Below are 112721 nucleotides of genomic sequence, written 5' to 3' on the forward strand. Positions count from 1 at the left end.
TCGACTTACCAGTACACGCTCAAGAGCGACAACGCCGAAGACCTCAAGGCATGGGCCACGCGCCTGGCCGAATCCATGAAGGCGCAGCCGGCGCTGGTCGACGTCGACACCGACCAGGCCGAGAACGGCGTCGAGACCTATGTCACCATCGACAAGGAATCGGCGGCGCGCCTCGGCATCACCACGCGCGACGTCACCAATGCGTTGTACAACGCCTTCGGCCAGCGCCAGGTGGCGAACATCTACGATGAGCTGAACCAGTACCACGTGGTGATGGGCGTGGCCCAGAAATACGCGCAATCGCCCGAATCGCTGAAGGACGTCTACGTGCCGGCGCGGCCGACCGGTGGCTCCACCAGCGTGGTGTCCGCCAGCACCGGCACCACGGCGGCGGCCGGCGCCGCCGGTGCAGCGACCTCGGCGACGGCAAGCCTGACCGCCGCGCGCGACCCGTCCGGGGGCCAGGCCCTGGCCAGCAATGCCGCCACCATGGTGCCGCTGTCGGCGATCGCACGCTTTGCCGAAAGCGCGACTCCGACTTCGGTCAGCCACCAGGACGGGGAACTGGCGACCACGGTCTCGTACAACCTGAACCCGGGCTTCACCCTGGACGATGGCCAGGCCGCGGTGCGTCAGGCCGAGGCCGACATCGGCATGCCGAGCAATGTGCGCGGCAGCTTCCAGGGCACGGCGGCGGCGGCCCAGCAATCGAGTCAGGAGCAGCCGCTCCTGATCCTCGCCGCGATTATCGTCATCTATATCGTGCTGGGCATCCTGTACGAAAGCCTGGTGCACCCGGTGACCGTGCTGTCGACCCTGCCGTCGGCCGGCGTCGGCGCGGTGCTGGCGCTGCTGCTGTTCAAGATGGAGTTCTCGATCATTGCCCTGATCGGGGTGTTCCTCCTGATTGGCATCGTGAAAAAGAACGCGATCCTGATCATCGACTTCGCGCTCGAAGCGGAGCGCGCACGCGGCCTCTCCGCGACCGAGGCGGTGCGCGAGGCCTGCATGCTGCGCTTCCGTCCGATCCTGATGACGACCCTGGCCGCCGGCCTGGGCGCGCTGCCGCTGGCGATCGGCTTCGGCGAAGGCTCGGAGTTGCGCCGCCCGCTGGGCATCGCCATCATCGGCGGCCTGGTCGCGAGCCAGCTCCTGACCCTGCTCACCACGCCGGTGGTCTACGTCCTGCTCGACAAGCTGCGCACGCGCAAACCCGATGAACACAATCTGACCCGCCACCCTCACGACGAGGGCGGCCCGTCCCTGGCCAAACCATGACCACTATGCGACAACAGCTTCCTTTCCGTCTTTCCCTGCTCGCCCTTGCAGCGGCCTTGGCCGGCTGCGCCGTGGGCCCCGCATACGAACGTCCGGCTCCGCTTGCCGCCGGCGCCGCGCTGCCGGAAACCTACAAGGAGGCCGAAGGCTGGATCCCGGCCGCGCCGGCCGACGCCCTCGAGCGCGGCCCCTGGTGGACCCTGTTCGAAGACCCCGAGCTCGATCGCCTGGCCAAGCAGGTGGAGGCCGCGAACCAGAATGTGGCGGTGGCGGTCGCCAACTATGCCCAGGCGCGCGCGCTGGTGGCGCAGCAGCGCGCCTCGCTGTTCCCGGTGGTGACGCTGGGCGCGGGCGCCGACCGCGCCGGCGGGGGAGACGATAGCGTCAACCGCGGCGCGAACAATTCCTATCGCCTGCAGATCGGCGCCAGCTGGGAGCCGGACGTGTTCGGCCGCCTGAGGAACGCCGTGACCGGCGCCGAGGCCAGCGCGCAGGCCACCGCCGCCGACCTGGCCAACGCCGTCCTCGCGGCCCAGGGCGAGCTGGCGATCAACTACTTCTCGCTGCGCCAGACCGACGCCCAGCGCGAAATGCTGGCCTCGACCATCGAGGGCTACGAGCGCGTGCTGCAAATTACCTCGAACCGTTTCGAGGCCGGCATCGCGGCGCGCTCCGACGTGCTGCAGGCCCAGACCCAGCTCGCCAATGCGCGCAGCGAGGCGCTCGGCCTGCAGAACCAGCGCGCCCAGCTCGAGCACGCGATCGCGGTGCTGGTCGGCCAGACCCCCTCAAGCTTCTCCTTGCCGCCGGCGCCATGGCATGTGTCGGTGCCGGACGTGCCGGTCGGCGTGCCCTCGACCCTGCTGCAGCGCCGTCCCGACATCGCCGCCCTAGAGCGCGACGTGGCGGCGGCCAATGCCGACATCGGCATCGCGCGCTCCGCCTATTTCCCGAATTTCGGCCTGTCCGCTTCGTACGGAAACAATACGAGCCGCGTGGGCGACCTGTTCTCGGCGTCCGCCGCGGCCTGGTCGTTCGGCCTGTCGGCGGCCCAGACCATCTTCAATGCCGGCGCCACCCGCGCCAGCGTCGAAGGCGCCGAGGCGCGCCACCAGGCGACCGTGGCGCGCTACCGCCAGGTGGCCCTGGACGCCTTCGCCGCCGTCGAGAATGGCCTGTCCGCCACCCGCGTGCTGGAACAGCAGCAGCAATTGCGGGCCGAGGCGGCCGAGGCGGCCGGCCTGGTCGAAGAGCAGATCCTGAACCGCTACAAGGCGGGGCAGGTGAGTTATACCGAGGTGGTGCAGGCCCAGGTGACGGCCCTCTCGGCGCGCCGCTCGCTGGTGCAGGTGCAGGCCGACCGCCAGACGGCGGCGGTGTCGCTGATCCAGGCGCTGGGTGGCGGCTGGCAGGAACAACGGCTGGCGGACGCGGTACAGTAATCGCGCGCCAGGCATTACAATGCTGCGATTATCGATAGTCAGGCATACGCCATGAAAAACTGGATTAATCGCATGTTGAGCGGCGCCGACAAGGCGCCTGACGCCGCCGGCGCCACCCCGCAGGCGGACGAGTTGGGAGACGACCATGGCATCCAGGTCGACGCCGCCTATTACCGCTGGCTGACCGCATCCGGCGGCTATCAGGCCGGCGCCGAGGTCGAGGAACACATCCTCGACCTGGTGCGCACGCTGGCGGCCGACCCGCTGGCCGCCAGCGGCCTGGTGCCGCGCATCCCCGAGCTGATCCCGAAGCTGCTGCGCGACCTGGCCGACGACGACGTCTCGACCGGAGACCTGGCGCGGCAGGTCGAGCAGGACCTGGTGCTGGTGGCCGAGGTGATCCGCGAGGCCAACAGCGCCTATTACCGGCCGCTGCAGGCGGTGAAGTCGCTCGATGCCGCCCTGATGATGATCGGCCAGAACGGCCTGCGCATGCTGCTGGCCCGGATCGCCTTCCGGCCCCTGATCAAAATGGCCGACCAGGGTTTTGCGCGGCAGGCGGCGCCGCTGGTCTGGAACCAGTCCGAGAAGTGCGCACTGGCCTCGAGCCTGATGGCGCCGGGCCTGGGCGCCGGCGTGTTCGAAGCCTATTTGGCTGGGCTGATGCAGAACCTGGGGCTGGTGGTGGCCTTCCGCCTGGCGGAGCGGGCTGTCGAGAATGGCAAGATTCCCGGCTCCAGCGAGTTCGGCCGGCGCCTGTTCGACGTCAGCCGCGGCCTGTCGTCGACCATTGCCGCCCACTGGGAATTCCCGCCCGACGTGGTGGAAGCGATCGCCGGCGTCGGCCAGCCGGATGCGTCGCCGTTGGCGCAGACGCTCGAACGCGGCGACCGGATCGCCAAGCTGCGGCTGCTGCTCGACGCCCACGTGGTGCTGGAAGACGATGCGCTCGTCACCGAAGGCCTGGACAGTTTCGAGCGCCGCTGCCTGGGCAAGCTGACCGATTTGCCTGGCTGAAGTGCCGCATTGCATCGCCTTTTTTCGAGAGGAGACTGCCATGAAGATGAACGCCGAACACCTGGCCGAGCTGCACGAGGCCAAGCGCCTGCTGGAGAACCCCGGCCTGGCAGCGCGCATCAGCAACCTGGTCGGCTCGCCGATCGAGGCCGCCATCGAGCGCCTGCCGGCGCCGTGGCAAAAGAAGGTGGGCGGAGCCACCGAGCATGCGCTGCAATATGCGCTGACGGGAGCGTTGTCCACGCTGCCCGACGGCGGCAAGGAGGCATCGTATCCGCGCCTGCATAAGTTCGCGGCGAGCGTGTCGGGCGGCGTGGGCGGCGTGTTTGGCCTGCCTGGCCTCCTGGTCGACCTGCCGCTGTCCACCGTCATCATGCTGCGCTCGATCGCCGAGATCGCGCGCGCCAATGGCGAACGTCCGCAAGATGTCGAGACCCGGCTGGAATGCCTGCGCGTGCTGGCCATGGGCGGACCGAGCGGAGGTGACGACGCCGCCGATTCGGGCTATTTCGCGATGCGCATCGCGCTGGCGCGGGCGGTGAGCGAAGCCGCCCAGGCGCTGGCGGCGAAGTCGGTGAACGCCGCCACGACGCCGGCCTTGCTGCGCCTGATCGCCACGGTGGCGGCGCGCTTCCAGGTGCACGTGACCCAGAAGGCGGCCGCGATGCTGGTGCCGGCCCTGGGCGCCGTGGGCGGCGCGACGATCAACCTGCTGTTCGTCGACCATTTCCAGAACATGAGCCGCGGCCACTTCGCGGTGCGGCGACTGGAGCGCCTGTATGGCGAGGAAGCGGTGCGCCGGCAGTACGAGGCGATCGTCCTGGCCGACGAGCCAGCTGGGTTGCTCACGTAGGGCAAATCCGGTTACGCCCGCTCTCCTTGGCGGTATACAGCATCGCATCCGCCCGCAGGAACAGCGCGTTCTCGCTGCGATGCTCGGGGAAGGCGGCCAGGCCACCGCTGAACGAAAAACGCCGCGTCTCGCCCGGCGCGACCTGGAACTCGACCGCGCCGAAGGCCTGGCGCAGCGCATCGAGCCGGCGCCAGGCCGCGTCGAGCGTGCAATCCCAGAACACCAGCACGAATTCCTCGCCGCCGAAGCGCGCCAGCAGGTCGCGCTCGCCCATCTGCGGCGCCAGGCACAGGCACAATCGCTTGATGACGATGTCGCCGAAGTGGTGGCCCCAGGTGTCGTTGATGGTCTTGAACTTGTCGATGTCGATCACGCCGAAGGCGAGCGGCTTGTCCTCGAGCGTGGCTTGCCGGATCAGGTCTTGCGTCTTGCGCTGCAGGCCGACCTTGTTCAGCAGGCCCGTGGCGCGGTCCTTGCCGATCAGGTCCTTGCTGACGCGGATCCTGGCCGCGCGGTTGGCCAGCTGGGCCTCGACCAGGCCGGCGGTGGCCTGCAGGACGGTGTCGAAGCCGTCGCCGAGCGCGCGCCGCGCCAGCGCGTCGTCGGGGCGGCGCTGCAGCAGCACGATCTCGCGCACGGGATCGGCCTCGATGTTCTTCTTCATGACCCGCGCCAGCGCGTCCAGGCGCCGGTACTCGTCATCAAGAATCACGACCATATCAGGCTGCAGCTCTTTGACGCGCAGGTGCAGCGTGGTCGCGTCCGGGTGGTGGACGACCTCGACCCGCTGCGCCTGCAGCGCCCTCGCATCCAGGCCGTCCGGCGCGCCGAGGTAGACCAGCGACACCGGGTCGCCGCGCCCGGTGCGGACGAACAGGTTGAACAGCTTGTCGACCAGGACGTCGTTGGCGATCGGCTTTTCGGCATATGCCAGGCAGTTGCTGTCCACCAGGCGCTGCTGGAGCAGGAAGCGGCTGCCCTGGCGGCCGGATTGCAGATAGACATACGAATGCTCGCGCGGCAGCCGTTCGAGCAGCTCGCCCAGCATCAGTGTCTTGCGGCTGTCGTGCAGGTCGGCCTGCATATTGTGCAGGGCGTCGAGGTCGATCACGAACAGGCTGCCGCTGCGGCCGGCCGCGACGGCGGCGGTGAATTCGGCGACTTCGCTGAAGAATGCGATGTCAAAATCGTATTTGTGCGCGTGCAGCAGCAGTTCGGCGCGGTTGTCCTTGATGAAGAAGCTCTGGGAGAGGAAGAGGACCTGGTGACGGTACAAGGGGGCCTCGGTGCTCATGTCTGCCTGCCTTTTTCTGCATAATGTGACATCTTGCCACGCCAGTATGACGCGATGTTGACGCCGCCGGAACCGTCGTCAATACCCGAGAAAACCACACGGCCATGACACAACGGGGCTATACTCGCGCATTGCTTTTTTCATCTCAGGATCCTCCCTTGTTCAAATCGATCGTCCTCCCCGTCGCCCTGCTGGGCGCGGCGAGCGCCGCCTTCGCCGACGAAGGCCAGTGGCAACCGCACCAGCTGCCGCAACTGAAATCCGAACTGAAACGCATCGGCATCACCATGCCGGCCGAGAAGCTGGCCGACCTGGGCAAGCATCCGATGAGCGCCATCGTCTCGCTGGGCGGCTGCTCGGCGTCCTTCGTGTCGCCCGACGGCCTGGTGGTGACCAACCACCACTGCGCCTATGGCGCCATCCAGCGCAACGCCACGCCCGAGAAGAACTACATCGTCGACGGCTTCCTGGCCAAGACCCGCGCCGACGAACTGCCGGGCGGCCCGAACACGCTGGTGTACGTGACCGAGAAGGTCGAGAACGTGACCGGGCGCGTGCTCCAGGGCCTCACTCCCGCCATGTCGGGCAGCGAGCGCCATGCGCTGGTCCAGTCGCGCATCAAGACCCTGGTGGCCGAGTGCGAAACCGACAAGTCGACGCGCTGCTCGGTGCCGGCCTTCCACCGCGGCCTGGAGTACTACCGCATCAAGCAGCTGATGATCCGCGACGTGCGCCTGGTGTACGCGCCGTCCGACCGCATCGGCAACTATGGTGGCGACATCGACAACTACGAGTGGCCGCGCCACGTGGGCGACTACGCCTTCTACCGCGCCTACGTCGGCAAGGATGGCCGTCCGGCCGACCCGTCGCCCGACAACGTGCCCTACAAGTCGAAGGATTTCCTGGTCGTATCAAGCGAGGGCCTGAAGAACGGCGATCCTATCCTGCTGGCCGGCTACCCGGGCCGCACCAGCCGCTACAAGCTGCCGAGCGAGATCCGCTTCGCGCGCGACGTCGACCTGCCGGCCAAGGCCGCGACCATCACCGCCGACCTGTCGGTGATCGCCGCCGCGACCCAGGGCAATCCGGCCTGGAACGTGGCTTATGCGAGCGTCGACAAGGGCCTGAACAACGTGCTCAAGAAGACCAAGGGCCTGCTGGACGGCTTCGCGCGCAAGGACATCGCCGCCATCAAGGACGTGCAGGACGCCGAGTTCCGCGCCTGGCAGAAGTCGCATGCGGATGGCAACGCCGGCCTGCTGTCCGAACTGGACGCGGTGATCGCCGAGGACATGGCGCTGCAGCGCCAGGAAGCCGCCTGGCTCGAAGCGACCCACAGCGACCTGCTCAAGAGTGCGCGAACCCTGTACCGCCTGGCGCTGGAGCGCCAGAAACCGGACGCCGAGCGCGAGAGCGGCTACCAGGAACGCGACCTCGGCTTCATCAAGGCGCGCCTGACCCGCCTGGAGCAGTCGTTCGTGCCTGGCGTCGACCAGGCGCGCTACGCCGCGGCCCTGGCGCGCTACGCCGGCATCGACGCCAAGGTTCGCCCGCAAGGCGTGGACGCGCTGCTGCCGGCGCAGGATGCGCTGGCTGGCATGTATAAAGCCAGCCAGCTGTCGGACACCGCCACGCGCCTGGCATGGATCGGCAAGGACGTCGACTCCTTCCGCAAGTCGAACGATCCGTTCATCGCGCTCGCGGTGCGCCTGCACGACGCCGGCATGGCGCTGGAAGAGCGCCGCAACGAGATCGACGGCAACCTGGAACGCGTGATCCCGCAATACATGGCGGCCGTGATCGCGTGGAAGAAATCGCAGGGCAAGCCGGTCTACCCGGACGCCAACTCGACCCTGCGCGTGACCTACGGCACCGTGTCGCCATTCTCGCCGCGCGACGGCCTGGTCAAGGGGCCGTTCACCACCGTCGAAGGCATCCTGGAGAAGGAGACCGGCAAGGATCCGTTCATCGTGCCGGCCCCGCTCAAGGAAGCGATCCAGGGCAAGCGCTACGGCGTGTTCAAGGACCGGGCGCTGGGCACGGTGCCGGTCAACTTCCTGTCGAGCGCCGACACCACCGGCGGCAACTCCGGGTCGGCCGTGATGAACGGGAAGGGCGAACTGATCGGCCTGAACTTCGACTCGACCTATGAGTCGATCACCAAGGACTGGTACTTCGACACCGCCATCACGCGCGCGATCCACGTCGACATCCGCTACATGCTGTGGGTGATGAAGGAAGTCGACCATGCCGACAACCTGCTCAAGGAAATGACGATCAAGTATCCGAAGAAGTAATTTCGGACACCATCCTCTGCACGTCGTTCCCGCGGAGGCGGGAGCCCAAGTTTGCAAGCGCTGCGACTGCGCCGAGAGCACTTGGGTTCCCGCCTGCGCGGGGACGACGGTTCTTCTGCCAACTAGAATGAACGAACCCCTCATCCTCGCCGGCCTCACGACCTCGCCGCTGGAACTGATCTCCTTCCTGCTGGCCGTCACCACCGTCGTGCTCAACATCCGCCAGAACCACTGGGCCTGGCTGTTCTCGATCGCCTCGTCCGCGACCTATGCGGTGGTGTTCTACGACGCGCGCCTGTACGGCGACATGGGGCTGCAGTTCGTGTTCATCGCGGCTTCGGTCTGGGGCTGGTACCAGTGGCTGCACGGCGCCGCGGGCGCCAGTGCGGCGCCCCTTGTGCCCACCTTCCTGAAGCCTAGCGGGCGCGCCTGGTCGCTGGCGGCCTGGCTGGCGCTCTTCGTGCTGCTGTCGACTTTCCTCGACAACTTCACCGACACCGACGTGCCGCATGCGGACGGCTTCCTGACCGCCGGCAGCCTGGTCGGCCAGCTGCTGCTGGCGAAGAAGAAGGTCGAGAACTGGCATGTGTGGATCGCGGTCGACATCCTGTACGTCGGCCTCTACCTGTACAAGGGCCTGGTGCTGACCGCCGTGCTGTATGGCGTGTTCGTGCTGCTGGCGATTGCCGGCCTGCGCACCTGGTCCGCGCTGGCGCGCAAGGCATCATGAGCGCGGTGCAGCGGATCGCCATCCTGGGCGCCGAGTCGTCAGGCAAGTCGACCTTGTCCGAAGCCCTGGCGCGCCATTACGGCACGCTGTGGGTACCCGAATACCTGCGCGAATTCGTCGATACACTGGGAAGGGTGCCGTACGAGAAAGACCAGTATGGCATCGCGCTGACCCAGCGCGCGCGCGAGGATGCCGCGGCGGGGGAAGCGGCCCGCTTCCTGTTCTGCGACACCACGCCGCTGATGACGGCGCTGTACAGCCGCGTGTATTGGGGAAGGGTGGATGCGCAGCTGGCGCTGCTGGACGCGCGCCACGACTACGCCTGGACCTTCGTCACCGCGCCCGATACCCCGTGGGAGCCGGACGGCCTGCAGCGCGAATCGGAAGAGGTGCGCCAGATGGTGCACCGGATGCTGGTGGAGACGCTGGCCGCGCGCGGCATCGCCTACACCTTGCTGGCCGGCGACCTGCCGCACCGGATGCGGCAGGTTCAGGGGCTGCTCGGCCAGGTCTGAAGTTCAGGCCTTCGGCAGGCCCGCCGCCAGGTCGAGCCACGACTGCGGCTGCGGCTTGCCGCGCTCGCGCACGCCGAAGAAGGTCACCACCAGCTCACCCTGGTCGTCGAAGAACTCGACCGAGGTGACGCCGGCGCGGCGCACCACATAGCCGCTCCTGAACGCGCTGTCGCGCAGGTGCAGGTTGAAGTCCGGATCGAGCACGTTGAACCAGCCTTCGGCCGCCATCACCTTGTTCACCTTGCCGCTGTAGATCTGGGTCAGCGCGCCATTGCCGAGGAAGGCCATGATCGCGACCCCGTCCTTCGCCGCGTCCTCGAGCAGCTTGCGCACCGCCTGCGGCGCGACTTTCTGCACCACGCCGGCTGGGGCCAGGCGCAGCGCCTGTTCGCGCGTCAGGCCGAACTCCGAGACGATGCGGTTGAACTGGTGGACGTCGGTCATCTCTTGCCAGGCGGTCTGGAATTCCTTGACGTCGATCGCGCTGTCGGGTTTTTCGGCGGGTTTCGGCGCGGCCGGCTTGACGTCCAGCTGCGCGTCCTGGCTCGGGTGGCGGAAGTCGGCCACCAGCTTGTCGAAGACCGGAACGTTGGCATCGTCGCGCAGGTAGAGCTTATGCACGGCGTTGCCGCTGGCGTCGAAGAATTGCAGGCTGCGGTTGACGGCGCCGTCGCGGCCGGGCTGGGTCACGGCGAAGGCGTACTTCCATTTGGCGAACTGGAAGCGCAGGTCGATCGGGCCGCCCAGGTAGCCGCCGGCGATGTTCAGGTTGCGCGCCTCGCGTTCGGCCTCGTCGGCGCTGCCTTTCTCGGCCTGCTTCGGGATGCGCATGGCGGTGCCGGTGGTCTCGATCACGCCGTTCTCGTTGCGGGTGAGCGCCATCACCTTGCCAAGGTCGAGGGCGCGGCGCATGATCTCGCGCGGCGCATGGTCGGTCTCCTTTAGGCGCACCACGGTATTGCCGATGCCTGTGGCGAGCAGTTCGGCTTCGGATACCTTCAGCTGGCGCGCGGCGTCGCGCGTCTGCAGGCGCGGTTGCTTGGCTTTCAGCTCGGCCCACTGCTGCGCCAGTTGCGGGGTGGCTTGCGCCGGGATCAAGGCCAGGGCGATGGCTGCGGCCAGGAGGTGGCGGGTGAATTTCATGAGGTTGTTCTCCTTGTTCGTTTAATAGACCAGCTTGAGGGTGAAGGCGGCATAGCGTCCCGGACGCGCCTGGCGTTCGATGTCGGCCGCGGTGATGGCCGTGGTGGCGGCCGGCAGGCTGCGCGACGAGGCATAGTCCCAGTACTTCTTGTCGGCCAGGTTGTAGACGCCGGCCGTGATTGACGCGTGCTCGTTGATGTTCCAGTATCCGGTCAGGTCCATCACCGTGCTTGACGGGATCGCAAAGAAGGTTGTGTTCACGCCGCCGATCACGTCGCGTTCGGCCTGCTTGGCGCGGGTGTGGACCGCGGCGAAGGCGATGCCGCCGCGCTGGGCCGGATCGTCCCAGGCCGCGATCAGGCTCATTTTCTTTGGCAGCGTCGACGCCAGGTCGCTTTCCAGGCCGGTGCGGGTGTTCGTCGCCTTGCTGCGCTGGACGCCGCTGGCCAGGGTCAGCTTGCCGCCCCTGAGCGACTGGTTCCATTGGCCCAGGTCGGCGTCGAGCGTCAGCTCGCCGCCCCAGGTGCGTGCGGTGCCGATGTTCTCGGGGCGGAACAGGCCAAAGGTGATGTTCGGATAGTTGACCGGGTCGGCCGGCTGCGATGCGTATTCGATCAGGTTCTTGTAGCGGGTGTTGAACACGGCGGCATGCAGGCGTAGCCCACGCACCACGGCGCCCTTCAGGCCCAGCTCGAAGGCGTTGCTGGTTTCCTTGTCCAGGTTCGGGTTGCCGATCACGGCGTAGGCGTTGCCGGTGCCGGTGTAGCTGAGCGAATCGTAGGTGCCGGTGCGTTCGGCGGAGGTCGGCAGGCGCGTGCCGCGGCTGTACTGAAGATAGGTCTCCAGGCTGGGTGCAACCTGCGCGGTCAGGGTAAGGCTGGGCGTGAGATAGCTGTCCGTTTCCTTTTTCAGTTCGCGGCTGGCATTGGGGATCCCGATCGCGTAGTTGGCGGTGCTGTTCGGCTTGAGTTCGCGCCAGTTGTAGCGCAGGCCGGGCGTGACGCTGGCCCAGGTCGACAGGGCGACTTCGGCGCGCGCGAATGCGGAGAAGCGCAGCGACTGCATGTCGGCCATCCGGTTCTTGTTGGTGACCTGCTGGGCGCCGGTGTTGACGACAAGCCGCTCCTCGCGCCATGGACGCTCGGTGTCGGTCTGTTCGACGCTGATGCCATACGCCAGGTCGTTGCTGCCCAACTGCTTGCTGGCGTTGCTGGCGAAGCCCACGCTGCGGTTGTTGAAGCTGGTCGCGATATGGCGCAGCACCGGCTGGCCGCCCGTGATGTAACGGGCGGTGGTGATGTCTTCGACTTCGCTGTCCTGGATATAGAGGCGGCTCTCGAGCGTATCGAACCAGGCGCCGGCTGCCTGATATAGGTGATCGATGCTGAAGCGGTCGCGCCTGGTGCTGCCGGCCTGGTTCGCGCCTTCGGGATACAGCGCGCCCTGCTTGTTGTCGTAGGCGCGAGCGTGGTCTGCGCGGAAGGCATCGATCGTGGCGGTGAAGCGGTGTCCGGCCCACGGCGTCCAGGACAGCTTGGCCAGCAGCGCATCCGAATCCCAGTCGTCCGGGTTGAGCGGGGCGGTCCCCAGCGAGTCGAGTTCCTTGCCGTCGCGGTGCACCAGCACTGCCAGCGCCTTGAGCGCGCCGGATTGCGCGGCGCCGGTCAGCGCATGCATGCGCATGTCGTTGGCGCGGTTCGATCCGAACTTGTACTCTGCGTAGGTGGGGCGGGCCTCGCTGACGTAGTCCTCCGGCGCCTTGGTGACGAAGGAGACGTTGCCGCCCAGGCCCTGGGCGCCGGCGCCGGCCGGCGCGGTGCCGGACCCGATGGTCACCGAGCGGAAGGTCTCGGGATCGAAGTAGTCGCGGCCGACGCCGAAGCCGTTCAGGGTCGAGGCGTCGGGCTTCGGCGCGGCCTCGGGCAGCTCGATGCCATCCAGGTCCAGGCCCACCCGGTTGCCCTCGACGCCGCGGATATTGAAGCCGGTATTGCCGGCGCCGTCCCAGACGTTGCCGCTGCCGCTGGCGGCGCCCGGCACGCTGACCAGCGGCGCATAGCGCGCGATGTTCTGCATATCGGTCACGCCCTGGCGGGTGAGGGCGGCGGCATCGAGCACGGTCACGGTGCCGGCCTTGTCGAGGCGCTGGCCGGTGATGACGATGGGGTCGAGCGGGGAGGTTGCGTCGGGCGCGGCGGGCGCATCAAAGGCGATCGCCTGGGTGGCGAAGGCGCAGGCGAACAGGGCAGGGAGTCGTCGCAGGCCGGGAAGGGTTGCTGCCATGGTGGTCCAGTCAAGAGGGGTTGCACATGCTCGGCCCGGCACGCATGCGCAGGCAAGCGTGCTCGAGCGAGCCTATCAATGAGAATGATTCTCATTTCCGATGTATACTAAATGATAATCATTATCATTTGCAACAGTCCGCTTCGACTTTTTGACGACGATTTCTTGACCGGACGCAGAGGGCGCTGATGCGAATCGCGGTTCGATGTCGTTACGAACAATAAATCTTTACCCCCTCATGACTATTTGTTTCTAGAAGGCATTACAATCATTGGATTTCGAACGTACGGCGGGGCGCTATGAAAAACTGGCTAGGACGCTTTTTGGGCGGTTCAGATAAAGAGACGGAAGCCTCGGCAGGCGCCGGCGCGACCGCGACGATCGAACACGACGAAGACATGGCGAACGACGTCCACGCCACTTTCTATCGCTGGCTTACCGCGTCCAGTGGCTTCAACGCCCAACCCGAGCAGGAAGCGCAGATCCTGGCCGAAGTGCGTTCGCTGGCGGCCGACCCGGTCTGCGCGTCCGGCCTGGTGCCGCGCATCCCCGAACTGGTGTCGCAACTGCTCACCGCGCTGTCCGACGAAAACATCTCGACCGGCGCGCTGTCGGCCCAGGTCGGGCGCGACCTGGTGCTGGTGGCCGAAGTGATCCGCGAAGCCAACAGCGCCTACTACCGGCCCGTGACGCCGATCGAGACCCTGGAGGGCGCGGTGACGATGCTCGGCCTGAACGGCTTGCGCATGCTGCTGGCGCGCATCGCGTTCCGGCCGCTGGTGCGGGTCAAGGTCCAGGGCGTGGCGCGCCAGGTGGCGCCGAATGTGTGGAAGCATTCCGAACGCTGCGCGTTCGCCGCCAGCGTGATGGCGCCGGGCCTGTCGGCCGGCGTGTTCGAATCCTACCTGGCCGGCCTGATGCAGAATCTGGGACTGCAGGTCGCATTCCAGGTGGCCGACCGCATCTGCGAAGGCAAGGTGCCCGGTTCCAGCGAATTCGGCGTCGCGCTGTTCGCGGCCAGCCGCCAGCTGTCGTCGGTGATCGCCAACCACTGGGACTTTCCGCCCGAGGTGGTCGAGGCGATCGAGCAGGCCGGCGAAGCGGATGGCTCGCACCTGGCGCAGGCGCTGGACCAGGGCGACCGCATCGCCAAGCTGCGGCTGCTGCTCGATGCCGAGGTGATCGAGGATGATGATGAGCTCATTACCCGCGGGCTCAATGGCTTCCAGCGGCGGTGCCTGGGCAAGCTGGTGGATTTGTCGGATTGATGCATGAAGCCTGCCACGGCGCGCGTGGCAGGCAAAACGAGTGAATGCTTAGAAGTCGATCTGCGCCGACAACCTGAACGTGCGCGGCGCCCCCGGCAGCAAATACCCGCCCAGCGACTGCGTCACATCACGCCAGTAGAACTTGTCGAAGGCATTGTCCACCCGCGCGCGGATGATCGTGTTCAACCCACCCGCGCGCAGCAGGTAGGATGCGCCAAACCCTGCCACGTGATACCCCGGGACCTTCACGCGATTGGCCGGATCGAACACCTTGTTGCCCGAATACTGCCACTGTGCGTCGAGCTTCAGGCCCGCCACTTGCGGCACCGCGTACTCGACCCAGGCGGTGGTGCGCAGCTCCGGCACATTGGTCACGCGTTTGCCTTCGGTCGACGCGTCGCCGGTGTCCTTCTGGTCGGTGTCGAGCGCCATCAGCGACAGGCTGTAGTTCAGGTCGGGCGTGGCGCGGCCCATCGCCGACAGCTCGACGCCGCGGTGGGTCTGCTCGCCGGCGCGCACGAAGGTGTTGGCGGCGTTCGTGTATTCCAGGCCCTGGCGGATCTCGAACAGGGCGCCCGACAGCGCCAGCTGCTCGTTGACGTTGCGCTTGACGCCGAACTCCAGCTGCTTCGAGCGGCTCGGCGGCAGGGCGGTGTTCTGGTTGGTGGTTTCCATCGGCGCGATGCCGCCGTACTGCAGGCCGTGGCTGATCGAGCCGTACACGCGCCAGTCGCGCGCCGGCGCGTACACCAGCGCCACGTTCGGCAGCGCGAACGAATCCTTCGTGTGCACCCAGCCGCCTTCGATTTCTTCCAGCGCGTCGAGCTTGAGCTTCACGTAGCGCACGCCGGCGTGCAAGGTGAATTCGGGCGACAAGGTCATCACGTCCTGCACGAACAGCGAGCGCTCTTCGGTACTGCGGCGTTCCATCACGGGGCCGGTCACGCGGTCGCTGGACACCGGCGGCACGATGGCCGGGTTCCAGATATTGCTGGAACCGACGTAGTCGTAGACGTATTCGCCGAAGCTGTCGTGGCGCTCCGCATACGAGCCGCCGACGGTCAATGCGTGGCGCACCGCGCCGGTGTCGAAGCGGCCCTGCAGCATCGCCTGCAGGCCCCACGGCGTCTTGCGCTCGCCCGTGCTCTGGAAGTCGTAGACGTCGTAGTCGCCGTTCGAGCAGTAGCCCGGATAGTAGCCGTCGCCCTCGTTGCTGCAGCCGTAGGGGAAGGCGGTGAAGTCGTCGCGCTTGAACCAGTGCTTGTTGGCGCTGACGGTGGCGTTCCACGCGTCGCTGATGCGGTACTCGAAACGCAGGCCGAGATTGCTGCTGTCGGTATCGACCGGCTTGGTCCACGGCTGGTCGTTGAGCAGGGTCTTGGCCGAGATCCCGGCCGGCAGCGCTTCATTGCGGATCAGCTGGTAGCCCGGCGCCGTGACCTGCGACTTGTGCTGGTGGTCGAGGTCGATCTGGAACAGCGCGTCCGGCGTGATCTGCCAGTCGAAGGCGGCCGATACGAACTGGCGCTCGCCGTCGGCGCCGCGCACGTAGGACTTCAGGTCTTCGGCTGCGGCGTTGATGCGGTAGCCGAAGCGGCGGTCCTCGAACCGGCCCCCCAGGTCGACCGCGCCGTACACGGTGCCGCGCTCGCGCACCTCCACCGTGGCCTGGCGCAGCGGCGCGCTGGTCGGGCGCTTGGTGACGAAGTTGATCATCCCGCCCGGCGCCGCGACGCCGGCCTGCAGGCCGGCCAGGCCGCGCAAGACCTCGATGCGTTCCTTGTTCTCGAGCGGGATTTGCGTGTCGCCCGAGATCGCGATCATGTCCTTGCGGTAGCTTGTGGCGTTGTCGAGCGCGAAGCCGCGGATCGAGAACTGCTCGGCGTAGCCGATCGCATTGTAGGCGTCGCCGATCGAGGCGTCGTAGCGCGCGGCGTCGGTGGCGCTGCGGATCGACAGGTCCTGCATCTGGCTCTGGCTGATCGAGGTGATCGAGGCCGGGGACTCCAGCAGCGGCACGTCGGAGAAGCCGCCGACGCTGGCGCGGTCGAGGGCGATCCACTTGCTGCCGGTGACGACGACGGACGCAGGCTCTTGTGCGTAGGCCTGGGACGACAGGGAAAACGCCTGCACGATGGCGCAGGCGAGGACGGTATGCTTCGAGATGAATGTCATGGTTTGCTCGTTTTCGCGCGCTACGTGGCGCGCCGCTTTTATTATCAAAGCCGGAGCCAACGTGGGGGAAGGGCAAACGAATGGGGGTGCTGCTTTGCGCTTTCCTTCGCTGGCATTATCCAGATCAGGTACGAAGGGTATCTCTCACCCGGAACAACGTTCCAGGACCCCTAGCGAATCGCGAGTGTATCACGGCCCCGGGCGGCCGTGGTGAATCTGTCAAGACAGTTTGATTGGCGCCGCTCAGGCTTTCGCGGTGGACGGCGCCTCGACCGCCGTGGGCTCGGTGGCGGCCGGCGTCACCACATGGCGCAGCAGCGCGGCGCGGGCCGCGTCGCCGATGGCGCGCCAGTGTTCGCGCCGCTGAGCCGCGCGCTTGCGGTGCTTCGATGGCATGTCTTGCAATGGCTTGAGGTAGAAGGGCAGCGGGACCAGGAAGCTGCGCGCGTCCAGCTCGGCGCCGCCCAGGATGCGCCAGAAGCCGTCGTAGGCGTTCTCGAAGGCCTTGTCTTGCGCCGCTTCATAGGCCACGTGCGCGCTGCCGCGCACCGCGACCACCCGGTCGAAGCCCAGCGCCTGCGCCGCGCCCTGCAGGGCGGCAAAGCAGAAGAAGCTCGGCGAATTGTTCGGGAAGACGCGCTCGAAGGCCTCGAAGGCGCCGCCGGCATCGCGCCACAGGCCGGCGTTGCGGGTGACGAAGGGAACCACCGGCAGGTCGACGCCCACCACCGCGCCTTCGACCCAGGTCCAGGAAAGACGGTGCAGCACCGCGCCGTCGACGACCAGGGACAGCGTCAGCTCGCCTTCCGGGTCGATGCGGGGCGCGTGCTCGAGCCGCATGATGAAACTGCCACTTTCATCCTCATGCTGCCACAACACCAAGCCGCCGTGGTGCGCGGCCTGCCGGTAGGCGGCGTTGAAGGTCGCCTCTTCGAAGCGATAATGGGCCAGTACGCAGCGCATGCGCTCGCGTACTTTCATGCCGCGGGCCAGGTAGTCGCGGCCGCTCACTTGGCGGAACAGGTCGTCGGCGGGCGTGTTTTCGAGGCGGCGCACCAGCTTGAGACGGGACAGGGACTGGTGCTCGCGCCAGTAGCGCAGCGCATGCCAGCGTTGGGTGAGTCGAGCGAAGATCATCGAGCGCTCCATTCGGCGTAAAAGGTCTTTGTCTTGCCGGGCCATGCCCGGCAATGACAAGAAATAATTCCGTTCTGCAATTATGTGCCGAATTGCTAACTCGTGCCCGGACGAAGTGCAAATAGTGCTTGGGAACCAAGGCGGGCGTGATCTGTCATGGGGCTCTCTCTGGACGTGTTGACTTATGGTTGTTTTTAGGCATGCACGACAAGACTACCATGTTTGCGGCGCGCCACGCTTCTTCATTCATCATCGATAATGCGCCGGAACCAACCAGCAATGGAGGAAGCAGATGGCGTATGAACTGTTCTATTGGCCGAGCATCCAGGGACGCGGCGAATTCGTCCGCCTGGCGTTGGAAGAAGCGGGCGCCGACTATGTCGACGTGGCGCGCCGCGAGGGCGGCGTAGACCTCTTGATGGCGGCGCTCGACGTCGAGGAGTATCCGGCCTTCGCGCCGCCGTTCCTGAAGGCGGGGGAGCTGGTGATCGGCCAGGTGGCCAACATCCTGCTCTACCTGGGCGAGCAGCACGGACTGGCGCCGCGCACCGACCCGGGCCGCCTGTGGGTGCACCAGCTGCAGCTGACCATCGCCGACCTGGTGACCGAGGCCCACGACACCCATCACCCGATCGCGTCCGCGCTGTACTACGAAGACCAGAAACCCGAGGCGCTGCGCCGTTCGGCCGACTTCGTCGAGTCGCGCATCCCCAAGTTCATGGCCTATTTCGCGCGCCTGCTGTCCAACCCCGAGCCGCGCGACTACCTCACGGGCGACAAGGTGACGTACGCCGACCTGTCGCTGTTCCAGGTCATCGAAGGCCTGCGCTATGCCTTCCCGAATGCGATGAAGAAGATCGAGCAGGAGCATCCGGAACTCACCGGCCTGCGCGACCGCGTGGCCGCGCGGCCCAATATCGCCGCCTACCTGGCGTCCGAACGGCGCATCCCGTTCAATGAAGAAGGCATCTTCCGCCGCTATCCCGAGCTCGATCAGTAATCAATCCCAGGCCGGGGCGAAGTCGGGACTGACCAGGCGCCCGCCATGGTCGAGCGCATCGATGGCGGCGCTGTCCTCCCGGCTTGGCACGAGCTCCAGCGCCCGCAGGTTGCCGGCCAGGTTCTCGCGTCTGGTCGACGACGGGATCACGGCATAGCCCTTGGCCAGCAGCCAGGCCAGGGTCACCTGGGCCGGCGTGGCCCCGTGGCGGCGCGCGATCTCGCCGATCACGGGATCGCTCATCACCTTGCCATAGGCCAGCGGCATGTAGGCGGTAACGTGGATGCCGGCAGCGCGCGCGAAGTCCGCCACGGCGCGGTTCTGCAGATAGGGATGCAGCTCGACCTGGTTGGTGGCGATATTGTCCGCGCCGACGGCGGCTATCGCCTCGCGCATCAGGGCCACCGGGAAGTTCGAGATGCCGATCGCGCCGGTGAGACCGGCGTCGCGCGCCGCCAGCAGGGCCTGCATCGATTCGGCTACAGGGACGGCGGCGCCGGGCGAGGGCCAGTGGATCAGCGTCAGGTCGACCTGCTCGACGTTCAGCTTGCGCAGGCTGTCCTTCAGGCTGGCGGCCAGTTTGTCGGCGGCCAGGTGCTCGGTCCAGATCTTGGTGGTCAGGTAGACTTCGCGGCGCGCCACGCTGGATGCGGCCAGCGCCTGGCCGACCTCGGCTTCATTGCCATAGATCTGTGCGGTATCGACGTGGCGGTAGCCCAGTTCCAGCCCCGTGGCGACCGAGTCGATCGCGGCTTGCCCTTGCAGGCGGAAGGTGCCGAGGCCCAGTTGTGGCATGTTCATGATGTGTCCTTTGAAATGAGTTAATGGGTGACGACGGCGCTGCGCACGGCCGCCTTGGCCGGCACGCCTTCGCGTCGGTCGAGCCAGCCGGCCAGGGTCGTGAGCAGCAGGGCGCCGACGACGACCAGGGCGCCGATCCATGGCGTGGCCATCAGGCCGAGGTGGGCGACGATCAGGCCGCCGCCCCAGGCGCCAAGGGCGATGCCGACGTTGAAGGCGGCGATGTTCAGGCCCGAGGCGACGTCCACCGCCTGCGGCGCATCGCGTTCGGCGCGCTGCACCACATAGACTTGCAGGCCGGGCACGTTGCCGAAGGCGACCGCGCCCCAGGCCAGCACCGTGATCAAGACGAGCGGTTTACTCGGCGCGGTGAAGGTCAGTGCCAGCAGCACCACGGCCAGCAGGGCGAACACGATCTGCAGCGCGGGCACCGGACCGTGGCGGTCGGCCAGCCTGCCGCCCCAGATATTCCCGGCCGCGACCGAGACGCCGTACACCAGCATCACCAGGCTGACGGTCGACGCCGCGAAGCCCGAGACTTCCTGCAGCACCGGCGCCAGGTAAGTGAAGGCGATGAAGCTGCCGCCGTAGCCGAGCGTGGTCATGGCGTACACCAGCAGCAGGCGCGGTTTCTTGAGCACCGCGAGCTGGGTCAGCAGGCTCGATGGTGTGCTGCCCGCGATATCCGACGGCACCAGGATGGCGCTGCCGATCACGGCGATCACGCCCAGCAGCGACACGGCCAGGAAGGTGGCCTGCCAGCCGAAGTGCTGGCCGATGAAGGTCCCGAGTGGCACGCCGGTGACCAGGGCCACGGTGAGACCCGTGAACATCAGCGCGATGGCGCTGGCGGCTTTTTCTTTCGGCACCAGGCTGGTGGCGATGGTCGAACCGATCGAGAAGAACACGCCGTGCGCGAGGCCCGTGACGACGCGCGCAGCCATCAGCGCTTCGTAGTTCGGCGCCATCCAGGCCACCAGGTTACCGAGGGTGAACAGGACCATGAGGCCGAGCAGCAGGTGCTTGCGCGGCACTTTGCCGGTAAGGGCGGTGAGCACCGGCGCGCCGACGGCGACGCCCAGCGCGTACAGGCTGACCAGCAGGCCGGCCGAGGGCACCGATACGCCCAGGCTGGCGGCGATGGTGGGGATCAGGCCGACGATCACGAATTCGGTCGTCCCGATGGCGAAGGCGCTCAAGGTAAGCGCCCAGAGTGCGAGTGGCATGCGATTCTCCTTGTTGTTTGGTGTGGCGGGGTTGAGCCAGGCATGCAGTGTGCCGTGCCCGAATGCAAGGAAAAATAGGCCGCTGTACAATGGACTTTTGAGCTGGAGTCAACAATGATCGATGTGGATGCCTTGATTGTATTTGTTGCGGTCATAGATTCCGGCTCCTTCTCGGCCGCCGCCGAGCGCCTGGGGCAAACCCCGTCCGGGGTCTCGCGCACCATTTCGCGGCTCGAGGACGGCCTCGGCATGACGCTGATGCGCCGCACGACGCGGCGCCTGCAGCTGACCGAGGAAGGCGCCTGGCTGCTCGAACGCGCCCGCGCCATCCTGCGCGACCTGGCCAATACCGAGGCCGAGGCGCAGGCGCGCCGTTCGCAGCCCTCGGGGCTGGTGCGGGTGAATGCCTCGACCCCGGCCTTCGACCACCTGCTGGCGCCGCTGCTGCCCGATTTCCTGGAAGCCTATCCGCTGGTCCAGCTGGAACTGACCAGCGGTGAAACCTATGTCGACCTGATCGAGGAGCGCGCCGACCTGGCGATCCGCATCGGCGCGCTGCCCGATTCGACGCTCAATGCGCGGCGCCTGGGCACCGGCAAGCTAAGGGTGGTGGCGGCGCCCGGCTATATCGAAAAATACGGCGTGCCGCGCGAGCCGGCCGAGCTGGCGCTGCACCGCACCGTCGGCTTCACGGCGCCGGCCTCGCTCAATACCTGGCCGCTGCTGCATGCCGGCGGCGAGGGCTGGACCGTCACGCCGCAGGTGCTGGCCTCGAGCGGCGAGACGGTGCGCCACCTGGTCTTGCACGGGGCGGGCATCGGCTCGATGGGAGAATTCCTGGTGCGCTCCGACCTGGCGGCCGGGCGGCTGGTGCCGGTGCTGGAAGAGCACACCCTGCCGTGGACCCAGCCCGTGTGGGCCGTGTTCTACAAGCAGGGCGCGCTGGCGCCGCGGGTGGCGGCGCTGGTGGATTTCCTCGCCCGCAGGCTGGGCGAGGTGCTGGAACGGTAAGATCAGAAGGCGTAGGTCGCGCGCCCGTAGATATACCGGCCCGAACGCCCGAACGGCGCGTAGGTCGAGAACGGTGTATTGCCCGTGGTGTTGAGCGCCGGCGGCAGCGTTTCCGGGTACTGGTCGAAGACGTTGTCCGCGCCCAGGGCCAAGGTCAGCTTCGGCGTGACGGCGAAGCGTCCCTCCAGGTCGACCACGGTCTTGGCGCCAAGCTCGAAGTCGAAGGCCGCCGTGGTGCCCGGCGACAGCACCTCGCCATAGCGCGTGGCGCGCAGGGTCGCGCCCCACGGGCCCAGCTTCCAGTTGACGTTGGCGCTGATCTTGTTCTTCGGCTGACCCTTCTCGAGCGACAGCACGTTGACGCGGTCGAACAGGATCGGGGCAGGGCTCAGGTTCGACAACTGCTCGGTCACCGGCACCTTGGTCACTTCGGTGTCGGTGAAGTTGCCGGCGAGCGTGAAGTCGAAGCGGCCCGCCGCGCCGGCGTTGTGCGCCCAGTTGATCACCACGTCCACGCCCTTGGTCGTGGTGTCGACGCCGTTGATGAAGAAGCGCCCGCCGCCAACGCCGATGAAGCCCTGGCTGGCGATGTAGTCGCGCACATTGGCCTGCGTGAGGTTCTCGGACAGGATGATGCGGTCGTCGATGTCGATGCGGTAGGCGTCGACCGTCACGCTCACGCCACCCAGGCGCAGCACCGCGCCGAGCGAGGCGTTGACCGATTCCTCGGCGTCGAGCGGCTTGGCGCCAAGGGCCACCGCCACCGGGTCGGATGGCTTGAAGGTCGTGATCTCGTAGGGGACGCCGTTGATGAAGTTGGTCGAGGTGGCGGTGAAGTGCTGCTGCTGCGGCGACGGCGCGCGGAAGCCGTTCTGGATCGCGCCGCGCAGCGCGAACGCCTTGTTGAAGTCGTAGCGCAGCGCAAGCTTGCCGGCCACGCTGTTGCCGAAGTCGGAATATTTTTCGGCGCGCACCGCGGCCGAGGCGAGGAGCTCGGGCGTGACGTTCGCTTCGAGATCGATGAAGGCGCCGACCGCGTTGCGGTGGGCGTCGACCTCGTTGGCCGGGCGGAAGCCCGGGAACACCTGGGCGCCCGGCGCGGCCGGCGTCCCGTTGGGCAGCACCTCGCCGCCATAGCTCCACGACTGCTCTTCGCCGGCGAACAGCTCATAGCCTTCGCGGCGCGCCTCCACGCCCACCGCTACGTTCAGCGGCGACGACAGCGATGCCAGCTCGATGCTGCGCACGCCGGTCAGGTTGAACACGGCCTGGTCGTAGGAATAACCGCCGGCATAGAACTCGGTCTTGCTGCTGGCGCCCAGCGAGCGGTTCAGGGTGTTCTCGATCGTGTATTCCATCTTGTTCTTGCCGTAGCCGAGCGAGGCGTCCATGTCCCACTGGCCGGCGGTCCAGGTCACGCCGCCCGTCATCGAGAAGTCCTTGACGGTGGGGGAGATCAGCGGCAGGAAGCCGTCCGGATAGATCGACAGGACGTTGCGCGCATCCTGCGGCGGGCGGAAGTAGCCGGACGAGGTGGCGTCGCGGTCCTGGTAGCTCGCCCAGCCGTAGACCTTGACGCCGCCGCCCAGGTCGTTGCCGGCGTTGGCGAACAGCGTGGCCTGGTCGAGGTCCGGCTCGCCGGTCCAGGCGTTGAAGCGGTTGATCGTGTTCTCGCGCGGGTCGAAAGCGCCGTTGACCCGTGGGTACTGCTGGCGCATGTCATAGCCGCCACGCTCGGTGCGGTTCTGGTCGCGGTATTCGGCGGCGATGGTCAGGAAGCCCGATTCGCCCAGGGCCAGGCCCTTCCACAGGCTGACGGTGGCGGTCTGGCCGTCGGTGCGCTTGCGCGAATCCGGGCCGCTCCAGGTGCCGCCAGCAGGGACGGCGTCGTTCCACAGATCGTATTCGGACTTGCGCGCGCCATAGGTGACGCTCGCTTCGCCGCCATCGCGGTCGGTGCGCAGGCGCATATTGACCACGCCCGAGATGGCGTCGGAGCCGTATTGCGCCGCCGCGCCGTCGCGCAGCACTTCGACCGATTTCACGATCGCGGTCGGGATCGTGTTGAGGTCGACCGCCGCCGAACCGCGGCCGATCGAGCCGTTGACGTTGACCAGCGACGAGGCGTGACGGCGCTTGGAATTGATCAGCACCAGGGTCTGGTCGGGCGCCATGCCGCGCAGGGTGGCGGGACGGATGGTGTCGGTGCCGTCGGTCAGCGAAGGCCGGGGAAAGTTCAGCGAGGGCAGGGCCATCGACAGCGCCTGGTTCATCTCGGTGCTGCCGGCATTCTTGAGGGTGTCGGACGAGATGATGTCGATCGGCGCGGCGGTGTCGAGCGCGGTGCGGTTGGCAACGCGGGTGCCGGTGACCACGACCGTGGCGGCGTCGACGGCCGTCTCTGCCTGGGGCGCGGCATCCTGGGCGTGGGCGACGCTCGCGCACAGCGCGGCGATGGCGAGGGCTAGTGCTGTTTTTTCCGTCCTGGCTTTCTGCATGGTGCTGATTCCTTTTTTTGTTCTACGGCGGTGGTCCTGGGAAAGGGCGAGGCGGTTGCCTCCGGTCCATACTGCGCAGCACCATTCATGGTGTCAATTCGTTAAATCCGCGGTAATGCGTCTTTACAACAATTATCGAAATGTCAGGTCTATGTAAGAACATGTGGGAGGCATAAGCGAAGCTCATGTGGGGCGCATGACAAGACAGGCGAGATCGGGAGCACCGAGCTGTTGCCTGGGTAATGGCCAGCCGGCGAGCCCGTGCTACAGTAGTCGCTCATGAGCACGCAGCCATCCACCGAACCCGCCATTCCGCACGATCCCCAGTTTCAGGTGCTCCTGGGCTGGTTCCTGATCGTGCTCGCGGTGCCGCTGGCGATCTGGATGGCGTTGCGCATCCACGACAAGTTCGATGCGCGATCCTGGCCGAAGGCCAGCGCCGTGGTGGTCAAGAGCGAGTTGTACGAACGGCGCGGAAAATCGCGCGGGTGGTGCATCAAGATGGCCTACCGCTACGACGTGGATGGACGGCAGTACGTATCGTCCCGCAGCGCCACGTCGCTCATGACCGACGCCGCCTGCGACCCGTCGCGCGCCGTCATCCAGGCGCGCTTCGAGAAGAGACAGCCGGGCGACCGGATCACGATCCGCCATCATCCGCGCGAGCCCGGGCGCGCGATCGCCTATGTCGATGGACTGGATTCCGCCGACTTCTTCTTCCCGGCGCTCGCGCTCAGCGTGTTCGCGGCGGGCGTGGGTTCGATCCGCTACGGCGCACGGCTGCGGTTGGAACAGGCCGCGCTGGCCGCCGAGCGCCGCGAGCGCATGGCGCGCGCCGAACGCGAATTCTTCATGAAAATCTCACCATGACAGCACTATTCCCGGATTTTCGTTCCCTGCAAGTCGACGTGGCGCCATCGATCTCGATCAAGGCCATCACCGGCGGTTCCGGCCCGCCGCTGCTGCTTCTGCACGGCCATCCGCAAACCCACGCGATCTGGCACAAGGTCGCGCCCCGTCTTGCCGAATGCTTCACCGTGGTGGCCTGCGACCTGCGCGGCTATGGCGACTCGAGCAAGCCGCAAGGCGCGCTTGATCACGCCAACTACAGCAAGCGCACGATGGCGCTCGATGCGCTGGCCGTCATGCGTTCGCTCGGCTTTGAACGGTTCCGCGTGCTGGCCCACGACCGCGGCGCGCGCGTGGCGCACCGGCTGGCGCTGGACCACCCTGAGGCGGTCGAACGGATGGCATTGCTGGACATCGCGCCGACGCTGGCGATGTACGAACAGACCTCGGAAGCCTTTGCCCGCGCCTACTGGCACTGGTTCTTCCTGATCCAGCCGGCGCCCATGCCCGAGCGCCTGATCGAGGCTGACCCGGCGGCCTACGTGCGCGACGTGATGGGCAAGCGCAGCGCAGGCCTGGCGCCATTCGATCCGCGCGCGCTGCGCGAATACCAGCGCTGCCTGGCGCTGCCGGGCGCGGCGCACGGTATCTGCGAGGACTACCGGGCCGCGGCCGGCATCGATCTCGAACACGACCGGCTCGATCGCTCCGCAGGTCGAAAGCTCGGGATGCCGCTATTGGCGCTGTGGGGCGAGCAGGGCGTGGTGGGGCGCTGCTTCGATCCGCTCGAGGAGTGGAAACTGGTGGCGGACGACGTGCAGGGCGGGGCGCTGCCCTGCGGTCACTACATCGCGGAAGAAGCGCCCGAGCTGCTGCTCAGGCGCGTGCTGCCATTCCTCGTAGCGTGACTCAGGCCGCGGCGCCCGCGAACTCGATGGTCGCCGTCAGGCCCCGGCCGCCTTCGCCGTCCGACAGCACGATGATGCCGCCATTGCGCGCGGCGCCGCGTTCGGCGATCGCCAGTCCTAGGCCGCTGCCCGACTGTTCCTGTCCCGGCACCCGGTAGAATCGGTCGAACACCTTGTCGCGCAGGTCTGGCGGGATGCCCGGACCCTGGTCGGCGATCGCCAGGCGATAAATGTGGCCGATGCGATTCAGGCGCACCGCGATGCGGCCGTCCTGCGGCGAATACTTGATCGCGTTGCTGATCAGGTTATCGACCGCGGAGGCCATGCTTTCCAGGTGCAGCGGCACGCTGCCGTCGGCATCGGCGTGGAACTCGACCTCGATATTGCGCTGCACCGCCAGGTGGGCCGCCGCCGCCACCCGGTCGCGCACGAACTCGGCGACGTCGGTCTGCGGGCAGGGATGGTCGACCTGCGGCTCGGCGCGCGCCCGCTCGAGGGCCAGCAGCTGGTGCACGGTGTGGGTGGCGCGCGCCACGCCGCTCCGCAGGCCCGCCGCCGGCTCGGCGCAACGTTCCGCCATCTCGCTGCCGGCGCGGCTGAGCAGCACGTGGGCATTGATCTGGATCGCCGCCAGCGGCGTCTTGAGTTCGTGCGCCGCATCGGTCAGGAACTCGTGCTCGTGCTCGATGCGCTGCGAGAGGCGCGCCATCAGGCCGTTGATCGCGTCCACCAGCGGCGACAGTTCGCGGTAGGTGGAGTCCGGCAGCGGCGTCAGGTCGCCGTCCGAACGCTGGGCGATGTTTGACGCGATCGAACGCAGCGGACGCAGGCCGATGCCGACGATCAGCCAGGCCGGAATCAGGAGCAGCGGCAGGCTGAAGATGGTCGAGGACAGCAGGAATCCAACGCCCCCGATCGAAAACATCCATTCGTCGTCGACTTCGTGGCTGCGCTCGACCACGATGTCCTGGGCCTTGTCGTGCGCTTCCCAGCGCACCCAGGAATAGGCGTCGCGGGTGGCGACTTCCGGCAGCCGGTCGGGCCACTGCGGCGCCGAGTTGTAGACCAGGCGGCCGTGCAGCCAGACACGCACCCGCACGTGCGAGTGGTAATCCAGTTCCTGGAACATGCGCACGCGGTTCGCCTCGATCTCCTCCAATACCGGCAGCATGCGCGCTACATCCGGGCCGACGTCCGACAGGTGGGCCTGGATATTGGCGGTGTGCGCCTTGTTCTCGCTGAAGGTGCGGCTGCGCTGGGTGGCCTTGGCTTCGAGGAACACCCACACCAGGCCGATGATGGCCACGCCGAGGATCACGCCCGCGAAGCTGAACATCAGGCGCTGGAACAGCGACGACTGCCTGTTGGCCAGCCTGTCAAGCATCCTGCTGCACCATATATCCGACGCCGCGCACGGTGCGGATCACGCCCTCGCCGATCTTCTTGCGCAGGTTGAAAATGTGCACGTCCAGGGTCTGGCTCTGCCCATCGCCGGCCGGCAGCGCGCGCCGTTCCAGCTCGACCCGTGTCAATACCCGGTTGGCCTGCTTCATGAGCGTCAGCAGCAGCGCGAACTCGGTCTTCGACAGGGTGACTGGCTGGCCGCCGCGCGTTACCGCCATGCGGTTCTCGTCGAGCACGATGTCGCCCGCCGTCCACAGATTTTCTTCCAGCGTGCCGTGGCTGCGGCGCACGATGGCGCGCAGGCGCACCAGCAGCTCGGGGATTTCGAACGGCTTGATCAGATAGTCGTCGGCGCCCAGGTCGAAGCCCTTCAGGCGGTCTTGCAGGCTGTCGCGCGCGCTGATGATCAATACCGGCAGGCGCACGCCGTCGGCGCGCAGCGCGCGCAGCACGTCGTTGCCGTCGCCGTCGGGCAGGCCGAGGTCGAGCACCACCGCGTCGAAGGCCTCGCTGCGGATGCGGGCCCCGGCGTCGGCCGCGAGGCGCAGCCAGACCGCCGTGTGACCCTCGTCCTGGAATACCGACAACAGCGCCTGGCCGATGGCGAGATCGTCTTCGATCATGAGAATTTTCATGGCGCGAGTTTACCAGTGTGGCGTAGCGACAGGGCTTTGGTGAATCTTCAGATTCGCTTCAGCTCATGCGTTGACCCCGCCCGCGCGATATTGGACCATCGCATCCAACCAGCAAAAAGCTGGAAATAAATACAAAAGAGGAGACAAGCATGACGACACGTCGGGATGGCGCACGGCGCCAGGTTTTCCAATTGCACCCTGTTGCAGGCGCCTGCGCACTGCTGCTGATGGTGACCCCGCTGCATGCGCAGGAATCCGGCGCCCAGGATTCTGAAGACGCGGTTCGCCCCGCGGCCACGGTCACAGGAGAGGCGCCGATCGCCACCGTCAACGTGTCCGGCATCCGGCGCGGCATCGAGGCCGCCATCGAGATCAAGCGCAACGCGACGTCCATCGTCGAAGCCGTCTCCGCCGAAGACATCGGCAAGCTCCCCGACACCACCGTCGCCCAGTCGATCTCGCGCCTGTCCGGCGTGACCACCCAGCGCAGCAAGATCAACGGCAAGGCGACCGAGGTCAGCGTGCGCGGCATGTCGCCGACCTTCAACGGCTCGCTGCTCAACGGCCGCGAGCAGGCCTCGACCAGCGATGCACGCAGCCCCGAATTCGACCTGTTCCCGTCCGAGCTGACCGGCAGCGTGCTGGTCTATAAAACGCCGGACGCGAGCCTGATCGGCCAGGGCCTGGCCTCGACCATCGACCTGCGCACGCTGCGCCCGCTCGATTTCGGCAAGCGCATGTTCGCGGCCAATGCGCGCAAGGAGCGCATCGGCTTCGGTTCCGGTTCCGACCTTGGCTCGGGCCACCGCAAGACGCTGACCTACGTCGACCAGTACTTCGGCCGTAAACTCGGCCTGTCGGTCGGCCTGACCTCGTTCAAGCAGGACAATGGCGGCGAACTCAAATTCGACAGCTGGGGCGCCAATACCGCCGACATCGACTACAACGGCCAGACCGTCAAGGCGATCAACGGCTTCATGGCCGAGACCTCGCGCCGCAAGGCCGAGCGCGACGGCGCTTCGGTCACCCTGCAGTTCCGTCCCAACGACAAGTTCCGCTCGACCTTCGACGCGTTCTACTCGCGCGGCGAAGAGGCGACCAAGAAGACCGGCCTCGAAGGCGCGATCGTCGGCGGCACCGGCATCTACGATCCGAACGCGGTGCTCACCGACGCCACCATCGAGAACGGCATCGTCACCGCCGGCACCTTCAGCAACTACAAGGGCGACGTGCGCAACCACCTGTTCTCGAACAAGGACCGCCTGCTGTCGCTCGGCGTGAACAACGAGCTCAAGGTGGGCGAGTGGCGCATCGTGAACGACTTGTCGTACTCGAAGGGCACCAAGCGCATCAGCAATTTCGAGACCATGGCCGGCCAGCCGGGCAACACGCCCGAGAGCCAGCTCGGTTCGATCAGCTACAGCGGCTTCAATGGCAACAACTTCGCCGACGTGCGCTACAGCCCGAGCCTGAACTACGCCGACCGCAACGTGGCCGTGCTGACCGACGTCGCCGGCTGGGGCGGCGGCCCGCTGTCGCCGCAGGCCGGTTACCTGGCGCTGCCGACCATCGACGACAAGGTGCAGGCGGTGCGCCTGTCGGCCGAACGCGACACCGACTGGGGCCCGCTGGCCGCGGTGCGCTTCGGCGTCAACTACACCAAGCGCGACAAGTCGCGCCTGGGCGAGGAGGGCAGGCTGTCGGTGCGCGGCGGCGACGGCTATGCCAGCATCCCGATGCCGGGCAGCGGCCTTGAAGTCGCCGGCCCGACCGGCATCCCGGTCGCCTCGTTCGACCCGACCGGCAGCCTGGGTTCGCTGTATGAATTGAACCGCTGGGTCGACGCCACCGTGCTGGCGCGCGACTGGACGGTGGGCGAGAAGGTCACCACCGCCTACCTGATGGGTGAACTCGACGGCACCCTGATGTCGCTGCCGTACAGCGGCAATATCGGCGTGCAGGTGGTCGACACCCGCCAGCGCGCCAGCGGCAACCAGGTCGACCTGGCCAACTGCACCGGCATCACCACCGATACCTGCCCGGCAGTCGTCAAGACCGGCGGCGTCGACTACACCAAGGTCTTGCCCAGCCTGAACCTGACCTTCGACCTGGGCAACGACCAGCTGCTGCGCCTGGGCGCCGGCAAGCAGGTCTCGCGCGCCAACCTGGACAACCTGAAGGCCAGCATGAACTTCGGCCTGCAGAGCGCCACCGCCGAGGATCCGGCGCTGACCGGCTTCGCCGGCAATCCGGAACTGAAACCGTATGAAGCGCGCGCGCTCGACCTCTCTTACGAAAAATACTTCGGCAAGAAGGGCTACGTCAGCGCCGCGCTGTTCTACAAGAAGCTCGACAACTACGTGATCAATGCGCCGCAGATGTTCGACTTCGCCCAGTACACCAGCGCCAGCACGCCGCTGCCGACCACCGGCCAGTACGCCGGCTCGACGATCGGCTTCCTGACCATGCCGCAGAACGGGGAGGGCGGCATCATGCGCGGCATCGAGCTGTCGGCCAACCTGCCGTTCGGCCTGGTGGTCAATGCGCTGGACGGCTTCGGCGTGCAGGTGAACCATTCGCACACCGATTCCTCGGTGCGCCTGCCGACCAGCGCCTTCGTCACCGGCAGCAATGCGCCGGTGTTCAACGGCGCGGTGTCCGAGATCGGCCTGCCGGGCCTGTCGCGCAACGTGACCAGCCTGCGCCTGTACTACGAGAAGCACGGCCTGCAGGTGTCGCTGGCGGCCTACCGCCGCTCGAGCTTCATCGGCCAGATCCTCGACTACCGCAGCGAATCGCAGTTCACCTTCATCAAGGGCGAGACGATTGCCGACGCCCAGGTGTCCTACGATTTCCAGGGCGGCATGCTGCAGGGCTGGTCGGTATTCCTGCAAGGGCATAACCTGACCAACGAACCGTTCCGCGAGTACACCAGCGATCCCAAGGTGTACACCAACACCGTCACCTTCGGCCGCACCTACTCGGCTGGTCTCAACTACAAGTTCTGACCATGACCGGACTGTCCATGAAGCCGATCCTCGTTCATGCCCTGGCGGCGCTGGCGCTGCTGGCCGCAGCGCCGGCTGCGACGGCAGCTGCCGACCCCTATCAGCCGCGGGAGTACGTGCAGTTCCAGCACGCCGACTGGACGAAGAACGCCACCATCTACCAGATCAATACGCGCCAGTTCACGCCGGAAGGCACGTTGAAGGCCGCGACCGGCCAGCTGCCGCGCCTGAAGGAGCTGGGCGTCGAGATCCTGTGGCTGATGCCGATCCATCCGATCGGCGAAGTCAAGCGCAAGGGTTCGCTGGGCAGTCCTTACGCGGTGCGCGACTTCCGCGCCGTCAATCCCGAGCTGGGCACCATGGCCGACCTGCGCGCCTTCGTCGATCGCGCCCATTCCCTGGGCCTGCGCGTGATCATCGACTGGGTCGGCAACCACACCTCATGGGACAACGTGCTGATGACGCAGCACCCGGACTGGTACGCCAAGGGGCCGGATGGCAAGCCGCAGCCGACGCCCTGGTTCAACTGGGACGACATCATCGACCTCGACTACGGCAAGCCCGAGTTGCGCGGTTATATGACGGAAGCGATGAAATTCTGGGTGAAGGAAGCCGGCATCGACGGCTATCGCGTGGACGCCGCCGGCCTGGTGCCGCAGGATTTCTGGGACCACGCCAGCCGCGAGCTGCGCGCCATCAAGCCGGTGTTCATGCTGGCCGAGTGGGAGAGCCGCGACATGCACCGCGACGCCTTCGACGCCAGCTATGCCTGGACCTGGTGGGAGGCGCTGCACGACATCGCGCGCGGCCGTTCGGACGTCACCCGCCTGCATGCCTATTACGCCTGGAACGCGAAGTTCTATCCGCGCCAGGCCTACCGCATGCTGTACACGACGAACCACGACAAGAACGCCTGGGACGGCACCGAGTTCGAAGCATTCGGCCCGGCCGTCGACGCGGCGATCGTGTTCAGTTTCGTCAGCGAAGGCATCCCGCTGGTCTACAACGGGCAGGAGGCGGGCAACACCAAACGCCTGGCCTTCTTCGAGCGCGACCCGATCGAATGGAAGGCCTCGCCCTACACCGCGCTCTACAAGAAGCTGATCGCGCTGAAGAAACAGAACACGGCGCTGTGGAATGGAGAGTACGGCGCGCGGATGGTGCAGGTGCCGAACGACGCGCCGACCCAGGTCCTGAGCTTCGTGCGCGCCAACGACAAGGACAAGGTGTTCGTCGCCCTGAACCTGTCGGACAAGCCGGTCAAGGCGCGCTTCGACAAGACACTGCATCACGGGTCGTACCGCGACTTCGCCACCGGCGCGAAGGTCGAAGTGGGCGGATCGACCGATTTTGAGATGGCAACGTGGAGTTACCGCGTGCTGGTGAAGTAAACAAGGAGAGATATGGTTTCCAGATTCATGAATGTCAGCCTGGCCACGCATTGCTGCGTGGTGCTGGGCATGGTGGTGAGCTCGAGTGCCTTCGCGCTTGATGCGATGAGCGCGAGCGTCGAGTCGCCGGGCAAGGTGCTGAACGTGTCGGTGCAGGTCGCGCCGGACGGACGCCTGTCGTACCAGGTCGAACGCAAGGGCCAGCAGGTGATCGCACCGTCGCGCCTGGGCTTCGTGCTGGGCAGCGACAAGCCGCTGGACTCGGGCTTCAAGATCGAGCGCCAGGTGGTCACCGACCATGACAGCACCTGGGAACAGCCGTGGGGCGAGCGCCGCACGGTGCGCAACCACTACCGCCAGATGCGGGTCGACGTGAAGAAGAACGACGGCCGCCGCCTGGCGATCGTGTTCCGCGTGTTCGACGACGGCCTGGGCTTCCGCTACGAGTTCCCCAAGCTGCCGAACAACCGCGCCACGCACATCGCCGACGAGCTGACCGAGTTCGTGGTGGCGCAGCCGGCCACCGCCTGGTGGCAGCAGGCGGGCGAAGTCTGGGCGCTCGAATACCCGATCCAGAAGTCGCCCCTGCGTGAAGTGGGCATGGCCAACACCCCGATGACCGTACGCATGGAGAACGGCACCCACATCGCCTTCCACGAGGCGGCCCTGGTCGACTATGCCTCGATGTGGCTGCGCCGGGTCGAGGGCCAGCGCCTGCGCGCGCATCTGACCCCGTCCGCTACCGGCAACCCGGTGGTGCGCACCGGCGCCTTCACCACGCCATGGCGCACGATGCAGATCGCCGACGATGCGGCCGGCTTGTACATGTCCGACCTGGTGCTGAACCTGAACGAACCGAACAAGCTGGGCGACGTCTCCTGGGTCAAGCCGTCGAAGTACGTCGGCGTATGGTGGGACATGCACCTGGAAACCAAGTCGTGGGCCTCGGGGCCGAAACACGGCGCCACCACCGAGTACACCAAGCGCTATATCGACTTCGCGGCCAAGCACGGCTTCCGCGGCGTGCTGGTCGAGGGCTGGAACCCGGGCTGGGACAGCGACTGGGCCGGCAATGGCCTGGACATGGACTTCACCAGGGCGCATCCGAACTTCGACATCGCCGCCGTGACGGACTATGGCCGCAAGAAGGGCGTGCACCTGATCGGCCACCACGAGACCGGCGGCAACGTGGCGCACTATGAAAAGCAGATGGACGCGGCCTTCAAGCTGTATGCGAAACACGGCGTGGACAGCATCAAGACCGGCTACGTGACCGACGGCGGTGCGGCCCAGTTCATGGGCAAGAACGGCAAGGTCCATTTCGGCTACACCGATTCGCAGGAGGGCGTGCGCCACTACCAGAAGGTGGTCGAGGAAGCTGCGCGCTACAAGATCGCGATCAACACCCATGAACCGGTGAAGGATACCGGCCTGCGCCGCACTTATCCGAACTGGATCTCGCGTGAAGGCGCGCGCGGGGTCGAGTACAACGCCTGGGGCAATCCGGTCAACACCGTCGACCACGAGGCCAACCTGGTGTTCACCCGCATGCTGAGCGGCCCGCTGGACTACACGCCGGGCATCCTGAGCCTGGAAGGCAAGGACAAGCGTCCGTTCAACTCGACCCAGGCCAAGCAGCTCGCGAACTTCGTGGTGATCTATTCGCCGGTGCAGATGGCGGCCGACCTGATCGAGCACTACGAGCGCTATCCGGGTCCGTTCCAGTTCATCAAGGACGTGCCGGCCGACTGGGAAGACACCCGCGTGCCGCATGGCGCGGTGGGCGAGTACGTGACCATCGTGCGCAAGGACCGTAATTCGGATGCCTGGTACGTCGGCTCGGTCACGGACGCTAACCGCCGCACCCTGGACCTGAAGCTGGACTTCCTGGACGCCGGCAAGACCTATGTTGCCGAGATCTATCGCGACGGCGACAACGCCGATTATCGCGACGACAAGCGCCGCTTCGACATCGCGATCGAGAAGCGCAACGTCACCAGTCTTGACACCATCAAGATGGTGCTGGCGCCGGGCGGTGGGCAGGCGATTCGGCTTGTGCCTGTGAAGTAACGGAACGTCGCGGACGACGCGATCGCGCATGGGCCGGAAGCACCGGCCCTGCGCGTTCGGCGAATTTGGCATATGCTGTTGGATTGTCCATACCGCGTTGGCGCAATCCGATTCCGTCGTCCCATGTCCACATCACCGTCTTCACCTTCCACGATTTCCCCCGCCGCTTCCGGCACCGTCATGCAAATCCTGTTCTCGGTCGCCTTCGTTCACCTGCTGAACGACTGCGTGCAGGCCGTGCTGCCCTCGATCTATCCGCTCCTGAAGCATGAATTCGACCTGACCTTTGCCCAGGTCGGCCTGATCACACTGACGTTCCAGTGCACCGCCTCGCTGCTGCAGCCCTGGATCGGCCTGTACACCGACAAGCGCCCGATTCCCTTCCTGCTGCCGGCCGGGATGTGCGTGACCCTGTTGGGCGTGGGCCTCCTGGCCTGGGCCAACAGCTTCCCGATGCTGCTCACCGCGGCCGCGATGATCGGCATCGGTTCCTCGACCTTCCACCCCGAGGCCTCGCGCGTGGCGCGCCTGGCCTCGGGCGGGCGCTTCGGCTTCGCCCAGTCGCTGTTCCAGGTCGGCGGCAATGCCGGCTCGGCGCTCGGCCCGCTGCTGGCGGCGGCCATCGTGGTCGGACGCGGCCAGGGCGAGATCGCCTGGTTCATGCTGCTGGTGCTGGTCGCGGTGGCCGTGCTGGTCGGCGTGAGTCGCTGGTACGCCAACCACCTGACCAATATGGTCAAGAAGGCCGCGCAGCACGCCGGACCAAAGCTGCCGCGCAAGAAGGTGATCCAGGCCCTGGCGGTGCTGGCGCTGCTGGTGTTCTCCAAGTACATCTACATGGCCAGCCTGCAGACCTACTACACTTTCTTCCTGATCGAGAAGTTCCACCTGCCGGTGGGCACCGCCCAGCTGTACCTGTTCCTGTTCCTGGCCTCGGTCGCGGCGGGCACCTTCGCCGGCGGCCCGATCGGCGACAAGATCGGCCGCAAGCGCGTGATCTGGTTCTCGATCCTGGGCGCGGCGCCGTTCACCATCGCGCTGCCGTATGCGAACCTGTTCTGGACCGGCGTGCTGTCGGTGGTGATCGGGCTGGTGATGTCGTCGGCCTTCTCGGCCATCGTGGTCTTCGCCCAGGAACTGGTGCCGGGCAAGGTCGGTCTGATCTCGGGCATCTTCTTCGGCCTGATGTTCGGCATCAGCGGCGTGGGCGCGGCGGCCATGGGCCAGATCGCCGACATCCACGGCATCGACCAGGTGTACCGGATCGCGTCCTTCCTGCCGCTGCTGGGCATCATGGCGGCGCTGCTGCCGAAGGTCGAAGGGGCGAAACGCTAGCGCCGCGTAGATTCACCAAACGGAGTTTTCGATGAACCTGAACGACATCCAGCGCATCGCCGCTTTCGACGACAACGGCCAGGGCGGCAATCCGGCCGGGGTCTGGATCGGCGCCGCACTGCCGCCGGCCGCCGAGATGGCCCGTATCGCGCACGAGGTCGGGTTTTCGGAAACCGCCTTCGCTGCGCCGGAAGGCGAGGCCTGGCGGGTGCGCTATTTTTCACCGGAATCCGAGGTGCCGTTCTGCGGCCACGCGACCATTGCCCTCGGCGCCGCGCTGGCCCGCGCCCACGGCGACGGCCGCTATGCGCTGACCCTGAATGCGGCCAGCATCACGGTCGAGGGCCGGCGCGACGGCGAACGGGTGCACGCGGCGCTGCAGTCGCCGCCGACCCGCAGCAAGGCGGCCGACAGGGCGCTGGTCGATGCGGCGCTGGCGCTGTTCGGCTACGTCCGGGGCGATCTCGATCCGCGCATCCCGCCGGCGCTGGCGCACGGCGGCGCCGACCACCTGGTGCTGGCGCTGTCGAGCCGCGCGCTGCTCGCGGCGATGCGCTATGAGCTGGACGCCGGCCGGGCGCTAATGCTGGAACACGGGCTGGTGACGGTCGTGCTGGCCTGGGCCGAGCACCCGCAGCTGTTCCACACCCGCAACCCCTTCGCCTCGGGCGGCGTCTACGAGGATCCGGCCACCGGCGCCGGCACCGCGGCGCTGGCCGGCTATCTGCGCGACATCGGCTGGCCGCATGGCGGACGCATCGAGGTCGTCCAGGGCGAAGACATGGGCGCACGGTCGCGCCTCACCGCCGAGATCGGCGAGGAGGCGGGCGGCTCGATCCGGGTGTCAGGAACGGCGAGATTGATGTAAAGCAATATTTGTGATGTCCGGTAGTTCTCGTTGGATAAAACCAACGACTTTGTCATAAAACTACTGGTGTACTTACTATCAAATAGAGGGCTAAAAGCACGCCTGCTCAGCGGTTCGATTTTCCGTGAGCGGATTGATAATTTGATCCAGACCAACCCTGTTTCAATATTATCAACCCAGGAGTACCGCCATGGAGCTGTTTCCAGCAGCTGTGTTCAACCCCTCGAAAGCGTCCCGTCCGCGCACCGTGCGCGGCCCCGTCGCTGGAGGCGCGATCGAGCGTTTGCCGTTCACTGTCCGCCGGGTAGAAACCGAAGCGGATTTACTCAAGGCCGTGCGCATCCGCCACGCCGCCTATGCCCGCCATGTCCCGGATTTCGCGCGCAGCCTGGCGCAACCGGAGGCGGCCGACTATGACGCCGACACCATCGTCCTGCTGGCCGAGTCCAAGCTGGACGGCACGCCGATCGGCAGCACCCGCATCCGCACCAACCTCGATCGTCCCCTGGGCGTGGAGGAATCGGTCGTCCTGCCCGACTGGCTGCAGGGCAAGCGCCTGGTCGAGGCGACCCGCCTCGGGATCGATGAGGGGCGCGTCGGCCGCATGGTCAAGATTGCACTGATCAAGGCCTGCTTCATGTATTGCGAAGACAACGCCATCGATTACTCGGTGGCGACTGGCCGTCCACCCGTGGACAGGCAGTACGATCAGCTGATGTTCGTCGACGTGTTCCCGGAATTGGGCCTGGTGCCGCTGCGTCATGTGGGCAATATTCCACATCGCATCATGGCGTTCGAGATCGCCACCTTCCAGCAGCGCTGGGCCGAGGCGGGCCATCCGATGCTGAACTTCTTCTTCAATACCCATCATCCGGACATCGACATCGGTCCGGTCGCGCCGCCGTCGCTGGCGCTGCCGCAACGTCCTTTGCCGCCGGCCACCCGGCCACGCGTCGAACTGGCGTTTGCCTGAAGTTCTTCCGATCGTCAGCGGGGATCGCGGGGCGCAGCCTGGACGGGTTGCGCCCCGTCGCGTTTCTGCTCGGCCAATTCCCGTTCGCGGGCGCGGGCCAGGTCATGGTCCAGGAAATAGGTGAGAAAGGTCCGGATGGCGGCGATTGCCGCCAGCCGTCCCAGTTCGTCCCAGCCGGGCGCGATGGTGGTGCCGACGATGTCGGCCGCGAGCTGGAAGGTGAGGGCGACCACCAGCCAGTCGCCGAAACCGATAAAGGCCGCGTGCACCCGCGCCGGCGTGGCGCCGCCCCGCAGGCACAGCGCCCCCACCCGCGCCAGCGCCTCCAGGGCGCCGGCGGCCACGGTCAGCACCGCGATCGCGTCGAGCGCGAGCGCGATCCAGCCGGCGGTCGCATGCACCAGCGCCTCCATCCCATCCTCCAGAGCCAGTCACGATCATAAGCACGGTCCAGCTGCGCGCGGTAGTGGACCTTGGTCGTAGCGCTGTAGACGCCGGCGTCCTTGCAAGCACGGATGCACGACGTTTTTGACGAGATATGGCACAAAACGCGGCGCGGACTGTCTACACAGTTCAGGCAATGCGAAGCGCACCGGCGCATGGCGCCGGCGCGGCCCCGATGTTCCAACCCCTAGCTCCGAGAGGTCAGTCATGAAGACGTTCACGCACCGCCCCCGCAGCCAACCTCGCCACCGCAGCCTTGCCTTCGCCGCGGCGCTGCTTTGCTCACCGCTCGCCGCCGCGCAAGACGTACTGCCGGTCGAGTTGCTCGAAGAACGCAACCTGGTGGGCCTGGGGCTATTCGCGGTGCCCGACTATTACGGCTCCGGCGATTACCAGGCCGCGGTCGCGCCGGTATTGCACTACAACTTCGGCGAAGACCGCTACGTGCGGGTGCTCGGCCCGGAGATCCAGGCCAACCTGCTGCCGCGCAAGGACTGGCGCGCCGGCCCATTGATTCGCTGGCGCATGCGGCGCGACGACGACGTCGACGACGAGGTCGTCAAGCGCATGCGCCCCGTCGCCACGGCCACCGAGATAGGCGCCTTCGTCGCCTATCACATGCCGTTGACGCAGGGCCAGCCGATGCACAAACTGGTGTTCAGTGCCGACGTGGTCGGCAACACCAATAATGTGTACAACGGCGCCACCGGTAATGTGCGCGTCAACTACGTCCATCCCTTTCCGCAGCCGGTCGCCGGCCGGCAGCTGATCGGGAGCATCGGCTTTGGCCTGTTCTTCGCCAGCAAAGACTTCAACCGCAAGTATTTCGGCATCAGGGATTCCGACGAGCTCCTGTTCCCGGAGCGGGGCGGGCTGATCTACGACCCCGACCCGTCGGTCACCTCGATCAAGATTCCTTTCAGCCTGACGACCCAGCTGAACCCGGAATGGCTGATGACGTTCGGTGGACGTTATGAGCGGCTGCTGGACGACGCCAAGGACAGTCCGATAGTGCAGGGGCGCGGGGACGCCGACCAGTGGACGGTGGGGGTTGCGTTCTCCTACCTGTTCTGACAGGGACAGGCCGGCCCGCCGGCGGGCCGGCTCGTCGCCTACCTGGCGAACAGAAAGGTCACACTCAGGCGCACGCCCCAGTCGCGCGGCCCACCGGGCGGGCTGTCGGCCCAGTAGCGCAGGCCACCGCCGATCGACACCGGCTGGCGGCCGAACTTGAGCAGCTTGCTGGCGGTGAAATTGATCGGCACCGACCACTGTTCCTGCTTCCAGTCGTAGCTCGATTCGGTGTTGATGCCGAAGGTCCAGGCATCTTTGCTGGTATAGCTGAGGAAGGGCTGGAGAAAGGTCGCGCTGACGTTCGGCCGGTCGTCATGGCCGGCGAAGGACCAGATGTGGTTGGCCAGCGCGCCATAGGTCCACGGTCCGTGCTGGCGAAGCACGACCCCGGTCGGGCCGACGCCCCACTGGCGTGCGCTGAGTGCGCTCTCGCTGCCGGTGGGCAGCAGGAACGCCGGCCCGGCGCCCCAGACGATGCCGTTGGCGCCGGGGCGCGATGGCGAGATCAAGAAGCTCTGGGTGACGTCGCCGATGCCGTGCTGATGACCGGCGCCGGGCGTCAGTTCGTGCTGGCTGATTACCGGCAGGATGGTGCGGCTGATCAGTGTCCAGTCGGGATTGAGCGTGACCGGCACCACCGGCTGCGCGTTCATGGTGAACCTGTGGCCGTCGCGCGTGGGGCCATAGCGGCGGTCGTCGTTGGCCTGCAGCGGCACGCTGATCATCGCGGCCACCGGATTGGCGAGCTTCCTGGCCAGATCTTCCGCGTCCTGCGCGCGGACGGGCTGGCAGCAGAGCCAGGCCAGGCCGGCCGCCGCCGCGCAGGCGCGCCTGGTTGCCATGGCCTCACCCCGGAGGCGCGACCACGACATAGTTCACGCTGGTGCCCGCATACTGTGGCTGGTACCAGGTGCTGCCGCACTGCTGGTAGGTGACGCCGCCGCTGACCACGGCCACGCAGGACGACGGAATCGAATAGGCAATCGAACCGATCGCTGCCGCCGTCACCGCCACCGCGCCGGCCGCCGCCAACCCGGCGCCGGGCCGGTAGTAATCATGGTCGACATCCACATTGATATTGCGGTTGACGTTGACGTTGCGGTTGACGTTGCCGTAGCCGTTGACCGAGGTGCGGCTGACGTTGCGCGATGCCTGGTAATTCCCGCCATAGGCGCCGCGATGCGCCTGGACGCTTCCGCTGCGGCTGACCGCCGCGGCCCCGCCGACGCGTCCCGCGCCACGCTGGGCCGCGGCTTCGTAGGCGATGACGACGACGGCCAGCGCGAGCAGCGCACCGATGACGCGCCGGTGTCCTGGAGTGAGCGGCATGGTGTCTCCCCCGTTCATTTGATCGACGCGACCTTGCCGTCGGCCGTCTGCAACGCGATCTTCATCGCGCCCAACGGCGGCCGGAAGGAGAAAGTGGCATCGGTGAAGCGCGGCGCGAGGTTCCAGCGCAGCCACGCCGTATGGGTCGGCTCGCCCGGCTGTCCGCTGGCCGTGATCGCCAGCTTGAGGGGCAGCGGCGTCTTGCCGGCCTGGATCCAGACCTGCCAGTCCACGCCCTCCTGGCGGTAGGCGTAGTGCTCGGCTTTCAGGCTGCCGACCGTCGCCGGACCGATGTAGTGCGCGGCCTTGATGTCGGACACCGGCGCCTGTTCCGTCCCCCAATAGAACAAGTCGGCCAGCGGCAATTCGATGCCGTACTTCGCGCCCAGCGCGTCGACGGTCTCGCGCAGGGTCGGCGGGGCCGCGACGGTGGCGTAGTACTTGAGGCGCGGGCCGTAGACGGTCACCGACTTGCCGTCATAGAAGATCTGGCGCTGCTTGCGGTCATTGGCGATATCGACCTGCAAACGGTCGGGCCGGCGCACCCTGAGGTTGGCCGTGCTGTCGAACTGCAGCTTCATGCCGTCGTCCATCACGGTCTCGGTCGTGGCGCGGCCTACGACTTCGAAGGCGGGCAGGGCGCGCAGGTAGGCGCCCATGGCGGACAGGGCCTCGATCGCTTCGGGTTCGACGTCGGCCTGGGCGGTCTGCGCATCCTGCGCGTCCTGCGGCGCCGCCAGGCAGGCCAGCGGCACGCATGCCGCGGCGCAGAGGGATCGGATCGGAACGGCCCGCATATGCCTTCCTTTCGTTTGCAAACAAACCACGCCGTGCCGTTCGATGCGCTGTGCGACCGGCCGCCATGGGGACTAGTGGGCCATCGGCGCCGCAGGCGCGCAATCGGACCTAAGCCTTACTGCCCTTGCTGTCAACGCCAAACCGTTGTGAATTGGTCTTTTCTGGCCCAATAATTGCATGACGGCACTAGCTTAAAGCTGTATCCTTGCGCTTTAATGCCCGGCGTCCGTCGCGCAGCGTCACCCGTTTCATCCAAGATCGTCCATGCCCAACGTCAAACATCAGCCGCGTGCAACGCTGCCGGCCGCGCTCCACGCGGCTGTCGAGCTGGTACTGAAGATCTTTGCCTATTACCTGATCCCGGTGGGGATCGGCATCGTCTCGCTGATCGCGCTGGTGTTCTGGCATGACGAATATCGCACCAGCGGCGACGTGCCGCTGGCGATGCACGTCACGGTCGACCAGGCCGCGACGCTGGCCCCGGATGACGCCCTGGCGCTGGCTCGCGCCACGCCGCTGACCAATGGCCACGACACCCACCTGTCCGAGGCGCCGGTCTGGTTCGCCTTCGAGCCGATGCCGCGCGCCGGCGAGCAGGTGATCGAATTCCCGTCGCGCCACGCACTGGATATCGCCTGCTGGGATGCGACCACCCTGGTCCCGCTTGGCGCCGCCACCCGCAGCCTTGACCACGGCGTGCTGCAGGCCGACAAGGCCGGCTTCGCGATGCGCCTGGCGCCGCTGCCGCGCCAGCTGCTGTGCCGCGCCGGCTTCTCGGGCCCGGCGCGCCTGTCGGTGCTGCAATGGCCGGCCGAGCAGTTCGCCTTGTCGGTCAAGCAATACCACCGCAAATCGGGCCTGCTCGACGGCGGCATGATCGTGCTGGCCCTGTTCATCATCATCACGGCCCTGATCAATCGCCAGCCGGTGTACGTGCTGTTTGCCGGCTGGCTGATCTTGAACCTGCGCGTGGGCGCGCTGTCGGCCGGCTGGGACATCCAGTGGCTGGGCCAGACCGTGCCTTCCGAATGGTTGCTGCGCAGCCGCGCCGTGACGATCACCCTGTACGGCATTGCCACGCTGACCCTGTACCAGGCGCTGCTCAAGGAACACCTGGCCGAGATGCGCTACCTGCTGCCGATGCGCATCATGCAGTGGTTGTGCATGCCGATGCTGGCCGCGGCCATGCTGCTGCCGTATGGCATGTACCTGCCGCTGCTGTGGGGCATCCTGGTGTGCTGCTTCTCCTTGATGACGATCGGCCTGTTCAAGATCATCGTGGAATCGCGCACCCGCGTCGCGGCCTGGTTCGCGGCCTCGTTCGCGGTGACGTTCCTGGCCTCGCTGGCCGAGGTCCTGTCGGCCGCGCTCGGCATGCGCGAACTGCTGGGTGTGATCAACAGCGTCACCGCCGCACTCGCATCGAGCCTGCTGGCGGCGCTGGCCGTGGCCGAGCAGATGCGCATGGAAACCGAGAAGCGCCAGGAAGCCCAGGAAGAGCTCGAGCACGCCTACCAGGCGATGCCGGTCGGCCTGTTCACCCTCGACATGTACGGCCACTTCCTGAGCGTCAATCCAGCCCTGCAGAAGATGCTGGGCATGACCGGCTTCACGCCGGGCCGCACCGCCTGGCGCCAGTATTTCACCGAAGCCAGCTGGGCCAATCTGCACGAGCAGGTGCATGCCAGGTCCGAGGCCGAGATGGAGCTGGCCAGCCGCGACGGCAACCAGCGCTTCCTGGTCAGCGCCACCCTGGCGCGCTCGCGCATCGAGGGCGTGCTGCAGGACACGACCGAAAAACACAAGGCCACCGAGCAGCTGCGCTTCATGGCCAATAACGATCCGCTGACCAAGGTCTACAACCGGCGCGGGATCGAGCGCGAATTTGCCAGCGCCGTCGCCAGCCTGGCCGCCGGGCGGCCGATGGCGCTGGCCTACGTCGACCTCGACCGCTTCAAGCTGATCAACGACCTGTTCGGCCATGCGGCGGGCGACGAAGTGCTCAAGCAGGTGTGCGAGCGGATGGGCACGATGCTGGCCGGCGGCCAGCAGATCGGCCGCGTGGGCGGCGACGAATTCGTGATCGTGATGCCCGAGACGGCGATCCCGCTGGCCTCGATCATCTGCCGCGGCATCGTCGACCGTCTCGGCAACACGCCGTACCGGGTGGGCGACAAGGCCTTCCACGTGCGCGCCTCGGTCGGCCTGATCGAGGTGGTGCCGGGCATGCCGATGAAGGATGCGGTGTCGACCTCGGACCGCGCCTGCCGCGAAGCCAAGACCGGCCTGGGCGACGGCCTGGTGGTCTATGAACGCGGCGCCGACGCCTTCCGCCAGCGCGCCGCCGAACTGGACCTGGTCGAGCGCCTGTCCGGTCCGGACGCGACCGATAACCTGCTGCTCGAGATGCAGCCGATCATGTCGCTGCGCGCGCCGCACGAATCGATGAACTTCGAGGTCTTGCTGCGCATGCGCGAGCCGGATGGCCGCGTGGTGCCGGCCGGCGCCGTGATCTCCGCCGCCGAGAAGAGCGGGCGCGCCAGCATGATCGACCGCTGGGTGCTTACGACCACCCTGGCCTGGATCGCCGAGCACACCGAAGACCTGGTCAATACCCGTTTCGTGTGCATGAACCTGTCGGGGGCCTCGCTCAACGACGAGCGCTTCGTGCAGGACACCTTCGACATCCTGGGCCGCTACGTGCACGTGGCCAGCCGCCTGTGCCTGGAAATCACCGAGAGCGTGGCGCTGCACGACCTGGACAACACGCGCCGCTTCATCGACCAGGTGCGCAGCTTCGGCGTGAAGGTGGCGCTGGACGACTTCGGCGCCGGTTATACCTCATTCTCGTACCTGAAGGAGCTGCCGGCCGACGTGCTCAAGATCGACGGCAACTTCATCGTCAACATCAACGCGCACCCGGCCAATGTGGCGATCGTCGAGGCCATCGTCAGCCTGGCCGTGAACCTGGGCATGAAGACGATTGCGGAATGGGCCGAGGATGCGGCCACCGTGCAGACGCTCTACGAGATCGGCGTCGACTACGTGCAGGGCTATGTGGTGGCGCGCTCGATGCCGCCCGAGCGCCTGCTGGAAGGACGCTCGAGCGCCGGCTTCATCAAGGACGAGGAATTGCTGGAGCTGTTGCGCGAGCTGGAGAATCCTCCGGCGCCGCACCTGGCCAGCGTGAGCCGGCTGCACTGAGCCGGCTGCACTGATTCTATTCGAGACCCGCGAGGGTTTCCTTGCTGCCCACGTCGCCGACCAGGAATTGCGCGCGCGCCGCCTTCAGGGTGGCGACGTCGCTCGCCAGCGGCTCGGCCTTCACCCGCGGCATCGGCGCTGCGCTGCGCTGCAGTGCGCGCGCGGGCGGCAGCACGTCTGCCCGGGCCGCCAGCGGATAAGGCGCAGGGCCGGCAGTGATGCGGGTCACGCCTTCGTTGGACGGCATGCTGGCCGTGCGCACGGTCGCCATGCCGGCTTCGCAAGGGCGATCGGTGAGGGTGACGCGGCCGGCGCCGTCGATGCACTTGACGATGACGGTGTCGGAATAAGCGCTCGGCGCGGCAATCGCGGCGGCGGCCAGCAGGCAGATGCTCAGTTGACGCTTCATGGTTGGCTCCTGGACGGATCCATGTTCGGGAATTTCATTGTCTTCCTTGCATCAAACCGCTTCTGTTCGCCACTTCACGTGGGCGTGTAGGCGGGCGCGCCGTCGTTTTTTACAGAACCGCCAGTCTTGGATAAAATGTCCAGCATGACCAAGACATTGCCAAGCAAGGAAGAATCCGCGCTCATCGAGCAGGTCCGGCACATCGCCGAGGGCCTGGCCCAAACCTTCGCCCCGTTCTGCGAAGTGGTGGTGCACGACCTGCGCGATCCTGGCCACGCCGTGCTGGCCATCCATAACAACCTCTCCAGCCGCGCGGCCGGCGATCCGGCCACCGAGCTGGGACTGGCGCGCATCGCCGACAGCGCCTATCCGCAGGTGGTCGCCAACTATCCGAACCAGTTCCCGGACGGCCGCCCGGCCAAGAGCACCTCGATCGGCATCAAGGACGCCGACGGCAACTACGTCGCGGCCCTGTGTCTGAACGTCGACCTGACCCTGTTCCGTTCGATGCAGGGCATCCTCGAACAGTTCAATGCGTTGGGCGAGGCGCCGGTGGGCGAGTCGCTCGATCCGGCCAACGCCGACGCCATCCGGCGCCGCATCGACGCCTACGCGGCGCGGCTGGCGTCGTCGCCCCAGTTGCTCAAGGCGCACGAGCGGCGCGCGCTGATGCGCGAGCTGAAGGACGGCGGTTTTCTCGAAGTGCGGCGGGCGATGGAAGTGGCGGCGTCGCATCTCGGCATTTCGCGGGCGACCGCCTACAACGACATCAAATAGAATCGCGCTGAACCGTTCACTTCGGGAGACCGCCTTGAAGACAGCCGTATACAGCGCGCGCCGCTACGACAAGACCATGCTGGCCCAGGCCAACGTTGACGCCGGCCACGAATTGCGTTTCCTCGAAGACCGGCTGAGCCGCGAGACCGCGATCCTGGCCGAGGGCTGCGAGGCCGTCTGCGTCTTCGTCAACGATACCGTCGATGCCGAGGTGCTGGGTATCCTGGCAGGGCAGGGCGTGCGCCTGGTGGCGACCCGCTCGACCGGCTACAACCACGTGGACGCGGTCGCCGCGCGCCGGCTTGGCATCGCGGTGGTGCGCGTCACCGATTATTCGCCCAACTCGGTCGCCGAGTTCGCGGTCGGGCTGCTGCTCGCCGTGAACCGCAAGATCGCGCGCGCCAGCGTGCGCACGCGCGAAGGCAATTTCGACCTCGACGGCCTGATGGGCTTCGATTTGCACGGCAAGACGGTCGGCGTGATCGGCACCGGCAAGATCGGCACCATCTTCGCCCGCATCATGGCCGGTTTCGGTTGCACCCTGGTCGGCTACGACCGTTACCCGACGCCGGCCTTCGAGGCCCTGGGCGGACGCTATATCGGCGTCGACGAGCTGCTGGCCTGCAGCGACGTGGTGTCCTTGCACTGCCCGCTGCTGGAAGAGACCCATCACATCGTGAATGCGGCGGCGCTGGCGCGGGTCAAGCGCGGCTGCGTGCTGGTCAATACCAGCCGCGGCGGCCTGGTCGACACCGAGGCGGCGGTGCAGGCGCTCAAGACCGGCCAGCTGGGCGGCCTGGCGATCGACGTCTACGAGCAGGAAGCGAGCCTGTTCTTCCAGGACCTGTCGTCGACCATCATCACCGACGACGTGATCCAGCGCCTGGTGTCGTTCCCGAACGTGATCGTGACCGGCCACCAGGCCTTCTTCACGGTGGAGGCGATCGGGCAGATCATGCGCACGACCATCGACAGCATCGGGGCCTTCGAGCGGGGCGAGGAGCTGGTCAATCGGATTCCCGATTGATGCACGGCGCATGACTTTGCCCGTGGGCTGGACATGTGTCCGCTGCTGCGTTACGGTCTGCGGCATTGATACTCACTATGGCAGGACAGATGCACATTGAGCAGGTTCGATTTGATCGGATTTTCGATGTCCAGCAACGGACGGGCGACTTCAGTTTCGAAAGCGGCGGCTGGCCGGTCTACGGCGTCAATGCCGTCGGCGGCGAGATACCGCGTGAAGCAGCGACCTATGCTGTCGCGTTCGCTGAGCGCGGCAACTGGGAAACCGTGATTGGATCGCGCGACCTGGCGACGCAGGAGGTGCGGCTCAAGCGGACGGTGTGGGCGAACCTCGGCCCGCACATGCCCTGGATTTATCTGCTCGTCTCCGGACTGCTGGGTAATGCGATGAGTGGCGGTGGCTGGAAGGCGGCCTTGCCATTGGCCGCAATGCTCGTGCTGGTCGCGGGCCTGGTTATCCGGAGCGTCATGGTGCACCGGCGGCGGGCCGAGCGGGCGTTGCGCGCCGAGCGGCTGGCAGGAGTGGAGGAGAGGGCATGAGCAGGCAAGTGGAAGATTTCGCACACATCGTGCAGGTGACGTTCGACCGCGTGTTCGACGTGCAGGGAGGCATGTTCAGTTTCGAGAGCGGCGGCAAGAAGGAGTATGGCGTCAACTTCTCCGACGGCACGGTTCCGCGCGATGGCTCGCGCTATGCGATTGCCCTGGTCGAACAGGGCAACTGGCAAAAGGTCGTGGGTTGGCGCGACCTGTCCACCCCGGACGTCGTGCTTGCCGAATCGGCCTGGGACGTCGCACTGGCGCAGGCATGGATCGTGTACTGGTTCGGCCCGTTCTTCGTCTTCGGCGCGCTGCTGTTCTTCGGCGGCTGGGCGGCGCTGGCGGCCTTGCTGCTGTTCCTGTGGGCGTCGATGTACTTCGCGCGGCAGGCGCGCGAGCGCAACCGGCTGGTCGACCAGGCATTGCGCGACATTCCGCCGGCCGCGCCGCCGGGCAACGGACCCAGGATCGGGAAAACCGGGAAAACGTGGCTTACGGGCGTGCTGAACATCGTCCGCTGGTGGCCGTAGCGAAGTCCTGGGCTGAAATCGCTGCCGTTTGACGCTTCATCCAAGATTGGATAATATGTCCAATATCGGATGAATCGTTAACCTGACCGCAGTGAACTGAAAGGATTGCGCCATGACCGCAGCATCGCTACCCACTTACGAAGACGTCGCCCAGGCCGCCGAACGCATCCTGGGCGCCGCCCACCGCACGCCGGTGCTGACCTCGCGTACCGTCAACGAGGAATTCGGCGCCGAGGTGTTCTTCAAGTGCGAGAACATGCAGCGCATGGGCGCGTTCAAGTTCCGCGGCGGCTATAACGCATTGGCGAAGTTCAGCCCCGAACAGCGCCGCGCCGGCGTCGTCGCGTTCTCGTCCGGGAACCATGCGCAGGCGATCGCGCTGTCGGCCAAGATCCTGGGCATGCCGGCGACGATCGTGATGCCGCAGGATGCGCCGGCCGCGAAAGTCGCCGCCACCCGCGGCTATGGCGCCACCGTGGTCACCTATGACCGCTACACCGAAGACCGCGAGCAGATCGGCCGCGAGCTGGCCGACAAGCACGGCCTGACCCTGATTCCGCCCTACGACCACGCGGACGTGATCGCGGGGCAGGGCACGGCGGCCAAGGAGCTGTTCGAGGAAGTCGGTCCGTTGGACGCCTTCTTCGTGTGCCTGGGCGGCGGCGGCCTGCTGTCCGGCTCCGCGCTGGCCACGCGCGCGCTGTCCCCCGGCTGCATGCTGTACGGCGTCGAGCCGGAAGCAGGCAACGACGGCCAGCAATCGTTCCGCACCGGCGAGATCGTCCACATCGACACGCCGCGTACGATCGCCGACGGCGCCCAGACCCAGCACCTGGGCCAGCTGACCTTCCCGATCATCCGGCGCGACGTCAACGACATTCTCACCGTGAGCGACGAGGAGCTGGTGGCCTGCATGCGCTTTTTCGCCGAACGCATGAAGATCGTGGTGGAGCCGACCGGCTGCCTCGGATTTGCTGCGGCGCGCAGGATGAAGGATCAGCTGAAAGGGAAGAAGGTCGGGGTGTTGATCAGTGGCGGGAATATCGATCTGGGGCGGTTTGCGAGCCTGATCGGCGATTGATTGACTTCTGCGAAACGGTCGTGCGTCTGACCGGAGGTCAGACCGAAAAAAAAGGGAGCATATCTGCTGCCTTGGTGATCAGTAGTGGTACCGGCAGGACAGAATGATCAACTCTTCATCCTGTACTTCGTAGACGAGGCGGTTTGTCTCATCTATTCGCCGTGACCAGCAACCGCTAAGGCTGTGTTTCAGGGCTTCGGGCTTGCCTATTCCCGCAAAGGGATCTCTCTGGACATCCTTGATCAAATCATTGATGCGCTTGAGCGTCTTCTTGTCCTGCGTTTGCCAATAGGTATAGCTTTCCCAGCCTTCATCCGTGAACTTCAAATGGCGCATGTTGCGATTCCTCAGCGTCGGAAATGTTAATTAATTCCCGATGCTGCGCCTGACCAGAACGAGCCTGTAAGAGTGATTTGGCAAGGTGCGCTGCATTCGCCGGCGAGCTTAACAGGTGTACAGTCTCCATTAGGCTACTGTAGTGATCGAACGACATGACGACTGCATCTGGCGCATCGCGGCGCGAGATGACAGTAACGTCAGCATCTTCAACCACCTGATCGATCACAGTCCGAAGACTGTTGCGAGCATCGGAAAAGTTGATGATTCTCATGTATTACCCCGTTCGTCCATTAGTCGTAGTCGTTAGCAGTAGTCGTTAGCAGTAGTCGTTACCAGTAGCAGTAGTCGTTAGCAGTAATCGCATGTATCGAATGGAGTACATGTACAGTAAATCGTACATGTTTGAGTATAGCGTAGTTTATGTGGATAACAAGCGAAATAAGCAGATCACGCCGCCAACGGTAACGCCACCTGCAACAAGAACCCGCCGCCTTCGCGATTCCTCACTTCCAGCCCCGCATTGTGCCGGGTCAGCACCCGCTCCACGATCGCCAGCCCCAACCCGGCGCCATTCGCCTGACCGCGTGCGCTATCGAGCCGCGTAAAGGGTTTCATCAGCTGCGCAATCTGGTCCGCCGGCACGCCGACCCCATGGTCGCCGATCTCGATCACGGCGCGCCGGCCGTGGCCCGTGGCCTTCACGCGTAGCACGATGTCGATGTCGGTGCATGAGGTGTCCGGCGTCTTGCCGTAGCGGCGCGCGTTCTCGATGATGTTGTTGATCACGCGCCGCAGGTCGGTCGCGTTGCCCATCACGTGCACGCCTGGCATCAGGTCGGTCTTGACATGGAGGTCGGGAATGCGAGCCGCCTCGCGGCCGACGTCTGACAGCATCTCGGACAGGTTCACCGGCACGAAGGTCGCCGCCTCGGTCGGCTTGGCGTAGTCCAGGAACTGGCCGATGATGGCGTCCATCTGCGCGATGTCCGACTGCATGCCTTCGCGCGCGTCCGTGGACAGGTTCGCCATCTCGACCTCGAGCCCCATGCGCGCCAGCGGCGTGCGCAGGTCGTGCGAGATGCCGGCCAGGATCACGGCGCGGTCCTTCTCCACCTGCGCCAGGTCTTCCACCATCTGATTGAAGCTTCGATTGGCCTCGATGATCTCTTGCGAGCCCTTCTCGGGCAGGCGCACCGGACGCTCGCCTTTGGCGATGGCGCGCGCGGCGGCCGTCAGGCGCGCCAGCGGACGGTTCACCAGGCTCGAGATCAGCGCCGCGCCGACCACCGACAGCAGGCCCACCACCACCGCCCAGCCGAGCCACTGTTCGCGCGTCAGGCCGGTCAGGCGCTCGCGCTCGAGCATCAGCCAGTATTTGTCGTCCTCGATATTGAAGCTGATGTAGAAGCCCGGCACGCCGTTCACGCCGCTCGAGAAGCGCGTGTCGGCGCCCAGCCGTTCGCGCACGATGGCCGCGATTTCGGGCATCAGGGGATTGTGCGGCGGCGGGTCGATCACGTCCGTGTCTTCCAGCGTGAAGATGCGGATGCCTTCGTTCGACACCAGTTCGAGCAGCAGCTCGCGCCGCAGATCGGGCGCCGAGTGGGTCAGCGCGGCTTTGGTGATCGTCACCACCGACACCACCAGCTCCGCCGTCTGCTGCACCTGCTTGTCGCGCTGGAACACGCTGATCATGCCGATCCAGGCCAGCATCGAGGCCGCGGTGAGCACCGACATCAGGAAGAAGGTGCGCCAGAACAGGCCGCTCTTGAACCAGGCGAAGCGCAGGGCGCGCCGCGCCTGGGCGATTGGGGTGAACACTAGCGCGGCTGACCTTCAGGGATGAACACGTAGCCCAGGCCCCACACGGTCTGGATGTACAGCGGGCTCGATGGATCGGGCTCGATCAGCTTGCGCAGGCGCGAGATCTGGACGTCGAGCGAACGGTCGAACACCTCATATTCGCGGCCGCGGGCCAGTTCCATCAGCTTCTCGCGCGACAGCGGCTGGCGCGCATGGCGCGCGAACACCTTCAGCACCGAGAATTCGCCGGTGGTCAGCGGCACCGTCTCGCCATTCTTCTTGAGCGTGCGCGTGCCCAGGTCGAGCACGAAGTCGCCGAACTCGAAGGTCTGCGGGGTTTCGGATGGCGCGCCGGGGATCTCGTCCGGGCCCTTGCGGCGCAGGACGGCGCCGATGCGGGCCACCAGCTCGCGCGGGTTGAACGGCTTGGGCAGGTAGTCGTCGGCGCCCATTTCGAGGCCGACGATGCGGTCGACGTCCTCGCCCTTGGCGGTGAGCATGATGATCGGAGTCTGGTCGCCGGCGCCGCGCAGGCGGCGGCAGATCGACAGGCCGTCTTCGCCGGGCAGCATCAGGTCGAGCACCAGCAGGTCGTAGCGCTCGCGCAGCCACAATTTGTTCATCGCCGGCGCGCTTTCAGCGGTCACCACCTGGAAGCCCTGTTCGGTCAGGTAGCGGCGCAGCAGGTCGCGCAGGCGCACGTCGTCGTCCACGACCATGATCTTGGCGGAGTGGCCCGATGGCGCGCCCGTACCCGCATTATTGTTCGAAGTCGTTGAGGTCATAAAACTGTCCAGAATTGTCAGATGAATGTCGCTATGGTAACTTCTTATGGCTAGGGCGGATGCACGACTCAGCCCAGCCATTACAATGTGTTACAAACTTTACCCAATAAGTCTTACTCCGCTTTCGGTATGCACCTACACTGGCGACAAGTGATCAACACAGCTTATCCGTTTATCAGGCATCGCGGAAGAGGAACACCATGAACCACGCGCACAACCACAAACCAGCAGGATTCGGCGCCAATGGCGGCCGGCTCGCCCGGCTTGCGCGCCTTGGTGTAGTCGCCTGCGTACTGGCAGGCCTGGGGGCCAGCGCATCGGCGCAAAACCAGGAGCGCGATTCGCGCCGCGACGAAGCGGCGATGCGCGACCGTTACCAGATGCAGGCCCAGCAGGATCCGCGCGTCTACGAGATGCGCGACCAGGATCGCCGCGCCATGGAAGCGCAGTCCGACGCGGCCCGCGAAGAGCGCCGTCGCGGCCGGCTGTCGCCGGACGAGCGGCGCGACCTGCGGCGCCAGATCAAGGAAGGTTCGGAGCTCTATCCGAACGCCCGCCGCCGCTGAGAATGCGGCCGGCAATGTAAAACGACGGCGCCGATGGCGCCGTTGTCGTTTCTGGAATTTGACATTTCCCAAGCCGTCTTGCTGGCGTATCTGGCGCGTTTTTTCCGGATCTGGCCACGAATACGCTTTGCGGCAATGGTGTCGGCCGCGCCACAAATTTTCTTTTTAGAAATCTAGTTGCCATATGTTTATTTAGATTGCGCAACATGCTATCTTTACGTCCACCTTACTGTTGGCAGGTTCTCCGTCGCCAATATTTATCGCCAAGTGGAGCGTGAACGTGTCCGACCTTGCCGTACTACCCGATGCAGCGCCCGCCACGGCGGCGCCCGCCGTCCGCTTCGACTCGAAGGGGCCCGAACATTGCATCGCCAGGCGCGACGACGGCGTGTATGCCGATCCCGAAGTGCTCGGCACCACGCTGGTGGCGGCGGTCGACGGCATCCTGCGCTCCAACCATTATCTGGCTGGCCTCGATTACCCGGTGCTGATCAAGGCCCTGTACGGCCACGGGCCGGACCTGCCGCGCGACGCGGCCGGACGGGTCGTGGTGCGCATCGCGGCCGACATCGTGCCGTTCACGCCGCAGCGCCAGGCCCTGTACCGTTCGGTCAGGATCGCCGACGGCCAGGCCGAATACTATTTCGAACCCGTGTTCGAGCGCGACGAGGAAGGCAATGAGCGCCAGACCCGGCTCGACGTCGACGAATTCGTCTGCGACATGTGGGTGAAGGGCATCCGCTTCGGCGCCGAGATCGACGCCATCCGCAGCCACATCGGGAGCGGCGCGGCCGGCCGCTACGTGGTGGCGCGCCGTCTCGAGCCGCTGCCCGGCATGGATGCCCGCGTCGAGGAGGTCACGAACGAACTGCACCGCAGCGACGCCCCGCGCCAGCTCGCCAACGGCAAGCTCGACCTGATGAGCTTCCAGAACCGTTTTCCGCAGGTGGCGGCCGGCACGCGCCTGCTGCGCAAGGTGCCGCGCACCAGCGGCAACCCCGGCTTCGACCTGAACGGCATCCCGATCGCGCCCGAGGTGGGCAAGGACCTCGACCTGTCCACCTATGCGGCCGACGGCACGGCGGTCGACCTGGCGCCGGAAGGCGAGTTCCTGGTTGCGCGCCAGGACGGCTTTTTGAGCGTCGACCCCAAGAGCAGCCGCATCGCCATCACCGACAAGATCGTCAGCCGCGATGGCGTCAGCGCCAAGACCACCGGCAACCTGCACCTGGCCGGCGACTACGAGGAATTCGGCGAAGTGCAGGAGCAGCGCATCATCGAGGCCGAAAGCATCACCGTGCACGGCGATGTGTATGGCCACCTGGTCGCGCGCGGCGGCGCCATCCTCCTGCGCCGCAACCTGGTGGGCGGCAGCGCGCGCAACCTCGATGGCGGCGTGCGGGTGCTGGGCGTCGCGTCCCAGGCGACGATCCAGGCGACCAAGGGTGAGGTCCGGCTCGACCGCGCCGAGAACTGCGTGATCTCGGGCGCGCGCATCCGGATCGAGACCGCGATCAACTGCGAGATCATCGGCGACGAGGTCGAGGTGGCGCACGCCGAGGGCAGCGCCATCGCCGGGCGGCGCGTGGCGATCGGCCGCGCCGCGCCGTGGAAGCAGGGCGAGATGCTGGTCTGGCTGCTGCGCCCGGACTGCGCGCGCGTCGACGCGGCGATGGCGCAGGTGCGCGAGCGGATGGACCAGTTCGTCCAGCTGGCGGCGCAACGCCGCAGCGCGATGGAGGCGCTCACCGGCCAGCCGGAGATGCGCAAATACCTGTTGATCGCGCCGCGCCTGCGCAAGGGCGAGCTGGTGCTCACGGCGGAACAGGAGCCGCAGTTCCGGCGCCTGGCGGCCAGCGTGGCGCCGGCGCTCAAGGAACTGGGCCGGCTGTCGCAAGAAGCCAAGACGCTCGACGGCGAGCGTCAGTCCGGCATGGCGCTGTTGAAACGGTTCGAGGCCCAGCGCTTCGAGCGGGTCGGGGCGGCCGGGGTGGCGATCGGCATGCTGGCGGGCGAGGTGCAGGTGCTGGCGCTGCCCTACGAACCGGACTTCGGCTGCGTCTGGGACATGACGGCGCGCGACGTCAAGCTGCGCCTGCGCGACACCAAGGGCGCGGAAGTGCTGCACGCGGGCAGCGAGGGCGCCTGGTCGTGGGACACGTCCACGGCGGCGGCGCAGGCGCAGGCCGCGTCCTGATACTGACCCGCCGGGCGGGGCGGGCCCAAGGCTGGAGTTGACTACAGTCAACATCGGCACCGGGGACGCGGCATACGATGGTGATTGCCCCCATAAAGGATTCGCCATGGTCACCTCGTCCAGCATGCCTCACGCTTCAACCCTTCGCGCTTCCGTCACCCGTTACCCGGCGCCGCGCAGCAGCGCCTCACGGGAATTCCTCAGCTTCATGCTCGACGGGCAGGAGTACGGGCTCGACTGCGCGCGCGTGCAGGAGCTCAAGCTGCTGGGATCCCTCGAGCGCTTCGCCACCGACGGCGAGATCATCGGCGGCGTGGCGCTGTCGCATGGGGTGATCATGCCGATAGTCGACATGCGCGCGGGCGGCGCGCAGGCCGCGGCCACGGGGCAGGGCCGGTCGGCCCCGGATACCGACGTGATCATCCTGCGCCTGTCGAGCGGGATCGTCGGCATGGTGGTGGAGAGCGTGACCGGCATCGTGCACGTGCGCCCTGAAGCCGTGCAGCCGCTGCCGGGCGCGCCGGGCGCGGGCTACCTGATCGGCATGGCCCGCATCGATGGACGCAAGGTGGTGTTGATCGACATCGATCGGCTGATGTCGCTGTCGCCGAGGCGGCCGCTGAGGGCCGCCTGACCTTACGCCGCCAGGGCCTCGAGCTGCTCCTGGATTTCCAGCCACTCCATCTCGAGCGCTTCCAGGTCGCGCGCCGCGAAGGCCTGGTCGGCCACCAGCGTTTTCAGGCGGTCCTTGTTCGCCGCTTCGTAGATCGCCGGGTCGAGCAGCTCGGCGTCGATCGCCGCTTTCTTCGCGCTCAGTTTGGCCATCTGTTCGTCGAGGCGCTTGATCCGGTTTTCCAGGGGTTTGCGCTGGGCCGCCAGGCGCTGGCGCTCCTCGGCTTCGAGGCGTTTCTGTTCCTTGCGCTCGGCCGGCGATGCCGCCGGGCTCGGCGCGGGCGCGCTGGCCTTGGCGGCCGGCTGTGCAGCCTTCGCCTGCGCCGCCTGGCCGGGCAGGGCGTCGCCGCCCTTGCCCAGCTTGGTCTTGAACAGCCAGTCCTTGTAGTCGTCCAGGTCGCCGTCGAAAGGCTGCAGGCGGCCGTCGGCCACGATGATGAACTGGTCGGTGGTGGCGCGCAGCAGGTGGCGGTCGTGCGAGACCACGACCAGCGTGCCCTCGAACTGGGCCAGGGCCATCGTCAGCGCCTCGCGCGTTTCCAGGTCCAGGTGGTTGGTCGGTTCGTCGAGCAGCAGCAGGTTCGGGCGCTGCCACACGATCAGCGCCAGCGCCAGGCGCGCCTTCTCGCCGCCCGAGAACGGCTTGATCGGGCTGGTCACCATATCGCCCGGGAAGTTGAAGCTGCCGAGGAAGTTGCGCAGCTCCTGCTCGCGCACGGTCGGGGCGATCTTCGCCAGGTGCCACAGGGGCGATTCGTCGTGGCGCAGCATCTCGACCTGGTGCTGGGCGAAGTAGCCGATCGACAGGCCCTTGCCCAGCGTGGCATGGCCGGTGAGCGGCGCCAGTTCGCCGGCGACGGTCTTGATCAGGGTCGACTTGCCGGCGCCGTTCACGCCCAGCAGGCCGATGCGCTGGCCGATCTGCAGCGAGAAGTCGATGTGGTTGACGATGGTCTTCGCGCCGACCTTGTCGCCATGGGCGTCGAGCAGCGGGTAGCCGGCGTCGACGCCTTCCAGCACCAGCAGCGGGTTCGGGGCCGCCAGCGGCTCGCGGAACTCGAACGAGAATTCGGCGGCGGCGCGCAGCGGCGCCAGCTCTTCCATCTTCGAGAGCGCCTTGATCCGGCTCTGGGCCTGGCGCGCCTTGGTGGCCTGCGCCTTGAAGCGGTTGATGAAGGATTCGAGGTGGGCACGCTGGCGCTGCTGCTTCTCGATGGCCGAGGCCTGCAGCACCATCTGCGCGGCGCGCTGGCGCTCGAAGGCCGAATAGTTGCCGCTGTAGCGCTTCAGCTTGCGGTCGTCGATGTGCACCACCACGTTCACGATCTCGTCCAGGAAGTCGCGGTCGTGCGAGATGATGATCAGGGTGCCGGGATAGCGCTTGAGCCAGTCCTCGAGCCAGATGATCGCGTCCAGGTCCAGGTGGTTGGTCGGTTCGTCGAGCAGCAGCAGGTCGGAAGGGCACATCAGCGCCTGCGCCAGGTTCAGGCGCATGCGCCAGCCGCCCGAGAAGCTGGCCACCGGCTGGTTCATCTGGGCCAGCGAGAAGCCCAGGCCCAGCAGCAGCTGTTCGCCGCGCGATTGCACGGTGTAGGCGTCGGCGTCGGCCAGCGCCGCATGCAGCTCGCCCAGGCGCATGCCGTGGGCGTCGGCATCGGGGTGTGACTCCAGCTCTTCCAGTTCGGCCTGGAGCTTACGCAGGCCGACGTCGCCGTCGATCGCGTAGTCGAGCGCGGCGCGCTCGAGCGGTGGGGTCTCTTGCGCCACATAGGCCATGCGCCACTTGGCGGGGAAGTCGATCTGCCCCTGGTCCGGATGCAGCTCGTTGCGCAGCAGGCCGAACAGGCTTGATTTGCCGGCGCCGTTGGCGCCGATCAGGCCGATCTTGTCGCCCGGGTTGAGGGTCAGGTCGGCGTCGACGAGCAGCGGCTTGGTGCCGCGCATCAGGCTGACGTTCTGGATACGGATCATGGGAGTTTGTCTGCTTAGTCGAACGGGTGCTGCTTCAATGTTTGCTCATGCACGTCGTCCCCGCGGAGGCGGGGACCCAAGTAAGCATGCGTTGCCGCTACGTTTGATGTAATGGCCACTCTCGAAAACTTGGGTCCCCGCCTTCGCGGGGACGACGTTTCAGCGCCGGCGCAATCGATCAGCGCCGGCGAATCGCGTATTTTACTGCGCGGTCTGCAGCTGCTCGGCCGTCAGCAGGAACACCGCATCGTCGCCGATGCTGGTGGTCAGCCAGGTCAGGCCCAGGTGGCCGAAGGCGGCTTCGGCGAACTCGCGCTCGTTGCCGATCTCGACCACCAGGATGCCGTCCGGCGTCAGGCGCTCGGCGGCGCCGGCGATGATCTTGCGCACCAGGTCCATGCCGTCTTCGCCGCCGGCCAGCGCGATCTGCGGCTCGTTCAGGTATTCCGGCGGCAGGGTGCGCATCGATTCCGAGTTCACGTACGGCGGGTTGGTGATGATCAGGTCATACTTCTTGAACGGCACGTTCTCGTACAGGTCGGACTCGATCGGGTTGACGCGGCCTTCCAGCTTGTATTCGCGGATGTTGTGCTCGGCCACGGCCAGCGCGTCCTTCGAGATGTCGACCGCATCGACGACGGCATTCTCGAAGATGTCGGCCGCCATGATCGCCAGGCAGCCGCTGCCGGTGCACAGTTCGAGCACGTTCTCGACGCCTTCCGGATCGGTCAGCCATGGGCTGAACTGCTGCGGGATCAGCTCGGCGATGAAGGAGCGCGGCACCAGCACGCGCTCGTCGACGTAGAAGCGGTACTCGCCCAGCCAGGCTTCCTTGGTGATGTAGGCGGCCGGCACGCGCTCGGTGACGCGGCGCTCGATCACGGCCAGCACCTGCAGCACTTCGTCTGGCAGCAGTTTGGCGTCGAGGAAGGGCTCGAGGCGGTCCAGCGGCAGTTTCAGGGTGTGCAGGATAAGGTAGGCGGCTTCGTCGAAGGCCTCGGCGCTGCCGTGGCCGAAGAACAGCTTTGCGCCGTTGAAGCGGGTGACGGCGTAGCGCAGCAGGTCGCGCGGCGTACTGAAGGTGGTGTTGGTCATGGTCTTGTTCTCGTGTTGGTTCAGCGCCCCGGTCAGGCAGCCAGCAGGCGTTCGAGCGTGCGGCGGTAGATATTCTTCAGGGGATCGATGTAGCGCAGCTCGATGTGTTCATCGATCTTGTGGATGCTGGCGTTCGGTGGCCCGAATTCTATCACCTGGGGACAGATGCGGGCGATGAAGCGGCCGTCCGAGGTCCCGCCGGTGGTCGACAGTTCGGCCTGCACGCCCAGCTCTTCCTTGATGGCGCCGCAGATGGTGTCCGACAGCGTGCCTTTCTCGGTCAGGAAAGGCTGGCCCGACAGGGTCCACTCCAGGTCGTAATCCAGGCCGTGGCGGTCGAGGATGGCGTGCACGCGCGCTTCCAGGCCCTCGGCGGTGCTGGCGGTCGAGAAGCGGAAGTTGAAGTCGATCGTCAACTGGCCCGGGATCACGTTGGTGGCGCCGGTGCCGGCCGCCATGTTCGAGATCTGCCAGCTGGTCGGCGCATAGTACTCGTTGCCTTCGTCCCAGGCTTCAAGCGTCAGCTCGGCCAGCGCCGGCGCGGCCTGGTGGATCGGGTTGCGCGCCAGCTGCGGATAGGCGATATGGCCCTGGATGCCCTTGATGACCAGGTGGCCCGACAGCGAACCGCGGCGGCCGTTCTTGATCGTGTCGCCCAGCACGTGGTTCGAGGTCGGTTCGCCGACCAGGCAGTAGTCGAGCGTCTCGCCGCGCTCTTCCAGCAGGTCGACCACGACCGCGGTGCCGTCGACGGCCGGGCCTTCCTCGTCGCTGGTGACCAGGAAGGCGATCGAGCCCCGGTGGTCGGGGTGGTCGGCGATGAATTCCTCGCAGGCGATCACCATGGCCGCGATCGAGGTTTTCATGTCCGAGGCGCCGCGTCCATACAGCTTGCCGTCGCGCTGGGTCGGCACGAAGGGGCTTGATTCCCAGTGGTGCAGCGGGCCGGCCGGGACCACGTCGGTATGGCCGGCGAACACGAACACCGGCGCCTCGGTCCCCTTGCGCGCCCACAGATTGGTCACGCCGTTCGACTCGATGGTCTCGCAGCGAAAGCCCAGCGGCGCCAGCAGCTCGATCAGGCGCTGCTGGCAACCCTTGTCGTGCGGCGTGATCGAATCGAGCGCGATCAGCTCTTCGGTCAGCAGCAGGGTGCGGGACGGCTTCACTTGGCGCTCGCGAACTTGCTGGTGTAGGCGTCGTTCGAGAAGCCGACCGAGACCGGGCCGACGCCTTGCAGGACCGGGCGCTTGATGACGGACGGGTTTTCCAGCATCAGCTCGGTCGCGGCGTCCGCGTCAGTGATCTGCGCCTTGCGCTCGTCGGGCAGGTTGCGCCAGGTCATCCCTTTGCGGTTGACCAGGGTTTCCCAATCGACATCCTTCAGCCAGCCCTGCACCAGCTCGCGGGTCAGGCCTTGTTTCTTGAAGTCATGGAAGGTGAAATCGTGGCCGTTGTCCGCCAGCCAGGTGCGGGCCTTCTTGACGGTGTCGCAGTTGGGAATTCCGTAGAGAGTCGTAGTCATGGGCAATCATGGCCGCCGAGGCGGCGTGGTCGTTCGAAAAGGCGTGAGGATAGTGTATGCGCGCGGCGGCGCACAAGGTGCTTCGGCCGATTGTACACAGATGAGGCGGACAGGCGCGCCGCCTGGTGCATCGGACTTTGAATCAGGAATTGAGCGTGAACTCGGTGAACGAGGCGCCCTGCGGGGCCGCGGGTTTCTCCCGCTCCTGCTCTTGCGTCTGCTGGACCTGGCTCTCCGGCCCATTGTTGAGCAGCCAGAGCAGGTTGGTGGCCGAGTCGGCATTGGCCAGCGCCTCGTCCTGGGTCACCAGGCCGTCCTTGACCAGCTTGAACAGCGCGCCTTCGAACGATTGCGAGCCGGGCGACAGGCTCTTGTCCATCGCTTCCTTGATCTGGCCGATCTCGCCTTTTTCGATCAGGTCGGCGATGTAGCGGGTATTGAGCATCACTTCGACCGCCGCCTGGCGCGCGCCGCCGGCGGCGGACTTCACCAGCCGCTGCGAGACGATGGCCTTGACGCTCGAGGCCAGGTCTTGCAGCAGGGCGGCGCGGTTTTCCATCGGGTAGAAGCTGATGATGCGGTTCAGCGCGTTGTAGCTGTTGTTGGCGTGCAGCGTGGCCAGCACCAGGTGGCCCGACTGGGCATAGGCCAGCGCCGCGGCCATCGTCTCGCGGTCGCGGATCTCGCCGATCAGGATGCAGTCGGGCGCCTGGCGCATCGAGTTCTTCAGCGCGATGCCGAAGCTGCTGGCGTCGCTGCCGATCTCGCGCTGGTTGACGATCGACTTCTTGTTCTTGAAAAGGTATTCGATCGGGTCTTCGAGCGTCAGGATGTGGCCGGTGCGCTGTTCGTTGCGATGGTCGAGCATGGCGGCGATGGTGGTCGACTTGCCGGAGCCGGTGGCGCCGACCACCAGCAGCAGGCCGCGCTTTTCCATGATCAGCTCGGACAGCACGGGCGGCAGCCCGAGCCCGCCCAGCGGCGGGATGTCGGCCGGCACGAAGCGGAACACGGCCGAGATCGAGCCGCGCTGGCGGAATGCCGACAGGCGAAAGCGCCCCAGGTTGGGGACCGACACGCCCATGTTCAGTTCGTTGTCGCGCTCGAGTTCGAGCAGCTGTTCCGGCGTGGCGACCTCGGACAGCAGGGACAGGATGTTCTCGGGTTCGAGACGATGCTGGTTGATGGGGATGAGCGCGCCGTTGATCTTGATGTGCACCGGGGAGTTCACGGCGAAGAACATGTCGGAAGCGTTCTTCTCTTTCATCAGCTGGAACAGGCGGTCCATGGCCATCGCATCGTCTCCGTTTGTTTCGGGTATTTCGGGGCTGGTTGGACGCGTGAACGGGAGGACCCGTCCACCCTACGTGTTGGCCGTAGGGTAGAAGGCTCTGCTTTCCACGCGTTCAACCAGCCGTACAGCTCTCGCGAAAATTACACGCCGCGCAGCAGCTCGTTGATCCCGGTCTTCGAACGCGTCTGCGCATCCACGCGCTTGACGATCACCGCGCAGTACAGGCTGTACTTGCCGTCGGCGGACGGCAGGCTGCCCGACACCACGACCGAACCCGACGGCACGCGGCCATAGGTCACTTCGCCGGTTTCGCGGTTGTAGATCTTGGTCGACTGGCCGATGTACACGCCCATCGAGATCACCGAGTTCTCTTCGACGATCACGCCTTCGACGATTTCCGAACGGGCGCCGATGAAGCAGTTGTCTTCGATGATGGTCGGATTCGCCTGCATCGGTTCCAGCACGCCGCCGATGCCGACGCCGCCCGACAGGTGGACGTTCTTGCCGATCTGGGCGCAGGAGCCGACGGTGGCCCAGGTGTCGACCATCGTGCCTTCATCGACGTAGGCGCCGATGTTGACGTAGGACGGCATCAGCACCACGTTCTTGCCGATGAAGCTGCCGCGGCGGGCGACGGCCGGCGGCACCACGCGGAAACCGCCGCGCGCAAAATCTTCTGGGGTGTAGCCGGCGAACTTGGTCGGGACTTTATCGTAGAACTGGATGTCGCCGGAAGCGACCGGCACGTTGTTCTCGAGGCGGAACGACAGCAGCACGGCTTTCTTGATCCACTGGTTCACGACCCAGGTGCCGGTGTCCTTCTGCGCCACGCGCAGGCTGCCGTCATCGAGGCCGGCAAGGACGTGGGCGACGGCGTCGCGCACTTCGGCGCTGGCGCTGTTCGGGCTGATCTCTGCGCGCTGTTCCCAGGCGGTGTCGATGATGGTTTGCAGTTGTTGGGTCATGATGCTGGTCTTGGTTGAAATGAAAAACAGGTATTCGTGGGGCCGTTACTTGAGGCCCTGGCAGAACTGAACGATGCGGTTGGCCGCTTCCAGTCCTTCGTCGACGCCGGCCACCAGGGCCATGCGAATACGGTCGCGCCCCGGATTCTGGCCGTGCGCTTCGCGCGCCAGGTAGCTGCCCGGGAGGACCGTCACATTATAGTCGGCGTACAGGCGGCGTGCGAACTCAAGGTCCGACAGGCCGGTGCGGCGCACGTCGGCCCACAGGTAGAAGCCGGCGTCGGGCAGCTCGACGTCCATCACGCCCTTGAGCAGCGGGGTGATGAGGGCGAACTTTTCCTTGTACAGCGCGCGGTTCTCAATCACGTGCTGCTCGTCGTTCCAGGCCGCGATCGAGGCCGCCTGCACCGGCGGCGACATCGCGCCGCCGCAGTAGGTGCGGTAGAGCAGGAATTTTTTCATCGCGACCGGGTCGCCGGCCACGAAGCCGGAGCGCATGCCCGGCACGTTCGAGCGCTTCGACAGGCTCGAGAACACGATCAGGTTGCGGTACGGTTGATCGCCGCCACTCCTGCCCAGCTGGTGCGCCGCTTCCAGCGCGCCCAGCGGCGGCGCCGAGCCGGTATAGATCTCGGAATAGCATTCGTCGGCCGCGATCAGGAAGCCCCAGCGGTCGGCCAGCTCGAACAGCTGGCGCCAGTCGTCCAGGCCCAAGGTGGCCCCGGTCGGGTTGCCCGGCGAGCACACATACAGCAGCTGCACGCGCGGCCACACATCTTCCGGCACGCTGCCGTAATCGGGCGCGAAATTGCGCGCCGGTTCCGAATTGACGAAGTACGGCGTGACGCCGGCCAGGTAGGCCGCGCCTTCGTAGATCTGATAGAACGGATTCGGGCACATCGCCAGCGCATCCGGCTTGGAGGCGTCGATCATGCACTGGGCGATCGCGAACAGCGCCTCGCGCGAACCGTTCACTGGCAGCACCATGGTGGCCGGGTCCAGCGCCGGGATGCCGTAGCGGCGCTCCAGCCAGCCGGCGATGGCCGCGCGCAGGGGCTCGCCGCCCACCGTGCTCGGATAGTTGGCCAGGCCGGCCACCGAATGCGTCAGCGCCTTTTCGATGAAGGCCGGCGTCGGATGCTTCGGTTCGCCGATGCCCAGGCTGATCGCGGAATAGGCCGGGTTCGGGGTGACGCCGGCAAACAGCTGGCGCAGCTTTTCGAACGGGTAAGGATGGAGCTTGTCGAGATGGGGATTCACGGCAGTCTTGGGCGCACAGCGGTGTGCGCTTTTCGATAATTTTTTATTATAGCTCTATGAATGGAAGAACGTTCGAGCGTACGGCAAGTGATTTGCGGTAACATTAACCACATACCGACCAGCGATTTCACCCGGAGAGCCATCCGCCGTGCCGATCAGTTATGCGCGCAGCCTGACAGGACATGAACGCACCCCCGGCGCCAACCGCCACCTCGGCGTGGCGCTGGCATTCGTGGCCGGCGCGATCAATGCCGGCGGCTTTCTCGCGGTGCGCGAATACACCTCGCACATGACCGGCATCGTCTCCAGCGCGGCCGACCACCTGGTGCTGGGCGACACCGACCTGGTGCTGGCCGCGCTTGGCGCGCTGCTCAGCTTCCTGCTCGGCGCGGCCTGCACCGCCATCCTCGTCAACTACATCCGGCGCCGAGGCCTCCATAGCGGCTTCGCGCTGCCCCTGTTGCTTGAAGCCGTGCTCCTGCTGGTGTTCGGCATTCTCGGCGCGCGGCTGGCCGGAATCGACGCCTTCTTCATTCCGCTGACCGTGATGCTGCTGTGCTTCATGATGGGGCTGCAGAACGCCGTCATCACCAAGGTCTCGCATGCCGAGATCCGCACCACCCACATGACCGGCATCGTGACCGACATCGGCATCGAGCTGGGCAAGATGGCCTACTGGAACGCCGACGGCCCGCTGCGCCAGCCGAAGGTCACGGCCAACCTCGGGCGCCTGCTGCTGATGCTGTCGCTGCTGGGCGCGTTCTGCCTGGGCGGCGTGGTGGGGGCACTGGGCTTCAAGCACCTGGGTTACCTGTCCACGGTGCCGCTGGCCACCTTCCTGTGCGTGCTGGCGATCGTGCCGGTGGTCGACGACGCCGTGCGCATGCTGGGGCGGCACGACGCCTGATCCTGCGTCAATCTCGGTGGCCGGGGTGCAGGCCGGGGTGCATCCATGTATGATCCCAATTTGCGCCACTTGTCTTTTATGCACGATGCATCGTTTTCGCGCGCCGCAGCCGCCGCGCGCCTCAATTGGCCGCTGCTGGCGGTCTCTTTCGCGATCCTGGCCTATGCCGTCATGTGCTGGCGCTGGGGCGGCACGGTCGAGGATTCCCAGGCTTATTACGATACCGCGCGCTACCTGCGCGGCGAGCTCGCGGCGAGCGGGCTGCGGGCGCCTTTCCCGTATCGCCTGCTGGTGCCGGCCATCGCATCCGCCATGCCGGGCGATTTGCGCAACGGCTTCGCCTTCCTGAACTGGGTCCTGGTGGTCGCCGGCGCCTGCTGCATGTCGGCCGCAGTCCTGCGCGCGGGCCTGGGCCACAGGCGCGCCATCGCGGCCGGCCTGCTGATGATCGTGTCGCTGCCGACCTTCTGGTATGCGCCCTACCTGCTGGTCGACCCGGGCTCGATCTGTGCCCGCGCCGCCTTCGTGCTGGCGGTGCTGTCCGGCCAGCCCTGGTTGGCCGCCGTGGCCGGCCTGGCCGGCTCGGCGATCCGCGAAGAGAGCGTCCTGCTGCTCGTGTGGCTGCTTGCGACGCGCCGCATCGCCGTGCTGCCGGGGCTGGCGTTCCTGGCCGCCGCCGGCGGCTGGATGGTGCTGGTGCGCTGGTACATCATCACCGGCCTGCCCAGCTATACCTGGCAGCCCAATTTCGGGACGGTGCTGGCGGCGCTGCGCGACGTGCGTTCGCTGGCCTCGATCGCCGGGACGGCCTTCCTGGTGGTGCCGCTGGCCATCGTCGGCTGGCGCTTCGCCCCGGCCCCGCTGCGACCGCTGGCCAGCCTGCTGCTGCTGATGGCCTTGCCCCAGCTGTATGCGGCGCTGAGCGTGCGCGTGGAAGGCCGCCTGGTCTGGGGCCTGTATCCGTTCCTGGTGCCGTTCGCGGTGTGCGTCGGCCTGCGCGAGAAGAAAAGCTCCTAGCGCACCAGCGCGAAGGCGCCGGCCACGATCAGCACCATGCCGGCGATCTTGCTGACGCTGAGCGGTTCGTTGAGCGCGGCCACGCCGATCGCCGCCACCGCCAGCATCGCCACGCCGGTCATCACCGGGTAGGCCAGGCTCATGTCCAGCTTTTGCAGGGCCACGGAATAGCACACGAAGCCGAGCGCATAGGTGGCGCCGGCGCCGCCGAGGAAGGCGAGGCGCACCAGGTTCCAGTCGACGCCGTGCTGGTTCGACAGTTTGATGAGGAAGGTGGCGGCCGCGCTGGCGAGCGCCGCCAGCGCGCACCACAGGTAGCCGGTCATGGCTGGGGTCATGGAGTTTCTTCTGTTGAGGTGGAAAGGGCAGGGCGCGATTGTACCGCCTGATCGGGTTCGACCGGAATCGCCAGCGTGACCCGGGTGCCGGCCGGACCGCTGTCGATGCGCAGCCGGGCGCCGATCTGGGTGGCGCGCTCGCGCATGCCTTGCAGGCCGAAGTGGCCGGGCTTGTCCTTCGCGCATCCGCCCGCGCCATCGTCGCTGACGGTCAGCGCCAGAGCGCGCTGGCTGGTGTCGGCGCTGAGCCGGACGGCCCCGGGCGTGTGCCGCAGCGCGTTGACCAGCGCTTCGCGCACGATCGCATGCACGTCGCGGCGCAGGCGCACCGGCATCCGTTCGACCGCGCCCGGCGGCGCCGACAGGGCCAGGCGCCCGCTGCCGCCCGGGAGAATCAGGTCCACGTCGCGCAGCAAGCCCTGCCAGAATGCGTCAACATTGGCGAAGCCCTGGCGCAGGCCCTGGACTTCGTCGCGGCCTTCTTCCAGCACCTGTTCGGCGCTCTCCAGCACACGCTCGAACTCGGCGCGCACCGGGCTGTCGGCCGGCAGCCCTGTGAGCACTGAGTGCATCCGCAGCAGCATCCCCTGCACGCCTTGCAGGAAGGTGTCGTGCAGCGAGCGGGCGATCGATTCGCGCTCGCGCATGCGCGCCATCAGCTCGCCTTCGATGCGCTCGGCCAGCCGGCGGGTGCGCAGCCGGTAGGCCCACGCACCCACTGCCGTGCACGCCAGCACGCAGGCTGCGAAGAACCACCAGGTCTGGAACCAGCGCGGCGGGATATGGAAGGTCAGGGTCGTGACCGGGCCCGCGACGCCGCTCTCATTGATGGCCATCGCTTCGAAGGTATGCATTCCAGGTCGCAGCCGCTGGAAGAAGGCGCTGCGCCGTGTGCCGGCTTCTTCCCACTCCTGGGCGCCGGCCAGGCGATAGCGGAAGCGCACTTTTTGCGGCATGCGCAGGCTGGGCGCCGTGTAGTCGATCTGGACGTTCTCGGTGCCCTGGTCAAGTTCCATGCCAGTGCCGGCGCCATACTGGCGCGCACCGCTCGAGACGGCCAGCACCTCGACCGCGGGCGTCGCCGGATTGGCCGAAGTCTTGCGCGGATCGATCCAGGCCAGGCCGCGCTCACCCGCGAACCACAGCGTGCCGTCGCTGGCCAGCGCGGCCGTGCGCGCCAGCATGCGCGATACGCCGCCGCCCAGGTAGCCATCGGCGGCATCGAACAGCCGGCCGCGCAGCGCGATGCCGGGGGCGTTTATCGAGCGCGTCCAGTCTTCGGGCGTGACGCGGTAGATGCCGCGTTCGGCGTTGATCCAGCGCACGCCGTCGGCGTCGGTGACGATGCCGCTGGCTGCGCCGATGCCGTCCGGCACCGCCACGGCGAGGCGCCGGAAGCGGCCGCCTTGCAGGAGCTGCATGCCGTCCTCGCCGGACACCAGCAAGGGCTGGCCCGGCACGATGAGGCTGAACTTGCCGACCTCCAGCCCGTCCGCGGCGCCGTACTCGCGCATCGCATCGCCGTCGACGATGCGCAGGCGGTTACCGCGCAGGCCCAGGTAGCTGCGGCCTGCGGCATCGAACGCCACTTCCTGCGGGTGGTCTTCCTTGATCGGCGGCCTGGTCCAGGCGCGGTCGCGGTAATGCCAGGCGCCGAGTCGCCCAGTCCAGAGCCAGATCTCGTCGTTGCCGGCCGCGAGGCTTCGGAGCCGGATGCTGTCGGCGGCTGCGCTGACGGCAGGCGGCAGCGGAATGCGCTCGACGCCTGCGCGGCCATGCCGCTCGATGCCGTGCTGGCCGCCGAGCACCAGCGTGCCGTCAGGCGCGCGGTCGAGCACGCGGGTGGCGATGGGGTCGGGCAAGTTGCGCGTCCTGCCGTTCTCGATGCGCACCAGGCCGGCCGTATCGTCCAGCCGCTGGGCCCGCGCCGCGACGATCCCGCCATCCGGGTGCAGGGCGGGGTGCGACACGCCGCGGTCGAGCAGTTCCGGCACCATGTGCACGGCATGATCGCGCAGCCGCTCCAGCCCCGAGGGCGTGCCGATCCAGATGCTGCCGTCGCCGTCTTCCATCAGCGCCAGCACCGACAGGCTGGTCATCTGCCACGGCTGGTCGAGCCGCTCGGCGGCGCTGACCGGCGTGAAACGCTCGCCGCGCTGCCAGCCGGCCGGGCGCAGCACGCACACGCCCACCGGGCAGTTGCCGGACCAGAGGTTGCCGTCGCGGTCGAACAGCGACTGGTAGGTGTTGGCGCTGCCCGGCGGGGCAGGCACGCGGCGCGGCGAGGGCGGCGCCACCCGCTCGAACTCTTTGCCGAGCACCAGCCATATGCTGCCGTCCTGCCCCTCGAGCAGCATCGCATCGCCGCGCACCGGGCGCACCGATCGGAACCGCGTCGCACCGGCCTCGCGCAGGTAGAGCGCTGCGCCGTCGGTGGCCCAGACCCGGCCGGCGCCGTCGGCCAGCACGTATTCGGCGCGGGCGCCGTCGTAGCCGAGTTCCGGGCCGATGCGCACGACGCGGTCGCCGTCGACCCGGAACAGGCCGCGCCAGCTGGCGATCCAGGGTGCGCCATCGGCGCCAAGGGAGATCGCGAATACGCTGCCGCTCTGCTCGGGCGTGAGCAGGTGCCGGTAGCGCCCCTTGCGCAGCACGCTCAGGCCGCCATTGCCGTGGCCGATCCACAGCTCGCCGTCCGGTCCCGGCCGCAGCGCGCTGATGCTGGTGTTCTGCAGGCGGCTGCCGTCGCCCGTTTCGAACGGCAGGAAGCGCAGTCCGTCGAAGCGCAGCAGGCCGGCGTAGCGGCTGCCGACCCACAGCCAACCGTCCTGGCTGCGCGCCAGCGCATCGACGTAGCGCGGCGCGCCTTCCAGCTCGCCCCAGCGCTCATGGCGATAGCCGTCCAGCGCGATGGTCGGATCGAGGGCGAGGGCGGCCGGCGCGACGGCGCACGATAGTACGAGAAGCGTCGCACGCAGCCATGCCTGGAATCGGTAAATGATACTCATTCGTGAATTGTTGCAGCTAAACCATTTCCGGTCTAGTCGATTCAGGCCGCCTGTTCGCGCCATGCCCCCGGATTCATCCCGCTCCATTCGCGAAACGCGTGCGTGAACGCGCTCTGTTCCTGGAAGCCGAGCAGGAAGGCGATGTCGACCAGGCCCAGCTCGCGCCGGCGCAGGTAATCCTGGGCCAGGCCGTAGCGCACCGCATCGAGCACCTGCTGGAAGCTCGAACCGGCGTCGGCCAGCTTGCGCTGGAGGGTGCGCGTCGACAGTCCCAGCTCGGCCGCCACCGGCGCCAGCCGCGCCTCGCCGCTGGTCAGGCGCGGCAGCAGCGCGGCCCGCACGCGCGCCACGATCGGGTCGACCCGGGCCGCGCGTTCTTCGAGCAGCCGTTCGGCGTGATGCAGCAGGAGCGGGTACAGGCTGGTGTCGGCGTTCGGTACCGGCATCGCCAGCAGGGCGGCATCGACGGCGGCGCAGTTGAGGGGCGCGCCGAACTCCGGCGCGATGCCCAGCACGCGCAGGTATTCGGCGCTGCCGTGGCCCGGTTCGGCATGCCGGACGCGCAGCGCCAGCGGCATCAGGGGCCGCCCGGCCAGCCAGCTGCCGAACACGCGGATGCCCGCGAACACGCTTTCCACCAGGTGCCGGGTGGCGTCGGGGTAGTGGCTGATCCATTCGTAATGCGCCCGGGCGCCGTCGAGTCCCACCTGGCTGCGGCCCAGGTCGTGGGCCAGCGATTCGTAGCGCTGGGTCAGTTCCAGCGCATGGCCGAAGCTGCTGCAGGCCAGCAGCAGCATGCCGTAGGCGCTATAGGTGGCGGGGCGCGCTTTCTCGCCCACGTGCAGGCCGAAGAAGGGATCGTTCGCCAGGCGCGCGCCGGCTTCGAGCAAGCCGATGTAGCGTCGTGCGGGCAGGCTCTCGGGCAGCGGATCCAGTGCGTCCGGGGCCAGGCCGGCGGCCTCGGCCAATGCGGGAAGGGTAAGCCCGCGCTCGAGGGCGGTTTCCAGCAGCGGCTGCAGGTAGGAACCGGTCACGCGCGCGTCATCGGGCGGCAGTGGCGTGATTGAGCAAGGCTGTGTCATGAAAGCGCAATACGGTTGGCGGGACCGACTTTAATGTGCTACTTGAGGTGGCAAAAAGAACAACTCGAAGTATAACGGAAAGTCATTGATGCGGCGTTGGAACGGTTGGGGTGACGAGTCGATTACGGTGCAGCTGGAAGGGGAGGCCAGAGCCTTCCTCGGCGCACGGCTGGGCCGGGGGACGGCTCCGCAGGACGCGACCTTCGAACAAGCCTGCGCCGGACTGCCCCCTGGCCGCCTGCCGCCCCATCCGCTGATCGACGCCGGCAGCGCCACGCGCGCGCGCCACGCCCACGGCCAGAGCCTGCCGGACTGGCTGCGCCTGCGCCACGGCCGCCTTGGCAATGTGCCCGACGGCGTGGCCTTTCCCGAATCCGGCGCCCAGGTGCGCGAGCTGCTGGCCTTCGCGGCCCGCCACGATGCGGTGGTCATCCCCTACGGCGGCGGCACCAGCGTGGCCGGCCATCTCGACGTGGGCCACAGCTCCAACGGCGGCCTGCGCCCGAGCCTTTCCATCGACATGGGCCGCATGCGCGCCATGATCTCGCTCGACCGCGAGGCCCAGCTGGCCTGCTTCGGCGCCGGCGTGTCCGGCGCCGATCTCGAAGCCCAGCTGCGCGCCCACGGCTATACCCTGGGCCACTATCCGCAGTCGTTCGAATACTCCACGCTCGGCGGCTGGATCGCCACCCGCTCGTCGGGGCAGCAGTCGCTGCGCTACGGCCGCATCGAGCAGATGTTCGCGGGTGGGCGCATCGAGACGCCGTCCGGCACCCTCGACATCCCGACCTTCCCGGCCTCGAGCAGCGGCATCGACCTGCGCGAGATGGTGCTCGGTTCCGAGGGCCGCATGGGCGTGCTGACCCACGCCGCGGTGCGCATCAACCGCCTGCCCGAGCACGAAGCCTTCCACGCGCTGTTCTTCCCCGACTGGGAGCAGGCGGTGCAGGCGGCACGGACGCTGGCCCAGGCGCGCCTGGGACTGTCGATGCTGCGCCTGTCGAACGCGAGCGAGACGCGCACCATGCTGGCGCTGGCCGGCCACGCGCGCCAGGTGGCGCTGCTGGAGCGCTACCTCGGCTGGCGCGGCTGCGGCCAGTCCAAATGCATGCTGCTGGTCGGCGCCAGCGGCGCCAGCGGCGCCAGGGGCCAGGCGCGCGAGGCGGTGCGCGCGGCGCTGGCCCTTGCGCGGCGCCTGCACGGCGTGCACGTCGGGCGCGCGCTGGGCGAGCGCTGGCGCCGCAACCGCTTCCGCAGCGTCTACCTGCGCAATGCCGCCTGGGAGCAGGGCTATGCGATCGACACGGTGGAGACGGCGCTCGACTGGCCGCACGTGACGCAGGCGGTGACGGCGATCGAGCAGGCCGCGGCGGCCGCGCTGGAAGCCTTTGGCGAGCGCGTGCACGCCTATACCCACCTGTCGCACCTGTATCCGCAGGGCGCCAGCGTGTATTCGACCTTCGTCTACCGGTTGGCGGGCGACTACCAGGCCGACCTGGCGCGCTGGCGGCAGCTGAAGGACCGGGTCTCGAGCGCGATCGTCGGCTGCGGCGGCACCATCAGCCACCAGCACGGCGTGGGCGTCGATCACGCGCCGTGGCTGGCGGCCGAGAAGGGCGAGCTGGGACTGGGCGCGATGGGCGCGCTGTTCCGCCACTTCGACCCCGAGTGCAGGATGAACCCGGGCAAGCTGGTGACGCCATGAAGCAGGTCAACGTCTTTCCGCCGGGACGCGACTGGGACTTGCTGGTGATCGGTGGCGGCATCACCGGCGCCGGCATCCTGCTCGAAGCCGCGCGGCGCGGCCTCAAGACGCTGCTGGTCGAGCAGAAGGACTTCGCCTGGGGCACCTCGAGCCGCTCGTCGAAGCTGGTGCACGGCGGCCTGCGCTACCTGGCTTCCGGCAACCTGCGCCTGACCCGCGACGCGGTGCGCGAGCGCGAATCGCTGCTGCGCGCCGCGCCCGGACTGGTCGAGCCACAGGGCTTCGCCTTCGCCGACCACGGCACCGACGTCAAGCGGCGGCTGGGCTTTCTCGCCATGCTGCGCGTGTACGACATGCTGGCCGGCCGGCGCGAACCGCACTGGGAGCGCCCGGAATCGTTCCGCATGCTGGCGCCGAATATCGGAGACGCCAACCTGGCCGGCGGCATCCGCTACACCGACGCCAAGACCGACGACGCGCGCCTGGTGCTGCGCGTGATCGACGAGGCACGCGCCCACGGCGCGGTCGCCTGCAACTACGTGACCGTACAGTCGCTGGTGCGCGACGGCGGCAAGGTGCACGGCGCCATGCTGCGCGACGAACGCAGCAAGGCCGAGACGGCGGTGCGCGCCCGGGTGGTCATTAATGCCACCGGCGCCTGGTCCGACCTGCTTGGCGGCGCGGCAGGCGGCAAGGGAGCCTGCAATAAGCCCGATCGCGCGCCGCGCCTGCGGCCGCTGCGCGGCAGCCACCTGGTGCTGCCGGCCTGGCGCCTGCCGCTGGCGCAGGCGGTCAGCCTGCTGCATCCGGCCGACAGCCGCCCGGTATTCGCCTTCCCGTGGGAGGGCGTGACCCTGGTCGGCACCACCGACGTCGACCACGAGGAAGGGGTGAACACCGAGGCGCGCATCACCCGCCATGAATTCGACTACCTGATGGCGGCCCTGCATGCCCAGTTCCCGCAGCTGGGCTTGAGCGACCAGGACGTCGTCGCCACCTTCGCCGGCGTGCGGCCGGTGATCGACGGCGGCCAGCATGGCGCGCCGTCGTCCGAGAAGCGCGACCATTTCGTGTGGTCGGAGCCGGGCCTGGTGTCGGTGGCCGGAGGCAAGCTGACCACCTTCCGTTCGATCGCCCTCGACGTGCTGCGCCACGTGTCGCAGCAGTTGCCCGGCTGGCAGTTGCGCCCCGAGCGCGGCCCGGTGTTCGCGCGGGTGGCGGTGCCGGCGCGCCACGACCTGCCGTCCGGCGTGCTGCGCCGGCTGGCCGGGCGCTATGGCGCCCAGGCCAAGCCGCTGCTGCTGGCGGCGCGCAAGGGCGAGCTGGAATGCATCCCGGGCACGCAGACGCTGTGGGCCGAGCTGCGCTGGGCCGCGCGCGCCGAGGCGGTCTACCAGCTGGACGACCTGCTGCTGCGCCGCACCCGGCTCGGCATCCAGCTGCCTAACGGCGGCCTCGACCAGATGGCGCGCATCCGCGCCATGTGCCAGCCGGAGCTCGGCTGGGACGACGCCCACTGGGAAGCGCAGGAGCGGCGCTACCTGGCCGAGTGGCGCAAGCAGTACGGCGTTCCACCTGCCGCCTGACCGGGCCCGATGTCCGACAGTCCGCGCGATCCGCTGCTGCTGGCCATCGACAACGGCACGCAGAGCGTGCGCGCCTTGCTGTTCGACCTGCGCGGCGAACTGTTGGCCAGGTCGCAGGTGGCGCTGGACGCCTACCGTTCGCCGCAGCCGGGCTGGCATGAGCACGACGTCGAGGCCTACTGGCAGGCGCTGTGCCAGGCCTGCCGCCAGCTATGGACGCAGCCCGGCGCCGAGCGCGCCCGCCTGGCCGGCGTCGCCGTCACCGCCCAGCGCGGCACCGTGATCAACCTCGACCGCGAAGGCCGCCCGCTGCGGCCGGCAATCACCTGGCTCGACCAGCGCCGCACCGAAGAAGTCCCGCCGATTGGGCCCCTGTGGCGTGCGGCCTTTCGCGTGGCGGGCGTGGCCGGCACGATGCGGCACCTGGTCGGCGAGGCCGAGATCAACTGGATCCGCGCCCACCAGCCCGAGGTCTGGGAGGCCACCGACAAGTTCCTGCTGCTGTCGGGCTACCTGAACTGGCGCCTTGGCGGCAGCTTCATCGATTCGAGCGGCTCGCAGGTGGCCTACATTCCCTTCGACTACCGGCGCCGGCGCTGGGCCGGACCGCGCGCCTGGCAGTGGCAGGCGCTGGCCGTGAAGCCCTCCATGCTGCCCGCGCTGGCGCCGCCCGGCGCGCGCCTGGGCAGCATCACCGCGCAGGCGGCGTTTGACACCGGCATCCCGGAGGGCTTGCCGCTGCTGGCTGCCGCCGCCGACAAGGCCTGCGAGGTGATCGGCGCCGGCTGCTGTGCGCCGCACGTGGCGTGCCTGAGTTATGGCACCACGGCCACCATCAACATTACCTCGCAGCGCTATATCGAGGCGGTGCGCTTCGTGCCGCCATACCCGAGCGCGCTGCCGGATGCGTACAGCATCGAGCAGCAGGTGGTTCGCGGCTACTGGATGGTCAACTGGTTCAAGGAGCAGTTCGGCCACCACGAGCAATCGCGCGCGCTGCTGGAAGACGTGGCGCCGGAGCGGCTGTTCGACGAACTGGCCAGCAGCGTGCCGCCGGGATCGATGGGGCTGATGCTGCAGCCTTACTGGACGCCGGGCATCCGCCTGCCGGGGCGCGAAGCCAAGGGGGCGATCGTGGGCTTCGGCGACGTCCACACCCGCGCCCATGTGTACCGCGCGATCCTGGAGGGGCTGGCGTATGCGCTGCGCGAAGGGAAGGAGCGGATCGAGCGGCGCGGCGGCGTGCGCATCACCGAGCTGCGGGTGTCAGGCGGCGGCTCGCAGAGCGATGCGGCGATGCAGCTCACGGCCGATATTTTCGGACTGCCGACGGCGCGGCCGCATGTGTACGAGACGTCGGGGCTGGGGGCGGCGATCGATGCCGCCGTGGGGCTTGGGCTGTATACGGATTTTGCGAGCGCGGTCGCGGGCATGACGCGGGTGGGAAAGGTGTTCGAGCCGATTGCGGGCAACCGGGCGATCTACGAACGCCTGTATCGGGACGTGTATCTGCGGATGTATCGGCAACTGCGGCCGATGTATCGCGACATCGCGCGGATCACGGGCTACCCGCGCGGGGCCTGATCCGTCAGGGGATGTGTTCGGCGCCGGGCGGCGGAACAACCCAGGCGTGCATGCGTTCTTCGTACACCGAGACCGTCGGCGCCGGGAACAGGCGATCGGCGAAGGCGCCGATCGGGATGGCGATGGTGTCCTCGGCGCCTTCGGTCTGGAAGTAGACGGTCGCGCCGCAGACAGGGCAGAAGTGGAAATGCGCGCGCGAGCCTTCGTCGCCCGTCAGCGCGAAACCGGTCGACGTGCCGGAGATGACTACCTGATCGCGCGCAAACCTGGCCTGCGCCGCGAACACGCTGCCGCTGCGGCGCTGGCAATTCAGGCAGTGGCAGATCGAGATGCGCAGCGGTTCGCCGGAGACTTGCGCCGTCAGTGCGCCACAGCTGCAGGAAGCGGACCGCGTCGTCATCTCAGTGCGCCATCCCGCCCCGCACCTGCTCCCACGCCGCCCCCGCCTGCGCCGCCACCACCTGGTTGCGCCCGCGCGCCTTGGCCTCGTACATCGCGCGGTCGGCCGAGATGAAGAACGAACGGATATCGTCGAACAGGGTCGGCACGATGCAGGCCACGCCCACGCTGACCGTCACCACGCCGGGTTCCCCGGAGCGCGGGTTCGGAATGGCCAGGCGCTCGATGTGGGCGCGGATCGCTTCGCCCAGCCGCGCCGCCGCGCTGGCGCCGGTATCGGCCAGCAGCACCACGAATTCTTCTCCGCCGTAGCGCGCGGCGAGGTCGGTCGGGCGCATCGCGTGCGATTGCAGCGCTTCGGCGATGGCCTGCAGGCAGGCGTCGCCGGCGGCGTGGCCCAGGCTGTCGTTGTAGCCCTTGAAGTGGTCGACGTCGAGCACGATCAGCGACAGCGGCTGGCCGCTGCGGATGGCGCGCTGCCATTCCTTGTCCAGGAAGGCGTCGAAGTGGCGGCGGTTGGCGATGCGCGTCAGCGGGTCGACCAGGGCGGCGCGCTGCAGCGCCGTCTCGGACTGCTTGTGGTGGGTGATGTCGTGCAGCAGGGCGACGAACAGCGCCTCGCCGCCGGCCATCGGCGACAGGCTCAGGTCCATCGCACGCATGGTGCCGTCCGACTGGCGCACCAGCACCTCGCGCGTGCCGCGGCAGCGCGCGGTCGCTTCGGCATCGAGGGGGTGGGCGAAATAGTCGGCGTAGTCGTAGGCGGCGGGCGGCTCGACCAGGTCGGCCAGCAGTTCTCCTTCCAGCACTTCCTTGGGCTGGGACAGGAAACGTTCGCAAGCCGGATTGGCGTACACCACGCGGCCTTCGCAGTCGACCAGCATCAGGCCCTCGTCCATGCCGTCGACGATCAGCTGCAGGCGTTCGGCCTGCTGCTTCTGGCTTTCGCTGCTGCTGCGCAGGCGCAGCTGGGCGCGCACGCGGGCGCACACCTCGGCCATGCGCACCGGCTTGGCGATGTAGTCGGCCGCGCCGGTGTCGAAGCCGGCGACGATGTCCTCGGTCTCGCCGCAGGCGCTGACGAAGATGATGGGGATGTGGGCGGTGTCGGGCTGGCGCTTCAGGCGGCGGCAGATTTCCAGGCCGTCGAGGTCGGGCAGGATGACGTCGAGCAGGATCAGGTCGGGCTGGACGCGGGTGGCGATGTCGAGCGCGCGCTTGCCGGAACTGGCGACGAAGGTCTGGTAGCCCTGCTGGCGCATCATGTCCTGCAGCAGCCCGAGACTGTCGGGAGCGTCGTCGACGATCAGAATCGCGGATTGGCGCGCCGGTGCGGCGAGCGCTAGGGCAGGATGCATCATCGGTGGCGGGCAGACCTCATCAGTGACGAGAAATCATACTCTTTTACACGCAGATTTTGGACAATTAACCTTGCCTAAAATCCACGACTTAGTGCAATTGTTGCACTATCGCAACCGACCCGCCATTGGCCCGGCGTTGTGCAGGAAATGATACCGGTATCGACTGATAGTCGATGGGAAAAAAAAGGGACCGCGTTTGCGGCCCCTTTGGGGATTACAGCATGCCGGCGATCAGCTTGCCGAGAACGGCGATACCTTCGCGAATGCGCTCAGGCGGCACGGTCACGAAGGACAGGCGCAGCGTGTTGGTGGCCGGATCGTTGGCGTAGAACGGCGCGCCCGGCACGAAGGCGACGCGCGCGGCCAGCGACTGTTCCAGCAGTTTCATGGCATCGACCTGCTGCGGCAGGGTGACCCAGATGAACATGCCGCCTTCCGGCTTGGTCCAGCTCACGCCGGCCGGGAAGTGTTCCTGCATCGCGTCCAGCATCACCTGGCACTGGTCGCCGTACAGCTGGCGGATGGTCGGGATGTGCTGGTCCAGGAAGCCGTCCTTGACGACTTCGTGCACCACCATCTGGGTCAACTGGGCGGTGTGCAGGTCGGCCGCCTGCTTGGCCAGCTCGAGGCGGCGCACCAGCGGCAGCGGGGCGCAGACGTAGCCCAGGCGGATGCCCGGGGTCAGCACCTTCGAGAACGAGCCCATGTAGATGACGCCGTCCGGGTTCATGGCCACCATCTTCGGGCTCGGCGCGCCCTTGTAGCTCAGCGAGCCGTAGGGATCGTCCTCGATCAGCGGCACGCCCAGGCGGGCGCAGGTTTCCACCAGTTCCTGGCGGCGCTCGACCGACAGCGAACGGCCGGTCGGGTTCTGGAAGTTCGGCAGCGCGTACAGCATGCGCGCGCCTTGCGCGATGCCTTCCAGCGACGACGGCACCAGGCCGTGCTCGTCCGTCTCGACCGACTTGAATTCTGGACGGTAGACCGAGAACGCCTGCAGCGCGCCCAGGTAGCTCGGGGTCTCGACCAGCACGCGGCTGCCTTCGTCGATCAGCACTTTGCCCAGCAGGTCGAGCGCCTGCTGCGAACCCGAGGTCATCAGGATCTGTTCCGGCAGGATAGTCGAACCTTCGGTCGACAGCGAACCGGCAATCCACTCACGCAGCGGCGCGTAGCCATCGGTCGGGCCATATTGCAGCGCGACCTTGCCGTTGTCGCTCAGGACCTTGTCGTAAGCGGCTTTCATGCGCTCGACCGGGAAGGTGGCTGGCGATGGCAGGCCACCGGCGAACGAGATGATCTCCGGACGCTGGGTGATCTTCAGGATCTCGCGGATGAACGAGCTCTGCAGCTGCTGGGCGCGTTCCGAGAACTGCCACTGGATGGGATTGGGGTTTTCGATTTTCATACTGGTCTCACAGGAAGGTGCACGGTCGTGCCGGGCCATTATATAAAACACGCCGCGTTGGCGGCTTCACGTCGGCGAAAGAGCCGGGTCAGCCGCGCGAGGTACAACAGTAATTGATTTACCGACAAATTAATGCCGGTTGTAGACACGTTATCGACGGCTTTATGCCACTTCCACGATCATTTCGATCTCGACGCAGGTGCCGCGCGGCAGCGACGCGACGCCGAAGGCCGAGCGCGCGTGCTTGCCGGCATCGCCGAACACGTCGCCGATCAGTTCCGAGGCGCCATTGGTGACCAGGTGTTGTTCGTTGTAATCCGGGGTCGAAGCGACCAGGCTCATCAGCTTGACGATGCGCTTGACGCGGTTCAGGTCGCCGCCCACGGCTTCCTGCAGGGTGCCGATCAGGTCGATCGCGACCGAGCGTGCGGCGGCCTGGCCATCCGCCGTGGTCTTGTCGCGGCCCAGGATGCCGGCGTTGATGCTGCCATCTTTGTTCTTGGCGATATGGCCCGAGATGAACACCAGGTTGCCGGTCTGCACGTACATGACATAGGCCGCGGCCGGGGTCGCCGGTGCTTCCAGGGTGATGTTCAGTTCCTTGAGTTTGTCGTAGACGGACATAGTGTTTTCCATAAGTAGCGTGAATGAAGGCGGTATTGTACGTCGAGCCAGCGTCATGCACATCGGGTGCGGTCATCGAGCCGGACGGCGCCGCACCTGCAGCCGCCGTCCGGCGAACACGACGCCGATGACGGCCAGCGCGAACAGGCTGTTGTGCAGGGTCAGCGGTTCGCCCAGCAACACGGCGGCGCCGACCAGGCTCATGAAAGGCTGCAACAGCTGCACCTGGCCGACCCGGGCGATCCCGCCCAGGGCGAGGCCGCGGTACCAGAAAAAGAAGCCGATGAACATCGAGAACACGGTGACGTAGGCCAGTCCTGCCCAGACCGCCGCGCCGACGCCGGCGAACGCGTCCAGCCGGGGGACGTAGTGCCAGGCCAGCAGCGGCGCCACCAGCGGCAGCGTCAGCAGCAGCGCCCACGAGATCGTCTCCGGACCGCCCAGGGTGCGCGCCAGCTTGCCGCCCTCGGCATAGCCGACGGCGCCGGCCGCTAGGGCCAGGAACATCAGCAGGTCGGCCAGGTGCAGGGCGCCGCCGCCCTGGGACAGGGCGAACGCGATCACCAGCGCCGCGCCGAGCACGGCCACCAGCCAGAAGCCGGCGGACGGCCGTTCGTCGCCGCGCATGGCGCTGTACAGGGCCGTCATCAGCGGCAGCAGGCCGGCCAGCACCGCGCCGTGCGAGGCCGGCACCCAGCGCAGGGCAATCGAGCTCAGGAGCGGAAAGCCGATCACCACGCCCAGCGCCACCAGGACCAGCGGCGCCAGCGCGGCGCGTGGCGGCAGCGGAGCGCGCCGCCATCCGAGCCACAGGCCCGCCAGTAGCGCCGCGCCGAACGCGCGCCCTAGGGCGACGAACAGCGGATCGAGTTCGGCCACCGCCAGGCGGGTGAACGGCAAGGTGAGGCTGAACATCGCCACGCCCACCAGGCCGAGGAGCATGCCGCGCGCTTCGTCGTGGCTGGCGGTCGGGATGGGGCGGGCGAGGGCGGTCATCGGGTGTCCTTGATTCGGCTTGCGGCAACGGGGCAGTGGGTCTATCCTAGCCGCAAGGACCAATACAGTCCCAGTACACTTCAACCGATAATTTGCCGACTGTGGTGGTGAAATGACCGATACACTCGCCGTTGCCTTACCCTTCGTTTTGTCGCGCGATTCCGGAGCACCGCTGGCCGACCAGATCGTGAGCGCGGTGGCGGCGCGCGTCGACGAGCGCCTGCTGCGCCCCGGCGCGCGCATGCCCTCGATCCGGCGCTTCGCCGCCAGCCACGGCGTGTCGCCGTTCACCGTCGTGGCCAGCTATGACCGGCTGGTGGCGCAGGGCTATCTGGAATCGCGGCGCGGCGCCGGCTTCTTCGTGCGCGAGCGCCAGGCCCAGGCGCGCGGCGTGCCGATGGCGCAGCCGGCGCCGGTCCCGGCCGAGCTCGACATCGCCTGGCTGGTGCGCTGCATGTTCCGCCAGGCCCCGCTCGGGCTGGCGCCGGGTTCCGGCGTGCTGCCGGCCGACTGGCTCGACGGCGCGGCGGTCGCCAATGCGTTGCGCGCGCTCAGCCGTCAGAACTGCGACGGCCTGCTCAGCTACGGTTCGCCTCACGGCTACCTGCTGCTGCGCCAGCAGCTGCAATTGACACTGGCCGAGCTCGAAATCGAGGCGGCGCCCGAACAGCTGGTGACCACGCTCGGCGTGACCCAGGCGCTGGACCTGGTGGCGCGCGCGTTCTGCCAGCCCGGCGACACGGTGCTGGTCGACGATCCGGCCTGGTTCCTGATGTTCGGTTCGTTCGCGGCGATGGGGCTGAAGGTGGTCGGCGTGCCGCGCCTGGCCGATGGCCCCGACCTGGCGCGGCTGGCGGAACTCGCCGCCCTGCATCGGCCGCGCCTGTTCGTCATCAACTCGGTGCTGCACAACCCCAGCTCGACGTCGATGTCGGCGGCCAAGGCCTTCCAGGTGCTGCGCCTGGCCGAGCAGCACGATTTTCTCGTGGTCGAGGACGACATCTATTGCGGCCTGCACCCGGGCGGCGCCACGCGCCTGGCCGCGCTCGATGGCCTGCGGCGGGTGATCTACCTGGGCGGCTTTTCGAAATCGATGGCGGCCAACCTGCGGGTCGGCTTCATCGCCACCTCGCGCGAACGGGCCGCGTTGCTGGCCGACCGCAAGATGCTGGCCACACTGAGCACCAGCGACATCGGCGAGCGCGTGGTCTATAAAATCCTGGCCGAAGGCCACCACCGCAAGCACCTCGACCGCGTGCGCGGCCGCCTGGATGCGGCGCGGCCGGGCGCGCTGCGCCGGCTCGAGGCGCTCGGGATGCGGGTCGACCCGGCGCCGGCGGCCGGCATGTTCCTGTGGGTCGACGCCGGCACCGACACCAATGCGCTGACGGCGCGCGCCATGCAGCAGGACTTGCTGCTGGCGCCGGGCAGCCTGTTCTCGCCCAGCCAGCAGCCGTCGACCCGGATGCGGCTGAACCTGGCGGCGCTGCAGGATCCGGGCGTGTGGCGCTTTTTGGAGGCGCGAAGCTAGCCGGCCTGCTCGCCCGGGCAGCCGCCGCCGGCCGCCATCATCTTGTTGAAGCCTTCCATGATCTGCTCCGGCGTCAGGTCCTGCTTGTGGGTGGCGATCGACCAGCGGTGGCCGAACGGATCGGCCACCTGGCCGTAGCGGTCGCCCCAGAACATGTCGGACAGCGGCATCGTCGGCTTGGCGCCGGCCTCGAGCGCCTGCGCCCACACGGCGTCGGCGTCTTCCACATACAGGTGGATCACCACGGGCGTGCCCTGCAGGGCCAGCGGCCCGCGGCTGCCATAGTCGGGGAAATCGTCGGCCAGCATGATGTGCGAGTCGCCGATGCGGATCTCGGCATGCATGATCTTGCCGTCCGGCCCCGGCATGCGGGCGACTTCGACCGCGCCGAAGGCCTTCTGGTAGAACGCGATCGCGTTGGACGCGCCTTCGCAGACCAGGTGCGGGGTGACGGTACGGTAGCCTTCCGGGATGGGGCGCACTGCCTGGTTCATGGTGTTCTCCTGTGCTGTGGTGGATGGGGTGCTGCTGGTGTTACGACGAACGGAGGCGGCATGATTCGACAGGATGGCGCAAAAAAAGTGCGATTTTCATCAAACCACAATATTTCTTGTCAAAAATACTCTTGAAATCCTTTTGCGCATCCTTATATGCCTCCGAGTCTGACCAATCCCCCCATGTTTTTTAACGAGGAACAAGATGGCGAACGCCGAAAAAGAAACCCTTGGCTTCCAGGCAGAAGTAAAACAGCTGCTGCAACTGATGATCCACTCCTTGTATTCGAACAAGGAGATCTTCCTGCGCGAACTGATCTCGAACGCGTCCGACGCGGCCGACAAGCTGCGCTTCGAGGCGATCAACAACGACGCCCTGTACGGCAACGACCATGAACTGAGAATCAAGGTCTCGTTCGACAAGGATGCGAAAACCATCACGATCTCGGACAACGGCATCGGCATGAGCCGCGACGAGGTAATCGCCCACCTGGGCACCATCGCCAAGTCGGGCACCAAGGAATTCTTCAGCAAGCTGTCGGGCGACCAGCAGGCCGACGCGGCCCTGATCGGCCAGTTCGGCGTGGGCTTCTATTCGGGCTTCATCGTGGCCGAGAAGATCGTCGTCAATACCCGCCGCGCCGGCGCCTTCGCCGAACAGGGCGTGCGCTGGGAATCGCGCGGTGAAGGCGACTACTCGATCGAGCAGATCGAAAAGACGGGCCGCGGCACCGACGTGATCCTGCACCTGCGCGAAGGCGAGGAAGAACTGCTGTCGTCGTGGAAGCTCAAGTCGATCATTCGCAAGTATTCCGACCACATCTCGCTGCCGATCGTGATGCAGAAGGAAGAGTGGGACGAAGAGAAGAAAGAGACCGTCCTCAAGGACGAACTCGAGACCGTGAACCAGGCCAGCGCGCTGTGGGCGCGCAGCAAATCGGACATCACCGAAGAGCAGTACAACGAGTTCTACAAGCACGTCTCGCATGATTTCCAGGACCCGCTGACCTACACCCACAACCGCGTCGAAGGCCGCAGCGAATACACCCAACTGCTGTACGTGCCGGCCCACGCGCCGTTCGACCTGTGGGACCGCAACAAGCGCGGCGGCATCAAGCTGTACGTCAAGCGCGTGTTCATCATGGACGACGCCGAGCAGCTGATGCCGACCTACCTGCGCTTCATCAAGGGCGTGATCGACTCGAGCGACCTGCCGCTGAACGTCTCGCGCGAGATCCTGCAAGAGTCGCGCGACGTGCGCGTGATCCGCGAAGGCTCGACCAAGCGCGTGCTGGGCATGCTCGAGGAAATGGCGAACTCCGAAGAACAGGCCGGCAAGGACAAGTACACGACCTTCTGGAAGGAATTCGGCCAGGTGCTCAAGGAAGGCGTCGGCGAGGACGCGACCAACAAGGACCGCATCGCCAAGCTGCTGCGCTTCGCCTCGACCGCCAATGACTCGGCCGAGCAGACCGTGTCGTTCGCCGACTACGTCGGCCGCATGAAGGAAGGCCAGGACAAGATCTATTACGTCACCGCCGACAACTACCAGGCGGCGAAGAACAGCCCGCACCTCGAGATCTTCCGCAAGAAGGGCGTCGAGGTGATCCTGATGACCGACCGCGTTGACGAGTGGATGCTGTCGTTCTTCACCGAGTTCGAAGGCAAGGAACTGGTGTCGGTCGCCAAGGGCGGCCTGGACCTGGGCGCGCTGGAAGACGAGGCGGAGAAGAAGGAGCACGCCGAGACCGAGGCCGGCTACAAGGAGCTGGTCGAGAGCATGAAGGGCGCGCTGGGCGAGAAGGCCAAGGACGTGCGCGTGACCTTCCGCCTGACCGACTCGCCGGCCTGCCTGGTCGCGGACGAAAACGAGTTGTCGGGCAATCTGCTGCGCATGCTGAAGGCGGCCGGCCAGGAAGCTCCGGAATCGAAGCCTATCCTCGAGATCAACCCGGATCACCCGCTGGTGCAGCGCCTGAAGTACGAAGACGCGAGCGGCGAGCGCTTCGCCGACTGGGCGCACATCCTGTTCGACCAGGCGATGCTGGCCGAAGGCGGCAGCCTGGTCGACCCGGCCTCGTTCGTGAAGCGCCTGAACGAGATGCTGCTGGCGGGCGGCAAGTAAACTTCACTGCAAGGTAAACAAAAAGCCGGGACAGCGATGTCCCGGCTTTTTTTCATCCGAAGCGCAGCGCCAGCGCCACCGCGCAGCCCAACGCCCCCGCGGCAGCAGCAAGGCGCGCCACGCGCGTCGCCGCCGTCACGTCATGCGACAGCAGGCCGATCGCGATCCATGCCGCCGCCGTCAGGCAGCCGATCCACGGCACGAAGCCGTATCCCTGGGGGCGCAATCCCGAGCAGCACAGCAGCGACACGAGCAAAGCCAGCGCGCCGAGTGCCTGCGAGAGCTTGCAACGGCGCTCCATCGCCAGCCCGAGCGCCAGGAAGCCCGCCACCGCCGCGGCCAGGGCGGACAGGCCGAACAGCGTGGCAGGCAGCGGCGTCATTCAATCGACTCAGAACGTCGCCTGGAGCGTCGCCGTCACGTTGCGCGGCTCGCCATACCAGTTGCTGCCGCTGGTGCTGCCCAGGGTGCGGTAGTAGTGCTTGTCGAAGATATTGTTGAAGTTCAGCGCAGCCAGGAGGTTGCGGTTGATCCGGTAGCCGACGCGGCCCGACCATACCGCGTAACCCCGCTGTTCGAGGCGCAGCGCGCCGCTGGTCTTGTAGGTCAGGCTCTGGGCGTTGACGCCGCCGCCCACGCTCCAGGCGCTGCCGGCGGGCCGCCAGCTGGCCCAGATGCGCGCCAGGTGGCGCGGGGTGAAGGTCGACAGCGGCTGGTTCTCGTTGGCGCTCGGCAGGCCGGTGGCGGTGCGGTCGCGCAGGTACTTGGTCTGGTTCCAGGTATAGCCGGCGCTGAGGTCGAGGCCGGGCGCGAGCTGGCCGGTCAGCTCGGCATCCAGGCCCTGGCTGCGCACTTCGCCTTCGGCGACGAAGCAGCCGCCGCCGGTCGGCGAACCGATGCAGGGCGAGGGATTGAGCGGATCGCTCTGGGAGCGGTTCTTCTCGAGGATCTGGAAGGCGGCCAGCGAGGCGTTCAGGCGTCCGCCGAACAGCGCGCCCTTCAGGCCCGCCTCGATATTGCTGCCGGTGGCCGGCTCGAGCGGGTCGCCGCTGGCGGTGTACTGGTTGGCCTGCGAGCGGAAGATCTCGGCATAGCTCAGGTAAGTCGTCCACTCGGGCGCGAAGTCCCATTGCAGCGCGCCGTAGGGCGTGATTTCGCCGTCCTGCTTGAAGGGCCGGGTGCTGTAGGCGTTCGTCACCAGGTTGAAGGTCGAGCTCTTCCAGTCGCTGACGCGGCCGCCGGCGATCAGCTTCACGGTATCGGTCAGCGCGAAGCGCAGCGAGCCGAACAGGCCGGATTGCTCGATCGCCGCGAGCGTGTGCGTGGCCGGGCGTGCGATGGCGGTCGGCGCCACGGCGTAATCGTAGGGGTTGAAGGTGTAGGGATTGACCACCGGATTGGCGATCGAGTACAGCTGGCTGGTGCTGTCATAGTCGCGCTGCATCCAGTTGGCACCCAGCAGGACGTCGTGGCGGCGGCCGAAGGCATGGAAGCTGCCCTCCAGGGTGGCGTCGGCGGCCTTCTGCTCGCCCAGCAGATGGGCGCGGAACGACGACAGCGACGGGCCCCGGTTGCTTGCGCGGTCAACCGCGCCGAACGCCGAGCCGCTGAGGTCATGGTTGTCCTCGCGCATGCGGCTGAAGGCCACGCGCAGCTTCCAGTCGTCGTTGAAGCGATGGTTCAGGTCGACGATGGCGGTGGTCGAGGCGATCGCGGTGTCCGACCAGGCGGCGTTCATATAGGTCGAACGCGGCAGGCCCAGGTCCCCGCCATCGGCGAAGCGCGGCAGGCCGCCATAGAACGGCGTAAGGTCGTTTTCCTCGCGGTGGATGCCCACGCCGACCGTGGTCGACGGCGCCAGGTCGGCCTCGACGATGGCGTACAGGACTTTGCGCTGGCTTTCGGAGACGTCATAGAAGAACTCGCGGTCTTCATAGGCCCCGACGACGCGGGCGCGCAGGCTGCCGCTGTCGTTCAGGACGCGGTTCGCATCGACCTGGGCCCGGTAATTGTCCCAGCGGCCGGCGCTGGCCAGCGCCTCCACCTGGTTGGTCTTGAGCGGACGCTTGCGCACCAGGTTGACGGTGCCACCGGGGCTGCCGGAGCCATTGAACAAGCCGGCAGGGCCGCGCAGCACCTCGACCCGTTCGAACACCGACAGGTCGGGACTGATATTGAAGCCCGAGCCGCGCTGGGTGGCGACGCCGTCGTACTGGATCGTGTCGATCTCGAAGCCGCGCGAATAGAAGCGGCGTTCGTGGCTGCTGCCTTGCTCGACCACCAGGCCGGTGATGTTCGCGAGGGCCTCGTCCAGCGTGCGCAGGTTCTGGTCGTCCAGGCGCTGGCGGTTCACCACCGACACCGATTGCGGCGTTTCGCGCAGGCTGGCGCTGCCCTTGGCCACCGAGGCATCATCGACGGCGTAGCCGTTCTCGAACTTGTCGGCCGTGACCAGGACGGTCGTCGGGGCTACCGGTCCGTCGGGCGCTTCGGCAGCGAGGACGGCGTGGGTCGGATAGGCGAGGGCCAGGGCAAGCGCGAGCGGCAGGCGCATCGGTGAGGTCATGCGAATCTTTCTTCAGGAGGTGGGCGGGCAGGCGCAATAATATCGCGAATGCAAATGAGAATGATTCGCATTGTGATGCATATATAAGCTTTATGCAATATGCAAGCTCAGGCTTTCCTGCGCGTCGCCAGCCAGCACAGGATGGAACCGGCGCACACCATCGCCGCGCCTTGCCAGAACGCCAGCGACAACGGCGTGTCCAGGACCAGCGCCGCCAGCGCCGCCGACAGCACGGGGATGAAGTAGGAGGCCCCGGCCAGCACCGTGACATTACCGTGCAGGATGCCGACATTCCAGGCCGCGTAGCCGAAGCCCATGGCCGCAGCGGCCAGCGCCAGGTAGACCGCAGCGCGCAGGTCGACCCGCATCGGTTCGCCGCCGATGGCGAGGTATTTGATCCACAGCGCGATGGCGGTGAGCATGAAGAACAGCGTCACGCCATTGCTGCCGTTGGCGATGCGCGCGGTGACGGTGCAGTAGCTGGCCCAGATCAGGGTGCCGGCGAAGGCCAGGCCATAGCTGAGCGGGTTGTCGCGCACATTGGCCGCCATCGCGGCCGGATCGAGGCCGGCGTCGTCGCCCAGCACCCAGCACACGCCGCCGATCGCCAGCGCCAGGCCGGGCGCGATCAGCCAGGTCGTTCGCTGGCCGTTGAAGACGATGGCGAACACCATCGTGAATGCAGGCCACAGGTAGTTCACCATGCCGACTTCGATGGCCTGGCGGTTGGTATTGGCATAGCCGATCGACAGCGCGAGGCACATCTCGTAGGCGACGAACAGGAGGCTGCCCCATGCCAGGTAGGCGCGCGGGAAAGTGCGCACCTTGCTCGGGCCGACCGTGAGCAGCCGCAGGATCGAGGCGACCGTATAGATCAGCGCCGCGCCGCCGGTCGCGCCGAAGCTCGCGCTCACGCCGCGGATCAGGCCGACGATCGAGCTCCAGAACACGATCGCGAGCAGCCCGATCAGGGTGGCCCGGGTGGTCTTGCTCGTTACCTTATAAATGCCGGATCTCCGCCGGTGGCGTGGCCCAATTGTCGTTGCGTCCATCGATATGGCGCACCGGCGCGGCCAGCAAGTCGGCCACCGGCAGGTCGTCCAGGCTGGACACCGTGACGGCGACGAAGGGACCGCTGCGCTGCGCATCGCCGGTCGAGAATACGTTGGTGCCGCATTCGCCGCAGAAATGATGGCCGTCGCGCCGCGTGTGGAAGCGGTATTCGCGCAAGGAATCCCGGCCCTGCAGCAGGCGGAAGGCGCCCGGGGCCAGCTGCACGGCCCAGAACCGCATCTTGCTGCAGATCGAGCAGTTGCACTTGATCGTGCCGAGGGCCAGGTCGATGTCGGCCTCGTAGCGCACCGCGCCGCAGTGGCAGCTGCCGTGGTAGGTCTTCATGCGTGGCCGCGTGCCTGCCATGCGTCGCGACCGATCTGGTAGACCAGCGTCGGGCGTCCATGCCAGACTTCTTCGCCGCGATATGCCATGCCGAGTTTTTCCATGATGCGCGCCGAGCGCAGGTTGCCAGGCTCGCAGATCGCGCACAGCAGCGGCGCCTGCAGCTCCTCGAAGGCGAAGCGCGCCATGCGCTCGGCGGCCTCGATGGCGTAGCCACGTCCCCAGCGGTCGGGGCGCAGGCGCCAGCCGATTTCGTGCGGGTTCGCGGGATCGTGCCCCAGGTGCTGGATGCAGCCGGCGCCGACCAGCTCACCCGTGTCCGGCTCGATGAAATTCCACCAAGAGTAGCCGATCGTCTCCCAGCGCGCCTTGACGCGGGCGATGACGGCGCGGGTTTCCTCGGGCGTCTCGGCCTGGCCGCTAATGTAGCGCATGACCTCGGGATCGCCGTTCAGCAGGCGCATCCCCTCATAGTGTTCGTCGGACACCGGCTCGAAGCGCAGCCGCGCGCTGTGCAGGACCGTCATGCGCCCGATACCTCGTCGCAGAACTGCTCCAGCAGGCGCAGGCCTTCCGGCCAGTCGCCATGGCCGGAGTCGGAATTGAGGTGGCCGGCGTCCCCGATCTCGACCAGGCGGCTGCCCCAGGCGCCGGCGAAGGCGCTCGTGCGGTCAAGGCTGGCGAAGGGATCGTTGGCGCTGCCCACCACCACGCTGGGGAAGGGAAGTTGCTGCAGCGGGATCGGCGCCCAGCAATTGAGGTCGGCCGGGTACGATGCCGCTTCGACGTCGCTCGGCGCGACCAGGAAGGCGCCCGCCACCTTGAGCGGGGAGCCGGACAGCGCCCAGTGCGCGACCAGCATGCAGCCCAGGCTGTGCGCCACCAGGATCGGCGCGCCCTGGCAGTCGGCGATGGCGGCGTCCAGCTCGGCCACCCATTCGTCGCAGTGGGGATTGGTCCAGTCGCGATGCGCGGCGCGGCGCCAGTGCGGGTTGCGCTCATGCCAGAGCGATTGCCAGTGGCGCGGGCCGGAATTCCACAGGCCGGGCAGGATCAGGACATCACACTTCATCTTGCTTCTCCTTGATTGGGGCAGCGGGGGCAGCGGGGGCGGCGGGGGCGGCGCCGGCGGGAGCCAGGCGGGCAGGGCGCCACACCATGGCCGCCAGGCGCGCGAGCAGGCGCCGGAACACGTCCTTGCGCTGTTCGGTCAGCATGCCGAGGACGGCGGTCGCGACGGCGACGGCCAGGCCGAGGGCCAGCAGGTCCGTCATGCTGCCGGGGTCGTGCGGATACAGCGCGGGCCAGGCGATCAGCACCAGCGCGTGCGACAGGTAAAGCGTCAGCGTGTACGAGGCCAGCAGCCGGATCGGCGCCGCGACGCGCAGGAGGGCGTCGAAGCGGGCGAAGCGCGCGCAGGCGAAATTCAGGCAGACGATCAGGCCGAACACGTAGTCGGCCAGGAAGCGGTCGGCGTTCCCCAACAGGAAGGCTTGCCCGAGCCAGGATGCACGGCCGGCCGCGCGCAGGTTCTCCTCGATCCCGCTGGCCTCGTAGAGCACCAGAAGGGCCAGGCTGGCGACCCACCCGAGGCGGGCCAGGGCGCAGGGGAGCGCATGCCGTGCCTGCCAGTGGTAGAGCGCGACCCCGGCCAGCCAGACCGGCAGCAGCAGCCACAGTTTGACGCCCATGACGGCCAGCACCAGGCCAAGTGCCGGCAGCCGCCACGGCCCGCGCACGTAGCAGGCGACGCCGAACAGCACGTAGTACCAGACCTCGTAGTTGAGCGACCACCAGGGGCCGAGCCAGGGCGGGACTTCGGCAAGGGACCACAGGTCGCCCAGGAACAGCAGGTGGAAGGGGATATAGAACCAGGGCTTGGCCAGCTGGTAGTGCAGATCCATGCCGGTCATCAGGTGGCCGCGCACCAGGCTGGCGCAGGCGAAGGCCAGCAGCAGCACCGGCAGCGCCACCGAATAGATGCGGGCGGCGCGCGCCAGCGCGTACTCGCGCGCGCTCGGGCGGCGTTGTTCGGTGGTATAGGCGATCACGAAGCCCGACAACACGAAGAAGGCCATCACGGCCTCGCGCCCGAACAGGGTCAGGAGGTCGGCGCCGGGCATTTCCACCAGGCCGAACTGGCGCATGTGCATCGCCACGACCGCCAGCGCCGCCAGGAAGCGGACCAGGTCGAGGTAGACCGAGAACGGCTGGTCGAGTGGGGAGGGGGCGGCGCGCATGGCGTTTATATTAATGCAAAACGGGCCGATGGCGACGCCAGCCGGTCCGCCGCCGGCCGCCGCAGCCCGTTAGAGCTCGGTGCGCAGCGCGAACAGCTCCGCACAAGCGGGGTCACAAGCGGGGTCAGGTCTGACAATCGGACACGGCCTCCAGCATAGTGGCATTCTATGGCTGAGGTTGTGTCCAAATGTCAGACCTGACCCCGTAGTTTTTCGTCCATTCCGCTGCCCTCAAGCGGGGTCAGGTCTGACTTTCGGACACGGCCTCGACCATAGTGGCATTCTATGGCTGAGGTTGTGTCCAAATGTCAGACCTGACCCCGCAGTTTTTAAGCTCCCTTACAGCTCGGTGCGCAGCGCGAACAGTTCCGGGAACAGCACCACGTCCAGCATCTTGCGCAGGTAACTGACGCCGGCGGTGCCGCCGGTCCCGGTCTTGAAGCCGATGATGCGCTCGACCGTGCTGACGTGGCGGAAGCGCCAGAAGCGGAAGGCCGTCTCCAGGTCGACCAGCTTCTCGGCCAGCTCGTACAGCGCCCAGTGGCGCTCGGTATCGCCATACACCTGCAGCCAGGCCGCCTTGACCGAGTCGTCGGCGCGGGTCGGTCCGGTCCAGTCGGCCTCTAACCGCGCCGGATCGATGGCGAAACCGCTCCGCGCCAGCAGCATCACCGCCTCGTCGTAGATCGAGGGCAGGGCCAGTTCGCGCGCCAGCAATGCGTGGGCCTCGGGCGACTTCTCGTGCACCGCCAGCAGGGCCGGGTTCTTGTTCCCGAGGATGAATTCCAGTTCGCGGTACTGGAAGGACTGGAAGCCCGACGAGGCGCCCAGGTAGGGGCGGATCGCCGTGTATTCGGGCGGGGTCATGGTGGCCAGCACGTCCCAGGCATGCACGAGCTGGTCCATGATGCGTGCCACCCGCGCCAGCATCTTGAACGCGGGCGGCAGGTTGCCTTCGCGGATGTGGCGCCGCACCGCCTGCAGCTCGTGCAGCATCAGCTTGATCCACAGCTCGCTGGTCTGGTGCTGGACGATGAACAGCAGCTCGTTGTGGTTAGGCGAGCGCGGATGCTGGGCGTTCAGGATCTGGTCCAGGCCCAGGTAATCGCCATAACTCATGGCTTCCTTGAAGTCCATTTTGGCGCCGTGCCATTCGGCCGGCTGGCCGTCGTTCTGTTCTTTCTTCATGTCGATGCCTTGTCAGGTGACGGCGCCGCGGGCGGCGTCCACGTCATAGTCGTTGCGGTCGAGGATGTCCTTCAGGATATCGACCGCGTCCCAGACGTCGGTGAAGCTCGTATACAGCGGCGTGAAGCCGAAGCGCATGATCTCGGGTTCGCGGTAGTCGCCGATCACGCCGCGCGCGATCAGGGCGGCCATCACCGCATAGCCGTGCGGGTGGGTGAAGCTGACCTGGCTGCCGCGGCGCGCGTGCTCGCGCGGCGTCACCAGGCCCAGCGGATAGCCGGCGCAGCGGCGCTCGACCAGCTCGATGAACAGGTCGGTAAGAAGCAGCGACTTGGCGCGCACCGCGGTCATGTCGGTCGCCTCGAAGATCTCGAGGCCGCACTCGACCAGCGCCAGCGAGACGATGGGCTGCGTGCCGCACAGCGCGCGGCCGATGCCGGCCACCGGGGCGAAGGCGGGCGCCATCGCGAACGGGCTGGCGTGGCCCCACCAACCCGAGAGCGGATGGTCGAAACGCGCCTGGTGTTTTTGCGGCACCCAGATGAAGGCCGGGGCGCCCGGTCCGCCGTTCAGGTATTTATAGGTGCAGCCGACGGCGAAGTCGGCGTCGGCGGCGTGCAGGTCGACCGGCACCGCGCCGGCCGAATGGGCCAGGTCCCACACCGCCAGCGCGCCGGCTTCGTGCGCCAGGCGGGTCAGCGCGGCCATATCGTGCTGGTAGCCGGTGCGGTAGTTGACGTGGGTGAGCATCAGCACCGCGCAGTCAGCATCGAGCGCGGCCGGGATCTCGTCCACGCTGTCGACCAGGCGCACCCGGTAGCCGCGTTCCAGCCACCGGCTCAAGCCCTCGGCCATATAGATATCGGTCGGGAAGTTGCTGCGTTCGGTGACGATGACGCGGCGGCTCGCGCCGGCGCCTTCGGACTGGAGGCGCAGGGCGGCGGCCAGCGCCTTGAACAGGTTGAGCGAGGTGGTGTCGGTGACGGCCACTTCGCCGGGGCCGGCGCCGACCAGCGGGGCCAGGCGGTCTCCCAGGCGTTTGGGCATGTCGAACCAGCCGGCCGTGTTCCAGCTCTTGATCAAGTCGGTTCCCCATTCGCGCGCCACCACGTCCTGGGCGCGGGCCAGGGCGGCGCGGGGGCGGGCGCCGAGCGAGTTGCCGTCCAGGTAGATCACGCCGTCGGGCAGGTCGAAACGGGTGCGCAGCCCGGCCAGCGGGTCGCGTGCATCGAGCGCCAGGCAGTCGGCGCGGGTGGTGGTTGGTGCGGTCATGCCGGTCCTATATATAGATAGTTGACGCTTGAAGGATGCGTGCAGGTCGGCAGTGTAGCAAGTTCCATCGTCTATCGACAGCCGAATGTTGCTGTTACGACATTCTTTGTATTGACGAAAAAATTTTGAAATTTTTTTGCGTCCGACCCTAAAGTTCCTGATGAGCTGTCCGATAACGAGTCAGAAGGACGAAAAGGCGTCGAAAAAATATTAAAAAATATTTTCAAACAGCCCTAAAGTCCGCCTGAAGGCTGCCGTTAATGGATGAGTGAAGTGCATAAAAGCAACACATGCACAGGCGGTAAAGCGGAAATTCACGAGTTTCCGGCAGTAAATTCAGTAAAACCTGTAGTGAATCTGCGACAGCTGCCGGCTGACGTAGACCCAAATCAAGGCGCTTCCCGGCGTCGTTTCAGCCCAAATTCCGAGTGGGTTTTCATAGGGAGTCAGAGGCGTTTGTCAGACAAACTCCTACGGCTTCCCCTCGTCGTTCGCCTACCTTAAATACAGGTTTTGTCCAATTCCTGAAAAGTTTCCCCACAGTCAGAATCTATCTCGTCGGCAACACAAACAAACGCCGAAACAACCAACGGAGAGAGAAGATGACGATGAACGACATGATGGCTGAGATTCGCGACGCAAACCTGAGCTACCTGATGCTGGCCCAGCAGATGATTCGTGCCGACAAAGTCACCGCCATCTTCCGCCTGGGCGTGTCGGCCGAGATCGCCGACCTGATCGAAGGCATGAGCAATGCCCAGATCCTGAAGCTCGCCGGCGGCAACATGATGCTGGCCCGCTTCCGCTTCGACGACACCGCGATCCTGGGCATGCTGACCAGCCACACCAAGGAACGCAGCCTGGCGCAATCGCACGCCGCCATCCTGATGGCGGGCCAGCCGGTCGAAGAGATCGTATAATCCCTGCCAGCGGCCACTTGGTGGGGCCGCCTTGGAACAGGCCGGGAGCAGTAGATGAGCAAAAAAAGCGTCGTATCCGAAGCGCAGGAAATCCAGCTCGCGATCGAACTGATCAACCTGGGCGCACGCCTGCAGTTGCTGGAGACCGAGGTCTCGCTGTCGCGCGAACGCTTGCTCAAACTCTACAAGGAGCTCAAGGGTGTCTCTCCACCCAAGGGCATGCTCCCGTTCTCCACCGACTGGTTCCTGACCTGGCAACCGAACATCCACTCCTCGCTGTTCATGAACATCCACCAGTTCCTGGTGGAGCATGCCGGTGCCTCCGGCATCCAGGCCGTCATGAAGGCCTATAAACTCTACCTCGAACAGATGCCGCCGGCGCCGGGCGAAGAACCGCTGCTGTCGCTCACCCGCGCCTGGACCCTGGTGCGCTTCTTCCAGAGCGGCATGCTGCTACTGGCCCCGTGCAGCCGCTGCCAGGGCAAGTTCATCGTCAACGCCCTCGACCTGAACGCCGACTACCTGTGCGGCCTGTGCCACATGCCTTCGCGCGCCGGCAAGACCCGCAAGGCCAAGGATGCCCGCGAAGCGGCCGAGCGCGCCGTCGCCGACGGGGCCGACGCTGCCGACGACGCCGCCACCGGCGCCTGACTTGGCGCCACGTCTGCTACGCTTTCCCGCAGTCCGGGCGCTCCTGATCCAGGCCGCCGCCTTTCCGCTCACGCTCGCCATCGTCTACCTGCTCGCCAGCAACGGCCTGGTCTTGTCGTATTGGCACGTTGCCCTGGTGCAGGGCGTGCTGGCCGCGCTGCTGTCCTGGTGGCGCGGCCTGGCCAGCTGGTGGCGCGCGATCCAGTTCGGCTTTCCGCTGGCGCTGCTGGGCGCCAGCCAGCTGGCCATCCCGCCGGCCGCCTTCCTCGCCATCTTCCTGTTCCTCTTGTTGCTGTACTGGTCGACCTACCGCACCCAGGTGCCGTACTACCCGTCCGGCCGCAAGGTGTGGGAGGCGGTCGCGTCCGCGCTGCCGCAGGGCAGGCCGGTGCGCGTGATCGACATCGGCAGCGGCATCGGCGGCCTGGTGCTCGATCTGCAGCGGCGCCGGCCAGAGTCGCGCATCGAGGGCATCGAGCTGGCGCCGCTGCCGTGGCTGGCCAGCCACCTGCGCGCCCTGGTCAGCGGCAGCCGCGCGCGTTTCATCCGCGGCGACTACGAAAAACTCGACCTCGGCGACTACGACGCCGTGTTCGCCTACCTGTCACCGGCTGCGATGAGCGCGCTGTGGCGCAAGGCTGCACGCGAGATGCGGCCCGGTTCGACGCTTTTCAGTTACGAATTCATCATCGAAGACCGGCCGCCGAGCCGTATTATCCATCCGGCCATAGGGGGCCCGGCGCTATATATGTGGGACTTTTAGGCGACAAATGGTGAGTATTCCGGGAGTTTTTCTTGCTCGTGGGCCATTCTCCAGCTAGAGTAGTTCCCTGAATAAACTTTTTCTGAAATTACCGGTTTCGGGTCCTCAGGACGAGGTCGAAACAGGCTTTTCTGGAGCAAAATCCCTTGTTAGTGATTGTTGGTTACATCATCGTCTGCGCCTGCGTGTTCGGCGGGTTTGCGCTCGCCGGCGGCCACCTGGCTTCGCTGTGGCAGCCGATCGAGCTCTTGATGATCGGCGGCGCCGCCTTTGGCGCCTTCTTTGTCGGTAACAACGGCAAGTCGATCAAGGCCACCATGAAGGCCTTCCCGAGTGTCTTCAAGGGCTCCAAGTTCACCAAGGACATGTATATGGAGCTGATGGCCCTGCAATTCGACGTGCTGTCGAAAGTCCGCAAGGAAGGCCTGATGTCGATCGAGGGCGACATCGAGGCGCCCGAATCGTCGCCGCTGTTCTCCAAGTATCCGGCGGTGCTGGCCGACCATCACATCGTCGAGTTCATGACCGATTACCTGCGCCTGATGGTGTCCGGCAATATGGATGCGATGCAGATCGAAAACCTGATGGACAACGAGATCGAGACCCACCACCACGAGGGCGCCGTGCCGGCCCACGTGATCGCCAAGATCGGCGATGGCCTGCCGGCCTTCGGCATCGTGGCGGCTGTCATGGGCGTGGTTCACACCATGGAATCGGTCGGCCTGCCGCCGGCCGAGCTGGGCATCCTGATCGCGAAGGCGCTGGTCGGCACCTTCCTCGGCATCCTGCTGGCCTACGCCTTCGTCAGCCCGCTGGCCAGCGTGCTGGAACAGAAGCTCGAAGAGTCGACCAAGATGTTCCAGTGCGTGAAGGTCACGCTGCTGGCGAGCCTGAACGGCTATGCGCCGGCGCTGGCCGTCGAATTCGGCCGCAAGGTGCTGTACTCGACCGAGCGCCCGAGCTTCGCCGAGCTCGAAGAGCACATCAAGAAGAAGAAGTAAGCCGCGATGACCGCATTCGACTTCACCCCCGGCTGCATGAAGGGAGGCGCGCATGGCTGACGACAACGCGCGGCCCATCGTCGTCAAGCGCATCAAGAAGGTGGCCGGCGGCCACCACGGCGGCGCCTGGAAGATCGCCTATGCCGACTTCGTGACCGCGATGATGGCGTTCTTCCTGCTCATGTGGCTGCTGGGCTCGACCGCCAAGGGCGACCTGGTCGGCATCGCCGAATACTTCAAGACGCCGCTGAAGGTGGCGATGGCGGGCGGCTCCGGTGCGGGCGACTCGTCGTCGGTCATCAAGGGCGGCGGCGAAGACCTGACCCGTACCCAGGGCCAGGTCAAGCGCGGCGATTCGGTCCCCGAGAAGAAGACCTACGACCTGCAGGCGGCCAAGGCCGCGCTGGCGCGCGAGGAGAGCTTGCGCCTGCAGACGCTGAAGGCGCGCATCGAGTCGGCCATCGAGGTCAACCCGATGCTCAAGAAGTACCAGAACCAGCTGCTGCTCGACATCACCAGCGAAGGCCTGCGCATCCAGATCGTGGACGAGAAGAACCGCCCGATGTTCGCGCTGGCCAAGGCCGAGCTGCAGCCGTATACAAAAGAGATCCTGCACATCATCGGCATGGTGCTCAACGAGGTGCCGAACAAGATCGGCATCTCGGGCCATACCGATTCGACGCCGTACTACAGCGATGCCGGCTACAGCAACTGGGAATTGTCTGCCGACCGCGCCAACGCCTCGCGCCGCGAGATGGTGCTGGGCGGCCTGCAGGACGACAAGGTGCTGCGCGTGGTGGGCCTGGCCTCGGCCGCCCACCTCGATGCGAAGGACCCGTTCAACCCGGTCAACCGCCGCATCAGCATCATCGTCATGAACAAGCGCACCGAAGACGCGGTGCGGCGCGACGCGGCGACATTGGACGTGCCGGCGGAGGACGCCGAGGCGGCGGCCACCGCCACGCTGGAAGCAGTGAAAAGGTAACAGTGAAAAGCAGGCCAGGGCAGGACTGGAGAGAGTGATATGACAAGAAAAAAAATATTGGGATCGCATGTGAAGCGCCTGTTGTCGGGCGTGTCCATGCACGGGCGGCGCCACCTGACCGAGGTCGAGACCGACCTGCTGCAGACCGAACTGCTGCTGGAAGAGGCGATCGACAAGCTGACCGCCAGCTTCATGGCGGTGCACACGGCGGTCGGCGCGCGCCAGGAAGCGATCGAGCGGCTGCTGGAGGGCGGCACGCCGACGCCGGAAGACCGGGTTTTGCTGTCGTCCATGTCGGGCGAAGTGGGCGCGCACGTGAACACGGCGATCACCAGCATGCAGTTCCAGGACATGACGGCGCAACTGATTGAACGTACACTGCGACGCGTGGCGGGCTTGCGCGACTTTCTGGGCACGCTCAGCGAGCATGGCGCCGATATCGCGCCCGACACCCACAGCGACGAGATCGTCGAGCGGCTCGGCAAGGTCAGCATGGCGCTGGCGATCCAGTCGCTCGAACTGCGCAGCATGCTGCGCCGCTCGGTCGAGCAGAAGCACCTGGAAAGCGGCGACGTCGAGCTGTTCTGAGCTTTGCTCCGAGCGCATCAACCGAACAATTCAACCGGCATGAAGCCGGATACAAAATAGCAGGAGCAAAAAGAATGGCAAAAACGATTCTCGCGGTCGACGATTCCAGTTCGCTGCGCCAGATGGTGGCGTTCAGCCTGAAGGCGGCTGGCTACAACGTGGTGGAGGCCGTGGACGGCCAGGACGGCCTGGACAAGGCGAAGCTGCAGAACGTCGACCTGGTGCTGACCGACCAGAACATGCCGAAGATGGACGGCCTGCAGCTGATCAAGACCCTGCGCACGCTGCCGGGCTACGCCAAGACCCCGATCCTGATGCTCACCACCGAGTCGTCGGACGAGATGAAGAACAAAGGCCGCGCCGCCGGCGCCAACGGCTGGCTGGTCAAGCCCTTCGATCCGCAGCGCCTGATCGAGGTGGTCAAAAAAGTGATCGGCTGACGCCATGCGCCACGCCCTGACCCTGCTTTCATTCGAGCGGACAGCCTTATGACCATCGACATCAGCCAGTTCTACCAGGTCTTTTTCGACGAAGCGGAAGAACTGCTCGCCGAAATGGAGCGCCTGCTGCTGGGCGTCGACGTCGCCGCGCCCGATGCGGAAGACCTGAACGCGATCTTCCGCACCGCCCACTCGGTCAAGGGCGGCGCATCGACCTTCGGCCTGACCGATATGTGCGACGTGACCCACGTGCTGGAGTCGCTGCTGGACCGCATCCGCAAGGGCGAGATGGCGCTGACCTTGAACCACGTGGACGCCTTCCTGGCGGCCAAGGACGGGCTCAAGATGCAGCTCGACGGCCACCGCCACGGCGCAACGGTCGACAACGAGGCCATCGCCAACGTGCGCATGGCCCTGCACGACCTGGCCGAGGGCCTGGTGCCGGCCGCGCCGGTGGTGGCGCCGTCCTACCTGACGGCCCAGCCGCGCACCGAGCACCAGATCGAAGGCGCGCACCGCTACAAGATCGAGTTGCCGCAGGTGGCCCAGCGCGACATCAACGCACTGGTCGACGAACTGGGCCTGATGGGCCGCGTCTCGGTGGCGCCGCTCGAGGGCGGACGCACGGCGCTCATCATCACCACCCACGAGAGCCTGGACGACATCATCGCGATCTGCTCCTTCGTGCTCGATCCGGACGACCTGAAAATCTTCGAGGCGCCGGCGCTCACGCCGGAGCAGCGCGCGATCGAGGCGGCCGAGCGCAAGCGCATCGAGGATGCCCAGGGCTACGGTTTCTTCGGACCCGACGACGAGGTCGGCCCGGCCGGCGGCGAGTTGTCGGAAGACGACCTGGGTTACGGTTTCTTCCAGCCGATCGAGCAGATCCGCGCCGCGGCCGGCATCGTCGCCACCGCGCCGGAACCCACGCCTGCCAGCATCTCGGCCCAGGCGCAGAACATGGTCGAGCACCTGGCCGAACTGACTGCCGAGAAAAAGGCCGCCAAGAAGGACGATAAGAACGAATCGTCGTCGATCCGGGTCTCGGTCGAGAAGGTCGACCAGCTGATCAACCTGATCGGCGAACTGGTGATCACCAACGCCATGCTCGAGCAGCGCAGCAACGTGCTCGACCCGATCCTGCACGAACGCCTGCTGTCGTCGGTGAGCCAGCTGGGCCGCAACACGCGCGAGCTGCAGGAGGCCGTGATGTCGATCCGCATGATGCCGATGGACTTCGTGTTCTCGCGCTTCCCGCGCATGGTGCGCGACCTGGCCGGCAAGCTCGGCAAGAAGGTCGACTTCATCACCCATGGCGCCGCCACCGAACTGGATAAAGGCCTGATCGAGCGCATCGTCGATCCGCTGACCCACCTGGTGCGCAACTCGATCGACCACGGCGTCGAGATGCCCGCCGCGCGCGTCGCCGCCGGCAAGTCGGAAGCGGGGCGCCTGTTCCTGTCGGCCGGCCACCAGGGCGGCCACATCGTGATCGAAGTGGCGGACGACGGCGGCGGCCTGAATCGCGAAAAAATCCTGGCCAAGGCGGCCTCGAATGGGCTGGCGGTGTCCGACAACATGACGGATTCGGAAGTCTGGCAGCTGATCTTCGCGCCGGGCTTCTCGACCGCCGAAGTGGTCACCGACGTCTCCGGCCGCGGGGTCGGCATGGACGTCGTCAAGCGCAACATCACCGCCATGGGCGGCACGGTCGACATCCGTTCGGCGGCCGGCTTCGGCACCACGATCTCGATCTCGCTGCCCCTGACGCTGGCGATCCTGGACGGCATGTCGATCAGGAGCGGCGACGAAATCTATATTCTGCCGCTGTCCTTCGTGGTCGAGTCGCTGCAGCCGGCGCCCGAGGACGTGCGCGACATCGCCGGGCGCGGGCGCGTGCTGAAGGTGCGCGGCGAATACCTGCCCCTGATCCCGCTGCACCAGATGTTCGACATCGAGCCGCGCCACCGCGAGCCGAGCGACGGCATCGTCGTCATCCTCGAGACCGAGGGCAAGAAGGCGGCGCTGTTCGTGGACGAGCTGGTGGGCCAGCAGCAGGTGGTGGTCAAGAACCTGGAAGCGAATTACCGCAAAGTGGCCGGGATCTCCGGCGCAACCATCATGGGCGACGGCGGCGTCGCCCTGATCCTCGACGTGGCGGCGCTGGTGCGCTCGTCGCGTCAGCTGGCCGACGATCCCGTCGTTCCATCAATTTTTACTCAATAAGAAGGAAATCCCATGTCCAACCTGGCAAACACCACCTCGGCTGACGGGACCGCAAACGACGGCGCCGGCAACGAATTCCTGGCCTTCACCCTGGGCTCGGAAGAATACGGCATCGACATCCTGAAAGTGCAGGAAATCCGTGGCTACGAAGCCGTGACCCGCATCGCCAACGCGCCGGAATTCATCAAGGGCGTGATCAACCTGCGTGGCATCATCATCCCGGTGGTCGACATGCGCATCAAGTTCAACCTGGGCACCCCGGTGTACGACCAGTTCACCGTCGTGATCATCCTGAACATTGGCGGGCGCATCATGGGCATGGTGGTCGACAGCGTGTCCGACGTGACCACCCTGACCCCGGACCAGATCAAGCCGGCGCCAGAGATGGGCACCGCCTTCAATTCCGACTACATGATCGGCCTGGGCACCGTCGACGAGCGCATGCTGATCCTGGTCGACATCGACAAGCTGATGTCCTCGGGCGAAATGGGCCTGATCGACAAACTGGCTGCCTGATCCCGCGGCGGCACGCAGTACCAACCATCCGGACCGCGCCATGACGGCGCGGACCAACCAGCATTCAGAAGGCAACAAACGTGCCGCAGCAGAAAACAGAGACGGTCAAGGAATTCGACTTCACGCGCCGTGACTTCGAACGGGTACGCGCGCTGATCCACCAGCGCGCCGGCATTTCGCTGGCCGACAGCAAGCAGGAAATGGTCTACAGCCGCCTGGCGCGACGCCTGCGCGCGACCGGCATCCAGTCGTTCGCCAACTACCTGGACGACCTGGAAGCGGGCCGCATGGACCGCGAGTGGGAATCGTTCACCAATGCGCTGACGACCAACCTGACCTCGTTCTTCCGCGAGGCGCATCATTTTCCGCTCCTGCTCGATCACCTGCTTGCTGCGCGCAAGAAGGACACGCGCCCGCTCACGATCTGGTGCTCGGCGGCGTCGACGGGCGAAGAACCCTATTCCATCGCGATGACGGCCTGCGAGGCCTTCAATACGCTCACGCCCCCGGTGCACATCGTCGCCACCGACATCGACACCAATGTGCTGTCGACCGCCTCGAATGGCGTGTATCCGATGGAACGGCTCGACAAGATGTCGCCCGAGCGCCTGCGCCGCTTCTTCCTGAAGGGGAAGGGCGCCCACGAGGGCATGGCGCGCGTGCGCCCCGAGCTGCGCAACCTGGTCACCTTCAAGCAACTGAACCTGCTGGCCGACGGCTGGCCGCTGGAAGGGCAGTTCGACGCCATCTTTTGCCGCAACGTGATGATTTATTTCGACAAGCCGACCCAGCGCAAGATCCTGGGCCGCTTCGTGCCGCTGATGAAGCCGCATGCGCTGCTGTTCGCCGGCCACTCCGAGAACTTCCTGTACGTGTCGGATGCGCTGCGCCTGCGCGGCAAGACGGTGTATGAACTCGATGGACGCAGTGCCTGAGGGTTGAGACGACCATGAACAATCAGTTCGCCACCAATCTCTATCACGACCGCACCTTCAACGTCGACGCGGCCAAGATCCTGCCGGGCGAGTATTTTTATACCGGCAAGGACATGCTGATCGCCACCGTGCTCGGCTCTTGCGTCTCGGCCTGCATCCGCGACCGCCTGACCGGCCTGGGCGGCATGAACCATTTCATGCTGCCCGACGGCGGGGCGGACGCCGGCAGCAATCCGGTCTCGGCCTCGATGCGCTACGGCTCGTTCGCGATGGAGATCCTGATCAATGACCTGCTCAAGGCCGGCGCCCGCCGCGAACACCTGGAAGCGAAGGTGTTCGGCGGCGGCGCCGTGCTGCGCGGCTTTACCGCGATGAACGTCGGCGAGCGCAACGCCGCCTTCGTGATGCAGTTCCTGAAAACCGAACGCATCCCGGTGGTGGCCGAAGACCTGAACGACATCTACCCGCGCAAGGTGTTCTTCTTCCCGCGCACGGGCAAGGTGCTGGTCAAGAAACTGATGCAAACCCAGAACGATACGCTGGCGAAGCGCGAGCTCGACTACGCCAAGCGACTCAAGGTCGAACCCGTCGGTGGCGCCATCGACTTGTTCTGACTTGATTCGACCTGAAAGGGATATATATGAAGACCAAGGTGCTGATCGTCGACGACTCCGCGCTGATTCGCAGCGTGATGAGCGAGATCGTCAATTCCCAGCCCGACCTCGAAGTGGTCGCCACCGCGCCCGATCCGCTGGTCGCGCGCGAGTTGATCAAAAAGCATAACCCCGACGTGCTGACGCTGGACGTCGAGATGCCCAAGATGGACGGCCTCGACTTCCTGGAAAAGCTGATGCGCCTGCGCCCGATGCCGGTGCTGATGGTGTCGTCGCTGACCGAGCGCGGCTCGGAAATCACGATGCGCGCGCTCGAACTGGGTGCGGTCGACTTCGTGACCAAGCCGAAGATCTCGATCCAGACCGGCATGCGCGAGTATGCCGACATGATCGCCGACAAGATCCGCGCCGCCTCACGCGCCCGCATCGCGCCGCGTTCGCGCACGCCGCAAGTGGCCAGTGCGCCGCTGTCGGCCCTGAGGAGTCCCCTGATTTCTTCCGAAAAACTGATCATCATCGGGGCCTCGACCGGCGGCACCGAAGCGATCCGCGAATTCCTGATGCAGATGCCGTCAGACTGCCCGGGCATCCTGATCGCCCAGCACATGCCGGAAGGTTTCACCAGTTCCTTCGCCAAGCGCCTGGATGCGCTGTGCAAGATCAGCGTGGTCGAATCGAGCGGCAACGAGCGGGTGCTGCCCGGCCACGCCTATATCGCGCCGGGCCACTCGCACCTGCTGCTGACGCGCTCTGGCGCGAACTACATGACCCGCATCGAGCAGTCGCCGCCGGTCAACCGCCACCGTCCCTCGGTCGACGTACTGTTCCGCTCCGCCGCGCAGGCGGCCGGTAAAAACGCCGTTGGTGTTATCCTGACCGGCATGGGCAAGGACGGCGCGGCCGGCATGCTCGAGATGCGCCAGGCCGGCGCCCACAACTTTGCGCAGGACGAAGCCAGCTGCGTCGTGTTCGGCATGCCGCGCGAAGCGATCGCGCTGGGCGCCGCCCACGACGTCGGCCCCTTGCAGGCCTTGCCGCGCATGGTGCTCGAACATCTGGCGGCGCAGGGCGGCCGGGCGTTGCGTGTTTGATCCGAATTAGAGCTGGAGTAATGCTTTAGGGGCTATTTTATCGCCGTAAGGCAACAAAAATGCTATTCTTGAGCCTGTTATCTCGCCCATCAGGGCAGCTCACCCAACAAACCACAGTATAAGATTCAAACGGAGTTATTCATGGCTGATCCAAAGATGCGTTTCCTGGTTGTTGACGATTTCTCGACGATGCGCCGCATCGTGCGAAATCTGTTGAAAGAACTGGGTTATGCCAACGTCGACGAGGCTGAAGACGGCGTGATGGCGCTGGCCAAGCTGCGCAGCGAATCGTTCGACTTCGTGGTGTCGGACTGGAACATGCCGAATATGGACGGCCTGACCATGCTGCAAAATATCCGTGCCGATCCCGCGCTGGCCAAGCTGCCGGTGCTGATGGTGACCGCGGAAGCGAAGAAAGAAAACATCATCGCCGCCGCCCAGGCCGGCGCCAGCGGCTACGTGGTCAAGCCGTTCACGGCCGCGACCCTCGACGAGAAGCTGAACAAGATCTTCGAGAAACTGGATAAAGCCGGAGCCTGAGATGGGTGAGATGAACTCGGCGATCGGCGCCGGGGCCGCCTCGAACGAAGAGGTGCTGAGCCGTATCGGCCACATGACCCGCGCCCTGCATGAAAGCCTGCGCGGGCTGGGACTGGACAAGCTGATCGAGAAGGCGGCAAGCGACATCCCCGATGCGCGCGACCGCCTGGACTATGTGGCGCGCCTGTCGGAACAGGCTGCCAAGAAAGTGCTGGACGCGACCGACGCGGCCGGGCCCCTGCAGGACGCCATCGAAACCCGCGCGGCCGAGCTGTCGGGCGGCTGGCAGGCGCTGCTGGACAAGGGCGCCAGCGAGGCCGAATGGCGCGAGATGGCCCAGCGCACGATCGCCAGCATGAACGAGTCGGCGGCCGGCGCGGTCGCCACGCGCGCCGAGCTGATGAACATCATGATGGCCCAGGACTTCCAGGACCTGACCGGCCAGGTGATCGGCCGCATCACCGGCATCGCGCAAAACCTCGAGAAGCAGCTGGTGCAGGTGCTGATCGATTTCGCGCCGAGCGAGATCAAGCGCGAGCTGGACAACGGCCTGCTGAACGGCCCGCAGATCAAGCCGACCGGCACCGAAGTGGTGGCGAACCAGGGCCAGGTCGACGACCTGCTCGACAGCCTCGGGTTCTGATCCGGCGCCGCGCACCTACTTCCGGCGCCTAGATGCATCGCACCAACTTCATCGTCCGCGAACCGCTGCTCGATCCAAAGCAGCGCGTTCTCGGCTATGAACTGTCGTGGCAGCAACACGACGGACGCATTCCCACCGACCAGGACCTGGAAGGGCTGGTCGGTTTCGTCGCCCAGCACGTCAACCATGAAGACCATGGCTGGCTCTTGCGCGACAAGATCCTGTTCCTCGACGCGGTGCCCGCCATGCTGTCGACCGACGCGCTGCACGCGCTGCCGCCGGAACGCACCGTGCTCACCTTCGACATCCGCCAGCTGGCCGACCTCGACGTGCGCTCGGCCGTGCAGGCCGTGCGCGCCGGCGGCGTCGGCGTGGCGATCCGCGGCTGCGACATTAACTTGCTAGGGCGCAATCTGTCGCCCTATGCCTCCTACCTCGAGGTGCGCTTTACCGGCGCCAACGTGGCTGACCAGGCCCGCAGCTATGCCGCCGCCAAGCATTCGGCGCTGCGCATGGTGGGGCGGCCGGTGGGCACCTGGGCCGACTTCGACGCCTGCGCCGCGCTCGGACTCGACGCCTTCGTCGGCAAGCTGCACCTGACGCCGCGGCCGGGCAATCCGGTCAAGGGCATGAACCCGACCCAGAGCGTGATCCTGCAGCTGATGCAGCTGGTGCAGAACAACGAGGACGTGCCCAAGCTCGAAAGCGTGCTGAAGCGCGACCCGGCCCTGACCTACAAGCTGCTGCGCTATATCAATACCGCGGGCTTCGGCGCCGGGCGCGAGGTGCAGTCGCTGCGCCAGGCGATTTCGCTGCTGGGCTATGCGCCGCTGTACCGCTGGCTGGTGCTGCTGCTGGCCACGGCTAGCTCGAGCGGCTATTCGCCGGTGTTGATGGAAACCGCCGTGGTGCGCGGCCGCCTGGCCGAGCTGCTGGGGCAAAAATACCTGGGCAAGGGCGAGGCCGAGAACCTGTTCGTGGCCGGCATGTTCTCGCTGCTCGACCGGCTGCTGGGCCTGAGCATGCAGCAGGTGCTCGAGACCATCCAGCTGCCCGACGGGGTGGTGCAGGCGCTGACGCGGCGCGAAGGCCCATATGGCCCCTACCTGGCGCTGGCCGAAGCCTGCGAGCTCAACTCGAACCTGGTGGCGTCGCTGGCCGATGCGCTCGCGATCACGCCATCCGAAGTCAATCAGGCCCATCTGTCGGCGCTGGCCTGGGCGCAAAGCGTGGCGGTCGACGCCTAAGCTCCCCCTTTACATAGCCCGGCTGGATAGCCGGCGCCTCCCAGGATTGGACCTTGGTCCGATTGCGCCTTGCCCCGATGGGCGGACAATGGACGCTGCAGTGGATCATGCGGCGCGCTCATGGCATTCCGAACTCCCCCGAGCGCCTCCCGAGCGAAGCTTTCCTCCCCTTTGAGGTTCTTTCATGGACACTAAGCACCTTGCACGGAGCCATGAGGTCGGCACCAAGATCAGTCTCATCCATCAAAAGCGCGTGAAGACCGCGCTGGCGCAGTTCAGCGGGCGGGTCGGCGCGGCGGTGGGCGAGGCGGCGGGCGACAAGGTCCCGGATGCCAGGGTTGGACCCGCGGGCGTGTTGGCCGGGCTCAATCCCTGGTCGTACCAGCACTATGCGGTCGATGCCTTCCAGCGCTCCATCCTGTTCTGGGATACCTTGCGCCAGCGCGGCGACAACTTCCTCGAGCGCGCGGCGAAGGGATCGGCGCCGGTCCTGCATTTCGACTATGAAACCATCCTCGATGGCCGCGGCTTCGCGCGGCCGGTGAACTATGCGCTGTTGCGCATCGTTCCCCCGGCCGGCGTCACGCTTGACCCCGCGAAGCGCCCCTATCTGATCATCGATCCGCGTGCCGGCCACGGTCCCGGCATCGGTGGCTTCAAGGACGATTCGCAGGCGGGCGTGGCGATGCGCGCCGGCCATCCGGTGTACTTCGTCAGCTTCTTCCGCGACCCCGAACCCGGGCAGACGATGCTGGACGTGTGCAGCGCCGAGGGGCAGTTCGTGAAACACGTGCGCTCACTGCATCCGGCCAGCGAGAAACCGGCCATCATCGGCAACTGCCAGGGCGGCTGGGCGGCGATGATGCTGGCCGCCTCCAGCCCCGACGATACCGGACCGCTCCTCATCAACGGGGCGCCGATGTCGTATGTGAGCGGGGCCTGGAACGAAGGCGAGGGCGACAATCCGATGCGCTATGCCGGCGGGATGCTCGGCGGCACCTGGCTGTCTTCCTTTGTCGCCGACCTCGGCAACGGCATCTTCGACGGCGCCCACCTGGTACAGAACTTCGAGAACCTCAACCCGGCCAATTCGCTGTGGGACAAGTATTACAAGGTCTACCAGAACGCCGACACCGAACCGGCGCGCTACCTGGATTTCGAGCGCTGGTGGGGCACGTATTACCTGCTGAACCGCGAAGAGATCGAATTCATCACGCGCAACCTGTTCGTCGGCAACAAGCTGTGGTCCGGCGACGTCAAGGGCAATACCGGACAGGCCTTCGACCTGCGCGCGATCGAGATGCCGATCATCCTGTTCGCATCGATGGGCGACAATATCACCCCGCCCGAGCAGGCCTTCAACTGGGTGGCCGACATCTATGGCAGCACCGACGAAATCAAGGCGCGCGGCCAGGTGATCGTGGGCCTGCTGCACCAGAACGCCGGCCATCTCGGCATTTTTGTGTCCGGCAAGGTGGCGAAGAAGGAATATACGCAGCTGGTCTCGGTGCTCAATGAGGTGGAGATCCTGCCGCCGGGCCTGTACGGCATGCAGATCACCGAAGCCGGAGACGGCAGCCTCGACGGCAAGCCGCGCTACGAGGTCACTTTCCACGAGCGCCGGCTCGAGGACGTCAGCACCCAGTTCAATCGCTTCAACCGCGTCGACGAGCAGCCGTTCGAGGCGGTGGCGGCGCTGTCCGACTTCAACCAGCGCGGCTATGAATTGTTCGTGCAGCCGTTCGTGAAAGCCATGTCCAACGACCTGAGCGCGCGCCTGCTGCGCGTGTTCCACCCCTTGCGCGTCCAGAACTGGGCGCTGTCGAGCCGCAATCCCTGGATGGCGTGGCTCGAACCGGCGGCGCGCGCGGTCAGGGAGCAGCGCCAGCCGCTGGGACAGAGCGACCCGTGGCGGCGCCTGGAAAACGCGGGCGCGGAGCTGGTCAGTGCGTCGCTGGACCTGTACCGGGGGCTGCGCGACGCCGCCACCGAAGCGGGCTTCTTCAGCATCTACGCGAATATGTATTCGCTCTACCTGGCGGACAGGAAACCGGCGCAGGCGGCGGAGGCGCAGGATGCGCGCTCGCTGCCCTTCGTCCAGGAAGCGCTGGATTCGATCGCCGAGGGCGGCTACGCCGAGGCCTTCGCCCGCCTGGCCAGCCTGCGCGCCCAGCAGGGAGAACTGCTGCCGCTGTCGCGCCTGGTCAAGCGCAAGGAACTGGCCCAGGCCTATGCCGACTACTTGCCGGACGTGCCGCTCGACCAGTGGCGCCGCCTGCGCGGCGAGCAGGAGATCATCGCCCGTTACGAGCCCGAGAAGGCGATCGCCACTCTGCCAATACTTTTGCATGATCGCGACGACCGCGAGCGGCTGCTGCACCTGGTCGACGAGCTGATGGCGGACGAGCGCGTGCAGGCGACGCCGGCGACAAGCGCCCAGCTGGCCATGGTGGAGCGGCTGCACGCGCTGCTCAGCGGCGAACCGGGCCAGCGGCCCGCCTTCCCGCCAGTCCCCGATGCGCCGGCCTCCGCGCGCCTCCATTGAAAGGACCCGACATGGAACCGAAACACGAGAAATACCAGCGGCTGATCGACTATTGCCGGGACCTGCCGCCGCTGCCGACCGCCGTCGCCCACCCTTGCGATACCAGCTCGCTCACCGGCGCGCTGGAAGCCGCGCGGATCGGCCTGATCGCGCCGATCCTGGTCGGGCCGCGCGCGCGGATCGAGGCGGTGGCGCAAGAGAATAGCTTGCGGATCGGCGACGTGCCGATCGTCGAGGCGGCCTACAGCCAGGCCGCGGCGGCGGCGGCCGTCGAACTGGTCCGCGGGGGCAAGGCCGAGGCCCTGATGAAGGGCAGCCTGCATACCGACGAGCTGATGGGCGCGGTGGTCAAGCGCGAGACCGGCTTGCGCACCGCGCGCCGCGTCAGCCACTGTTTCGTCATGGACGTGCCCGGGTATCCCGATGCCCTGGTCATCAGCGACGCCGCCGTGAACATCGCGCCGACCCTCGAAGAAAAAATGGACATCCTGCAGAACGCCATCGACCTCGCGCATGCCCTGCAGTTCAAGGAAGTGCGGGTGGCGGTGCTGTCGGCGATGGAAACGGTCAACCCGAAAGTGCCTTCCACGATCGAGGCCGCCGCACTGTGCAAGATGGTCGACCGCCACCAGATCAACGGCGCCCTGGTCGACGGCCCGCTGGCGCTGGACAATGCGATCGACCCGGACGCGGCCAGGATCAAGAAGATCGATTCGCCCGTCGCCGGACGCGCCAACGTGCTGATGGTGCCCGATCTCGAGGCCGGCAATATGCTGGCCAAGAGCCTGTCCTTCCTGGCCGGCGCCGATGCGGCCGGCATCGTCCTCGGCGCGAAGGTGCCGATCATCCTGACCAGCCGCGCCGATTCGATGGTGACCAGGCTGGCCTCGTGCGCGGTGGCCACCCTGGTGGCCAAGGCGCGCCGCGAGAGCGGCCAGCCGGTGAGGTGATGCCATGGCCGACCTCATTCTGGTACTCAACGCCGGCTCGTCGAGCATCAAGTTCCGCGCCTTCGACGCCGGCCCGGCCGAGCCCGAGCTGGTCCTCTACGGTCAAGTGGAGGGTTTGTATAACGCGGCGAGATTCAGCGCCAAGGATGCCGCGGGCGCGCCGATCGGCGAGCGGCGCTGGGAGCCCGACGCCGCGCCCGGCCACCAGGAGGCGACCGACTACATCGGCGACTTCCTGCGCAGCCATCGCGCGGACCACCGGCTGGTGGCGGTCGGCCACCGCGTCGTGCATGGCGGCGTGCAGTTCACCGAAGCGGCGCTCGTCACCCCGGCCGTGATCGAGGCGCTTGACCGCTTGACGCCGCTCGCGCCACTGCATCAGCCGCACAACCTGGCGCCGATCCGCACCCTGCTCGATGCGCGGCCGGACTTGCCGCAAGTGGCCTGTTTCGATACCGCCTTCCACCGCGCGCAGCCCGAGGTGGCGCAGGCCTACGCGCTGCCGGACAGCATTACGAGGCTGGGCGTGCGGCGCTACGGCTTCCACGGCCTCTCCTACGAATACATCGCGTCGGTGCTGCCGGCCTATCCGGAGCTGGGCGCCGCCCGCGCCACCCTGGTGGCGCACCTTGGCAATGGTTCGAGCCTGTGCGCGCTGGCGGGTGGCAAGAGCGTGGCCAGCACCATGGGATTCACCGCCGTCGACGGCTTGCCGATGGGTACCCGCTGCGGCAACCTGGACCCGGGCGTGGTGCTGTTCCTGATGGACCACCTCAAGATGGACGCGCGCGCCATCGAACGCCTGATCTACAAGGAGTCGGGCCTGCTCGGCGTGTCCGGCATCTCGAGCGATATGCGGACCCTGCTCGACAGCGACGATGCGCGGGCGCGCTTCGCGGTCGACCTGTTCGTCTACCGCATCGGCCGCGAGCTCGGCTCGCTGGCGGCCGCCACCGGAGGTGTCGACGCCCTGGTGTTCACCGCCGGCATCGGCGAGCATTCGGCGCTGATCCGCGAACGGGTCTGCCGCGCGGCGCGCTGGCTCGGCGTCGAACTCGAGCCGGCCGCCAATGCCGCCGGCGGACCTCGCATCAGCATGGCGGGCAGCAAGGTCTCGGCCTGGGTGATTCCGACGAATGAAGAACTGATGATTGCGCGCCATACGAGGGCAGTCGTGATGAGGGCGGCGGCATGAAGACGGTCAGCCTGGAGGACTCGGTTGCCATGATTCCTGACGGAGCCAGCCTCATGATCGGCGGCTTCATGGGCGTCGGCACGCCGGAGCGGGTGGTCGACGAACTGGCGCGCCAGGGCAAGCGCGGGCTGACCGTGATCGCGAACGATACCGCGACCCCGGGCCGCGGCATCGGCAAGCTGGTCACGGCCGGCGCTGTGCGCAAGGCGATCGTCAGCCATATCGGGCTCAACCCGGAAACCCAGCAAAAGATGATCGCCGGCGACATCGAGGTCGAACTGGTGCCGCAGGGCACCCTGATCGAGCGCCTGCGCGCCGCCGGCTACGGCCTGGGCGGCGTCCTGACGCCGACCGGCGTCGGCACCGCGGTCGAGGAGGGCAAGCGCAAGATCGAGGTCGACGGCGCGCCCTATCTGCTGGAGACGGCGCTCGGGGCCGATTTCGCCCTGGTCGAGTCCTTCCTCGCCGATTACGAGGGCAACCTGGTCTACGCCCTGACCGCCCGCAATTTCAATCCCGTCATCGCGATGGCGGCCAGGACCGTGATCGCCGATGCCGCCCATATCGTTCCCATTGGGATGATTTCGCCCGACCACGTGGTGACGCCGGCGGTGCTGGTCGATTACCTCGTGGCCCACAGGTGAATGACGAGGAAGATCGCACCATGGACGCTCCCACCCTGATCGCCAGACGCATTGCCCAGGAATTGCGCCCTGGGATGCTGGCCAACCTCGGCGTCGGCATTCCGACCCTGGTCGCCAACTACGTCCCGCCCGGGATGCACATCTACTTCCAGTCCGAGAACGGCCTGGTCGGCACGGGCCCGATTCCGCAGGAGGGCCTGGCCCAGGCCTATCTGACCGACGCCGCCGGCCAGCCGGTCACCGCCTTGCCAGGCGCGGCGACCTTCGACAGCGCGCTCTCGTTCGGCCTGATCCGGGGCGGACACCTCGACCTCACGGTGCTGGGCGGCCTGCAGGTCGACCAGCAGGGGAAGCTGGCGAACTGGACGATTCCCGGGAAGATGGTGCCCGGCATGGGCGGCGCCATGGACCTGGTCACCGGCGCCAGGCGCGTCATCGTCGCCATGCAGCATACCGCCAAGGGCAAGCCGAAGATCGTGCGGCAATGCTCGTTGCCGCTGACGTCATTGCGCACGATCGACCTGCTGGTGACGGAACTGGCGGTGATCGGCTTCGACGGCGGACGCGCGACCCTGCTGGAAACGGCGCCCGGCGTCGGGGTGGAGCAGGTGCTCGCGGCGACCGAGGCCGAGCTGGTGGTGCCGGGCCAGGTGCCGCAGATGCGGATCGAGGAATCAACGTAATCGGAGGAGTTTCGTCATGACGAATGAACGCCACCGCCCGATATTGGAGGGCAAGAAGGCCCTGGTCTCGGGGATCGCCAACGAGCATTCGATCGCCTACGGATGCGCGAAGGCGTTCCGCGAACTCGGCGCCGAGCTCGCCATCACCTATACGGGCGAGAAGACCAGGACCTATGTCGAGCCGCTGGCGCGCGAACTGGGCGCGCCGGTCTTCATGCCGCTCGACGTCACCAGGCGGGAAGATATCGATGCCGTGTTCGGCGAGATCGAACGGCAATGGGGGCGACTGGACCTGTTCGTGCACTCGATCGCCTGGGCGCCGAAGGAAGACTTGCAGAGCGGACTACTCGACAGCAGCGCCGAGGGTTTCGGCCAGGCGATGGACATCTCCTGCCACTCCTTCGTGCGCATGGCGCGCCAGGCGGCCCGCCTGATGAAGGACGGCGGCAGCATGTTCACGATGAGCTACTACGGCGCCAACAAGGTGGTCGCCAACTATAACCTGATGGGACCGGTCAAGGCGGCGCTGGAAGCGTGCGCGCGCTATCTCGCCTACGAGCTCGGGCCCAGGCATATCCGGGTGCACGCCATGTCGCCGGGGCCGCTCAAGACGCGCGCTGGCTCGGGACTGAAGGACTTCGACCTGCTGCTCGCGCAGGCGGCCGAGCGCGCGCCGCTCGGGGAGCTGGTCGACATCATGGACGTCGGTTTCGCCTGCGCCTTCCTGGCCACGCCGTATGCCAGGCGGCTGTCCGGCGAAACCATGTATGTCGATGGCGGCGTGCACATCATGGCCTGAAGGAGGTCTGCCATGGCTGATTTAGTGATGGGAAACGTGGAGGCGGGGACCAGTGACGAGGACATCAAGGCTTTCCTGGTCAAGTATGGATTTCCGCCATTCGACGAGATCGAACACCTCGCCGGCAACGGTTCGCGGCCGGCGGTGCTGCTGACGTTCAGGGATGCGCCGCCGGAAGCGCTGCGCACGCTGCTGCCGCGCGTCCAGGACATGTTTTGGAAGAATCGGAAGATTCATGTGCATATCGTCAACGAACGCTATAGCTAGCGCAGAGGACTGGCGATGGGCTTGCTCGACAGGATAAGGCATAGGGAGACGCAGGCCGCGGCGCACGACAGGGAAGGCGTCGACGCGGCGATCGAGCGCCTGCTGGCGCTGCACCCGCAGCTGCGCCTGGCGCGCCATGGCCAGAAACGGCTCGCGCCCGCGGTGGCGACCTCGTTCGCCCATGTGCGCGCGCTGGTCGACGCCGTCCCGGCAGCGCGCGAGGCCAGCGCCGCCGCCTGGGATGGCGATCCCTACATCCACGCCTGGTTCGGCGGGCCCGACGACGTCGCGTTGCGGATCAGCCGCTCGGCCGAGCTGCGGGCCTTTTTCGCCGCCAACGGCGACGCGCCGGAAGCGTATGCGGTGCTGGGGATGGAACTGACCGAACGCCACGTCCTGGGCGCCAGGATGGAAGGTGACACGATGCGCCGCGACGTGCCGCAGACGACGCTGAGTTTCAGCGATCACCAGGTGAGGATGTGCGGGCGCAGCGATGCCGATCTGAGGGAGGAGATCGTGCGGCGCCTGCTGGACGAGCTCGCGCTGGCGGGACTGG

At 66.6% G+C, this 112721-nt stretch carries 102 protein-coding genes and 1 riboswitch (2 of these 103 only partly in view); of the genes, 58 read left to right on the forward strand and 44 right to left on the reverse strand.

All coding sequences use genetic code 11. The features are described from left to right. The 4 genes in view from J3U95_RS06320 to J3U95_RS06335 are tightly spaced (at most 51 nt apart) and all read left to right on the forward strand, a layout consistent with a single transcriptional unit that may run on beyond the window. Positions 1 to 1278, forward strand: partial view of an efflux RND transporter permease subunit gene (locus tag J3U95_RS06320; RefSeq protein WP_208277786.1) — the end only. It extends 1989 nt beyond the left edge of the window; the window shows 1278 of its 3267 coding nt (coding positions 1990-3267); the start codon falls outside the window, past its left edge; the stop codon is at positions 1276 to 1278. Beyond that, the gene (locus J3U95_RS06325) at positions 1275 to 2720 is read left to right on the forward strand and encodes an efflux transporter outer membrane subunit (protein ID WP_370662044.1); all 1446 of its coding nucleotides are present in this window, start codon (positions 1275 to 1277) and stop codon (positions 2718 to 2720) included. The genes J3U95_RS06320 and J3U95_RS06325 overlap by 4 nt, the downstream gene beginning before the upstream one ends. A gap of 51 nt (positions 2721 to 2771) precedes the next feature. Continuing rightward, positions 2772 to 3737 carry an HDOD domain-containing protein gene (locus J3U95_RS06330; RefSeq protein WP_208277787.1) on the forward strand — a complete coding sequence of 322 codons (966 nt, stop codon included), beginning with the start codon at positions 2772 to 2774 and terminating at the stop codon, positions 3735 to 3737. A gap of 40 nt (positions 3738 to 3777) precedes the next feature. Then, complete coding sequence (locus J3U95_RS06335) at positions 3778 to 4590, forward strand: EcsC family protein (RefSeq protein ID WP_208277788.1); 813 nt, start codon at positions 3778 to 3780, stop codon at positions 4588 to 4590. On the opposite strand, the gene J3U95_RS06340 is transcribed toward J3U95_RS06335, so the two are convergent. Then, positions 4583 to 5884, reverse strand: coding sequence for a GGDEF domain-containing protein (locus tag J3U95_RS06340; protein ID WP_208277789.1), 1302 nt, complete (start codon positions 5882 to 5884; stop codon positions 4583 to 4585). The genes J3U95_RS06335 and J3U95_RS06340 overlap by 8 nt on opposite strands. Before the next feature lie 158 nt (positions 5885 to 6042). Here J3U95_RS06340 and J3U95_RS06345 point away from each other — a divergent pair, with 158 nt between their 5' ends. From J3U95_RS06345 to J3U95_RS06355, 3 genes are all read left to right on the forward strand, one after another. Continuing rightward, positions 6043 to 8181 carry a S46 family peptidase gene (locus J3U95_RS06345; protein ID WP_208277790.1) on the forward strand — a complete coding sequence of 713 codons (2139 nt, stop codon included), beginning with the start codon at positions 6043 to 6045 and terminating at the stop codon, positions 8179 to 8181. A 127-nt stretch (positions 8182 to 8308) separates the two neighbouring features. Then, on the forward strand, positions 8309 to 8911 hold the full coding sequence (gene pnuC / locus J3U95_RS06350; protein ID WP_208277791.1) for a nicotinamide riboside transporter PnuC: 603 nt from the start codon (positions 8309 to 8311) through the stop codon (positions 8909 to 8911). Continuing rightward, positions 8908 to 9426: an AAA family ATPase gene (locus J3U95_RS06355; protein WP_208277792.1), complete on the forward strand. Its 519-nt coding sequence runs from the start codon at positions 8908 to 8910 to the stop codon at positions 9424 to 9426. The genes pnuC and J3U95_RS06355 overlap by 4 nt, the downstream gene beginning before the upstream one ends. A 3-nt stretch (positions 9427 to 9429) precedes the next feature. Here J3U95_RS06355 and J3U95_RS06360 read toward each other — a convergent pair whose 3' ends face one another. Both J3U95_RS06360 and J3U95_RS06365 read right to left on the reverse strand, forming a co-directional pair. Next, positions 9430 to 10569, reverse strand: a complete 1140-nt coding sequence (locus J3U95_RS06360) for a hemin-degrading factor (protein ID WP_208277793.1) — start codon at positions 10567 to 10569, stop codon at positions 9430 to 9432. Between the two features lie 21 nt (positions 10570 to 10590). Beyond that, positions 10591 to 12852 (reverse strand): TonB-dependent receptor domain-containing protein, encoded by a 2262-nt coding sequence (locus J3U95_RS06365; RefSeq protein WP_208277794.1) that lies wholly within the window; start codon positions 12850 to 12852, stop codon positions 10591 to 10593. Between the two features lie 299 nt (positions 12853 to 13151). On the opposite strand from J3U95_RS06365, the gene J3U95_RS06370 reads away from it, so the two are divergent. After that, positions 13152 to 14120: an HDOD domain-containing protein gene (locus tag J3U95_RS06370; protein WP_208277795.1), complete on the forward strand. Its 969-nt coding sequence runs from the start codon at positions 13152 to 13154 to the stop codon at positions 14118 to 14120. Positions 14121 to 14168: 48 nt separating this feature from the next. Here the strand turns inward: J3U95_RS06370 and J3U95_RS06375 are convergent, their stop codons facing one another. Together J3U95_RS06375 and J3U95_RS06380 are read right to left on the reverse strand one after the other, a co-directional pair. After that, a complete protein-coding gene (locus J3U95_RS06375) occupies positions 14169 to 16295 on the reverse strand; it encodes a TonB-dependent siderophore receptor (protein ID WP_208277796.1) in 2127 nt (708 codons plus the stop codon). An 84-nt stretch (positions 16296 to 16379) separates the two neighbouring features. Further along, a riboswitch (TPP riboswitch) is annotated at positions 16380 to 16477 on the reverse strand. A 61-nt stretch (positions 16478 to 16538) separates the two neighbouring features. Further along, positions 16539 to 17432, reverse strand: coding sequence for a DUF535 family protein (locus tag J3U95_RS06380; RefSeq protein WP_208277797.1), 894 nt, complete (start codon positions 17430 to 17432; stop codon positions 16539 to 16541). 292 nt (positions 17433 to 17724) lie between these two features. Between J3U95_RS06380 and J3U95_RS06385 the strand changes: the two genes are divergently transcribed. Beyond that, positions 17725 to 18432: a glutathione S-transferase gene (locus tag J3U95_RS06385; RefSeq protein WP_208277798.1), complete on the forward strand. Its 708-nt coding sequence runs from the start codon at positions 17725 to 17727 to the stop codon at positions 18430 to 18432. Here the strand turns inward: J3U95_RS06385 and dkgB are convergent, their stop codons facing one another. Next, positions 18433 to 19233: a 2,5-didehydrogluconate reductase DkgB gene (dkgB, locus tag J3U95_RS06390; RefSeq protein WP_208277799.1), complete on the reverse strand. Its 801-nt coding sequence runs from the start codon at positions 19231 to 19233 to the stop codon at positions 18433 to 18435. A 20-nt stretch (positions 19234 to 19253) separates the two neighbouring features. Beyond that, the gene (locus J3U95_RS06395) at positions 19254 to 20459 is read right to left on the reverse strand and encodes an MFS transporter (protein WP_208277800.1); all 1206 of its coding nucleotides are present in this window, start codon (positions 20457 to 20459) and stop codon (positions 19254 to 19256) included. 114 nt (positions 20460 to 20573) lie between these two features. Here J3U95_RS06395 and J3U95_RS06400 point away from each other — a divergent pair, with 114 nt between their 5' ends. Then, a complete protein-coding gene (locus J3U95_RS06400; protein ID WP_208277801.1) occupies positions 20574 to 21470 on the forward strand; it encodes a LysR family transcriptional regulator in 897 nt (298 codons plus the stop codon). Positions 21471 to 21472: 2 nt separating this feature from the next. Here the strand turns inward: J3U95_RS06400 and J3U95_RS06405 are convergent, their stop codons facing one another. After that, positions 21473 to 23968 carry a TonB-dependent receptor plug domain-containing protein gene (locus tag J3U95_RS06405; RefSeq protein WP_208277802.1) on the reverse strand — a complete coding sequence of 832 codons (2496 nt, stop codon included), beginning with the start codon at positions 23966 to 23968 and terminating at the stop codon, positions 21473 to 21475. 279 nt (positions 23969 to 24247) lie between these two features. Between J3U95_RS06405 and J3U95_RS06410 the strand changes: the two genes are divergently transcribed. Together J3U95_RS06410 and J3U95_RS06415 are read left to right on the forward strand one after the other, a co-directional pair. Further along, positions 24248 to 24838: a DUF3592 domain-containing protein gene (locus J3U95_RS06410; RefSeq protein ID WP_208277803.1), complete on the forward strand. Its 591-nt coding sequence runs from the start codon at positions 24248 to 24250 to the stop codon at positions 24836 to 24838. Then, positions 24835 to 25725: an alpha/beta fold hydrolase gene (locus tag J3U95_RS06415; RefSeq protein ID WP_208277804.1), complete on the forward strand. Its 891-nt coding sequence runs from the start codon at positions 24835 to 24837 to the stop codon at positions 25723 to 25725. Before J3U95_RS06410 ends, J3U95_RS06415 begins: the two co-directional genes overlap by 4 nt. Position 25726: 1 nt before the next feature. On the opposite strand, the gene J3U95_RS06420 is transcribed toward J3U95_RS06415, so the two are convergent. After that, positions 25727 to 27109 carry an ATP-binding protein gene (locus J3U95_RS06420; RefSeq protein WP_208277805.1) on the reverse strand — a complete coding sequence of 461 codons (1383 nt, stop codon included), beginning with the start codon at positions 27107 to 27109 and terminating at the stop codon, positions 25727 to 25729. After that, positions 27102 to 27764 (reverse strand): response regulator transcription factor, encoded by a 663-nt coding sequence (locus J3U95_RS06425; protein WP_208277806.1) that lies wholly within the window; start codon positions 27762 to 27764, stop codon positions 27102 to 27104. The genes J3U95_RS06420 and J3U95_RS06425 overlap by 8 nt, the downstream gene beginning before the upstream one ends. Positions 27765 to 27913: 149 nt before the next feature. Between J3U95_RS06425 and J3U95_RS06430 the strand changes: the two genes are divergently transcribed. From J3U95_RS06430 to J3U95_RS06455, 6 genes are all read left to right on the forward strand, one after another. Beyond that, complete coding sequence (locus J3U95_RS06430) at positions 27914 to 30772, forward strand: TonB-dependent receptor (RefSeq protein WP_208277807.1); 2859 nt, start codon at positions 27914 to 27916, stop codon at positions 30770 to 30772. A 17-nt stretch (positions 30773 to 30789) separates the two neighbouring features. Further along, the gene (locus J3U95_RS06435; protein WP_208277808.1) at positions 30790 to 32163 is read left to right on the forward strand and encodes an alpha-amylase family glycosyl hydrolase; all 1374 of its coding nucleotides are present in this window, start codon (positions 30790 to 30792) and stop codon (positions 32161 to 32163) included. Between the two features lie 12 nt (positions 32164 to 32175). Beyond that, the gene (locus J3U95_RS06440; RefSeq protein WP_208277809.1) at positions 32176 to 34233 is read left to right on the forward strand and encodes a glycoside hydrolase family 97 protein; all 2058 of its coding nucleotides are present in this window, start codon (positions 32176 to 32178) and stop codon (positions 34231 to 34233) included. 180 nt (positions 34234 to 34413) lie between these two features. Beyond that, the gene (locus J3U95_RS06445) at positions 34414 to 35568 is read left to right on the forward strand and encodes an MFS transporter (RefSeq protein WP_307728348.1); all 1155 of its coding nucleotides are present in this window, start codon (positions 34414 to 34416) and stop codon (positions 35566 to 35568) included. A 31-nt stretch (positions 35569 to 35599) separates the two neighbouring features. Then, complete coding sequence (locus tag J3U95_RS06450; protein ID WP_208277811.1) at positions 35600 to 36436, forward strand: PhzF family phenazine biosynthesis protein; 837 nt, start codon at positions 35600 to 35602, stop codon at positions 36434 to 36436. Positions 36437 to 36626: 190 nt separating this feature from the next. Beyond that, positions 36627 to 37409 (forward strand): N-acyl amino acid synthase FeeM domain-containing protein, encoded by a 783-nt coding sequence (locus J3U95_RS06455; RefSeq protein WP_208277812.1) that lies wholly within the window; start codon positions 36627 to 36629, stop codon positions 37407 to 37409. Positions 37410 to 37423: 14 nt separating this feature from the next. Here J3U95_RS06455 and J3U95_RS06460 read toward each other — a convergent pair whose 3' ends face one another. Then, positions 37424 to 37822 (reverse strand): DUF1622 domain-containing protein, encoded by a 399-nt coding sequence (locus tag J3U95_RS06460; protein WP_208277813.1) that lies wholly within the window; start codon positions 37820 to 37822, stop codon positions 37424 to 37426. Positions 37823 to 38060: 238 nt separating this feature from the next. Between J3U95_RS06460 and J3U95_RS06465 the strand changes: the two genes are divergently transcribed. Then, positions 38061 to 38927 (forward strand): MipA/OmpV family protein, encoded by an 867-nt coding sequence (locus J3U95_RS06465; RefSeq protein ID WP_208277814.1) that lies wholly within the window; start codon positions 38061 to 38063, stop codon positions 38925 to 38927. 38 nt (positions 38928 to 38965) lie between these two features. Here the strand turns inward: J3U95_RS06465 and J3U95_RS06470 are convergent, their stop codons facing one another. The 3 genes from J3U95_RS06470 to J3U95_RS06480 are packed head-to-tail and all read right to left on the reverse strand — an operon-like array spanning position 38966 to position 41053. Next, the gene (locus tag J3U95_RS06470; protein ID WP_208277815.1) at positions 38966 to 39769 is read right to left on the reverse strand and encodes a transporter; all 804 of its coding nucleotides are present in this window, start codon (positions 39767 to 39769) and stop codon (positions 38966 to 38968) included. A 4-nt stretch (positions 39770 to 39773) separates the two neighbouring features. Beyond that, positions 39774 to 40256 (reverse strand): hypothetical protein, encoded by a 483-nt coding sequence (locus J3U95_RS06475; RefSeq protein ID WP_208277816.1) that lies wholly within the window; start codon positions 40254 to 40256, stop codon positions 39774 to 39776. 14 nt (positions 40257 to 40270) lie between these two features. After that, entirely contained in the window at positions 40271 to 41053 is a 783-nt protein-coding gene (locus J3U95_RS06480; RefSeq protein ID WP_208277817.1) for a DUF2092 domain-containing protein, read from the reverse strand. 265 nt (positions 41054 to 41318) lie between these two features. Between J3U95_RS06480 and J3U95_RS06485 the strand changes: the two genes are divergently transcribed. Then, a complete protein-coding gene (locus tag J3U95_RS06485) occupies positions 41319 to 44258 on the forward strand; it encodes a putative bifunctional diguanylate cyclase/phosphodiesterase (protein WP_208277818.1) in 2940 nt (979 codons plus the stop codon). A gap of 16 nt (positions 44259 to 44274) precedes the next feature. Here the strand turns inward: J3U95_RS06485 and J3U95_RS06490 are convergent, their stop codons facing one another. Beyond that, a complete protein-coding gene (locus J3U95_RS06490; RefSeq protein WP_208277819.1) occupies positions 44275 to 44667 on the reverse strand; it encodes a DUF4124 domain-containing protein in 393 nt (130 codons plus the stop codon). 135 nt (positions 44668 to 44802) lie between these two features. Between J3U95_RS06490 and J3U95_RS06495 the strand changes: the two genes are divergently transcribed. The 5 genes from J3U95_RS06495 to J3U95_RS06515 all read left to right on the forward strand — a co-directional run bounded on the left by J3U95_RS06495 (position 44803) and on the right by J3U95_RS06515 (position 48621). Further along, positions 44803 to 45444 carry a helix-turn-helix transcriptional regulator gene (locus J3U95_RS06495; RefSeq protein WP_208277820.1) on the forward strand — a complete coding sequence of 214 codons (642 nt, stop codon included), beginning with the start codon at positions 44803 to 44805 and terminating at the stop codon, positions 45442 to 45444. Between the two features lie 34 nt (positions 45445 to 45478). Next, complete coding sequence (locus J3U95_RS06500; protein WP_208277821.1) at positions 45479 to 46471, forward strand: 2-hydroxyacid dehydrogenase; 993 nt, start codon at positions 45479 to 45481, stop codon at positions 46469 to 46471. A 77-nt stretch (positions 46472 to 46548) separates the two neighbouring features. Continuing rightward, entirely contained in the window at positions 46549 to 47010 is a 462-nt protein-coding gene (locus J3U95_RS06505; RefSeq protein WP_208277822.1) for a hypothetical protein, read from the forward strand. Further along, positions 47007 to 47540, forward strand: a complete 534-nt coding sequence (locus J3U95_RS06510; protein WP_208277823.1) for a hypothetical protein — start codon at positions 47007 to 47009, stop codon at positions 47538 to 47540. Before J3U95_RS06505 ends, J3U95_RS06510 begins: the two co-directional genes overlap by 4 nt. Positions 47541 to 47652: 112 nt before the next feature. After that, positions 47653 to 48621 (forward strand): threo-3-hydroxy-L-aspartate ammonia-lyase, encoded by a 969-nt coding sequence (locus tag J3U95_RS06515; protein WP_208277824.1) that lies wholly within the window; start codon positions 47653 to 47655, stop codon positions 48619 to 48621. Positions 48622 to 48699: 78 nt separating this feature from the next. Here the strand turns inward: J3U95_RS06515 and J3U95_RS06520 are convergent, their stop codons facing one another. The 4 genes from J3U95_RS06520 to ompR all read right to left on the reverse strand — a co-directional run bounded on the left by J3U95_RS06520 (position 48700) and on the right by ompR (position 51548). Further along, positions 48700 to 48957, reverse strand: coding sequence for a Txe/YoeB family addiction module toxin (locus J3U95_RS06520; RefSeq protein ID WP_208277825.1), 258 nt, complete (start codon positions 48955 to 48957; stop codon positions 48700 to 48702). Beyond that, the gene (locus J3U95_RS06525) at positions 48932 to 49231 is read right to left on the reverse strand and encodes a type II toxin-antitoxin system Phd/YefM family antitoxin (RefSeq protein ID WP_208277826.1); all 300 of its coding nucleotides are present in this window, start codon (positions 49229 to 49231) and stop codon (positions 48932 to 48934) included. Before J3U95_RS06525 ends, J3U95_RS06520 begins: the two co-directional genes overlap by 26 nt. Positions 49232 to 49407: 176 nt before the next feature. Beyond that, the gene (locus J3U95_RS06530) at positions 49408 to 50781 is read right to left on the reverse strand and encodes a sensor histidine kinase family protein (RefSeq protein WP_208277827.1); all 1374 of its coding nucleotides are present in this window, start codon (positions 50779 to 50781) and stop codon (positions 49408 to 49410) included. Further along, positions 50781 to 51548: an osmolarity response regulator transcription factor OmpR gene (gene ompR, locus J3U95_RS06535; protein WP_208277828.1), complete on the reverse strand. Its 768-nt coding sequence runs from the start codon at positions 51546 to 51548 to the stop codon at positions 50781 to 50783. The genes J3U95_RS06530 and ompR overlap by 1 nt, the downstream gene beginning before the upstream one ends. Before the next feature lie 200 nt (positions 51549 to 51748). On the opposite strand from ompR, the gene J3U95_RS06540 reads away from it, so the two are divergent. From J3U95_RS06540 to J3U95_RS06550, 3 genes are all read left to right on the forward strand, one after another. After that, positions 51749 to 52114: a hypothetical protein gene (locus J3U95_RS06540; protein ID WP_229519674.1), complete on the forward strand. Its 366-nt coding sequence runs from the start codon at positions 51749 to 51751 to the stop codon at positions 52112 to 52114. Positions 52115 to 52394: 280 nt separating this feature from the next. Next, positions 52395 to 54311: a flagellar assembly protein A gene (locus J3U95_RS06545; protein ID WP_208277829.1), complete on the forward strand. Its 1917-nt coding sequence runs from the start codon at positions 52395 to 52397 to the stop codon at positions 54309 to 54311. 124 nt (positions 54312 to 54435) lie between these two features. Then, the gene (locus tag J3U95_RS06550; RefSeq protein WP_229519676.1) at positions 54436 to 54945 is read left to right on the forward strand and encodes a chemotaxis protein CheW; all 510 of its coding nucleotides are present in this window, start codon (positions 54436 to 54438) and stop codon (positions 54943 to 54945) included. 2 nt (positions 54946 to 54947) lie between these two features. On the opposite strand, the gene J3U95_RS06555 is transcribed toward J3U95_RS06550, so the two are convergent. The 7 genes from J3U95_RS06555 to dapC form a co-directional block, all read right to left on the reverse strand. Then, entirely contained in the window at positions 54948 to 56954 is a 2007-nt protein-coding gene (locus tag J3U95_RS06555) for an ATP-binding cassette domain-containing protein (RefSeq protein ID WP_208277831.1), read from the reverse strand. 201 nt (positions 56955 to 57155) lie between these two features. Next, positions 57156 to 58049, reverse strand: a complete 894-nt coding sequence (prmB, locus tag J3U95_RS06560) for a 50S ribosomal protein L3 N(5)-glutamine methyltransferase (RefSeq protein WP_208277832.1) — start codon at positions 58047 to 58049, stop codon at positions 57156 to 57158. Between the two features lie 32 nt (positions 58050 to 58081). Next, a complete protein-coding gene (gene dapE, locus J3U95_RS06565) occupies positions 58082 to 59218 on the reverse strand; it encodes a succinyl-diaminopimelate desuccinylase (protein WP_208277833.1) in 1137 nt (378 codons plus the stop codon). Next, entirely contained in the window at positions 59215 to 59574 is a 360-nt protein-coding gene (locus J3U95_RS06570; RefSeq protein WP_208277834.1) for an ArsC family reductase, read from the reverse strand. Before J3U95_RS06570 ends, dapE begins: the two co-directional genes overlap by 4 nt. Before the next feature lie 142 nt (positions 59575 to 59716). Further along, positions 59717 to 60868, reverse strand: a complete 1152-nt coding sequence (locus J3U95_RS06575) for a PilT/PilU family type 4a pilus ATPase (protein WP_208277835.1) — start codon at positions 60866 to 60868, stop codon at positions 59717 to 59719. Between the two features lie 140 nt (positions 60869 to 61008). Further along, a complete protein-coding gene (dapD, locus tag J3U95_RS06580; RefSeq protein WP_208277836.1) occupies positions 61009 to 61833 on the reverse strand; it encodes a 2,3,4,5-tetrahydropyridine-2,6-dicarboxylate N-succinyltransferase in 825 nt (274 codons plus the stop codon). Positions 61834 to 61878: 45 nt separating this feature from the next. Then, a complete protein-coding gene (dapC, locus tag J3U95_RS06585) occupies positions 61879 to 63093 on the reverse strand; it encodes a succinyldiaminopimelate transaminase (RefSeq protein WP_208277837.1) in 1215 nt (404 codons plus the stop codon). Between the two features lie 148 nt (positions 63094 to 63241). On the opposite strand from dapC, the gene J3U95_RS06590 reads away from it, so the two are divergent. Together J3U95_RS06590 and J3U95_RS06595 are read left to right on the forward strand one after the other, a co-directional pair. Continuing rightward, a complete protein-coding gene (locus tag J3U95_RS06590; protein ID WP_208277838.1) occupies positions 63242 to 64000 on the forward strand; it encodes a YoaK family protein in 759 nt (252 codons plus the stop codon). Positions 64001 to 64078: 78 nt separating this feature from the next. After that, the gene (locus tag J3U95_RS06595) at positions 64079 to 65017 is read left to right on the forward strand and encodes a hypothetical protein (RefSeq protein WP_208277839.1); all 939 of its coding nucleotides are present in this window, start codon (positions 64079 to 64081) and stop codon (positions 65015 to 65017) included. On the opposite strand, the gene J3U95_RS06600 is transcribed toward J3U95_RS06595, so the two are convergent. Genes J3U95_RS06600 through J3U95_RS06610 form a run of 3 tightly spaced genes read right to left on the reverse strand, consistent with a single transcriptional unit; the run spans position 65014 to position 69445 of the window. Beyond that, the gene (locus J3U95_RS06600) at positions 65014 to 65355 is read right to left on the reverse strand and encodes a DMT family transporter (RefSeq protein WP_208277840.1); all 342 of its coding nucleotides are present in this window, start codon (positions 65353 to 65355) and stop codon (positions 65014 to 65016) included. The genes J3U95_RS06595 and J3U95_RS06600 overlap by 4 nt on opposite strands. Further along, the gene (locus J3U95_RS06605) at positions 65352 to 68363 is read right to left on the reverse strand and encodes a sensor histidine kinase (protein ID WP_208277841.1); all 3012 of its coding nucleotides are present in this window, start codon (positions 68361 to 68363) and stop codon (positions 65352 to 65354) included. The genes J3U95_RS06600 and J3U95_RS06605 overlap by 4 nt, the downstream gene beginning before the upstream one ends. 41 nt (positions 68364 to 68404) lie before the next feature. Next, on the reverse strand, positions 68405 to 69445 hold the full coding sequence (locus J3U95_RS06610) for an AraC family transcriptional regulator (RefSeq protein WP_208277842.1): 1041 nt from the start codon (positions 69443 to 69445) through the stop codon (positions 68405 to 68407). A gap of 88 nt (positions 69446 to 69533) precedes the next feature. On the opposite strand from J3U95_RS06610, the gene J3U95_RS06615 reads away from it, so the two are divergent. Genes J3U95_RS06615 through J3U95_RS06625 form a run of 3 tightly spaced genes read left to right on the forward strand, consistent with a single transcriptional unit; the run spans position 69534 to position 74320 of the window. Then, a complete protein-coding gene (locus tag J3U95_RS06615; RefSeq protein ID WP_208277843.1) occupies positions 69534 to 71150 on the forward strand; it encodes an FAD-binding oxidoreductase in 1617 nt (538 codons plus the stop codon). Next, a complete protein-coding gene (locus tag J3U95_RS06620) occupies positions 71147 to 72736 on the forward strand; it encodes a glycerol-3-phosphate dehydrogenase/oxidase (RefSeq protein ID WP_208277844.1) in 1590 nt (529 codons plus the stop codon). Before J3U95_RS06615 ends, J3U95_RS06620 begins: the two co-directional genes overlap by 4 nt. 9 nt (positions 72737 to 72745) lie before the next feature. Further along, a complete protein-coding gene (locus J3U95_RS06625) occupies positions 72746 to 74320 on the forward strand; it encodes an FGGY-family carbohydrate kinase (protein WP_208277845.1) in 1575 nt (524 codons plus the stop codon). A 4-nt stretch (positions 74321 to 74324) separates the two neighbouring features. Here the strand turns inward: J3U95_RS06625 and J3U95_RS06630 are convergent, their stop codons facing one another. From J3U95_RS06630 to J3U95_RS06650, 5 genes are all read right to left on the reverse strand, one after another. Then, positions 74325 to 74720, reverse strand: coding sequence for a GFA family protein (locus J3U95_RS06630; protein WP_208277846.1), 396 nt, complete (start codon positions 74718 to 74720; stop codon positions 74325 to 74327). 1 nt (position 74721) lies between these two features. Next, complete coding sequence (locus J3U95_RS06635) at positions 74722 to 76080, reverse strand: diguanylate cyclase domain-containing protein (protein ID WP_208277847.1); 1359 nt, start codon at positions 76078 to 76080, stop codon at positions 74722 to 74724. Positions 76081 to 76294: 214 nt separating this feature from the next. Continuing rightward, complete coding sequence (locus tag J3U95_RS06640) at positions 76295 to 77488, reverse strand: aminotransferase-like domain-containing protein (RefSeq protein ID WP_208277848.1); 1194 nt, start codon at positions 77486 to 77488, stop codon at positions 76295 to 76297. Between the two features lie 162 nt (positions 77489 to 77650). Continuing rightward, complete coding sequence (locus J3U95_RS06645) at positions 77651 to 78112, reverse strand: RidA family protein (protein WP_109347158.1); 462 nt, start codon at positions 78110 to 78112, stop codon at positions 77651 to 77653. Between the two features lie 72 nt (positions 78113 to 78184). Next, positions 78185 to 79108: a DMT family transporter gene (locus tag J3U95_RS06650; RefSeq protein ID WP_208277849.1), complete on the reverse strand. Its 924-nt coding sequence runs from the start codon at positions 79106 to 79108 to the stop codon at positions 78185 to 78187. A gap of 112 nt (positions 79109 to 79220) precedes the next feature. Between J3U95_RS06650 and J3U95_RS06655 the strand changes: the two genes are divergently transcribed. After that, positions 79221 to 80639 (forward strand): aminotransferase-like domain-containing protein, encoded by a 1419-nt coding sequence (locus J3U95_RS06655; RefSeq protein ID WP_208277850.1) that lies wholly within the window; start codon positions 79221 to 79223, stop codon positions 80637 to 80639. On the opposite strand, the gene J3U95_RS06660 is transcribed toward J3U95_RS06655, so the two are convergent. Then, entirely contained in the window at positions 80636 to 81133 is a 498-nt protein-coding gene (locus J3U95_RS06660; protein WP_208277851.1) for a VOC family protein, read from the reverse strand. The two genes, J3U95_RS06655 and J3U95_RS06660, sit on opposite strands and share 4 nt — an antisense overlap. A 205-nt stretch (positions 81134 to 81338) precedes the next feature. On the opposite strand from J3U95_RS06660, the gene htpG reads away from it, so the two are divergent. Beyond that, a complete protein-coding gene (htpG, locus tag J3U95_RS06665) occupies positions 81339 to 83258 on the forward strand; it encodes a molecular chaperone HtpG (RefSeq protein WP_208277852.1) in 1920 nt (639 codons plus the stop codon). 52 nt (positions 83259 to 83310) lie between these two features. On the opposite strand, the gene J3U95_RS06670 is transcribed toward htpG, so the two are convergent. From J3U95_RS06670 to kynU, 9 genes are all read right to left on the reverse strand, one after another. Further along, positions 83311 to 83640 carry a DUF3325 family protein gene (locus J3U95_RS06670; RefSeq protein ID WP_208277853.1) on the reverse strand — a complete coding sequence of 110 codons (330 nt, stop codon included), beginning with the start codon at positions 83638 to 83640 and terminating at the stop codon, positions 83311 to 83313. 9 nt (positions 83641 to 83649) lie between these two features. Next, a complete protein-coding gene (locus J3U95_RS06675) occupies positions 83650 to 85824 on the reverse strand; it encodes a TonB-dependent siderophore receptor (RefSeq protein ID WP_208277854.1) in 2175 nt (724 codons plus the stop codon). Between the two features lie 107 nt (positions 85825 to 85931). Then, on the reverse strand, positions 85932 to 86876 hold the full coding sequence (yddG, locus tag J3U95_RS06680) for an aromatic amino acid DMT transporter YddG (protein ID WP_229519677.1): 945 nt from the start codon (positions 86874 to 86876) through the stop codon (positions 85932 to 85934). Then, positions 86824 to 87222, reverse strand: a complete 399-nt coding sequence (locus J3U95_RS06685; protein WP_208277855.1) for a GFA family protein — start codon at positions 87220 to 87222, stop codon at positions 86824 to 86826. The genes yddG and J3U95_RS06685 overlap by 53 nt, the downstream gene beginning before the upstream one ends. After that, a complete protein-coding gene (locus J3U95_RS06690) occupies positions 87219 to 87749 on the reverse strand; it encodes a GNAT family N-acetyltransferase (RefSeq protein ID WP_208277856.1) in 531 nt (176 codons plus the stop codon). Before J3U95_RS06690 ends, J3U95_RS06685 begins: the two co-directional genes overlap by 4 nt. Continuing rightward, positions 87746 to 88294, reverse strand: a complete 549-nt coding sequence (locus J3U95_RS06695) for an RBBP9/YdeN family alpha/beta hydrolase (RefSeq protein WP_208277857.1) — start codon at positions 88292 to 88294, stop codon at positions 87746 to 87748. The genes J3U95_RS06690 and J3U95_RS06695 overlap by 4 nt, the downstream gene beginning before the upstream one ends. Next, on the reverse strand, positions 88284 to 89462 hold the full coding sequence (locus J3U95_RS06700) for an acyltransferase family protein (RefSeq protein WP_208277858.1): 1179 nt from the start codon (positions 89460 to 89462) through the stop codon (positions 88284 to 88286). The genes J3U95_RS06695 and J3U95_RS06700 overlap by 11 nt, the downstream gene beginning before the upstream one ends. 339 nt (positions 89463 to 89801) lie before the next feature. Further along, positions 89802 to 90650 carry a tryptophan 2,3-dioxygenase gene (gene kynA / locus J3U95_RS06705; RefSeq protein WP_208277859.1) on the reverse strand — a complete coding sequence of 283 codons (849 nt, stop codon included), beginning with the start codon at positions 90648 to 90650 and terminating at the stop codon, positions 89802 to 89804. Positions 90651 to 90662: 12 nt separating this feature from the next. Then, positions 90663 to 91922 carry a kynureninase gene (gene kynU, locus J3U95_RS06710; protein ID WP_208277860.1) on the reverse strand — a complete coding sequence of 420 codons (1260 nt, stop codon included), beginning with the start codon at positions 91920 to 91922 and terminating at the stop codon, positions 90663 to 90665. Between the two features lie 602 nt (positions 91923 to 92524). Here kynU and flhD point away from each other — a divergent pair. The 23 genes from flhD to J3U95_RS06825 form a co-directional block, all read left to right on the forward strand. Beyond that, the gene (flhD, locus tag J3U95_RS06715; protein WP_005666655.1) at positions 92525 to 92842 is read left to right on the forward strand and encodes a flagellar transcriptional regulator FlhD; all 318 of its coding nucleotides are present in this window, start codon (positions 92525 to 92527) and stop codon (positions 92840 to 92842) included. A 54-nt stretch (positions 92843 to 92896) separates the two neighbouring features. Beyond that, positions 92897 to 93493 carry a flagellar transcriptional regulator FlhC gene (gene flhC, locus J3U95_RS06720; RefSeq protein WP_208277861.1) on the forward strand — a complete coding sequence of 199 codons (597 nt, stop codon included), beginning with the start codon at positions 92897 to 92899 and terminating at the stop codon, positions 93491 to 93493. A 1-nt stretch (position 93494) separates the two neighbouring features. After that, positions 93495 to 94256 carry a class I SAM-dependent methyltransferase gene (locus tag J3U95_RS06725; RefSeq protein ID WP_208277862.1) on the forward strand — a complete coding sequence of 254 codons (762 nt, stop codon included), beginning with the start codon at positions 93495 to 93497 and terminating at the stop codon, positions 94254 to 94256. 146 nt (positions 94257 to 94402) lie between these two features. Next, positions 94403 to 95257, forward strand: coding sequence for a flagellar motor stator protein MotA (motA, locus tag J3U95_RS06730; protein ID WP_109347169.1), 855 nt, complete (start codon positions 94403 to 94405; stop codon positions 95255 to 95257). A 52-nt stretch (positions 95258 to 95309) separates the two neighbouring features. Then, positions 95310 to 96242 carry a flagellar motor protein MotB gene (motB, locus tag J3U95_RS06735; protein ID WP_208277863.1) on the forward strand — a complete coding sequence of 311 codons (933 nt, stop codon included), beginning with the start codon at positions 95310 to 95312 and terminating at the stop codon, positions 96240 to 96242. 39 nt (positions 96243 to 96281) lie between these two features. Next, on the forward strand, positions 96282 to 96830 hold the full coding sequence (locus tag J3U95_RS06740; protein WP_208277864.1) for a chemotaxis protein: 549 nt from the start codon (positions 96282 to 96284) through the stop codon (positions 96828 to 96830). Positions 96831 to 96904: 74 nt separating this feature from the next. Beyond that, positions 96905 to 97270 carry a response regulator gene (locus J3U95_RS06745; RefSeq protein ID WP_005666664.1) on the forward strand — a complete coding sequence of 122 codons (366 nt, stop codon included), beginning with the start codon at positions 96905 to 96907 and terminating at the stop codon, positions 97268 to 97270. Positions 97271 to 97318: 48 nt separating this feature from the next. Further along, complete coding sequence (gene cheA / locus J3U95_RS06750) at positions 97319 to 99496, forward strand: chemotaxis protein CheA (RefSeq protein ID WP_208277865.1); 2178 nt, start codon at positions 97319 to 97321, stop codon at positions 99494 to 99496. A 12-nt stretch (positions 99497 to 99508) separates the two neighbouring features. Beyond that, positions 99509 to 100012: a chemotaxis protein CheW gene (locus J3U95_RS06755; protein ID WP_071362121.1), complete on the forward strand. Its 504-nt coding sequence runs from the start codon at positions 99509 to 99511 to the stop codon at positions 100010 to 100012. An 80-nt stretch (positions 100013 to 100092) separates the two neighbouring features. After that, the gene (locus tag J3U95_RS06760) at positions 100093 to 100947 is read left to right on the forward strand and encodes a CheR family methyltransferase (protein WP_208277866.1); all 855 of its coding nucleotides are present in this window, start codon (positions 100093 to 100095) and stop codon (positions 100945 to 100947) included. Positions 100948 to 100961: 14 nt separating this feature from the next. Then, entirely contained in the window at positions 100962 to 101561 is a 600-nt protein-coding gene (cheD, locus tag J3U95_RS06765) for a chemoreceptor glutamine deamidase CheD (RefSeq protein WP_208277867.1), read from the forward strand. 26 nt (positions 101562 to 101587) lie between these two features. Continuing rightward, positions 101588 to 102652: a protein-glutamate methylesterase/protein-glutamine glutaminase gene (locus J3U95_RS06770; RefSeq protein ID WP_208277868.1), complete on the forward strand. Its 1065-nt coding sequence runs from the start codon at positions 101588 to 101590 to the stop codon at positions 102650 to 102652. Positions 102653 to 102793: 141 nt separating this feature from the next. Beyond that, a complete protein-coding gene (gene cheY / locus J3U95_RS06775) occupies positions 102794 to 103192 on the forward strand; it encodes a chemotaxis response regulator CheY (RefSeq protein ID WP_005666673.1) in 399 nt (132 codons plus the stop codon). Position 103193: 1 nt separating this feature from the next. Further along, positions 103194 to 103835 carry a protein phosphatase CheZ gene (gene cheZ, locus J3U95_RS06780; protein WP_208277869.1) on the forward strand — a complete coding sequence of 214 codons (642 nt, stop codon included), beginning with the start codon at positions 103194 to 103196 and terminating at the stop codon, positions 103833 to 103835. 32 nt (positions 103836 to 103867) lie between these two features. Beyond that, positions 103868 to 105082, forward strand: coding sequence for an EAL and HDOD domain-containing protein (locus J3U95_RS06785; RefSeq protein ID WP_208277870.1), 1215 nt, complete (start codon positions 103868 to 103870; stop codon positions 105080 to 105082). A 184-nt stretch (positions 105083 to 105266) separates the two neighbouring features. Then, complete coding sequence (locus J3U95_RS06790; protein WP_208277871.1) at positions 105267 to 107627, forward strand: DUF3141 domain-containing protein; 2361 nt, start codon at positions 105267 to 105269, stop codon at positions 107625 to 107627. Between the two features lie 11 nt (positions 107628 to 107638). Beyond that, positions 107639 to 108577, forward strand: coding sequence for a phosphate acetyltransferase (locus J3U95_RS06795; protein WP_208277872.1), 939 nt, complete (start codon positions 107639 to 107641; stop codon positions 108575 to 108577). Between the two features lie 4 nt (positions 108578 to 108581). After that, a complete protein-coding gene (locus tag J3U95_RS06800) occupies positions 108582 to 109772 on the forward strand; it encodes an acetate/propionate family kinase (protein WP_208277873.1) in 1191 nt (396 codons plus the stop codon). After that, positions 109769 to 110416, forward strand: coding sequence for a CoA transferase subunit A (locus J3U95_RS06805; RefSeq protein ID WP_208277874.1), 648 nt, complete (start codon positions 109769 to 109771; stop codon positions 110414 to 110416). The genes J3U95_RS06800 and J3U95_RS06805 overlap by 4 nt, the downstream gene beginning before the upstream one ends. A 20-nt stretch (positions 110417 to 110436) precedes the next feature. Then, positions 110437 to 111099 carry a 3-oxoacid CoA-transferase subunit B gene (locus tag J3U95_RS06810; RefSeq protein ID WP_208277875.1) on the forward strand — a complete coding sequence of 221 codons (663 nt, stop codon included), beginning with the start codon at positions 110437 to 110439 and terminating at the stop codon, positions 111097 to 111099. Positions 111100 to 111115: 16 nt separating this feature from the next. Next, positions 111116 to 111898: an enoyl-ACP reductase FabI gene (gene fabI, locus J3U95_RS06815; protein ID WP_208277876.1), complete on the forward strand. Its 783-nt coding sequence runs from the start codon at positions 111116 to 111118 to the stop codon at positions 111896 to 111898. A gap of 12 nt (positions 111899 to 111910) precedes the next feature. Further along, entirely contained in the window at positions 111911 to 112165 is a 255-nt protein-coding gene (locus J3U95_RS06820; protein WP_208277877.1) for an RNA-binding protein, read from the forward strand. 15 nt (positions 112166 to 112180) lie between these two features. Beyond that, positions 112181 to 112721: the 5' portion of a hypothetical protein gene (locus J3U95_RS06825; protein ID WP_229519679.1), read on the forward strand. 503 nt of this gene lie beyond the right edge of the window; only the first 541 of its 1044 coding nucleotides appear in the window; the start codon lies at positions 112181 to 112183; its stop codon lies beyond the right edge, outside the window.

The organism is Massilia oculi (assembly GCF_017582745.1).
In the GTDB taxonomy this organism is placed as follows: Bacteria; Pseudomonadota; Gammaproteobacteria; order Burkholderiales; family Burkholderiaceae_D; genus Telluria; species Telluria oculi_A.

Bases quoted from the DNA above. Each gene is read 5' to 3' on its own strand.
- J3U95_RS06525 (WP_208277826.1), bottom strand. From the start codon at position 49,231: ATGAGAATCATCAACTTTTCCGATGCTCGCAACAGTCTTCGGACTGTG.
- J3U95_RS06755 (WP_071362121.1), top strand. From the start codon at position 99,509: ATGTCCAACCTGGCAAACACCACCTCGGCTGACGGGACCGCAAACGAC.
- J3U95_RS06460 (WP_208277813.1), bottom strand. From the start codon at position 37,822: ATGGAGGCGCTGGTGCATGCGACCGCCGGCTGGATCGCGCTCGCGCTC.
- J3U95_RS06645 (WP_109347158.1), bottom strand. From the start codon at position 78,112: ATGTCCGTCTACGACAAACTCAAGGAACTGAACATCACCCTGGAAGCA.
- J3U95_RS06455 (WP_208277812.1), top strand. From the start codon at position 36,627: ATGGAGCTGTTTCCAGCAGCTGTGTTCAACCCCTCGAAAGCGTCCCGT.
- J3U95_RS06700 (WP_208277858.1), bottom strand. From the start codon at position 89,462: ATGCGCGCCGCCCCCTCCCCACTCGACCAGCCGTTCTCGGTCTACCTC.
- kynA (WP_208277859.1), bottom strand. From the start codon at position 90,650: ATGAAGAAAGAACAGAACGACGGCCAGCCGGCCGAATGGCACGGCGCC.
- J3U95_RS06480 (WP_208277817.1), bottom strand. From the start codon at position 41,053: ATGCGGGCCGTTCCGATCCGATCCCTCTGCGCCGCGGCATGCGTGCCG.
- J3U95_RS06640 (WP_208277848.1), bottom strand. From the start codon at position 77,488: ATGAAAATCGAAAACCCCAATCCCATCCAGTGGCAGTTCTCGGAACGC.
- J3U95_RS06385 (WP_208277798.1), top strand. From the start codon at position 17,725: ATGGCGTATGAACTGTTCTATTGGCCGAGCATCCAGGGACGCGGCGAA.
- J3U95_RS06620 (WP_208277844.1), top strand. From the start codon at position 71,147: ATGAAGCAGGTCAACGTCTTTCCGCCGGGACGCGACTGGGACTTGCTG.
- J3U95_RS06375 (WP_208277796.1), bottom strand. From the start codon at position 16,295: ATGACATTCATCTCGAAGCATACCGTCCTCGCCTGCGCCATCGTGCAG.
- htpG (WP_208277852.1), top strand. From the start codon at position 81,339: ATGGCGAACGCCGAAAAAGAAACCCTTGGCTTCCAGGCAGAAGTAAAA.
- J3U95_RS06805 (WP_208277874.1), top strand. From the start codon at position 109,769: ATGAAGACGGTCAGCCTGGAGGACTCGGTTGCCATGATTCCTGACGGA.
- J3U95_RS06365 (WP_208277794.1), bottom strand. From the start codon at position 12,852: ATGGCAGCAACCCTTCCCGGCCTGCGACGACTCCCTGCCCTGTTCGCC.
- J3U95_RS06465 (WP_208277814.1), top strand. From the start codon at position 38,061: ATGAAGACGTTCACGCACCGCCCCCGCAGCCAACCTCGCCACCGCAGC.
- kynU (WP_208277860.1), bottom strand. From the start codon at position 91,922: ATGACCGCACCAACCACCACCCGCGCCGACTGCCTGGCGCTCGATGCA.
- J3U95_RS06395 (WP_208277800.1), bottom strand. From the start codon at position 20,459: ATGCCACTCGCACTCTGGGCGCTTACCTTGAGCGCCTTCGCCATCGGG.
- J3U95_RS06655 (WP_208277850.1), top strand. From the start codon at position 79,221: ATGACCGATACACTCGCCGTTGCCTTACCCTTCGTTTTGTCGCGCGAT.
- J3U95_RS06330 (WP_208277787.1), top strand. From the start codon at position 2,772: ATGAAAAACTGGATTAATCGCATGTTGAGCGGCGCCGACAAGGCGCCT.
- J3U95_RS06600 (WP_208277840.1), bottom strand. From the start codon at position 65,355: ATGACCCCAGCCATGACCGGCTACCTGTGGTGCGCGCTGGCGGCGCTC.
- J3U95_RS06415 (WP_208277804.1), top strand. From the start codon at position 24,835: ATGACAGCACTATTCCCGGATTTTCGTTCCCTGCAAGTCGACGTGGCG.
- J3U95_RS06555 (WP_208277831.1), bottom strand. From the start codon at position 56,954: ATGATCCGTATCCAGAACGTCAGCCTGATGCGCGGCACCAAGCCGCTG.
- J3U95_RS06695 (WP_208277857.1), bottom strand. From the start codon at position 88,294: ATGAAGTGTGATGTCCTGATCCTGCCCGGCCTGTGGAATTCCGGCCCG.
- prmB (WP_208277832.1), bottom strand. From the start codon at position 58,049: ATGACCAACACCACCTTCAGTACGCCGCGCGACCTGCTGCGCTACGCC.
- J3U95_RS06520 (WP_208277825.1), bottom strand. From the start codon at position 48,957: ATGCGCCATTTGAAGTTCACGGATGAAGGCTGGGAAAGCTATACCTAT.
- cheD (WP_208277867.1), top strand. From the start codon at position 100,962: ATGAACAATCAGTTCGCCACCAATCTCTATCACGACCGCACCTTCAAC.
- ompR (WP_208277828.1), bottom strand. From the start codon at position 51,548: ATGACCTCAACGACTTCGAACAATAATGCGGGTACGGGCGCGCCATCG.
- J3U95_RS06495 (WP_208277820.1), top strand. From the start codon at position 44,803: ATGTCCAGCATGACCAAGACATTGCCAAGCAAGGAAGAATCCGCGCTC.
- J3U95_RS06690 (WP_208277856.1), bottom strand. From the start codon at position 87,749: ATGACGGTCCTGCACAGCGCGCGGCTGCGCTTCGAGCCGGTGTCCGAC.
- J3U95_RS06485 (WP_208277818.1), top strand. From the start codon at position 41,319: ATGCCCAACGTCAAACATCAGCCGCGTGCAACGCTGCCGGCCGCGCTC.
- J3U95_RS06800 (WP_208277873.1), top strand. From the start codon at position 108,582: ATGGCCGACCTCATTCTGGTACTCAACGCCGGCTCGTCGAGCATCAAG.
- J3U95_RS06625 (WP_208277845.1), top strand. From the start codon at position 72,746: ATGTCCGACAGTCCGCGCGATCCGCTGCTGCTGGCCATCGACAACGGC.
- J3U95_RS06770 (WP_208277868.1), top strand. From the start codon at position 101,588: ATGAAGACCAAGGTGCTGATCGTCGACGACTCCGCGCTGATTCGCAGC.
- J3U95_RS06660 (WP_208277851.1), bottom strand. From the start codon at position 81,133: ATGAACCAGGCAGTGCGCCCCATCCCGGAAGGCTACCGTACCGTCACC.
- fabI (WP_208277876.1), top strand. From the start codon at position 111,116: ATGACGAATGAACGCCACCGCCCGATATTGGAGGGCAAGAAGGCCCTG.
- J3U95_RS06360 (WP_208277793.1), bottom strand. From the start codon at position 10,569: ATGAAATTCACCCGCCACCTCCTGGCCGCAGCCATCGCCCTGGCCTTG.
- dkgB (WP_208277799.1), bottom strand. From the start codon at position 19,233: ATGAACATGCCACAACTGGGCCTCGGCACCTTCCGCCTGCAAGGGCAA.
- J3U95_RS06540 (WP_229519674.1), top strand. From the start codon at position 51,749: ATGAACCACGCGCACAACCACAAACCAGCAGGATTCGGCGCCAATGGC.
- J3U95_RS06670 (WP_208277853.1), bottom strand. From the start codon at position 83,640: ATGACGCCGCTGCCTGCCACGCTGTTCGGCCTGTCCGCCCTGGCCGCG.
- J3U95_RS06505 (WP_208277822.1), top strand. From the start codon at position 46,549: ATGGCAGGACAGATGCACATTGAGCAGGTTCGATTTGATCGGATTTTC.
- J3U95_RS06325 (WP_370662044.1), top strand. From the start codon at position 1,275: ATGACCACTATGCGACAACAGCTTCCTTTCCGTCTTTCCCTGCTCGCC.
- J3U95_RS06615 (WP_208277843.1), top strand. From the start codon at position 69,534: ATGCGGCGTTGGAACGGTTGGGGTGACGAGTCGATTACGGTGCAGCTG.
- J3U95_RS06595 (WP_208277839.1), top strand. From the start codon at position 64,079: ATGCACGATGCATCGTTTTCGCGCGCCGCAGCCGCCGCGCGCCTCAAT.
- yddG (WP_229519677.1), bottom strand. From the start codon at position 86,876: ATGGACGCAACGACAATTGGGCCACGCCACCGGCGGAGATCCGGCATT.
- cheY (WP_005666673.1), top strand. From the start codon at position 102,794: ATGGCTGATCCAAAGATGCGTTTCCTGGTTGTTGACGATTTCTCGACG.
- J3U95_RS06795 (WP_208277872.1), top strand. From the start codon at position 107,639: ATGGAACCGAAACACGAGAAATACCAGCGGCTGATCGACTATTGCCGG.
- J3U95_RS06430 (WP_208277807.1), top strand. From the start codon at position 27,914: ATGACGACACGTCGGGATGGCGCACGGCGCCAGGTTTTCCAATTGCAC.
- J3U95_RS06650 (WP_208277849.1), bottom strand. From the start codon at position 79,108: ATGACCGCCCTCGCCCGCCCCATCCCGACCGCCAGCCACGACGAAGCG.
- J3U95_RS06425 (WP_208277806.1), bottom strand. From the start codon at position 27,764: ATGAAAATTCTCATGATCGAAGACGATCTCGCCATCGGCCAGGCGCTG.
- J3U95_RS06440 (WP_208277809.1), top strand. From the start codon at position 32,176: ATGGTTTCCAGATTCATGAATGTCAGCCTGGCCACGCATTGCTGCGTG.
- J3U95_RS06575 (WP_208277835.1), bottom strand. From the start codon at position 60,868: ATGGCCATGGACCGCCTGTTCCAGCTGATGAAAGAGAAGAACGCTTCC.
- J3U95_RS06335 (WP_208277788.1), top strand. From the start codon at position 3,778: ATGAAGATGAACGCCGAACACCTGGCCGAGCTGCACGAGGCCAAGCGC.
- J3U95_RS06340 (WP_208277789.1), bottom strand. From the start codon at position 5,884: ATGAGCACCGAGGCCCCCTTGTACCGTCACCAGGTCCTCTTCCTCTCC.
- J3U95_RS06675 (WP_208277854.1), bottom strand. From the start codon at position 85,824: ATGACCTCACCGATGCGCCTGCCGCTCGCGCTTGCCCTGGCCCTCGCC.
- J3U95_RS06445 (WP_307728348.1), top strand. From the start codon at position 34,414: ATGCAAATCCTGTTCTCGGTCGCCTTCGTTCACCTGCTGAACGACTGC.
- J3U95_RS06420 (WP_208277805.1), bottom strand. From the start codon at position 27,109: ATGCTTGACAGGCTGGCCAACAGGCAGTCGTCGCTGTTCCAGCGCCTG.
- J3U95_RS06355 (WP_208277792.1), top strand. From the start codon at position 8,908: ATGAGCGCGGTGCAGCGGATCGCCATCCTGGGCGCCGAGTCGTCAGGC.
- motB (WP_208277863.1), top strand. From the start codon at position 95,310: ATGGCTGACGACAACGCGCGGCCCATCGTCGTCAAGCGCATCAAGAAG.
- J3U95_RS06470 (WP_208277815.1), bottom strand. From the start codon at position 39,769: ATGGCAACCAGGCGCGCCTGCGCGGCGGCGGCCGGCCTGGCCTGGCTC.
- J3U95_RS06370 (WP_208277795.1), top strand. From the start codon at position 13,152: ATGAAAAACTGGCTAGGACGCTTTTTGGGCGGTTCAGATAAAGAGACG.
- J3U95_RS06435 (WP_208277808.1), top strand. From the start codon at position 30,790: ATGAAGCCGATCCTCGTTCATGCCCTGGCGGCGCTGGCGCTGCTGGCC.
- flhC (WP_208277861.1), top strand. From the start codon at position 92,897: ATGAGCAAAAAAAGCGTCGTATCCGAAGCGCAGGAAATCCAGCTCGCG.
- J3U95_RS06550 (WP_229519676.1), top strand. From the start codon at position 54,436: ATGCCTCACGCTTCAACCCTTCGCGCTTCCGTCACCCGTTACCCGGCG.
- J3U95_RS06400 (WP_208277801.1), top strand. From the start codon at position 20,574: ATGATCGATGTGGATGCCTTGATTGTATTTGTTGCGGTCATAGATTCC.
- J3U95_RS06380 (WP_208277797.1), bottom strand. From the start codon at position 17,432: ATGATCTTCGCTCGACTCACCCAACGCTGGCATGCGCTGCGCTACTGG.
- J3U95_RS06450 (WP_208277811.1), top strand. From the start codon at position 35,600: ATGAACCTGAACGACATCCAGCGCATCGCCGCTTTCGACGACAACGGC.
- J3U95_RS06490 (WP_208277819.1), bottom strand. From the start codon at position 44,667: ATGAAGCGTCAACTGAGCATCTGCCTGCTGGCCGCCGCCGCGATTGCC.
- J3U95_RS06685 (WP_208277855.1), bottom strand. From the start codon at position 87,222: ATGAAGACCTACCACGGCAGCTGCCACTGCGGCGCGGTGCGCTACGAG.
- J3U95_RS06785 (WP_208277870.1), top strand. From the start codon at position 103,868: ATGCATCGCACCAACTTCATCGTCCGCGAACCGCTGCTCGATCCAAAG.
- J3U95_RS06635 (WP_208277847.1), bottom strand. From the start codon at position 76,080: ATGATGCATCCTGCCCTAGCGCTCGCCGCACCGGCGCGCCAATCCGCG.
- cheA (WP_208277865.1), top strand. From the start codon at position 97,319: ATGACCATCGACATCAGCCAGTTCTACCAGGTCTTTTTCGACGAAGCG.
- J3U95_RS06605 (WP_208277841.1), bottom strand. From the start codon at position 68,363: ATGAGTATCATTTACCGATTCCAGGCATGGCTGCGTGCGACGCTTCTC.
- dapD (WP_208277836.1), bottom strand. From the start codon at position 61,833: ATGACCCAACAACTGCAAACCATCATCGACACCGCCTGGGAACAGCGC.
- J3U95_RS06810 (WP_208277875.1), top strand. From the start codon at position 110,437: ATGGACGCTCCCACCCTGATCGCCAGACGCATTGCCCAGGAATTGCGC.
- J3U95_RS06790 (WP_208277871.1), top strand. From the start codon at position 105,267: ATGGACACTAAGCACCTTGCACGGAGCCATGAGGTCGGCACCAAGATC.
- pnuC (WP_208277791.1), top strand. From the start codon at position 8,309: ATGAACGAACCCCTCATCCTCGCCGGCCTCACGACCTCGCCGCTGGAA.
- J3U95_RS06820 (WP_208277877.1), top strand. From the start codon at position 111,911: ATGGCTGATTTAGTGATGGGAAACGTGGAGGCGGGGACCAGTGACGAG.
- J3U95_RS06610 (WP_208277842.1), bottom strand. From the start codon at position 69,445: ATGACACAGCCTTGCTCAATCACGCCACTGCCGCCCGATGACGCGCGC.
- J3U95_RS06745 (WP_005666664.1), top strand. From the start codon at position 96,905: ATGGCAAAAACGATTCTCGCGGTCGACGATTCCAGTTCGCTGCGCCAG.
- J3U95_RS06510 (WP_208277823.1), top strand. From the start codon at position 47,007: ATGAGCAGGCAAGTGGAAGATTTCGCACACATCGTGCAGGTGACGTTC.
- J3U95_RS06630 (WP_208277846.1), bottom strand. From the start codon at position 74,720: ATGACGACGCGGTCCGCTTCCTGCAGCTGTGGCGCACTGACGGCGCAA.
- flhD (WP_005666655.1), top strand. From the start codon at position 92,525: ATGACGATGAACGACATGATGGCTGAGATTCGCGACGCAAACCTGAGC.
- J3U95_RS06405 (WP_208277802.1), bottom strand. From the start codon at position 23,968: ATGCAGAAAGCCAGGACGGAAAAAACAGCACTAGCCCTCGCCATCGCC.
- J3U95_RS06475 (WP_208277816.1), bottom strand. From the start codon at position 40,256: ATGCCGCTCACTCCAGGACACCGGCGCGTCATCGGTGCGCTGCTCGCG.
- cheZ (WP_208277869.1), top strand. From the start codon at position 103,194: ATGGGTGAGATGAACTCGGCGATCGGCGCCGGGGCCGCCTCGAACGAA.
- J3U95_RS06515 (WP_208277824.1), top strand. From the start codon at position 47,653: ATGACCGCAGCATCGCTACCCACTTACGAAGACGTCGCCCAGGCCGCC.
- J3U95_RS06740 (WP_208277864.1), top strand. From the start codon at position 96,282: ATGACAAGAAAAAAAATATTGGGATCGCATGTGAAGCGCCTGTTGTCG.
- J3U95_RS06570 (WP_208277834.1), bottom strand. From the start codon at position 59,574: ATGACTACGACTCTCTACGGAATTCCCAACTGCGACACCGTCAAGAAG.
- J3U95_RS06410 (WP_208277803.1), top strand. From the start codon at position 24,248: ATGAGCACGCAGCCATCCACCGAACCCGCCATTCCGCACGATCCCCAG.